The organism is Fusobacteriaceae bacterium (assembly GCA_031272775.1).
Lineage (GTDB): Bacteria > Fusobacteriota > Fusobacteriia > Fusobacteriales > Fusobacteriaceae > JAISST01.
This window is the reverse complement of record JAISTB010000009.1, coordinates 1-112633: the sequence shown is the minus strand read 5'-3', so window position 1 is coordinate 112633 and position 112633 is coordinate 1. Positions and strand designations below refer to the sequence as shown.

At 51.5% G+C, this 112633-nt stretch carries 123 protein-coding genes and 1 pseudogene (1 of these 124 cut by a window edge); 56 read left to right on the top strand and 68 right to left on the bottom strand.

Features of this window, described 5'->3' with window-relative positions:
- The 5 genes in view from LBQ97_03040 to LBQ97_03020 are tightly spaced (at most 40 nt apart) and all read left to right on the top strand, a layout consistent with a single transcriptional unit that may run on beyond the window.
- A protein-coding gene (locus LBQ97_03040; GenBank protein MDR1831695.1) for a hemolysin family protein crosses the window boundary here: on the top strand, positions 1 to 295 show its end. Its footprint begins 1031 nt before the window's first position; 295 of the gene's 1326 nt are visible here — the last part of the coding sequence; its start codon lies off the left edge, out of view; it ends in the stop codon at positions 293 to 295.
- Positions 296 to 327: 32 nt separating this feature from the next.
- Positions 328 to 876 (top strand): tetratricopeptide repeat protein, encoded by a 549-nt coding sequence (locus LBQ97_03035; GenBank protein ID MDR1831694.1) that lies wholly within the window; start codon positions 328 to 330, stop codon positions 874 to 876.
- Positions 877 to 913: 37 nt separating this feature from the next.
- Positions 914 to 3100 carry a bifunctional (p)ppGpp synthetase/guanosine-3',5'-bis(diphosphate) 3'-pyrophosphohydrolase gene (locus LBQ97_03030; protein ID MDR1831693.1) on the top strand — a complete coding sequence of 729 codons (2187 nt, stop codon included), beginning with the start codon at positions 914 to 916 and terminating at the stop codon, positions 3098 to 3100.
- 40 nt (positions 3101 to 3140) lie between these two features.
- Entirely contained in the window at positions 3141 to 4271 is a 1131-nt protein-coding gene (gene tgt / locus LBQ97_03025) for a tRNA guanosine(34) transglycosylase Tgt (protein MDR1831692.1), read from the top strand.
- A 1-nt stretch (position 4272) separates the two neighbouring features.
- Positions 4273 to 5223, top strand: coding sequence for a polysaccharide deacetylase family protein (locus LBQ97_03020; protein MDR1831691.1), 951 nt, complete (start codon positions 4273 to 4275; stop codon positions 5221 to 5223).
- Here LBQ97_03020 and LBQ97_03015 read toward each other — a convergent pair.
- Together LBQ97_03015 and trkA are read right to left on the bottom strand one after the other, a co-directional pair.
- On the bottom strand, positions 5220 to 6707 hold the full coding sequence (locus LBQ97_03015) for a TrkH family potassium uptake protein (protein ID MDR1831690.1): 1488 nt from the start codon (positions 6705 to 6707) through the stop codon (positions 5220 to 5222). The two genes, LBQ97_03020 and LBQ97_03015, sit on opposite strands and share 4 nt — an antisense overlap.
- A gap of 34 nt (positions 6708 to 6741) precedes the next feature.
- Positions 6742 to 8103: a Trk system potassium transporter TrkA gene (gene trkA, locus LBQ97_03010; protein MDR1831689.1), complete on the bottom strand. Its 1362-nt coding sequence runs from the start codon at positions 8101 to 8103 to the stop codon at positions 6742 to 6744.
- Positions 8104 to 8287: 184 nt separating this feature from the next.
- Between trkA and htpG the strand changes: the two genes are divergently transcribed.
- The 4 genes from htpG to LBQ97_02990 all read left to right on the top strand — a co-directional run bounded on the left by htpG (position 8288) and on the right by LBQ97_02990 (position 12598).
- Positions 8288 to 10111: a molecular chaperone HtpG gene (htpG, locus tag LBQ97_03005; GenBank protein MDR1831688.1), complete on the top strand. Its 1824-nt coding sequence runs from the start codon at positions 8288 to 8290 to the stop codon at positions 10109 to 10111.
- Between the two features lie 39 nt (positions 10112 to 10150).
- On the top strand, positions 10151 to 10939 hold the full coding sequence (locus LBQ97_03000; GenBank protein MDR1831687.1) for an electron transfer flavoprotein subunit beta/FixA family protein: 789 nt from the start codon (positions 10151 to 10153) through the stop codon (positions 10937 to 10939).
- A gap of 11 nt (positions 10940 to 10950) precedes the next feature.
- Positions 10951 to 11982 carry an electron transfer flavoprotein subunit alpha/FixB family protein gene (locus tag LBQ97_02995; protein ID MDR1831686.1) on the top strand — a complete coding sequence of 344 codons (1032 nt, stop codon included), beginning with the start codon at positions 10951 to 10953 and terminating at the stop codon, positions 11980 to 11982.
- Positions 11983 to 12139: 157 nt separating this feature from the next.
- Positions 12140 to 12598: a hypothetical protein gene (locus tag LBQ97_02990; GenBank protein MDR1831685.1), complete on the top strand. Its 459-nt coding sequence runs from the start codon at positions 12140 to 12142 to the stop codon at positions 12596 to 12598.
- Between the two features lie 37 nt (positions 12599 to 12635).
- On the opposite strand, the gene LBQ97_02985 is transcribed toward LBQ97_02990, so the two are convergent.
- Positions 12636 to 13775, bottom strand: a complete 1140-nt coding sequence (locus LBQ97_02985; GenBank protein ID MDR1831684.1) for an acyl-CoA dehydrogenase family protein — start codon at positions 13773 to 13775, stop codon at positions 12636 to 12638.
- A gap of 165 nt (positions 13776 to 13940) precedes the next feature.
- Here LBQ97_02985 and LBQ97_02980 point away from each other — a divergent pair, with 165 nt between their 5' ends.
- The gene (locus LBQ97_02980) at positions 13941 to 14882 is read left to right on the top strand and encodes a class I mannose-6-phosphate isomerase (GenBank protein MDR1831683.1); all 942 of its coding nucleotides are present in this window, start codon (positions 13941 to 13943) and stop codon (positions 14880 to 14882) included.
- 131 nt (positions 14883 to 15013) lie between these two features.
- Here the strand turns inward: LBQ97_02980 and LBQ97_02975 are convergent, their stop codons facing one another.
- Positions 15014 to 15556: a helix-turn-helix domain-containing protein gene (locus LBQ97_02975; protein MDR1831682.1), complete on the bottom strand. Its 543-nt coding sequence runs from the start codon at positions 15554 to 15556 to the stop codon at positions 15014 to 15016.
- A gap of 201 nt (positions 15557 to 15757) precedes the next feature.
- On the opposite strand from LBQ97_02975, the gene LBQ97_02970 reads away from it, so the two are divergent.
- The 28 genes and pseudogenes from LBQ97_02970 (at position 15758) to LBQ97_02835 (ending at position 47063) form a co-directional block, all read left to right on the top strand.
- Complete coding sequence (locus LBQ97_02970; GenBank protein MDR1831681.1) at positions 15758 to 16888, top strand: ABC transporter substrate-binding protein; 1131 nt, start codon at positions 15758 to 15760, stop codon at positions 16886 to 16888.
- A gap of 111 nt (positions 16889 to 16999) precedes the next feature.
- The gene (locus LBQ97_02965) at positions 17000 to 17872 is read left to right on the top strand and encodes a branched-chain amino acid ABC transporter permease (protein ID MDR1831680.1); all 873 of its coding nucleotides are present in this window, start codon (positions 17000 to 17002) and stop codon (positions 17870 to 17872) included.
- Between the two features lie 10 nt (positions 17873 to 17882).
- Positions 17883 to 18743, top strand: coding sequence for a branched-chain amino acid ABC transporter permease (locus LBQ97_02960; protein ID MDR1831679.1), 861 nt, complete (start codon positions 17883 to 17885; stop codon positions 18741 to 18743).
- A 2-nt stretch (positions 18744 to 18745) separates the two neighbouring features.
- Positions 18746 to 19510 (top strand): ABC transporter ATP-binding protein, encoded by a 765-nt coding sequence (locus tag LBQ97_02955; protein MDR1831678.1) that lies wholly within the window; start codon positions 18746 to 18748, stop codon positions 19508 to 19510.
- The gene (locus LBQ97_02950; GenBank protein ID MDR1831677.1) at positions 19510 to 20214 is read left to right on the top strand and encodes an ABC transporter ATP-binding protein; all 705 of its coding nucleotides are present in this window, start codon (positions 19510 to 19512) and stop codon (positions 20212 to 20214) included. The genes LBQ97_02955 and LBQ97_02950 overlap by 1 nt, the downstream gene beginning before the upstream one ends.
- A 14-nt stretch (positions 20215 to 20228) precedes the next feature.
- On the top strand, positions 20229 to 21605 hold the full coding sequence (locus tag LBQ97_02945) for a hypothetical protein (protein MDR1831676.1): 1377 nt from the start codon (positions 20229 to 20231) through the stop codon (positions 21603 to 21605).
- A gap of 50 nt (positions 21606 to 21655) precedes the next feature.
- Positions 21656 to 22432 (top strand): 3-ketoacyl-ACP reductase, encoded by a 777-nt coding sequence (locus LBQ97_02940; protein ID MDR1831675.1) that lies wholly within the window; start codon positions 21656 to 21658, stop codon positions 22430 to 22432.
- A 25-nt stretch (positions 22433 to 22457) separates the two neighbouring features.
- A complete protein-coding gene (locus LBQ97_02935; protein MDR1831674.1) occupies positions 22458 to 24443 on the top strand; it encodes an FAD-binding protein in 1986 nt (661 codons plus the stop codon).
- A gap of 17 nt (positions 24444 to 24460) precedes the next feature.
- Positions 24461 to 25474, top strand: a complete 1014-nt coding sequence (locus LBQ97_02930) for an aldo/keto reductase (GenBank protein MDR1831673.1) — start codon at positions 24461 to 24463, stop codon at positions 25472 to 25474.
- A gap of 106 nt (positions 25475 to 25580) precedes the next feature.
- Positions 25581 to 26213, top strand: coding sequence for a bis(5'-nucleosyl)-tetraphosphatase (symmetrical) YqeK (gene yqeK, locus LBQ97_02925; protein ID MDR1831672.1), 633 nt, complete (start codon positions 25581 to 25583; stop codon positions 26211 to 26213).
- Positions 26203 to 28329: a ribonuclease R gene (rnr, locus tag LBQ97_02920; protein ID MDR1831671.1), complete on the top strand. Its 2127-nt coding sequence runs from the start codon at positions 26203 to 26205 to the stop codon at positions 28327 to 28329. The genes yqeK and rnr overlap by 11 nt, the downstream gene beginning before the upstream one ends.
- Before the next feature lie 186 nt (positions 28330 to 28515).
- Complete coding sequence (locus tag LBQ97_02915) at positions 28516 to 29541, top strand: TAXI family TRAP transporter solute-binding subunit (protein MDR1831670.1); 1026 nt, start codon at positions 28516 to 28518, stop codon at positions 29539 to 29541.
- A gap of 12 nt (positions 29542 to 29553) precedes the next feature.
- The gene (locus LBQ97_02910) at positions 29554 to 31404 is read left to right on the top strand and encodes a TRAP transporter fused permease subunit (GenBank protein ID MDR1831669.1); all 1851 of its coding nucleotides are present in this window, start codon (positions 29554 to 29556) and stop codon (positions 31402 to 31404) included.
- A 99-nt stretch (positions 31405 to 31503) separates the two neighbouring features.
- A complete protein-coding gene (locus LBQ97_02905) occupies positions 31504 to 32484 on the top strand; it encodes a TAXI family TRAP transporter solute-binding subunit (GenBank protein ID MDR1831668.1) in 981 nt (326 codons plus the stop codon).
- A 117-nt stretch (positions 32485 to 32601) separates the two neighbouring features.
- Entirely contained in the window at positions 32602 to 33093 is a 492-nt protein-coding gene (locus tag LBQ97_02900; GenBank protein ID MDR1831667.1) for a DUF1850 domain-containing protein, read from the top strand.
- A gap of 16 nt (positions 33094 to 33109) precedes the next feature.
- A complete protein-coding gene (locus tag LBQ97_02895) occupies positions 33110 to 35107 on the top strand; it encodes a TRAP transporter permease (protein MDR1831666.1) in 1998 nt (665 codons plus the stop codon).
- A gap of 6 nt (positions 35108 to 35113) precedes the next feature.
- Positions 35114 to 35869 carry a LamB/YcsF family protein gene (locus tag LBQ97_02890; protein MDR1831665.1) on the top strand — a complete coding sequence of 252 codons (756 nt, stop codon included), beginning with the start codon at positions 35114 to 35116 and terminating at the stop codon, positions 35867 to 35869.
- Between the two features lie 23 nt (positions 35870 to 35892).
- Positions 35893 to 36609 carry a 5-oxoprolinase subunit PxpB gene (pxpB, locus tag LBQ97_02885; GenBank protein ID MDR1831664.1) on the top strand — a complete coding sequence of 239 codons (717 nt, stop codon included), beginning with the start codon at positions 35893 to 35895 and terminating at the stop codon, positions 36607 to 36609.
- A gap of 201 nt (positions 36610 to 36810) precedes the next feature.
- Positions 36811 to 37104 (top strand): OadG family protein, encoded by a 294-nt coding sequence (locus LBQ97_02880; GenBank protein ID MDR1831663.1) that lies wholly within the window; start codon positions 36811 to 36813, stop codon positions 37102 to 37104.
- Between the two features lie 75 nt (positions 37105 to 37179).
- Positions 37180 to 37617, top strand: coding sequence for an acetyl-CoA carboxylase biotin carboxyl carrier protein subunit (locus tag LBQ97_02875; GenBank protein MDR1831662.1), 438 nt, complete (start codon positions 37180 to 37182; stop codon positions 37615 to 37617).
- 18 nt (positions 37618 to 37635) lie between these two features.
- Positions 37636 to 38814 carry a sodium ion-translocating decarboxylase subunit beta gene (locus tag LBQ97_02870; GenBank protein MDR1831661.1) on the top strand — a complete coding sequence of 393 codons (1179 nt, stop codon included), beginning with the start codon at positions 37636 to 37638 and terminating at the stop codon, positions 38812 to 38814.
- A gap of 72 nt (positions 38815 to 38886) precedes the next feature.
- On the top strand, positions 38887 to 39858 hold the full coding sequence (locus tag LBQ97_02865) for a glutaconate CoA-transferase (protein MDR1831660.1): 972 nt from the start codon (positions 38887 to 38889) through the stop codon (positions 39856 to 39858).
- The gene (locus LBQ97_02860) at positions 39851 to 40642 is read left to right on the top strand and encodes a CoA-transferase subunit beta (protein MDR1831659.1); all 792 of its coding nucleotides are present in this window, start codon (positions 39851 to 39853) and stop codon (positions 40640 to 40642) included. Before LBQ97_02865 ends, LBQ97_02860 begins: the two co-directional genes overlap by 8 nt.
- Positions 40643 to 40652: 10 nt before the next feature.
- On the top strand, positions 40653 to 42410 hold the full coding sequence (locus LBQ97_02855; protein ID MDR1831658.1) for a glutaconyl-CoA decarboxylase subunit alpha: 1758 nt from the start codon (positions 40653 to 40655) through the stop codon (positions 42408 to 42410).
- An 84-nt stretch (positions 42411 to 42494) separates the two neighbouring features.
- A pseudogene (locus tag LBQ97_02850) lies at positions 42495 to 43721 on the top strand (sodium/glutamate symporter).
- Positions 43722 to 43798: 77 nt separating this feature from the next.
- A complete protein-coding gene (locus LBQ97_02845) occupies positions 43799 to 44578 on the top strand; it encodes an acyl-CoA dehydratase activase (protein MDR1831657.1) in 780 nt (259 codons plus the stop codon).
- Positions 44579 to 44596: 18 nt separating this feature from the next.
- The gene (locus tag LBQ97_02840; GenBank protein ID MDR1831656.1) at positions 44597 to 45826 is read left to right on the top strand and encodes a 2-hydroxyacyl-CoA dehydratase; all 1230 of its coding nucleotides are present in this window, start codon (positions 44597 to 44599) and stop codon (positions 45824 to 45826) included.
- A 106-nt stretch (positions 45827 to 45932) separates the two neighbouring features.
- Positions 45933 to 47063 carry a 2-hydroxyacyl-CoA dehydratase family protein gene (locus LBQ97_02835; GenBank protein ID MDR1831655.1) on the top strand — a complete coding sequence of 377 codons (1131 nt, stop codon included), beginning with the start codon at positions 45933 to 45935 and terminating at the stop codon, positions 47061 to 47063.
- Here LBQ97_02835 and LBQ97_02830 read toward each other — a convergent pair.
- Entirely contained in the window at positions 47056 to 47808 is a 753-nt protein-coding gene (locus LBQ97_02830; protein ID MDR1831654.1) for an IclR family transcriptional regulator, read from the bottom strand. The two genes, LBQ97_02835 and LBQ97_02830, sit on opposite strands and share 8 nt — an antisense overlap.
- A 194-nt stretch (positions 47809 to 48002) precedes the next feature.
- On the opposite strand from LBQ97_02830, the gene LBQ97_02825 reads away from it, so the two are divergent.
- The 5 genes from LBQ97_02825 (at position 48003) to LBQ97_02805 (ending at position 53228) form a co-directional block, all read left to right on the top strand.
- Positions 48003 to 49505, top strand: coding sequence for a YifB family Mg chelatase-like AAA ATPase (locus LBQ97_02825; protein MDR1831653.1), 1503 nt, complete (start codon positions 48003 to 48005; stop codon positions 49503 to 49505).
- Between the two features lie 83 nt (positions 49506 to 49588).
- Positions 49589 to 51031: a UDP-N-acetylmuramoyl-L-alanyl-D-glutamate--2,6-diaminopimelate ligase gene (locus LBQ97_02820; protein ID MDR1831652.1), complete on the top strand. Its 1443-nt coding sequence runs from the start codon at positions 49589 to 49591 to the stop codon at positions 51029 to 51031.
- Positions 51032 to 51055: 24 nt separating this feature from the next.
- Positions 51056 to 51895, top strand: coding sequence for a 3-deoxy-8-phosphooctulonate synthase (gene kdsA / locus LBQ97_02815; GenBank protein ID MDR1831651.1), 840 nt, complete (start codon positions 51056 to 51058; stop codon positions 51893 to 51895).
- Positions 51896 to 51905: 10 nt separating this feature from the next.
- Positions 51906 to 52883: a KpsF/GutQ family sugar-phosphate isomerase gene (locus LBQ97_02810; protein MDR1831650.1), complete on the top strand. Its 978-nt coding sequence runs from the start codon at positions 51906 to 51908 to the stop codon at positions 52881 to 52883.
- A 150-nt stretch (positions 52884 to 53033) separates the two neighbouring features.
- Positions 53034 to 53228 carry a DUF1858 domain-containing protein gene (locus LBQ97_02805; GenBank protein ID MDR1831649.1) on the top strand — a complete coding sequence of 65 codons (195 nt, stop codon included), beginning with the start codon at positions 53034 to 53036 and terminating at the stop codon, positions 53226 to 53228.
- A gap of 68 nt (positions 53229 to 53296) precedes the next feature.
- Here the strand turns inward: LBQ97_02805 and LBQ97_02800 are convergent, their stop codons facing one another.
- Positions 53297 to 53542, bottom strand: a complete 246-nt coding sequence (locus LBQ97_02800; GenBank protein ID MDR1831648.1) for a hypothetical protein — start codon at positions 53540 to 53542, stop codon at positions 53297 to 53299.
- Between the two features lie 209 nt (positions 53543 to 53751).
- Here LBQ97_02800 and LBQ97_02795 point away from each other — a divergent pair, with 209 nt between their 5' ends.
- The 3 genes from LBQ97_02795 to LBQ97_02785 are packed head-to-tail and all read left to right on the top strand — an operon-like array spanning position 53752 to position 56491.
- The gene (locus LBQ97_02795) at positions 53752 to 54249 is read left to right on the top strand and encodes a DUF1456 family protein (protein ID MDR1831647.1); all 498 of its coding nucleotides are present in this window, start codon (positions 53752 to 53754) and stop codon (positions 54247 to 54249) included.
- A 27-nt stretch (positions 54250 to 54276) separates the two neighbouring features.
- Complete coding sequence (locus LBQ97_02790) at positions 54277 to 54528, top strand: hypothetical protein (protein MDR1831646.1); 252 nt, start codon at positions 54277 to 54279, stop codon at positions 54526 to 54528.
- A 16-nt stretch (positions 54529 to 54544) separates the two neighbouring features.
- The gene (locus tag LBQ97_02785) at positions 54545 to 56491 is read left to right on the top strand and encodes a [FeFe] hydrogenase, group A (GenBank protein MDR1831645.1); all 1947 of its coding nucleotides are present in this window, start codon (positions 54545 to 54547) and stop codon (positions 56489 to 56491) included.
- Positions 56492 to 56506: 15 nt separating this feature from the next.
- Here LBQ97_02785 and LBQ97_02780 read toward each other — a convergent pair whose 3' ends face one another.
- From LBQ97_02780 to htpX, 3 genes are read right to left on the bottom strand one after another with little or no spacing between them, the layout of a single operon-like run.
- A complete protein-coding gene (locus tag LBQ97_02780) occupies positions 56507 to 57763 on the bottom strand; it encodes a YihY family inner membrane protein (GenBank protein ID MDR1831644.1) in 1257 nt (418 codons plus the stop codon).
- Positions 57760 to 58212 carry a hypothetical protein gene (locus LBQ97_02775; GenBank protein MDR1831643.1) on the bottom strand — a complete coding sequence of 151 codons (453 nt, stop codon included), beginning with the start codon at positions 58210 to 58212 and terminating at the stop codon, positions 57760 to 57762. Before LBQ97_02775 ends, LBQ97_02780 begins: the two co-directional genes overlap by 4 nt.
- 25 nt (positions 58213 to 58237) lie before the next feature.
- Positions 58238 to 59068: a zinc metalloprotease HtpX gene (gene htpX / locus LBQ97_02770; protein ID MDR1831642.1), complete on the bottom strand. Its 831-nt coding sequence runs from the start codon at positions 59066 to 59068 to the stop codon at positions 58238 to 58240.
- Positions 59069 to 59291: 223 nt separating this feature from the next.
- On the opposite strand from htpX, the gene LBQ97_02765 reads away from it, so the two are divergent.
- The gene (locus LBQ97_02765; GenBank protein ID MDR1831641.1) at positions 59292 to 61367 is read left to right on the top strand and encodes an iron-containing alcohol dehydrogenase; all 2076 of its coding nucleotides are present in this window, start codon (positions 59292 to 59294) and stop codon (positions 61365 to 61367) included.
- Here the strand turns inward: LBQ97_02765 and LBQ97_02760 are convergent.
- Positions 61362 to 62711 carry an AAA family ATPase gene (locus LBQ97_02760; GenBank protein MDR1831640.1) on the bottom strand — a complete coding sequence of 450 codons (1350 nt, stop codon included), beginning with the start codon at positions 62709 to 62711 and terminating at the stop codon, positions 61362 to 61364. The genes LBQ97_02765 and LBQ97_02760 overlap by 6 nt on opposite strands.
- Positions 62712 to 62881: 170 nt before the next feature.
- Here LBQ97_02760 and LBQ97_02755 point away from each other — a divergent pair, with 170 nt between their 5' ends.
- From LBQ97_02755 to LBQ97_02740, 4 genes are all read left to right on the top strand, one after another.
- The gene (locus tag LBQ97_02755; GenBank protein ID MDR1831639.1) at positions 62882 to 63514 is read left to right on the top strand and encodes a murein L,D-transpeptidase catalytic domain family protein; all 633 of its coding nucleotides are present in this window, start codon (positions 62882 to 62884) and stop codon (positions 63512 to 63514) included.
- Positions 63515 to 63562: 48 nt separating this feature from the next.
- A complete protein-coding gene (locus LBQ97_02750) occupies positions 63563 to 63790 on the top strand; it encodes a DUF4160 domain-containing protein (GenBank protein ID MDR1831638.1) in 228 nt (75 codons plus the stop codon).
- Between the two features lie 13 nt (positions 63791 to 63803).
- A complete protein-coding gene (locus LBQ97_02745) occupies positions 63804 to 64130 on the top strand; it encodes a DUF2442 domain-containing protein (GenBank protein ID MDR1831637.1) in 327 nt (108 codons plus the stop codon).
- Positions 64131 to 64372: 242 nt separating this feature from the next.
- Positions 64373 to 64831, top strand: coding sequence for a hypothetical protein (locus LBQ97_02740; GenBank protein MDR1831636.1), 459 nt, complete (start codon positions 64373 to 64375; stop codon positions 64829 to 64831).
- Positions 64832 to 64867: 36 nt separating this feature from the next.
- On the opposite strand, the gene LBQ97_02735 is transcribed toward LBQ97_02740, so the two are convergent.
- Both LBQ97_02735 and LBQ97_02730 read right to left on the bottom strand, forming a co-directional pair.
- On the bottom strand, positions 64868 to 65269 hold the full coding sequence (locus LBQ97_02735) for a type II toxin-antitoxin system HicB family antitoxin (protein ID MDR1831635.1): 402 nt from the start codon (positions 65267 to 65269) through the stop codon (positions 64868 to 64870).
- A 47-nt stretch (positions 65270 to 65316) separates the two neighbouring features.
- Positions 65317 to 65592 carry an AbrB/MazE/SpoVT family DNA-binding domain-containing protein gene (locus tag LBQ97_02730; protein MDR1831634.1) on the bottom strand — a complete coding sequence of 92 codons (276 nt, stop codon included), beginning with the start codon at positions 65590 to 65592 and terminating at the stop codon, positions 65317 to 65319.
- A gap of 646 nt (positions 65593 to 66238) precedes the next feature.
- On the opposite strand from LBQ97_02730, the gene LBQ97_02725 reads away from it, so the two are divergent.
- Positions 66239 to 67426 (top strand): protein kinase, encoded by a 1188-nt coding sequence (locus LBQ97_02725; GenBank protein ID MDR1831633.1) that lies wholly within the window; start codon positions 66239 to 66241, stop codon positions 67424 to 67426.
- Positions 67427 to 67571: 145 nt separating this feature from the next.
- On the opposite strand, the gene LBQ97_02720 is transcribed toward LBQ97_02725, so the two are convergent.
- From LBQ97_02720 to LBQ97_02445, 56 genes are all read right to left on the bottom strand, one after another.
- Positions 67572 to 67994, bottom strand: coding sequence for a hypothetical protein (locus tag LBQ97_02720; protein MDR1831632.1), 423 nt, complete (start codon positions 67992 to 67994; stop codon positions 67572 to 67574).
- A gap of 297 nt (positions 67995 to 68291) precedes the next feature.
- Positions 68292 to 68702, bottom strand: a complete 411-nt coding sequence (locus LBQ97_02715; GenBank protein MDR1831631.1) for a hypothetical protein — start codon at positions 68700 to 68702, stop codon at positions 68292 to 68294.
- Positions 68703 to 68746: 44 nt separating this feature from the next.
- Positions 68747 to 69241 carry a hypothetical protein gene (locus LBQ97_02710; GenBank protein MDR1831630.1) on the bottom strand — a complete coding sequence of 165 codons (495 nt, stop codon included), beginning with the start codon at positions 69239 to 69241 and terminating at the stop codon, positions 68747 to 68749.
- 144 nt (positions 69242 to 69385) lie between these two features.
- The gene (locus LBQ97_02705) at positions 69386 to 69847 is read right to left on the bottom strand and encodes a hypothetical protein (protein MDR1831629.1); all 462 of its coding nucleotides are present in this window, start codon (positions 69845 to 69847) and stop codon (positions 69386 to 69388) included.
- Positions 69848 to 69866: 19 nt separating this feature from the next.
- Positions 69867 to 70478: a site-specific DNA-methyltransferase gene (locus LBQ97_02700; protein ID MDR1831628.1), complete on the bottom strand. Its 612-nt coding sequence runs from the start codon at positions 70476 to 70478 to the stop codon at positions 69867 to 69869.
- A gap of 151 nt (positions 70479 to 70629) precedes the next feature.
- Entirely contained in the window at positions 70630 to 71220 is a 591-nt protein-coding gene (locus LBQ97_02695) for a CHAP domain-containing protein (protein MDR1831627.1), read from the bottom strand.
- A 44-nt stretch (positions 71221 to 71264) separates the two neighbouring features.
- Complete coding sequence (locus LBQ97_02690) at positions 71265 to 72209, bottom strand: hypothetical protein (GenBank protein ID MDR1831626.1); 945 nt, start codon at positions 72207 to 72209, stop codon at positions 71265 to 71267.
- A gap of 395 nt (positions 72210 to 72604) precedes the next feature.
- Positions 72605 to 72949, bottom strand: a complete 345-nt coding sequence (gene avd / locus LBQ97_02685) for a diversity-generating retroelement protein Avd (protein MDR1831625.1) — start codon at positions 72947 to 72949, stop codon at positions 72605 to 72607.
- A gap of 123 nt (positions 72950 to 73072) precedes the next feature.
- Positions 73073 to 74191 (bottom strand): SUMF1/EgtB/PvdO family nonheme iron enzyme, encoded by a 1119-nt coding sequence (locus tag LBQ97_02680; GenBank protein ID MDR1831624.1) that lies wholly within the window; start codon positions 74189 to 74191, stop codon positions 73073 to 73075.
- Positions 74191 to 74565: a hypothetical protein gene (locus LBQ97_02675; GenBank protein ID MDR1831623.1), complete on the bottom strand. Its 375-nt coding sequence runs from the start codon at positions 74563 to 74565 to the stop codon at positions 74191 to 74193. Before LBQ97_02675 ends, LBQ97_02680 begins: the two co-directional genes overlap by 1 nt.
- A gap of 11 nt (positions 74566 to 74576) precedes the next feature.
- Positions 74577 to 75356, bottom strand: a complete 780-nt coding sequence (locus LBQ97_02670) for a hypothetical protein (GenBank protein MDR1831622.1) — start codon at positions 75354 to 75356, stop codon at positions 74577 to 74579.
- Complete coding sequence (locus LBQ97_02665; GenBank protein ID MDR1831621.1) at positions 75357 to 75962, bottom strand: phage tail protein; 606 nt, start codon at positions 75960 to 75962, stop codon at positions 75357 to 75359.
- Positions 75963 to 76002: 40 nt separating this feature from the next.
- A complete protein-coding gene (locus LBQ97_02660) occupies positions 76003 to 77118 on the bottom strand; it encodes a baseplate J/gp47 family protein (GenBank protein ID MDR1831620.1) in 1116 nt (371 codons plus the stop codon).
- A complete protein-coding gene (locus tag LBQ97_02655) occupies positions 77115 to 77405 on the bottom strand; it encodes a hypothetical protein (GenBank protein MDR1831619.1) in 291 nt (96 codons plus the stop codon). Before LBQ97_02655 ends, LBQ97_02660 begins: the two co-directional genes overlap by 4 nt.
- A complete protein-coding gene (locus LBQ97_02650; GenBank protein ID MDR1831618.1) occupies positions 77399 to 77974 on the bottom strand; it encodes a phage tail protein in 576 nt (191 codons plus the stop codon). The genes LBQ97_02655 and LBQ97_02650 overlap by 7 nt, the downstream gene beginning before the upstream one ends.
- Before the next feature lie 9 nt (positions 77975 to 77983).
- Entirely contained in the window at positions 77984 to 78451 is a 468-nt protein-coding gene (locus LBQ97_02645) for a phage baseplate protein (protein MDR1831617.1), read from the bottom strand.
- A complete protein-coding gene (locus tag LBQ97_02640; GenBank protein MDR1831616.1) occupies positions 78448 to 79470 on the bottom strand; it encodes a late control protein in 1023 nt (340 codons plus the stop codon). Before LBQ97_02640 ends, LBQ97_02645 begins: the two co-directional genes overlap by 4 nt.
- Entirely contained in the window at positions 79458 to 79679 is a 222-nt protein-coding gene (locus tag LBQ97_02635; GenBank protein MDR1831615.1) for a tail protein X, read from the bottom strand. Before LBQ97_02635 ends, LBQ97_02640 begins: the two co-directional genes overlap by 13 nt.
- Positions 79654 to 82509 carry a phage tail tape measure protein gene (locus LBQ97_02630; GenBank protein MDR1831614.1) on the bottom strand — a complete coding sequence of 952 codons (2856 nt, stop codon included), beginning with the start codon at positions 82507 to 82509 and terminating at the stop codon, positions 79654 to 79656. The genes LBQ97_02635 and LBQ97_02630 overlap by 26 nt, the downstream gene beginning before the upstream one ends.
- A 202-nt stretch (positions 82510 to 82711) precedes the next feature.
- Positions 82712 to 83086 (bottom strand): hypothetical protein, encoded by a 375-nt coding sequence (locus tag LBQ97_02625; GenBank protein MDR1831613.1) that lies wholly within the window; start codon positions 83084 to 83086, stop codon positions 82712 to 82714.
- A 57-nt stretch (positions 83087 to 83143) separates the two neighbouring features.
- Positions 83144 to 83656, bottom strand: a complete 513-nt coding sequence (locus LBQ97_02620) for a phage major tail tube protein (protein MDR1831612.1) — start codon at positions 83654 to 83656, stop codon at positions 83144 to 83146.
- 16 nt (positions 83657 to 83672) lie between these two features.
- A complete protein-coding gene (locus LBQ97_02615; GenBank protein MDR1831611.1) occupies positions 83673 to 85133 on the bottom strand; it encodes a phage tail protein in 1461 nt (486 codons plus the stop codon).
- A gap of 15 nt (positions 85134 to 85148) precedes the next feature.
- Positions 85149 to 85436 (bottom strand): hypothetical protein, encoded by a 288-nt coding sequence (locus LBQ97_02610; protein MDR1831610.1) that lies wholly within the window; start codon positions 85434 to 85436, stop codon positions 85149 to 85151.
- A gap of 15 nt (positions 85437 to 85451) precedes the next feature.
- A complete protein-coding gene (locus tag LBQ97_02605) occupies positions 85452 to 86066 on the bottom strand; it encodes a hypothetical protein (GenBank protein ID MDR1831609.1) in 615 nt (204 codons plus the stop codon).
- A complete protein-coding gene (locus LBQ97_02600) occupies positions 86067 to 86618 on the bottom strand; it encodes a hypothetical protein (GenBank protein ID MDR1831608.1) in 552 nt (183 codons plus the stop codon).
- A 10-nt stretch (positions 86619 to 86628) separates the two neighbouring features.
- Positions 86629 to 86991 (bottom strand): hypothetical protein, encoded by a 363-nt coding sequence (locus LBQ97_02595; protein ID MDR1831607.1) that lies wholly within the window; start codon positions 86989 to 86991, stop codon positions 86629 to 86631.
- Entirely contained in the window at positions 86988 to 87344 is a 357-nt protein-coding gene (locus LBQ97_02590; protein ID MDR1831606.1) for a hypothetical protein, read from the bottom strand. The genes LBQ97_02595 and LBQ97_02590 overlap by 4 nt, the downstream gene beginning before the upstream one ends.
- 11 nt (positions 87345 to 87355) lie before the next feature.
- The gene (locus LBQ97_02585) at positions 87356 to 88390 is read right to left on the bottom strand and encodes a major capsid protein (protein ID MDR1831605.1); all 1035 of its coding nucleotides are present in this window, start codon (positions 88388 to 88390) and stop codon (positions 87356 to 87358) included.
- A 12-nt stretch (positions 88391 to 88402) separates the two neighbouring features.
- Positions 88403 to 88717, bottom strand: coding sequence for a hypothetical protein (locus LBQ97_02580; GenBank protein MDR1831604.1), 315 nt, complete (start codon positions 88715 to 88717; stop codon positions 88403 to 88405).
- Positions 88718 to 88748: 31 nt separating this feature from the next.
- A complete protein-coding gene (locus LBQ97_02575) occupies positions 88749 to 89828 on the bottom strand; it encodes a Clp protease ClpP (GenBank protein ID MDR1831603.1) in 1080 nt (359 codons plus the stop codon).
- On the bottom strand, positions 89788 to 91371 hold the full coding sequence (locus LBQ97_02570) for a phage portal protein (protein MDR1831602.1): 1584 nt from the start codon (positions 91369 to 91371) through the stop codon (positions 89788 to 89790). The genes LBQ97_02575 and LBQ97_02570 overlap by 41 nt, the downstream gene beginning before the upstream one ends.
- Before the next feature lie 9 nt (positions 91372 to 91380).
- Positions 91381 to 91782, bottom strand: a complete 402-nt coding sequence (locus LBQ97_02565; protein ID MDR1831601.1) for a DUF6148 family protein — start codon at positions 91780 to 91782, stop codon at positions 91381 to 91383.
- Between the two features lie 11 nt (positions 91783 to 91793).
- Positions 91794 to 93647, bottom strand: coding sequence for a phage terminase large subunit family protein (locus LBQ97_02560; protein MDR1831600.1), 1854 nt, complete (start codon positions 93645 to 93647; stop codon positions 91794 to 91796).
- 96 nt (positions 93648 to 93743) lie between these two features.
- Positions 93744 to 94103, bottom strand: a complete 360-nt coding sequence (locus LBQ97_02555; GenBank protein ID MDR1831599.1) for a DNA adenine methylase — start codon at positions 94101 to 94103, stop codon at positions 93744 to 93746.
- Positions 94088 to 94441 (bottom strand): hypothetical protein, encoded by a 354-nt coding sequence (locus tag LBQ97_02550; protein MDR1831598.1) that lies wholly within the window; start codon positions 94439 to 94441, stop codon positions 94088 to 94090. The genes LBQ97_02555 and LBQ97_02550 overlap by 16 nt, the downstream gene beginning before the upstream one ends.
- On the bottom strand, positions 94428 to 95060 hold the full coding sequence (locus LBQ97_02545) for a DNA cytosine methyltransferase (protein ID MDR1831597.1): 633 nt from the start codon (positions 95058 to 95060) through the stop codon (positions 94428 to 94430). The genes LBQ97_02550 and LBQ97_02545 overlap by 14 nt, the downstream gene beginning before the upstream one ends.
- 116 nt (positions 95061 to 95176) lie before the next feature.
- Positions 95177 to 95398, bottom strand: a complete 222-nt coding sequence (locus LBQ97_02540; GenBank protein MDR1831596.1) for a hypothetical protein — start codon at positions 95396 to 95398, stop codon at positions 95177 to 95179.
- A gap of 8 nt (positions 95399 to 95406) precedes the next feature.
- A complete protein-coding gene (locus LBQ97_02535) occupies positions 95407 to 95997 on the bottom strand; it encodes a hypothetical protein (GenBank protein MDR1831595.1) in 591 nt (196 codons plus the stop codon).
- A 119-nt stretch (positions 95998 to 96116) separates the two neighbouring features.
- Positions 96117 to 96626, bottom strand: a complete 510-nt coding sequence (locus LBQ97_02530; GenBank protein ID MDR1831594.1) for a hypothetical protein — start codon at positions 96624 to 96626, stop codon at positions 96117 to 96119.
- Positions 96627 to 96778: 152 nt separating this feature from the next.
- Positions 96779 to 97807, bottom strand: a complete 1029-nt coding sequence (locus LBQ97_02525; GenBank protein ID MDR1831593.1) for a hypothetical protein — start codon at positions 97805 to 97807, stop codon at positions 96779 to 96781.
- Between the two features lie 187 nt (positions 97808 to 97994).
- Positions 97995 to 98426 carry a hypothetical protein gene (locus LBQ97_02520; protein ID MDR1831592.1) on the bottom strand — a complete coding sequence of 144 codons (432 nt, stop codon included), beginning with the start codon at positions 98424 to 98426 and terminating at the stop codon, positions 97995 to 97997.
- On the bottom strand, positions 98398 to 99237 hold the full coding sequence (locus LBQ97_02515) for a phage Gp37/Gp68 family protein (protein ID MDR1831591.1): 840 nt from the start codon (positions 99235 to 99237) through the stop codon (positions 98398 to 98400). Before LBQ97_02515 ends, LBQ97_02520 begins: the two co-directional genes overlap by 29 nt.
- Before the next feature lie 13 nt (positions 99238 to 99250).
- Positions 99251 to 100033, bottom strand: coding sequence for an MmcB family DNA repair protein (locus LBQ97_02510; GenBank protein MDR1831590.1), 783 nt, complete (start codon positions 100031 to 100033; stop codon positions 99251 to 99253).
- On the bottom strand, positions 100012 to 100446 hold the full coding sequence (locus tag LBQ97_02505) for a hypothetical protein (GenBank protein ID MDR1831589.1): 435 nt from the start codon (positions 100444 to 100446) through the stop codon (positions 100012 to 100014). Before LBQ97_02505 ends, LBQ97_02510 begins: the two co-directional genes overlap by 22 nt.
- Before the next feature lie 198 nt (positions 100447 to 100644).
- Positions 100645 to 101418 carry an ATP-binding protein gene (locus LBQ97_02500; GenBank protein ID MDR1831588.1) on the bottom strand — a complete coding sequence of 258 codons (774 nt, stop codon included), beginning with the start codon at positions 101416 to 101418 and terminating at the stop codon, positions 100645 to 100647.
- Positions 101406 to 102239, bottom strand: a complete 834-nt coding sequence (locus LBQ97_02495; GenBank protein MDR1831587.1) for a helix-turn-helix domain-containing protein — start codon at positions 102237 to 102239, stop codon at positions 101406 to 101408. Before LBQ97_02495 ends, LBQ97_02500 begins: the two co-directional genes overlap by 13 nt.
- Before the next feature lie 122 nt (positions 102240 to 102361).
- On the bottom strand, positions 102362 to 103612 hold the full coding sequence (locus tag LBQ97_02490; protein ID MDR1831586.1) for a hypothetical protein: 1251 nt from the start codon (positions 103610 to 103612) through the stop codon (positions 102362 to 102364).
- 53 nt (positions 103613 to 103665) lie between these two features.
- Positions 103666 to 103941: a helix-turn-helix domain-containing protein gene (locus tag LBQ97_02485; protein MDR1831585.1), complete on the bottom strand. Its 276-nt coding sequence runs from the start codon at positions 103939 to 103941 to the stop codon at positions 103666 to 103668.
- Positions 103942 to 103950: 9 nt separating this feature from the next.
- The gene (locus LBQ97_02480; protein ID MDR1831584.1) at positions 103951 to 104157 is read right to left on the bottom strand and encodes a helix-turn-helix domain-containing protein; all 207 of its coding nucleotides are present in this window, start codon (positions 104155 to 104157) and stop codon (positions 103951 to 103953) included.
- A gap of 13 nt (positions 104158 to 104170) precedes the next feature.
- Positions 104171 to 104572, bottom strand: coding sequence for a phage antirepressor KilAC domain-containing protein (locus LBQ97_02475; GenBank protein ID MDR1831583.1), 402 nt, complete (start codon positions 104570 to 104572; stop codon positions 104171 to 104173).
- A complete protein-coding gene (locus LBQ97_02470; GenBank protein ID MDR1831582.1) occupies positions 104556 to 105116 on the bottom strand; it encodes a hypothetical protein in 561 nt (186 codons plus the stop codon). The genes LBQ97_02475 and LBQ97_02470 overlap by 17 nt, the downstream gene beginning before the upstream one ends.
- A complete protein-coding gene (locus LBQ97_02465; GenBank protein ID MDR1831581.1) occupies positions 105113 to 105367 on the bottom strand; it encodes a hypothetical protein in 255 nt (84 codons plus the stop codon). Before LBQ97_02465 ends, LBQ97_02470 begins: the two co-directional genes overlap by 4 nt.
- A gap of 126 nt (positions 105368 to 105493) precedes the next feature.
- Positions 105494 to 105775, bottom strand: coding sequence for a hypothetical protein (locus LBQ97_02460; GenBank protein MDR1831580.1), 282 nt, complete (start codon positions 105773 to 105775; stop codon positions 105494 to 105496).
- Between the two features lie 199 nt (positions 105776 to 105974).
- Entirely contained in the window at positions 105975 to 106241 is a 267-nt protein-coding gene (locus LBQ97_02455; protein ID MDR1831579.1) for a hypothetical protein, read from the bottom strand.
- 736 nt (positions 106242 to 106977) lie between these two features.
- Positions 106978 to 107205 (bottom strand): hypothetical protein, encoded by a 228-nt coding sequence (locus LBQ97_02450; GenBank protein ID MDR1831578.1) that lies wholly within the window; start codon positions 107203 to 107205, stop codon positions 106978 to 106980.
- A 29-nt stretch (positions 107206 to 107234) separates the two neighbouring features.
- The gene (locus LBQ97_02445) at positions 107235 to 107480 is read right to left on the bottom strand and encodes a DUF739 family protein (protein MDR1831577.1); all 246 of its coding nucleotides are present in this window, start codon (positions 107478 to 107480) and stop codon (positions 107235 to 107237) included.
- A gap of 162 nt (positions 107481 to 107642) precedes the next feature.
- On the opposite strand from LBQ97_02445, the gene LBQ97_02440 reads away from it, so the two are divergent.
- From LBQ97_02440 to LBQ97_02425, 4 genes are all read left to right on the top strand, one after another.
- Complete coding sequence (locus LBQ97_02440; GenBank protein MDR1831576.1) at positions 107643 to 108260, top strand: helix-turn-helix domain-containing protein; 618 nt, start codon at positions 107643 to 107645, stop codon at positions 108258 to 108260.
- Between the two features lie 178 nt (positions 108261 to 108438).
- Positions 108439 to 109020, top strand: coding sequence for a hypothetical protein (locus LBQ97_02435; protein ID MDR1831575.1), 582 nt, complete (start codon positions 108439 to 108441; stop codon positions 109018 to 109020).
- Positions 109021 to 109156: 136 nt separating this feature from the next.
- Positions 109157 to 110203, top strand: a complete 1047-nt coding sequence (locus tag LBQ97_02430; protein MDR1831574.1) for a site-specific integrase — start codon at positions 109157 to 109159, stop codon at positions 110201 to 110203.
- 336 nt (positions 110204 to 110539) lie between these two features.
- Positions 110540 to 112558 (top strand): RecQ family ATP-dependent DNA helicase, encoded by a 2019-nt coding sequence (locus tag LBQ97_02425; GenBank protein ID MDR1831573.1) that lies wholly within the window; start codon positions 110540 to 110542, stop codon positions 112556 to 112558.
- Positions 112559 to 112633: the final 75 nt, after the last annotated feature.

Below are 112633 nucleotides of genomic sequence, written 5' to 3'. Positions count from 1 at the left end.
GAAGATGGGGGAAAATCAATGGCGCGTGGACGCCATGATCGATATTGAGTCCCTCAATGAGGAACTGGATCTGTCACTGCCCGAATCCGACAACTATGAGAGTCTCGGGGGGCTGATCCTGGCGGAATTGGGAAAGGTGGCCAGCGTCGGCGACGAGATCGCTATCGACGGGGCTCGGATCAAGGTCATCAGTCTCGACAAGATGCGTGTGTCCCGGGTGATGCTGGAAAAAATTTCCCCGGAAACGGGAGAAAAGGAAAGCGAAGAAAAGAAACAGGAAGAAACGGAGGCGTGAACGTGAGGGGGAGAAAAGCGATTTTGTGCGGAATGGCGATTTTATTGACCGCCTGCGCCCATACGGGGGGAAACCGCTCCAAAGACCTGGACAGCGGAGAATATACGTTTATCCGCGGCATGAATTTGTACCAGAAGGGCCAAAAACGGGAAGCGCTGGACGTCTATTTGCGCGCGTACGAAAAGACGCCGAGAAACCCCGTTCTCGTCAAGGAGATCGGGCTCTTGTACGGAGAATCCGGCGATTACGACAAAGCGCTGGAATTTTTTCAAAAAGCGGAAAAACTGGACAAACGGGACAGAAATGTCCGGGAAAACCTCGCCTATCTCTATTACCGCAAAGGCGACGGCAAGCGGGCCATGGAGCAGATCCGGCAGATCCCCAACGGCCCCCGGGAAGCCATTGAAAAGCTCCTGAGGGAAGCGGACGACGGCGGAGACGACGGTCTTCGTTACATGCTGTTGACGCGGCTCTATTTGGAGACCGGCGAGCGCGAAAAGGCGGGGGACAGCTACCGGCTTATTCCGGAGAGCGCGAAAAATACGGCCGACTATGCGGAAATCGGCGCGTTGCTGAAATAAAGACAAAAATAAACTTCAGGGAAAGCGGGCGGGGAATATGGATTACTGGAAAGAGATTCTCGACGAAATCAATAAGAATCATCTCAAAGTTGATCTGGACAAGATTCAGCTCGCTTTTGGCTTTGCTGAAGAAAGCCACGACGGCCAGTACAGGAAGTCGGGCGACGACTATATCATGCATCCGGTGGAGGTCACCAAGATCCTCATCGACATGAAGATGGATACGGATACCATTGTGGCCGGCATCCTCCACGACATCGTCGAGGACACGATGATTACGCTGGCCGACATCCGCTACAATTTCGGAGAGACCGTGGCGGACCTTGTGGACGGCGTTACGAAACTCAAGGAGCTTCCCAACGGGACGAAGAAGCAGGACGAAAATATCCGGAAAATGATCCTCGCCATGGCGAAAAACCTTCGGGTCATCATCATCAAACTGGCCGACAGACTGCACAACATGCGGACCCTGCGTTTTATGCCGCCCGAAAAGCAAAAGACCGTGGCTCAGGAGACCATTGAAATCTACGCGCCTTTGGCCCATCGCCTCGGGATCGCGCGAATCAAATGGGAGCTGGAGGATCTGTCGCTCCATTATCTCAAACCCGAAGTCTATGAGGAGATCAAATCCCTTGTGGACAGCAGACGGGGCGAACGGAAGGACTATATCGACTCCTTTATCCGAACCATGGTCAAACTCATTTATGACAACGGCATCAAAGGTACGGTAAAAGGGCGATTCAAGCATTTTTACAGCATATACAAAAAAATGTACGAAAAGGGGAAGGAATTTGACGACATCTACGATCTGATCGGGGTCAGAATCATCGTGGCCACCGAAGCGGAATGTTACAACACGCTGGGCATCATTCACAGCAATTTCAAGCCCGTGACCGGGCGCTTCAAAGATTATATCGCCGTTCCCAAATCCAACAATTACCAGTCCATCCACACGACGATCGTGGGACCCCTGGGGAAATTCATCGAGATCCAGATCCGGACCGAAGAGATGGACAAGGTCGCCGAAGAGGGAATCGCCGCCCATTGGGCCTATAAAGAAAACCGGACCGTCAGCAAAGACGACAAGGTCTACGGCTGGCTGAAGAATATTCTGGAGCTGCAGAACGAGACCGAAAATGCCCATGATTTCGTTAAGACCGTAACCGAAGACATCATGGGGGAGACGGTTTTTGTATTTTCGCCCATGGGGGACATCAAGGAGCTCCCCATCGGGGCCACGCCGCTTGATTTCGCGTTCTCTATCCATACGCAAATCGGGACCAAATGCGTGGGGGCCAAGGTCAACGGCCGGATCGTCACGCTGGATTACAAACTCCAAAACGGCGACCGGGTCGAGATCATCACGTCGAAGAACTCCAAAGGGCCCTCCAAGGACTGGCTTGACATCGTCGTCACCACGAGCGCCAAGAGCAAGATCAAAAAGATCCTGAAGGACCAGATTTACGGCGAAACCGTCAAGGCGGGCCGGGACAACCTCGAAAAAGAAGTAGAGAAACTGGGCATTACGCTCAAAGACGTCGAGGAAAATCCCATCATCAAAAAACACATGGAGCGGAACAATCTCCGCACGCTCGATGATTTTTACTTTTATGTCGGACAAAACCGGACAAAAATAGACGGCATTTTGTACAAATTCCGGGAAAAATTGGCCAAAGACGTTCCCATGGACAGCGCGCAGCTGGAGGTCATGCTCGAAAAAAACAAAGAGCGGGAACGGGCGGCCTCCGCCCGGAAAAATGACTACGGCATCGTGATCGAGGGCGTGACCAATACGCTGATCAAATTCGCCCGCTGCTGTACGCCGCTGCCCGGAGACGATATCGGCGGCTTTGTGACGCGTCTCGACGGCATCACGATCCACAAACGGAGCTGCAAGAATTTTCAGAGCATGATCGCCGCCGACCCCGCCCGGGAGATTCCGGTCCGCTGGGAGGACGGCGTCACAAGCGATAAGCACGGTACGAAATACAAATTTACGTTCAACGTCCTCGTGGCCAACGTCCCCAACGTGCTAATGGACGTCGTCGCCGTCATCTCGGGGCACAAGATCAACATCGTCTCCGTCAACACCAACGAAGTCAAGGAACAGGGCGAGATGCTGATCAATATCCGCTTCACCGTGGAAATCAAGGACAAGCAGGAATACGGCTACATGGCAAAGGACATCGGCAACGTCAAAAATGTCATTTCCGTGGACCGTTAAGGGAGCGGCTTTCTCATCTTATACAAATTTTGGAGCGTTTATGCGAAATCTGCCGATAAGCTATATTTTGGAAAAACGGTCCGGAAAAGCCCGGGCGGGCGTGATCCAAACGCCCCGTGGCGAGATCCGGACCCCTGTTTTTATGCCGGTGGGCACCCAGGCCACGGTCAAGGCCATGACGCCCGAAGAATTGCGGGCCATCGGAACGGAAATTCTCCTCGGAAATACCTACCATCTCTATCTGCGACCGGGCGACGAACTGATTGCCCGACGGGGAGGCCTGCACCGCTTCATGCACTGGGACGGCCCCATTCTCACCGACAGCGGCGGTTTTCAGGTGTTCAGCCTCGGCGCCTTGCGGAAGATCGGGGAAGAGGGCGTCCACTTCAGCTCGCAGATCGACGGATCCCGACATTTTTTGACGCCGGAAAAATCCATTTCCATTCAAAACAACCTCGGCTCCGACATCGCCATGGCCTTGGACGAATGCCCGCCGGGCCTCTCGAGCCGGGAATACCTGATTCCCTCCATTGAGCGGACGACGCGCTGGACAGCCCGTTGCGCGGCGGCTCACGCGAAAAAAGACCGCCAGGGACTCTTTGCCATCGTGCAGGGCGGGATCTATGAGGATCTGCGGGAACAGAGCCTCGGGGAGCTTTCCGCCATGGACGGGGAATTTTCCGGCTACGCCATCGGCGGACTGGCCGTCGGGGAACCGCGGGAAGACATGTACCGGATTCTCGATCATATCGTCTGTCGCTGTCCCGATATGAAGCCGCGCTATCTCATGGGCGTCGGGGAGCCTCTCGATATGCTGGAGGCCGTCGCCTCGGGGATCGACATGATGGATTGCGTGCAGCCCACCCGTTTGGGCCGTCACGGGGCCATATTCACGAAATACGGGCGATTGATTTTGAAAAACAAGGCCTACGCCGAAGACGACGGCGCGCCCGATCCCGCCTGCGACTGCTATGTCTGCCGGAATTACAGCAGAGCCTATCTGAGACATCTGTTCAAGGCCGGGGAGATTCTGGGCATGCGTCTCGCCACCTGGCACAACCTGTATTTTCTGATCCGTCTGATGAAACGGGCCCGGGCCGCCATACTGGAGGACCGTTTCACGGAATTTTACCGGGAATTCGCGGCCGATTACACGAGGGGGGTGGACTGATATGGGACCGATGCTGGGTCTGGGCTTCATGGCGGCGGCGACCGTGTTGGCCTTCCGGGGCAAAGGGGTTCCGGCTTTTCTCTATCACGAGATCGCCGAAGACGAGCCCGTGACGCCGGCGCTCTTTGAGGAGCATCTGCGACTGATCCGGCAAAACGATCTGGAGACGGTTTTCGTTTCCGATCTCCTGGACGGGCGGATCAGGCGAAAGCCTGTCCTGATCACGCTTGATGACGGCTACGCAGGCTATTACCGGAGCGTTTTTCCGCTGCTCGAAAAATACAACATGAGGGCCACGGTCTTTCTGAACACGGCCTTTGCGGGCAGGGATCCCCGCTATCTGGACTGGGCGCAAATTCAGGAAATGGATGCCAGCGGGCGTTTTTCCTTCGAACTCCATTCCCATCGGCACGGCAGCGTCATCGTGTCTGACCGGATCAAGGAACTCGACGGGGACAGGCCGCTCTTTCCCGAGCGCGGCGCCTATTCGGCGGCGGGATTTACGGTGGATCCGGTTTTTTACGAACGCTTCGGGGCTTTTTTCGCGAATGAATCGGCGGGGAAAAGTAAAGAAGAGGCTTTGCGTTCGGCGCAGCGCTGGGTCGATATTCACGGAAAGACGTATTTTCACGCGGTCAGCGAAGCGGAATGGACGGAGCGGATTACGGCGGATCTCAGGGAAAATCAGGCGGAAATCGAAAAACATCTCGGCAAAAAAGCGGACATTTTTTGCTGGCCCTGGGGACACGGCGGCAAATTCGCCCGGGAACTGCTGAAAAAAATGGGCGTCCGGGCCTTTGTCAGCACAAAAAAAGGGACGAACAGCAGAAAGCCGGATCCCGATTGCATCCGGCGGGTGGAATTGCGCAAATTTACCAGGGAAAAATTCGCTCTGAATCTCTTTTTGTGCCGGAATCTGGCCCTCGGGAAGATATACGGCCTGCTGTCTTAATACTCGTCCATGCCTTTGATCTTGACCTTGAAAAACATGTCCTTGTAAAAGCTCGGAGAAAAGAGAATCAACATCGGGAAGATTTCCAGACGCCCGAAAAGCATGCAAAGAATCAGAATCAGCTTGTTGTGGGCGGAAAAGAAGGCGTTGTTCAGCGAAGGTCCCACTTTGCCGAAACCGAGACCCACATTGTTGATGGTATTGGCCACGGCGCCGAAGGCCGACTGAAAATCGGGCGTGTCCTTGGCGATAAAGAGGATGAACAGCATGAAGAGAAAGACCATGAGCGCCAGGTAGCCGGTCACCCGATGAAACAGCTCCTTTTCAAGGGGCTTTCCGTCCACGCGGACCGTCGTCACGCGGTTGGGGTCCACTTCCCGGCGAACCATGGACTTGATGTATTTGACGAGGATCATGATCCTCGAGACCTTGAGCCCCCCCGCGGTGGAGCCGGCGCAGCCGCCGACAAACATCAGCGCGAAGAGGACGGCTTTGGAAAAGACCGGCCAGGTATCGAAATCAACGACGGCGTAGCCCGTGGTCGTCATAATCGACGAGACCGTAAAAAAGGTGTCCCGGATGCATTTGGCGAGGTTTGAGCCGTATCGGGGATAGATGTCGAAGCAGATCAGAATCGTCGCGCAGAGCGCGATTTTTAAATACCAATGCATTTCTTCATTTTTGTAGACCTGCCGAAAATTTTTCAACAGGAGGGCGTAGAACAGGTTGAAATTGAGACCGAACATCAGCATGGCCACGGCGATCACGTACTCGAGGTAGGCGCTGCCGTAAGCGCCGATATTGCCGTTTTTAACGGAAAAACCGCCGGTACCCGCGGTCCCGAAGGCGTGAACGACGGCGTCGAAAAGGGGCATGCCGCCCGCGTAGAGCAACACGATCAGAATCAAGGTCATTGTAATGTAAATGATATACAAAATACGTGAATTGTAAGACATTTTCGCGACGAGCTTGCCGAAGGTGGGACCGGGTACTTCGGCCTTCATCAGGTAGAGGGACTCGTCGTTATTTTTGTACAGGATGGCCATGGCCAGGACGAGAACTCCCATTCCCCCCACGAAATGCGTGAACCCGCGCAGGAAGAGCAGGGATTTGGGCAGGGCTTCGACGTTGGTCAGGATCGTCGCCCCCGTCGTGGTAAAGCCGCTGACCACTTCAAAGAGGGCGTCCACAAAGGACGGAATATGGCGGCTCAGATAGAAGGGAAGGCAGGCGAAAAGCGACATGAGGATCCAGGTCAAGGAAACGATCACGAAACTTTCCTTGGAGTGAAGCTTCATATTTTCCGGCGCTTTTCTGGACAGGAGAAAAGCCGCGCCGAATAAGAGCAGGATCGTTACGCCGTAGGCGCGTTTGAGCGCGAAGGGCTCGCCGTAAATAAAACTTACGCCCAGCGGAAACAGGATGAAGATGACCTCCAACCTCAAAATCCGCGCGATGACATACCGAATAATGCCGAAATTCATAGACTCACCACTTTTTTACGCGACCGGACGATCGCTATTCCAAAATTTTATCGATATCGTCGAGAAATTTCTGCGTCGTAATGACGATAACCCTGTCGTCGGGTCGCATGGCCGTGTTGCCGTCGGGGAAGAGGATCTCCCCGTTCCGGACGATATAGGCGATCAGGAGATTTTCCTTGAGCCGCAGATCCCGCAGCGGGACGCCGACGACGCTACTCGTCTCGTTGAGCTTGAACTCGATGGCTTCGACGCGGTTTTCCGAAAGCCGGTACAGCGTCTCGATGTTGCCGCCCTGGGCGCCGATCATGGAGCGGGCGATCTTGACGATGGTGTCGGCGATGATCTTTTTCGGCGTCACGATGGACTGGAAGCCCGAGAGGCCCAAAATCCCCAAAAGAGACGTTTCGTCGACTTTCGTAATGATTTTCCTGATGCCCAGCTTATTGGCGTACATGGACAAAATGACGTTCTCGTCGTCGTCATCGGCGAGACAGATGCAGGCGTCATGCTTTTCAAAACTCTCCGCGTCCAGAAGGTTTTTGTCGGAGCCGCTGCCGAGGATGACCTCGATGGCGTCGCCGTAGGCGTTGGAGAGCGTTTTGGCCGTATGAAAATCGTTTTCGAGGATCTTGATCCGGAAACGTCGCGCCAGCAGGCGTTCCACAAGATAATGGGTCAGTCCGCCGCCGCCATTGATAAAAATCGTCTTGACGGGCTCGACTTTTTTGTCGCTGAGGGACTTGTAGAACTCGGTGACGTCGTTCCGCGAGCCGGTCACATAGATCAGATCGCCGGCCGCGAGGATGAAATTTCCCGTGGGGATATAGACGCTTTCGCCCCTTTCCACGATACAGACGAGGATATGGGGAAAATAATTGGCCTTGAAATCCGAGAGCTTCAGATGATCGAGATAGGTATCGGCGGGGACCTGGTACTTGACCAGGCTGACCTGGCCGTCGGCGAAGCTCTCCACGCTCAGGGCGTTGGGGAATTCGAGATTTTTTACGATAAAAAGCGCCGCTTCGTGCTCGGGCACAATGATTTTTTCTATGGACAAAATCTCCCGCATAAAGTTCATCTGGGAGGTATATTCTGGATTCCGGACGCGGGCGATCGTATGCCGGGCCCCCATTTTTTTCGCGATGACGCAGGAGATCAGATTGATCTCGTCGGAGTGGGTGACGCCCATATAGATGTCGGTATCGGCCACTTCGGCCTCCGCGAGGATATCCGGATCGGCGCCGTTTCCGACGATCCCGCGGATATCGGCCATGGAAAGTACTTTTTCCAGTACTTTGGGATCCTTTTCGATCAGGGTGATGTCGTTTCCTTCCGTGGACAGCTCTTTGCACAAAAATTCGCCGACTTTCCCCGAACCCGAAATGATGATTTTCATAGGCGACCTCTCTCCAAGCGGTGTTGGTTTTGGTATAAATGGAACTTGGGTCTATTATATCATAAAATTCAGAAAAAATCCATTGACAAGGCAAAGAAATTATGTTATAAGATTATTAGCCACTATTCGCATAGAGTGCTAAAACAGTTAGAAATCAGAAGAATATAGAGAAACAGGAGGAATTATGCGAAAAGAAACCATGGCCTTTCAGGCCGAAGCCAAAGAACTGCTGGACCTGATGGTCCATTCCATTTACACGAACCGGGACATTTTCCTGAGGGAGCTGATCTCAAACGGCAGCGACGCCATTGACAAGCTGAAATTCCAATCACTGACAGACAGCGCCCTGTTGGGAGACGACACGACATTCAAGATTACGCTTGCTGTCGACAAGGACAAGCGGCAGCTGACCATCGCTGACAACGGCGTCGGCATGACTTACGAAGAGGTCCAGGAAAATATCGGCACGATCGCCAAATCAGGATCCAAGGCTTTCAAAGCTTCCCTTGCCGACAAGGCCGGCAATGACGCCGTAGACATCATCGGACAGTTCGGCGTGGGCTTTTATTCGGGCTTTATGGTGGCCGCGGACATCATGTTCACGACAAAATCTCCCCACGCGGAAAAGGGCGTGCGCTGGGAATCCAAGGGAGACGGTTCCTACGAGCTGGAGGAAATCGATCTGGATAAGCGGGGGACGACCATCGTCCTCACGATCAAGACCGGCGAGGAATACGACAAATATCTGGAAGAATGGAAAATCAAGGAAATCGTCAAGAAATACTCCGATTACATCCGCTATCCGATTTATTTCAAAGACGAAGTGATCAATTCTACAAAGCCCATCTGGAAAAAGGACAAAAATGAGCTGAAGGACGAGGACTACAACGAATTTTACAAGTCGGCGTTCCATGACTGGACGGACCCGCTGCTGCGCTTCCCCATAAAAGTGCAGGGCACCGTGGAATATACGGCCCTTTTGTTCGTTCCGAAAAAGGCGCCGATGGATTTTTACACGAAAGACTATAAGCGGGGCTTGCAACTCTATACGAAAAATATCTTTATCATGGACAAATGCGACGAGCTGGTTCCCGAATACTTCAGCTTCCTCAGGGGGCTCGTCGATTGCGACACGCTGTCCCTGAACATTTCCCGGGAAATTTTGCAGCAGGACAAAGAGCTCGCCGACATTTCCAAGAGCCTCGAAAAGAAGATCATCGGTGAATTTGAAAAATTGCTCAAAGAAGACAAGCCAAAATATGTGGAATTCTGGGAAGAATTCGGCCGGAACATCAAATTCGGGATTCAGGACATGTTTGGCCTCAATCGCGACAAGCTGCAAAATCTCCTGATTTTCCGGACCTCTCTTGACGACAGCTACTGCACGCTGCAAGAATATGTGGACCGCATGGGCGAACGGAAGGAAATCCTCTACGCCACCGGCGACGACCTTGCCTCCATCAAATCGCTGCCGAAAATCGAGGCCCTCAAGGAAAAGAACATTGAAATTCTCTATTTGACCGATAAAATCGACGAATTTTCCCTGAAAACGCTCAGGGAATTCGCGGGAAAACAGTTTAAATCCATCAACGATTCCGATTTCAAACTCGACGAAAGCAAGGAAAAGGAAGAGGAGATCAAGAAGCTCTCCGAAGACAACAAGAGTATTCTGGAGAAAGTCAAGGAAGCTTTGGGGGAAAAAGTCGCGGAAGTCAGACTGTCGGCCGATATCGGAAAATCAGCCGCCGCGTCGCTTTTGGCCAAGGGGGAGATTTCGCTGGAAATGGAGCGGGTCCTCTCGTCCATGCCCGGAAATCAAGGCGTCAAGGCCGAAAAAATTCTCGCGATCAATCCGGAGCATCCGCTTTTCTCGAGATTGAAACAGGAAGAGGGCAAGCCCGCCTTCGTCGACCTTGTGGATGTCCTCTATACGGAATCGCTGCTGATGGAAGGATTTCCCCTGGAAAATCCGGCGGAATTTGTGAAAAAACTGAACCAGCTGCTCTGACCCGCGTCAGGCTGAGATGACAAAAACTAAGGAGGACACATGCGCAGTATTGTGTGCATCAAGCAGACGCCGGAGACGAGCAAAATCAAGATTGATCCCAAAAGCGGCGCGCTGATCCGGGAAGGGGTCCCGGCGGTCATGAATCCCGACGACAGGAACGCCCTGGAGGCGGCGCTGCAAATCAAGGATCAGTACGGGGGAACCGTGAGCGCCATTTCCATGGGCCCGTCCCAGGCGAAGGCCGTACTCAGGGAAGCTTACGGGATGGGGGCCGACGAGGCCTGGCTTGTGACGGACGAAGCCTTCGCGGGTTCCGACAGCAGGGCCACGGCGCTGATCCTGGCCGCAGCCGTCCGGCATTTGGGCCCCTTTGATCTGATTTTTTGCGGCAGACAATCCATAGACGGCGAGACGGCCAATGTGGGGCCCGAAATCGCCGAATTTCTCAATATTCCCCAGGTGACCTACGCCAAAAGAATCGAGCGGAACGGGGAAGGATTCCGGATTACGCGAATTACCGACGGGGTGGATTTTGTGATTGACGTCAGCGCGCCCCTTTTGCTGACGGCGATCCAGGAACTGAACACGCCCAGGCAATCTTCGCTGGACAGATTCTTCGCGGCCTTCGGCCAAGGGGTTGTCCGGGAGCTCCACGCGGCGGACATTCCCGTGGACCTGGACCTCGTGGGCTTCGGAGGATCGCCGACTCAGATTGCCGGTACGACCCCGGTCTTCCGGGAAAAGCGCGGGGAGATCATCGAAGGGGAGTCTGTCCGGGACAAGGCCGGAAATCTACTGAAAAAACTCAAAGAAGTCAACATGCTCTGACAGGGGGAGAAATGACGCAAACAGAAGAATACAAAAACGCCGTACTGAAAGATTGCCGGAATGTCTGGGTCATCGGGGAGCAAACCCGGGGAAAATTGAATCCGATCACGCTGGAACTGCTGGGCGAGGGCCGCAAACTGGCCAACGATCTGGGCCAAAAGCTTGTGGCGGTCGTCATGGGCGCGGATATTGCCAAGACCGTGGAAGAATTGAGATTTTACGGCGCTGACGAAATCCTCTGGATCAAGGATCCGCTGCTGGCGGATTTTTCCACCGAAGGATACGCGCTGGCGGCGGCCCGGGCCATCAAAGAAAAAAAACCGGAGATTGTCCTGATCGGGGCGACCTCTCTCGGCAGAGACATCGCGCCGAGGATCGCGGCCAAGATCGGAACCGGGATCACGGCCGACTGCACAAAACTCTCGATCGATTCCGAGGACAAAAAGCTCCTGCAAGTGAAACCCGCCCTCGACGGAAAATTGTTGATTACCATCGTGTGCCCCAAACACAGGCCTCAGATGGCTACGGTCCGGCCCGGCGTTCTCGAAAGGGCCGAAAGGCGTGACGCGGCCGGCGGGATCGTTGAGGAATTTCTCCCGAAACTGGAAAAAAGAGACATCCGCACGACCCTTGTGGCCATGAACCCCATCGGGAAGCGGATTGTGAACCTGACCGGCGCAAAAATCATCGTTTCAGGCGGGCGGGGCCTTAAAAAAGCGGAGAATTTCAAGTTGATCGAAGATCTGGCGGACGCCCTGGGCGGAGAAGTGGGCGCTTCCCGGGCGGCGGTGGACGCCGGTTGGATCGATCCCTCCCATCAGGTGGGGCAGACCGGGATCACGGTCCGTCCCAACGTCTATATCGCCTGTGGCATATCGGGGGCTGTCCAGCATCAGGCGGGTATGCACGAATCCCGATATATCGTTGCCATCAATACGGATCCCTACGCGCCGATCTTTCAGATCTGCGACTACGGACTCATCGGCGACCTGCGGGAAATTGTGCCGGCCATTACGGCCGAAGTCCGGAATCAAAAACAATAATATCGGTTATTGTTGGCAATTTTATGAACCGATTTCATGAAAAAAGTTGACATTGCGAAAATTTGGTGTATAATAGAACTATGTAGGGGATGAGTGCCATCCGTTGTAGACAACTGGGTTTTATCAATATAAAATCCGTAAAAATAGGAGGAATAAAGTGGAAATCAAATTAAGCCCCCAGGAATTGGAACAAGCAAAAGGGAATCCCAATGTAATGGCGCAAATGTTGGTTACAAAGGCGATTCTATCCGAAATGACCAACCGGCAGTTTACACCCGAGGAGATCGCACAGCTGGAAATCATGAAAAAGAATTTGGAAATCGAGTTTTTCCTCAACATTCTGGCTCAGAAAGATATTAAAATCGAGGATCATGAGATCCTGAAAGTGTACCAGGATAACGCCGAGGCGCTCAAGGACAAGAACATGGTGGAAGTCTTCCCGCAGCTGCGGCAGGCCCTGTTCAACCAGAAACTCGGAGAAGCCAAAGTCAAGATTATCAACGGCTTTATTGAACAATACAAACTGAACGACGTGCTGAAGGAATACGCGCCCCCCGCTCCAGCGACGGCGCCGGGTCCGGAAGCGCCCGTGCCTCCTACGCCGGAAGTTCAGTAGGCAAAATAAAAAAGCACCCGCCCAGGCGGGTGTATTTTTATTTGCCGAGGAGATTTGACGCGATTACGATCTTCTGGATTTCGTTGGTCCCTTCGAAGATCTGGAAAATCTTGGCATCCCGGAGGAGCTTTTCGACGGGATACTCTCTGCTGTAGCCGTAACCTCCGAAGATCTGGATCGCTTCCGTTGTGACGTCCATGGCGGCGTCTCCGGCGCAGGCCTTGGCGATGGCCGATTCCGTTCCGCAGGGAAGCTTGTTTTCCATGAGGGTCAGCGCGTGGGCGACCATCTGCCGGGCCGATTCCGTTTTCATAGCCATTTCGGCAATCTTGAAGCGGATGGCTTGATTTTCGATAATGGGTTTTCCGAACTGCACGCGGGTTCTGCCGTAGGCTATGGCTTCCTCCAATGCCCGCTGGGCGATGCCGACGGCTATACAGCCGATCCAGGATCTGGCTTGATCGAGTCCCTTCATGGCGAGGGAAAAGCCCCTGCCTTCTTCTCCCAACAGCGCCGTTACGGGGATACGGCAATCTTCAAAGACGACATCGCAAGTCTCCGAGGTTCGGACGCCCAGTTTGTCTTCGTGGTTGCCCGCCGACAGGCCCGGCGTCCCCTTTTCCACGAGAAACATGGAAATCCCTCTCGTGCCCGCGCTCTTGTCGGTTTTGGCAGTCACCGTATAGTATGAGGCCGTGGAACCGTTTGTGATAAAGGTCTTTCTGCCGTTCAAGACATAGTGGTCCCCGTCCCGGACAGCGGTCGTTTTTGTGGACGCGGCGTCGGATCCGGCCGCCGGCTCCGTCAGACAGAAGGCGCCAAGGCTGCCTTCCAGCATCAATTGCGCCACGCGCCGCTTCTGGGCTTCCGTTCCGGCCATGAGGACGCATTTCAGCGCGAGCCCGCTGGCCGATACGGCTGTGGCGATACCCGCGTCGGCCATGGCCAGTTGTTCCAGCAGGGCAGCGGCCGTGATCCGGTCCAGGCCCGGTCCGCCATAGGCTTCGGGGAGCTCCAGAATGTGGAGCTGCATATCCATGACCTTCTGATAGAGTTCCGCGGGGTATTCTCCCGTCCTGTCCCATTCCTTGCATTGCTCGCGGATTTCTTTCCCGCAAAACCGCCTGACTTCAGCCAGAAGGTCCTTTCCTTCTTCCGATTGAATAAAATACGCCATTTTTGTATCCCTCCTCTTTCTGATGTTTGTTTATGTTCATATTATAAACGATCACGGCCCGTTTGTCAAAAAGAGATGAGGGTGCGAAGAAAAAATATAGCGCTTTGGATTGTTTTTTGATATAATTTGAATAAATAATGGAAAAATCAAAAACCCGGAGGTTTTATGTCAATTTTCAAATTGGCGCCAGCCTGCAAAAATTATATCTGGGGCGGGCAAAAACTCAAAACCCGCTACGGGAAACAGAGCCCCGACGACATTGTCGCAGAGACGTGGGAATTGTCCTGCCATCCGGCGGGAATGAGCGTCGTCGCCTGCGGAGAATACGCGGGATTGACGCTTCCGGAGCTGATCCGGATCAGAGGACGGGCCATTCTCGGGGAAAATTGCCGCCGCTTCCTGGATTTTCCCATCCTTGTGAAATTCATCGACGCGGCCGGCTCCCTTTCGGTGCAGGTCCATCCCGATAACGCCTACGCCCGGACCCATGAGGGCCAAAACGGAAAGACCGAGATGTGGGTTGTGATGGATTGTGAACCCGGGTCGTTCCTGTATTTCGGCTTTTCACGGGACGTCACCCGGGAAGAGCTGGCTCGGCGCATTCGGGAAAACCGGCTGACGGAGATCCTGAACCGCGTGGAGGTCAAAAAGGGGGACGTATTTTTCATCGCGCCGGGAACGATCCACGCCATCGGGGCGGGAATTTTGATCGCCGAAATCCAGCAGTCCTCCGATGTGACCTATCGCGTATACGATTTCGGGCGTCTTGGTAAAGACGGGAAACCCAGGGAGCTCCATATCGAAAAAGCCCTCGATGTGCTGAAACTCGCAGCCGAAGGGCCGCAGGCCGATTTCGGCGGGCATCTGGGAAAATGCGATTATTTTGTAGTCGACGGACTGAGCGTGGCTGGGGCGAAAAGCGATTACGCCGACGGCTCGTCTTTTCACGCGCTCTTGTTTTACGAAGGAGCGGGCGAGATGCGCCAGGGAGCTGAAACGCTGCCATTCCGGATGGGGGACTGCTTTTTTGTGGAAGCCGGAAGCGGGCCTTACGAGGTCCGGGGCGAGGGGCGCTACTTGAAAATTCGGATACCGGCAAGAAAATAACCGCTGATTATGAGCAATTAATAAGCAACAAAAATAAAGCCGGAACTAATTTCCGGCTTTAATCATCTCCACAGAGTTGTGGTTAATTACTGGGCGCTTTAAGGCGCAAAAACGTGAGAAATTTGCCTTTTCTAATGTTCAAAAACGTGATTTTCTCTTGCGGAAAATGCCAAAAATAGGGGGTTTTTCAAATAAAACACCTCATTCAAAATCAGCTCTTTTGGCGTCATATTCAGCCGGTATGTCCTCAGGCTCAACAAAGGTCTCATCTGCGGCTTCGGCAAATTTTGAAACACGGAGAGGAATCCCGCCGACCATCCGGCAGAAGCTCCCGCCGCGAGACGACGATCCCCATTTGCGGTTACACGTTTCATGGGAACATCCGGAATATTCGGCTTTGAAAATTCAATTTTCCGGTCTCCAAGGATTTCCAGAATCACTTTTCTGATAAAACTGAGGCGTGGATCAATTTCTCCTTTTTCAAAGCGAGAAATTGCTTGCTGCTTTGCACCGATGAGTTCGGCGAAATCTTTCTGTGTCAAGGAATTTGCCGCGCGGTATTCAATGAGCGCGCTGATCAGATCCATTTTCATCTGGATTACCTGTACTTCTTTCTTCAATTCCGGATCTTTTTTATATGCTTCATCTCTGATTTCACTCCAATATCTGGACATGAACGCCTCCTTATGTCAAAATAAATTTGTCTTGATTTTATCCAACACTATAAAACAAATTTGTAGTATTGTCAAGCGGAAAGCCCCCGCCCCAACTTTTTTTCATACCCCCCTTGATTTTTGAAGTATTTACCGGTATACTTTATTATCAGCGTCATTTTGATACAAAAATTACATTATTTTTTCATCAGGAGGAAGGAAATGAAACGAATCGTTGCAATTCTTTTTACCACTGTGACCCTGTTCACCGCTTCGCTTTTCGGCGCGGGCAAGGAAATCGTGATCGGCTGTCTGCAGGACATTTCCGGTCCGACTTCTTCCCTCGGCAAAATGGTTGAGGCGGGCGCAAAATGGCATATTGATGAAATCAACGCAAAGGGCGGCGTCAACGGCGCCAAAATCAAAATGATCACCTACGACACAAAGGCCGACGTCAACGAGGCCATCAACGCCCTGACCCGGGCCATCACCTCCGACAAGGTATGCGCGATTATCGGCCCTCCGATTGCCAACATCGTGCTGGCCATCGCCCCTATTTCCGAGCAATACAATGTACCGATCCTGCATCTGGCGGTGGATATCCGCTCCGAAATCAAAGATGACGGAACCACCTACAAGAATACCTTCGGCATGCAGCCCAACAACCTGCAAATGGGCGCCATCATGGGACAATACGCGATCAAAAACGGATTTAAGACCTTCGGCGTAATGTACAACCAGAGCAACGCCTATGCCGTATCGCTGCTGGAGCCCTTTACCAAGGCCGTGACGGCGGCTGGCGGGACCGTAGTCAAAGAAGTGGCCTATACCGCCAACGACAAGGACTACAAGACGCTTCTCTCTCCGCTGGTATCCGCCAAAGTGGACGCCATCTACATGCCCAATTATACCCAGGACCTGATCCTGATCACCCAGCAGGCCAGAGGCCTTGGCTACGAAGGCGCCCTGATCGCCGGATTGGACGCCGGACCTCCGTTCAATACCATGCTCGGCGAAGATTGCGACAAAATTTACTACATCAATAATGTCGACGACACCGAACCGAAACTGAAAGACATGATCAAAGCCGTCAAGGAAAAGGCCGGCATTGACGCGACGAACAAATTCTTCCTGGGCTATGACATCGCCGGAATCCTCAATCAGGTGCTGGCGGAAACAGGGCCCGATCCCGACAAAATCCACGACGCCATGCTGAAAGTCAAGGACTATGACGGACTCACGGGAAAAATTACCATAGATCCCGCCAACCATATGCCTACAGGCCTCGAGATGGTTATGTTCACGTACAAAGGGACAACGCCCGTAATGCTTGAACGCTATTCGGCCAAATAAGCGAATACGAGATCAAAAAAACGCATGGAATAAAGAAAAACCGCTTTTCCTGCAGGGAAGGAACCTTGCAGGAAAAGTTATATTGGACACATTTTCACGGGAGGACGTGTCATGCAACTCCAGATCATCCTGAACGGCCTGGCCCTGGGCTCCGTCTACGCGCTCATCGCCACGGGCTTTTCCCTGATTTTCAACATCCTGAAATTCTCCAATTTCGCCCATGGGGCGACCATGGCCTTTTGCGCCTTCGCCGGGTATTTTGTGGCGGCGGCCAATAAAATGGGACTTGTCCCCACCATTGCGGTGGCTGTGGCGACAGGGGGGCTTGTGGCCCTTTGCGGAGAATTTGTCGCCTTCCGGAGCATCACGGTCCGGAACGCGTCTCCGATCTATTACTTTGTTTCCTCCATCACATTGGGAACGCTCCTGGAAGGCCTTGTGACCATCAAGGCCGGGGCGAATTTTTACAATTACCCTCTGTTTTTTAAAAAACGGATCATGAAATTTCATGGCCTTGTGATCTCAACCTCGGACGTCATCATGTTCTGTTGCAGCGCGGCGGCGCTTTTGATCCTCGTCTGGGTCATTCGCAAGACCCGGCTCGGCAGAGGCCTGCGGGCCGTGAGCTTTGACCGGGACACGGCGGGGCTCATGGGGATCAACGTGATCCGGACGATTCAGTTTGCCTTTTTGCTTTCGGGGATGCTGGCGGGTCTCGCGGGGGTTTTCCTCGGGATCAATTATACGCTCTATCCGACGCTGGGCTCCCTTGTGGTCAAGGGCTTTATCGCTTCGGTGATCGGAGGGCTCGGGAGCATCGCCGGGGCTTTGATCGGAGCGGTGCTTTTGGGCCTCGCGGAAACGCAGCTTGTGAATCTGGTAGGGTCCACCCTGACGCCGGTTTTGACCTTTGTCATCATGCTGGTCTTTCTGCTGCTGCGGCCCAGGGGAATCGCCGGGTCCAATATCCAGGAAAAGGCTTGAAGGAGGCGCCATGAGCAGCGTATTACTGACGAACATCCTGACGCAGATTTTGATCAATGTGATCTGCGTCGCCGGGATCTATGTGCTGACGGGTATGACCGGCATGTTTTCCCTGGGGCAGGCGGCCTTTATGGCCATCGGCGCCTATGTCTCGGGGCTTTTGGTGACAAAGGCGGCCTTTCCCTTTTTGCCGGCCTGCGCCGCGGCGGTGGCGGTCGCCGTTGCCGTGGGCTTTGTCGTGGGATTTCCCACGGTCCGGCTGCGCAGGGACTATATTTCTCTGGTGACTTTGGGCTTCGGCGAGGCCATTACCGGGATCCTCAATTATTTTACGCCGATCACTGGCGGCGCTTCTGGGCTTACGGGAATTCCCAAAAAGACCGATCTCGGATTGGCTCTTGTATCGGCCCTAATTGTGGTTGCGGCCGTGGGTCTTTTCAAGACCTCCAAATACGGCAGGCAGTGTATCGCCGTCAAGTCAGACGATTTGGCGGCCAAGGCCATGGGGGTCAACGCCCCCCGGATCAAAATGACGGCCTTTTTGCTGTCCGTTGCGGTGACGGCCTACAGCGGCTGTCTCTACGCCTTTTATACGACCTATGTGGACCCGACGCTCTTCGGCTGGAAAAAAAGTGCCGAATGGGTCATTATCGTTTTTTTCGGCGGCGTCAACTCCCTGACGGGAAGCGTGCTCTCCACGGTGGTGTTGGGGGGCCTTCCTGAATTTTTGCGTTTCCTCGGCGAATACCGGAACGTAATTTACGCGATTTTGGTACTTTTGATCATCAATTTCCGGCCGGGGGGCCTTTTGGGCGAATGGGAACTGCCTTTCGGGAAAGTCCTGCGGCGTCCGGATACCGGGGGTGAATGACCATGGCCGTACTCAAGGTAAAGCGCGTCAGCAAAAGTTTCGGCGGCGTAAAAGCGGTGCAGGATTTTTCGATTACCGCGGAAAAGGGGGAAATCCACGGGATCATCGGACCCAACGGAGCCGGCAAAACGACGATTTTTAATGTAATTTCGGGTATCTATACGGCCGACGCGGGAACCGTGGAGCTGGACGGCAGGGATATCACGAAACTCCGGCAACATGAAATCACACGACTCGGGATGGGCCGCACCTTTCAGAATATAAGACTTTTCAAGGGGCTCACGGTATTGGAAAACGTCCTTTGCGCCTTTGATCCCCGCAGCCGCTATACGGTCATGGGCGGGCTTTTTCCGACGCCTGCCCGATTGCGGGAAGAAAAGCGGGGCGCGGCCTTGTGCCGCGAATATCTCCGGATGACAGGTCTCGGGGATTATCTCCACGAGCGGCCGGAAAATTTGGCCTACGGCCTGCAACGACGGCTGGAGATCGCCCGGGCCCTGACCTGCGAACCCAAGGTCCTTCTGCTGGATGAACCCGCGGCGGGACTCAACCCCACGGAAGTCCGGGATCTGACGGATCTGATCCGGCGGCTTTCAGAAAACGAGGCCTTCGCGATACTCTTGATCGAGCACCGGCTGGAGCTCGTTATGAACGTCTCCAACTTCATCCATGTGCAGAATTTCGGGCAGACCATTGCCGTGGGGACGCCCCGGGACGTTAGGAACGACCCCCAGGTCATCGAGGCCTACCTCGGGAGGGATGAATAATGGCTATGCTGGAAATAAGCAACCTGAGCGTAAGTTACGGCCATGTGGAGGCCTTAAAAAACGTCAGCGTTTCGGCCGAAGCGGGGGAGATCTACAGCATCATCGGTTCAAACGGGGCCGGGAAGACATCGCTCCTGCGAACCATCTCGGGACTGGTAAAACCCCTTTCGGGGACCATCACATTTTTGGGAAAGCCCCTGACGAATAAACCTCATGAGGTCGTGGAAAGGGGCGTGATCCACGTGCCCGAAGGGCGCAAGACCTTTTCGGGGCTGACCGTGGAGGACAATCTTCTTGTGGGCGGATACCGCTTTCGTTCCAAGACCCTTGACGAAGACCTGCAAAAACAATACGAGCGCTTTCCGATCCTCTATGAAAGGCGCAATCAATACGCGGGAACCCTTTCGGGAGGCGAGCAGCAAATGCTGGCCATCGCCCGCGGACTCATGGGAAAACCGGAACTCATGCTTTTGGATGAACCCAGCCTGGGGCTTGCGCCCCTCATTGTAAACCAGATCTATGAGTTGATTTTGAAGATCCGCGAAAGCGGCATTACCATATTTTTGGTGGAACAAAACGCGAAAAAAGCCCTTTCCGTCGCCGACAAGGCCTGTGTCCTTGAAAACGGCGTCATCACCATGAGCGGAAAGGCAGGAGAACTCTTGACCAGCGACGAAGTCAAACGGGCGTATCTCGGCGCCTGAAGGAGCGGATATCCATGGCGCGCCATGAAAAATTCAATTTTCATTCTCTCGAAGAAGTAAAAGAAAAAATCAAAACCCTAAGGATTCCTGTGGCTCTGAGCGAAGCGCTGGATATTCTGGCAAAACCTGTGGCCATCGGCCCCGTGACGGCCCCCAATTCTTTGGCGGTACTTCCCATGGAAGGCTGCGATTCGGAACCCGACGGCTCGCCCGGCGAACTTGTGGCCCGCAGATACGGCAGATTTGCCGCGGGAGGCGCGGGGCTTTTGTGGTGGGAGGCCTGCGCCGTGACCCAAGACGGCAGGGCCAACGAGCTTTCCATGATGCTGACAAAGCAAAACGTCGGCGCGTTTCAAAAGCTCATGAAACAGACCGCGGAAATCGCCCGGAACAAACTGGGGGCTTCCCGTAAGCCCGTCAACATTCTCCAACTGACCCATTCGGGCAGATACGCGCGGCCTGTCGGTCACAAGGCGGCGCCGCTGATCCCGCAACACGATCCGATTCTCGATCCCCGGGTGGGTCTTGACGAAAAAAGCCCGGTGGTCAGCGACGGCTGGTTGGATGATCTGATTCCCCGCTATGTGGAATCGGCCCTGCTTGCCCGGGAAGCGGGCTTTGACGGGGTGGATATCAAGGCCTGCCATCGCTATCTCGTGAGCGAACTGTTGGCTTCCTTTACCCGGCCCGGAAAATACGGGGGCAATTTTGAAAACCGCAGCCGCTTTCTTCTGGATATCGTCAGAGAAGTACGAAAGGCTACCGGTCCGGATTTTGTGATCGCCTGCCGTTTCAACGTCTTTGACGCTCATCCCTGGCCCTACGGCTTCGGGGAGGATCAAAGCGATCTGTGGAAATTTGACCCCGCGGAACCCGTAGAACTCGTCAAGCGTCTCTGCGCCGAAGGGGTCGGGCTTTTGAGCAATTCCGCGGGAAATCCCTATTATATCTATCCGCAGGTGACGCGTCCCTTTGACACGTCGTCGACGGGGATCCCCACGCCCAACGAGCATCCCCTCGAAAGTACCGCCCGTCTTTTCGCCTTTACGGAAACGGTCCAGAAGGCCGCCGGAAGTGTTCCCGTTGTGGGAAACGGCTATTCCTGGCTCCGCTGGGCCGCGCCCTACGCCGGGGCGGCAAACCTCCGGGACGGAAGATGCAGCCTCGTGGGATTCGGCAGATCCAGTTTCGCCTACCCCGACGCGCCCCGGGACATTTTGGAAAAAGGCGCCATGGACCCGCAAAAATGTTGTATCGCCTGCTCCAAGTGCACGCAGATCATGCGGGATCACGGGCGTACGGGCTGCGCCATCCGGGACGCGGAAATCTACGCCAAATTTTATCAACAATACCGGGCGGAGGCGATCGCGCGGGAAACAATTATTTCGTAGGGGCGGCGTCCTGCCGCCCGCAACAAAAAACAATATTCGGAGGAATTTGTATGTCAAACCTAAAAAAAACAGCCATTGTGACCGGCGCGACCCGGGGGATCGGTTTTGCCATCGCCAAAACCCTGGGGGCGGAGGGCTACAACCTTGTTCTTTCGGGGACCAGGGACGCCGACGAAAACGAAGAGGCCTTGAAAGCCATCGCGGAAACGGGGGCGGAATATCTTTATGTCCGATCGGACGTCGGAAAAAGCGAAGACCGGAAAATCCTTGTCCGGGAGGCGCTCGAGCGCTTCGGGGAAATCCATGCGCTCGTCAATAACGCGGGGGTCGCGCCTCTTGAACGGGCGGATCTGCTGGACATGAGCGAGGAGAGCTTTGACCGGGTCGTGGGGATCAATACCAAGGGCAATCTCTTCCTGACCCAGGCCGTGGCAAAAGTTATGCTCAGTCAAGAATATAGAGGAAAAAAGCGGGGGACCATCATCAATATCTCCTCCTGCTCCGCGGAGGTGGTTTCGGTCAATCGCGGGGAATACTGCGTATCCAAGGCGGGGATTTCCATGCTGACGAAACTTTTTGCGGCAAGGCTTGCGGGAGACGGCATTCTCGTCCATGAGGTGCGGCCGGGCGTCATCGCCACCGACATGACGGCAAAGGTCAAGGAAAAATATGACGGTCTCATCGCCGGGGGCCTCTTCCCCGTCAAGCGCTGGGGTATGCCCGAAGACGTGGCCAATGTCGTCAAGGTCCTGGCGTCGGATGATATTCTCTACACGACCGGAAATTACATCGACGTGGACGGCGGCTTTCATTTGAAGCAATTGTAAAAGCGTGATCTTGTGAGGGTTTATCATGGAAAAAACCGCGTTTCAATTCAGAGGAAAGGAAATCCCCGTAATTCATACGGGAACCGTTGTCGTGGGAACCGGCGCAGCCGGATTCTGCGCGGCGGACAGGCTTTGGGGCTATGGAGATCAAGACGTCTGCGTGGTCACGGAGCATGTGAAGGCGGGGACTTCCCGCAATACAGGCTCCGACAAGCAGACCTACTACAAACTCACGCTCTCGGGGGATACGCCCGACAGCGTGGGGGAAATGGCGGAGACCCTTTTTGAGGGCGGGGCCGTGGACGGGGATCACGCCCTTTGCGAAGCGGCGTTGAGCGTTCCGTGTTTTATGAATCTCGTCAACTTGGGGGTGGAATTTCCCAAAAACCAATACGGCGAATACGCGGGCTACAAGACGGACCACGATCCAAGGACCCGCGCCACCAGCGTCGGTCCCTATACGTCCCGGCGGATGACCGAATGCCTGGAGGCGGCTGTCCGGCAAAAGGGCGTCCCGATTTTCGATCACTTGCAAGTGGTGAAAATCATCGTCGAAGACGCCCGGATCCGGGGGCTCGTCTGTCTCGACACGGAACAGGCGGCAAAGGGGGGGGACCGATCTCCCTTTGTGCTCGTCAACTGTAAAAATATCGTATACGCCACGGGAGGCCCCGCCGGCATCTATGAAAATACCGTTTATCCCGAGGGACACTACGGCGCGTCGGGTCTGGCCTTTGAGGCGGGGGCTCGGGGAAAAAATCTCACGGAATGGCAGTGGGGACTTGCCAGTATCCGGCCCAAATGGAATGTCTCGGGGACCTACATGCAGGTTCTGCCGCGCTTTGTGTCGACGGACGCGAATGGACAGGATCCGCGGGAATTTCTCTTTTCGTATATTCAGGACCGCTACAAACTGCTGTCGCTGGTATTCCTTAAAGGCTATCAATGGCCCTTTGACGTGCGAAAAGCAGCCGGCGGGTCTTCCCTTGTGGATATCCTCGTCTGGCTGGAAATTCAAAAAGGGCGACGGGTTTTTCTCGATTACCGGGAAAATCCCGGGGAAGGGACGCTCGATTTCGGAAAATTGTCGGAGGAAGCGAGGGACTATCTGCAAAAGGCAGGCGCTTGTTTCGGGACGCCCGTTGAGCGGCTTTCTCATATGAACGCCCCGGCGGTCTCCTTTTACCGGGAGAGAGGCGTCGACCTCACCAGGGACATGCTGGAAATCTCCCTTTGCGCCCAGCACAACAACGGCGGCCTTGACGTGGACCGCTGGTGGCGGACAAATGTTGAAGGCTTTTTCGCCGTGGGCGAAGCGGCGGGGACCCACGGGATCTACCGGCCCGGCGGCAGCGCCCTCAACGCGGGGCAGGTGGGGGCGACCAGGGCGGCGGAATTTATCGCCCGGAAGGAAAAAGGCCCGCCCCTTTCGGCGGCGGCATTTGAAAAAGCGTCGGCGGCGGCCCTCGGCCAAGTTGTGGATCTGGCGGAATCCGCCCTCGAATCCGGCGCCGATACCGTGAAAGCGCTGTTGCGGGAAGCAAGGCAAAACATGAGCGCCGTGGGCGGCGCCATCCGAAACGGGGACAGGATCCGGGAAACCCTTGCCCGGGTCCGGGAACGGCTTTCCCGCTTCAAAGAAGAGGCAAAAGTTTCAAAACCCGTGGATTTGCGCCATGTGTTCCGCTTGCGGGAGACGCTCTTGTGCCAGTTGGCGTATCTCTCCGCCATGGCCGATTACGTGGAAAACGGCGGAAAAAGCCGCGGCAGCGCCCTCTATACGGATCCCGCGGGGCAAAAACCTTATGATTTTCTTCCGGACGCTTTTGCGTATACGACAGAGGAAGGCCAAAAGACCGGCGTGACCCAGATTGTTTCGCTTGAACCCGTGAGCGCGGGGGAACTTCCGGAAGTCCGGGTCGCGTGGCGGCCCGTACGGCCGATTCCTGTACGGGATGAATTCTTTGAAAATGTGTGGCGGGAATTCCGCGAGAGCGGAAGTATCTTATAGAACGGAGGAGGAAAGAAATGAAGTACACGGCCTTGGGAAAAACGGGAATGAACGTATCGCGGACGTCCTTCGGGGCGCTTCCGATTCAACGTTGTACATTTGAGGAAGCCGCCGGGATTTTGCGGCGGGCTTACGACGGCGGCGTCAACTTTTTTGATACGGCGAGGGCTTATTCGGACAGCGAGGAAAAAATCGCGTACGCGCTCTCCGACGTACGGGACCGGATCTTCATCGCCTCAAAGACCATGGGCAGGGACCCGGCCAAAATGCGCGCCGATTTGGAGACAACGCTGCGGAACCTGAAGACCGACCATGTGGATTTGCTGCAATTTCACAATCATACGCCGGGCGACGAGCAGATCGCGGAAATGCGCAAGTTTATCGCCGAAGGAAAAGTGCTCCATATGGGCATTACGCAGCACAAGCTCGAAGAAGCCTTCAAAGCGGTCCGCAGCGGACTCTTCGAGACCCTGCAATTCCCTTTTTCCTGTCTTTCGGGGGAAAAGGACGTCGCTCTTGTGAAGGAAACCGCCGACGCGGGCATGGGCTTTATCTGCATGAAGGCCATGTCCGGCGGACTGATCCGCAACGTCGAGGCCAATTTCGCCTTTATCCGGTCGCTGGAAACGCCCGTCCCCATCTGGGGCGTTCAGAGAATTGAAGAAATCGAACAATTCTTGGAACTGGAGGAAAAGGACCCCGCTTTTACGGAAGAATACGCGGCCCGGGTCGCGGAAGAAAAACAAGCCTTGGGCGGAAAATTCTGTCGGGGTTGCGGCTATTGCCTGCCCTGTCCGGCGGATATCGAGATCTTCATGGCCGCCAGAATGCGGGAATTTATGCTGCGGTCGCCCTATCAGGGCATGGTGACGAAAGAGGCCCGGGAGAAAATGTTCCGGATCGAAAACTGCATCGCGTGCAAGGCCTGCGAAACCCGCTGTCCCTACGGCCTGAAGCCCTATGAGCTACTGAAGGAGCAGCTCATCTGGTACAAGGGCTTTTTGCGGGAAAAAGGAATCATGGAGTCGTAACCCACCCCGGAGCGGAGAAATTCCGTTCCCTTTTTATTGTTTGTCTTTATTGCCGCGATGTGATACAATATACATAAAGACCGGAAAAAACAGGATCGGAGACACCATGCGGGAAGCGTCGCGACAAAAGACAACTTTATTGAAGGAAAGCGTGGAGGCCGAATTGAGCCCCCGCCGTTTTCGCCACACCATGGGCGTCGTGGAAACCGCCCTCGCCCTGGCAAAACCTTTCGGCCTTGATCCCGGGCGGATCGAAACGGCCGCCCTTTTGCATGACATCTGCAAGGAGTGGTCTGCGGAAGACCTGAGAAAGATGGTCTGTCAGTATTTTCCCGGCGAAATGGGCGAAAAGGACCTTGAAAGTCCCGAGATCATGCACGGCTTCGCGGGGGCGGCCCTGGCGGAACACGGGTACGGGATCGCCGATCCCGAAATCCTCGAGGCCATAAAGTATCACACGGTAGGGAAAGAAGGCCTTTCCCGCTTTGCCCGGGTCATTTACATCGCCGACGCCGTGGAGCCCGGTCGCGCCTATCCCGAGGCGGCCGAGATCCGTCGGCGGGTCTTTGCCGATATGGACGGCGGGATCCTCTACGCTCTGCGTCACATGACGGCCTATCTGAGGCAATCGGGAAAATATATCCATCCGAATACGGAAAAAATGCTGGCCTGGCTGCAAGCGGGCAGGCCCGATCAAAACGGGAGCGATCCCGGAAACGGGGGAAAACATGACCAATGAAAAAGGGCTCCGGGAACTGCAAGACGTTCTCGCGAGCGAGGGAAGAGGACTCAAGTACACGGAAATCACGGAGCTGCTTCACTGGCAGCAACGGCCGAAGAAAGAGATCAAGGCCGAACTGCGGGAATGGGTCAGGATCGGCGAAATTACGTTGAACCGCAAGAACAAGTACAACCTGCCCGACATGAAGGGCCTCGTCAAGGGCGTCGTCTCCATGACGACGGACCGCTACGGCTTTGTGGACACCGAGGACGAGGGCGGCGTCTTTGTGGCCGGTCCCGATTTGGGAAGCGCCGTGGATGGCGATACGGTCTGGGTCAGGATCGTTTCCGACGCCCGGGACGGGATGAAGCAGGAAGGCAAGGTCGTCAGGATTATCGAGCGCAGCAAGAATACCGTGACCGGCGTCTTTGAAAAAAACGGCGATTTCGGTTTTGTGGTCCCCACAGGCTCCTTCGGCCGGGACATTTATATTCCCGCCCACATGATGCGCGACGCCAAAGACAACGAGCTCGTGACCGTGGAAATTATCGACTGGGGAGACGAGTCCAGAAAGCCGTCGGGGCAGATCCTGCGTATCCTCGGCGACGCTCAGGATACCGGAAACATGATCCGGGCCCTGATCATCAACGAGGGACTGCCGGAGACCTTTCCCCGGGAGGTCGTCGAAGAAGCGAAAGCGATCCCTCTGGGGATCCGCGGGGAAGAACGCAAAGGAAGGGTCGATCTCACGACGCTTCCGATTATTACCATAGACGGCGAGGACGCCAAAGATTTGGACGACGCCGTTTACGTGGAGAAACTCATAAACGGCAATTACCGGCTCTTTGTCTCCATAGCCGACGTCTCCTGGTACGTGCGGGAAGGCTCGGCTCTGGACGTTGAGGCCTATGCCCGGGGCAACTCGGTCTACCTAGTGGACAGGGTGCTGCCCATGCTGCCGCCCGAACTCAGCAACGGCATCTGCTCGCTGAACGAGGGCGAGGAAAAGCTCACGTTTACCTGCCGCATGGAGATTACCCCCGCGGGAGAAGTGGAAAACTACGATCTTTTCCGTTCCGTCATCAGGAGCGCCCGCCGCATGACTTATACCGACGTCAACCGGATCATCGCCGGGGAGGCGGAAGCGCTGACGCAGTACGCGGATATCGCGCCCATGGTCTCGACCATGCTGGCGCTCTCGCACATTCTGCGAAAGAAAAAGCGCGCCAACGGCAATATTGACTTCGATCTGCCCGAGATCAAGGTCAAACTCAATGAAAAAGGCCTCGTGGAGAGCGTCGGAACCCGGGAAAGGGGCGAAGCCGAAAAACTCATCGAAGATTTTATGGTGGCCGCCAACGAAACCGTGGCCGAAGAACTCTATTACGCGGAACTCCCCGCCCTCTACCGAACCCACGAAAAGCCCGATCCCGAAAAGATCACGGCCCTCAATACGGTCTTGAACCGTTTCGGCTTCCGGGTCAGTCGCCATGACGACCTCCATCCCAAGGAACTGCAGGAAATCATTGACAAATCCCGAGAGACGGGCGTCAGCCAGTTGATCCACAAGCTGATCCTCATGTCCCTGAAGCAGGCCCGCTATACCGTGGAAAATATCGGCCATTTCGGTCTCGCCTCCCGCTGCTACACGCATTTTACCTCGCCCATACGCCGCTACGCCGACCTCATGGCGCACCGGATTCTCGCGTCCCGCCTGACCCGCTATCCCTCCGCCGAGGAGAACGCCAAACTGGCCGGAGAGCTGCCGGGCATTTGCCTTCATATTTCGCGGACGGAGCGGATCGCCATGAAGGCCGAAGAACAGAGCGTCCGGATCAAGGTCGTCGAATACATGCGGGAACGGGTCGGGGAGGAATTTACCGGAACCATCGTCGGCTTTTCCCGGAAGAAGATTTTCCTCGCTACCGAAGAGAATATCGAGTGTTATTGGGATCTTGTGGCCGCCGATCATTTTTATGAGCTGGACGAGGAGCGCTACGCCATGGAAGATCAAAGCGAAGGACTTTGGTACAATATCGGGGACAAATTTCCGATTACCGTCGTCCGGGCCAGCCTGGCCGAGCTCGAAATCGAGGTCATTCCCACCGCGCTTTTGCCGGAAAACGCGGAATGATCATGAGCATAATTCGAACAAAACGGCGGCAATACGAACGCCACGTCAAAAAACAGTATTTTGTTATTGACAAAGGAAACAAAATTGTAGTATAATTTTTTATATTTTTCACGGAAACAGCGGTATGCGTTCCACATTATGGAAAGACAAACACAAAATTTTGGACAACGAAAGGAGGATATTTTTATGAGAAAAGTGAAAAGAATTACTGCTGTGCTGTTTGCCCTTGTGTTATTCCTGACCGCTTTTACGACGAGCCACGCCAAGTATACGTTCAATCCCGGCGACAAGGTCGACAAAACCGTCCAGTTCGCGACGCTTGCCGTGGGCAGTTCCTGGTACGTGTACGGCGCGACGGTGGCCAATGTGGTGACCTCGCATGATACGGGTCTCAAAATTGACGTTATGCCCAATTCCGGCGGCGTCGGCAATATGCTCTTGCTGAAAGCCGGAAAGGCCGATATCGGTCTAGGTTTCAACTGTACAAACGCCTGGGCCTACAAAGGGATCCTGGCTTTTCAGGAAAGCGGCGCCATTCCCAAACTGCGCGGACTCGTAGGGACCATCGACCAGATGTATGTCGGCATCGCGATCCGGAACGGAGCGGGCTTTACCCGCATCCGGGACATCGCCGAAAAGAAAATGCCGATCAATGTTTACACGTCGGAAACCGGTTCCGCCAGCGAATATACGACCCGGCTCGTGCTGGAATCCATCGGCTGTTCCTATGAAGACATCATCAAATGGGGCGGTTCCGTGACTCATACGGATTTTGCCAGCATCGTGGCCGCTTATCAGGACGGCAAGTGCGACTTCTTCATGCAGCACGTATCCGTTGGTCATCCCGCTTTTACGGAACTCTGCACGACCGCCGACGTCACCGTGGGCGAGCTTGACGAGCAGTCCCTTGAATACCTGAAAGGGAACGGCTACAGCGTCGCCACCATGCCCGCCAACAGCTTCAACAAACAGACGAAAGACGTCATTTGCGCCGGCATCACGACCAATATTGTGACGACGACGGATCTGCCCGACGAAATCGCCTATCGCATCGTAAAACAGATCTACGAGAATCCCGAGGAACTGAAAACCGGTCACGCGGGACTCGGCAACTTCAACCGCGAAGCCTGCGCTACGCCTGAACTCTACGGCGGTTTCCCCCTGCATCCGGGCGCGGAAAAATATTATCGTGAGATCGGCTTGATCAAATAAGGGGGAAAAAGGGTGGGAGCACGAAAGATTTTTCGGAATATTGTCGCGTTGATTTGGGTGGCCTTCCAGATCTACGCCTGCTTCAAGGCGGGGATCTCGACGATCGGTCTGCGGGGAATCCACATCGGTTTTGCGATCGCCATGGTTTTTTTGTCAAAACCCTTCCTCGCCGGCGACCCGCTGATCGGAAAGGCCGTGGATTTCTTCTGCGCGATTCTCGCCATTATCTGCGGCGCTTTTCTCTATTTTGATTCGGCCCGGATCATGGCGCGGATGCTCTATATCACCGATATGACGCCGATAGAACTGATCCTCGGCGGGATCGTCATGATTTTATTGATCGAGTCCTGCCGCCGGATGCTCGGTCTTTCCATGACCATCGTCTGCCTCGTCTTTATCGTCTACGGCTTTGCGGGGAAAATGCTGCCCGGCGTGCTCACCCATCGCGGCATGAACGCTTCGAGCATGATCGAGTTGCAGTATGTCTCCACAAACGGCATCCTCGGCACAGCCACAGGGGTCTCCGCCGATACGGTATTTTACTTTATGATCTTCGGGGCCTTCCTTTCGGCGACGCCGGCGGGGAAGCTCTTCATTTCCCTGGCCAAGTTCATCACGAGCAAAATGGTCGGCGGGGAAGCGAAATCCATGGTCGTGGCCTGCGGGCTCTTCGGGACCATCAGCGGAAGCGCCGCGGCAAATGTGGCCTCCGTGGGGACGCTGACCTACGAATCCGTTGTGGATTCGGGCTTTGAGCCCAAATTCACGGCGGCCATCCTCGCCATCGCGGGATCGGCCGGGCAGATCATTCCGCCGGTCATGGGGGCCGCCGCCTTCTTGATGGCCGACTATGTGGGCATGTCGTATTTTACGATCGTTCTTTACGCCATCATACCGGCGACGCTCTACATCCTGTCTCTCGTCTTCATCGTGCATTATTACGCGAAAAAATATAACATCAAATCGAAGCCCGTCGACACCGGCGCGCTGAAAAAGATGATCATCCGGTATTTTTACCTGCTGATCCCGTTGATTCTGCTCGTGTATCTGATCGCGATCGGAAAGACCGTGCGGCTCGCCTCGTCTTACTCGCTGATCGTTCTCGTCGTGCTCGCCTCGGCCCGGAAAGACTCCCGGCTCGGCGTGGTCAAGTTCATCAACACGCTGATCGACGGGGCCAATTCCGCCGTGGTCGTAGCCATCCCCTGCGCGGTGGCCGGGATCATCGTCGGGATTCTCAGTTATACGAGTCTCGGGCTCATGATCAGCCAGGAAATCTCCAAAATGGCCGGAAACCGCCTTTGGTTGGCCCTCGTGCTCGCCATGGTTCTCGTGATCATTATGGGCATGGGCATGCCCACAAGCGCGGCCTACATCATGTCGGCGACGCTTTTGGCGCCGGCTTTGAAAAAGATCGGCGTGCCCTTGATCGTGGCCCACTTCTACATTTTTTATTTCGCCAATCTCTCGATGATCACGCCTCCCGTGGCCCTCGCCTCCTATACGGCCGCGGGCGTGGCGAAAACGCCGTTCTGGGATACGGGAATCGAGGCCTTCAAATACAGTTTTATCACATTTTTGATTCCCTATGTCTTTGTGTACAATCCGGCCCTGCTGGGCCTCGGATCCGCCAAAGACATCATTCTTGCCGTCATTCCGGCCATTATCGGGCTCTGGTCCGTGGCCGTCGGCATGATCGGCTTCCTCCGGGCAAAAATCGGCGTGTTCATACGGATTTTGCTCGTCCTGATCGGCCTTTTGATGATTATCCCCGAGAAGATCTCGACGATCGCCGGGATTGCCTGTTTTGCGGTATTTCTCGTGTGGCAGCTGGCATTTACCAAAAATACACAGACTTATTGACAAAAATAGAAATATGGGGTACAATGAAGTCAGACTACCAATGAAATGCGTTCCACAGTGTGAAATTTATATTGTTTTTGACCAAATCAGGAGGAAAAAATGAAAAGATTTTTGAAAGCGTCACTGTTCATGGTAAGCTTGATGGCAATTGTGTTGACCCTGGCGGGTAAACCCGCGGTAGCCGCCGTAGACCGCGGCAGCGAGTTTATCACCGTGGCCACGGGACCTTCCAGCGGGATTTATTTCCCCATCGGCGCGGCCTTCGCGGAAGCCCTCAAGGCCGGCGGCTACAAGACCAGTTCCCAGTCTACGGGCGCTTCGGCCCAGAACATTACGATGATCCAGAAGGGAGAGGCGGAAATCGCCATCGCCATGCAGGATTCCGTAATGCAGGCTTATGAGGGCTACGGCGCGTACAAGACTGCGGACAAGAATTTGCGCGCCATGATGCGCTTGTGGCCCAATTATGTGCAACTCGTCACCCTCGAAGGTACGGGCATCAAAAGCCCCGCCGACCTCAAAGGCAAGCGCGTCGGCGTTGGCGCTCCCAATTCCGGCGTGGAACTCAACGCCCGGATGATTTATGAAGCTTATGGATTGACTTATGAAGACAGCAAAGTGGACTATCTGTCCTACGGCGAAGCCATTGACCAGATGAAAAACGGCCAGTGCGACGCGGCCTTCGTGACCTCGGGACTGCCCAACGGCACCGTTATGGAACTGGCCACCCAGTACAAGATGGTCATTGTGCCCATCGACGGCGCGGGCCGCGACGGACTCGTATCCAAGTATCCCTTCTTCGCCAAGACCGTGATTCCCGCGGGCACCTACAACAATAAAGAAGACGTGCAGTCCGTATTCGTGTACAACATCATGCTCGTCAGCAAAGAGTTGTCCGACGAAGTGGTCTATGACATGATGAAGGTGATCTTCGAGAACATCGCCACGATCAAGGCCTCCCACAACGCCGCCGACAAGAACATCGACGTTACCTTCGGCGTGGAGGACGTAACGATTCCCCTGCACGACGGCGCGGCGAAATATTGGAAGGAAGCGGGCTACAAAACGCCGCTCAATTAATCTGTTGATTGAACGCGCAAGCGTTTGATACCACACACACCATAAAACCGAATCCCGGGTCTCCTCCCCGTTCCCGGGGGGGAGATCGCAACGGGAGAATTTTGACGGGAAGATTTTATGCTGTTTTGCGGATTGCGTAACATCAAAAGAAGCGTTTTTTTCGGGTTTTTCATTTTTATCGCGCTTGTCGCGGTCACAGCGGCTTTTGTGAGCGGCAGGCGAAACCACACGCTCGTGGTCTCCCACCAGTTGACGGGAGAGGTTTACTACACAGGCAAAATCAGGGAAGAGGATGTTTTGTCTTTCGGCTGGATACATTCGTTTGAGCATGTGGACTGGGATGAGTATTACAGGGTGGAAAAAAAGAGATTCACTCTTTTCACGATAGCCGTGGGCGGATTCGGCGCGGGGATTCCCGCCGAAATGGATTGCACGTACCGCTACGCCGACGGACTGATTTACATGGAGAACATCAAGGGAAGCGTATTCCCGGAATTCAACTGGATCAATTCACAGACCCAGTTGAAATACATTTCGGTCAATGATCGCGTGATCCTGACGGGCCGGGACCTGCCGGAGCACGGGCGGATCAAGTTGACTTTGAGATAGCGCAAAGGAGTATACTATGGAGAACACCATCGACAAAATCGTTCAGGAACAACAAGTAGACGGACAGGCGATTTTGGAAGAATTTGAAAAAGAAAGCCGAACGCGGAATTTTGTCAGTCCTCTCGTCAAGAAGGCCTTTGAGTGGACCTGCATCCTCGTGACGCTGTACCATCTGGTTTATGCCTCCGGCTTTTACATGCCGGAAACTTTGCGGAACAGATCCATCCACGTGGGCGCGATCCTGCTGCTGGGCTTTGCCATGTACCCTGCCTTCCGGAAATCGAGCCGGAAACACATCGCGTGGTATGACTGGATCCTCATGGCGCTGTCCGTCGCTATCCCGATCTATATGTGGGTCAATTATTTCAGCATAGTAGACCGGGCCGCCGCGCCGACGACCATGGACGTCGTCATGGGGACGATTCTCGTCCTTTTGGTTCTTGAGGCTTCAAGGCGGATTACGGGACTGGCCCTTCCGATTATCGGGCTGCTGTTCACGATTTACGCCCTGATGGGAGTCAAGGGGGGCTTGATCAAGATCAATTTCCCGGGCCTCTTTATGCACCGGGGCACGGCCTGGCCCAGCCTGATCGGGCATCTTTTCATTAACACCGAAGGCATCTACGGCACGTCCGTAAACGTGTCGTCGACTTATATTTTCCTGTTCATCGTTTTCGGCGAAGTCATGAACAAATGCGGCATGGGGGCCTTTTTCAATGACCTTGCGATCAGTGTGGCCGGAGGCACCAAGGGCGGCCCCGCAAAGGTTTCCGTTCTGGCCGCGGGGCTTCTCGGCATGATCAACGGTTCGGCCATTGCCAACGTCGTGACGACAGGATCCTTTACGATTCCGCTGATGAAAAAATCCGGCTACAGTAAGGAATTTTCGGGCGCCGTTTCGGCAACGGCTTCCGTAGGCGGCCAGCTGATGCCGCCCGTAATGGGCGCCGCCGCCTTTATTATGGCGGAGACCCTGGGCATCCAGTACAGCCAGATTATCGTGTACGCGGCGGTACCCGCGGTCATTTACTATCTGGGGATTTTGTTTCAGATCGACATGCGGGCCTCCAAGGACAAACTTGTGGGTCTCCCCAAGGACCAGTTGCCGGCCTTCAAGGACACCATGAAGAAATACTGGCACCTGACCTTTCCGATCGCGATCTTGATGTACATGCTGTTTTTCAGCGGAAAGACGCTGATTATGGGCGCGCTCTACACGATTATCGCCACGGTTATCATCGCCCAGACGCGGAAAGTATCCCGCATGAGTCTTGACGACATCCGCTCGGTCCTGATTTCCTCGGCCAAGCAGACCGTATCGGTAGCGATGGCCTGCGCCTGCGTGGGCATCATCATCGGAGCCTGTACAAAGACCGGATTTACGACGAATATGGCGAGCGCCATCATCCGTCTCGGAAAATCCAGCCTGCCGTTGACGCTGGTCTTCACCATGGTGACCTGCATGATTCTCGGCATGGGCCTGCCGTCTATCCCCTCGTATATCATCACCTATACGATCGCGGTGCCGGCTCTGATCCAGCTCGGTATAACCGACGTGGCGGCGCATCTTTTCTGCTTCTACTTCGCCATGTTCGCCAACATCACGCCGCCGGTGGCCCTCGCGGCCTTTGCCGCCGCGGGAATTTCCGGAGGCGACACGGTCAAAACCGGCGTCGCTTCGGTCAAACTGGCGCTGGCGGGTTTCCTTTTACCCTATATCTTTATCTACAACAGCCAGCTGCTTCTCGTGAATACCACGGTGTCTGAGGGCTTGCTGACGGCGGTGACGTCCTGTATCGGAGTATTTCTCCTGTCGGCGGCCGTCGAGGGTTATATGTACACCCATATCAATGTGGCGGTTCGGGCTCTGTCTTTGGTCGGCGCGCTGATGCTTATCGTGCCGGGATTGAAGACGGATATTATCGGTTTTGCGATTTTGATCGTCGTCGTGCTCTTCCAGAAGGCCATGGCGAAGAAAAATCCTTCTGACACGGGAACCGCTGTCGGAGCGTAATCAACCATGAGTATCGATTTGAACAGCGACCTCGGAGAGAGCTTCGGGGCGTGGAAAATGGGTATGGACGAAGAGGTCCTGCCGTATATTACGTCGGCCAACGTGGCCTGCGGCTGGCACGGGGGCGACGCCCTCATTATGGAAAAAACCGTGACCATGGCGGTAAAAAGCGGCGTCGCCGTCGGCGCGCACCCCTCTTTACCGGATTTATTGGGTTTCGGGCGGCGGAACATGGACGTGTCGGAGGCCGAGATCAAGGCCTACCTCAAGTACCAGATCGGCGCGCTGGCCGCCTTTGCGCGGTCTTCCGGCGTTCGCCTGCAGCACGTGAAACCCCACGGCGCCATGTACAACATGGCCGTAAGCAATGAAAAACTGGCCATCGCTGTGGCCGAGGCCATCCGGGAGACAGATCCCGAGCTGATCCTCGTGGGGCTTTCGGGCAGTATGCTCGTTCTCGCCGGAAAGGCGGCGGGAATCCGGGTCAAGAGCGAAGTCTTCGCCGACCGGGCCTACAACGAGGACGGGACGCTGGTCGCAAGAAAACTGCCCGGGGCCCTGATTACCGACAAGGACGCCGCCGTGGCCCGGGTCATCCGCATGGTGAAGGAGCAGACCGTCCGCAGTATCACGGGAAAGGACATCCCGATCACGGCGGAAACGGTTTGTGTGCACGGGGACAATCCCGAGGCCGTAGCCTTCGCCAGAGGCCTGCGGGAGGCCCTCGAGGCGGAGCGTATTGTGATCAGCGCCTTTTTGTAAAGAGAACACGCGGAGGAGGAAAGATGCGGTTTTTACACGCGGGGGATTCCGCCCTCATTGTAGAGCTGGGCAACGAAATCTCCCCTCTGATCAATTCCAAAGTCAGAAAAATCACGGAGTATCTCGATTCCCTGAAAAACGATTTTATCCTGGACCTGCTGCCGACGTACCGGTCGGTCATTATCTATTACGACCCCCGAAAGATCAGCTATGAGGAGATGGTGGAACTCGTCAGCGACAATTGCGATACGAGCTACCAGAGCATGGAGAACGTTCCCAAGCAGGTCGTGGAGATTCCCGTGCTCTACGGCGGGGAATACGGTCCCGACATCGAGACCATCGCGAAACACAACAAGCTCACGACCGACGAAGTTGTGCAAATCCACGCGTCCCGGGATTATCTCGTCTACATGCTCGGGTTTACGCCGGGTTTTCCCTATCTCGGCGGCATGTCGAAGAAAATCGCGACGCCGCGTCTGAAAGAGCCGAGAAAGCGCATCCCTGCCGGATCCGTAGGGATCGCCGGCGAGCAGACAGGCATTTACCCCCTGAGCAGCCCTGGCGGCTGGCAGCTTTTGGGGCGCACGCCGCTGAAGATCTTCAATCTTCAGAGCGACCCGCATTTTTTGCTGGAAGCTGGGGATACGATACGCTTTGTCCCCATTGCCAAGGGAGAATACGAGCGGATCGCCCAACTCGTTGACACGGGCAAATACAAAGAAACACGCTACAGAGCATAAGGACAGGACAGAAGGCGCGAAAGAGAATGAAAAGACAGACATTCTCTTTTTCCATAATTACGGCATAGACGCGCGGGAAGAAAACCCGCGCGGAAAAATATAAAATAGTCATTGACTTATTGAAAGAAAAGTTGTATGATGGGGTATCTTTAAATGAAATGCGTTCCACATTATGGAATTTAACCTAAAGGAGGTGCATAGATGGGTTCTTTGATCAAGATCAGTCCCTGGGAAGCGCTTTTGATTTCCGGCCTCGGACTGTCTGTGGTCTTTCTGGCGCTGGCCATGCTGGCGCTTGTGATCATTATCTTCTCGATATTCGCCAAAAAGACCGGTCTCGATGAAACGGCGGCGCCCGCGGGCGCAACGACGGGCGCGTCAGCCGGAGGAGAGGAAGATCTGGGCGTCGTGGCGGCCATTATCGCGGCTGTGACCGAAGACGGCTACCGGCGGAAGGAAAATCTTGTGGTGACCTCGATCCGGGAGATCCGGTAGCGGGTCCGAAGCGGATCGCGGATGTACGCGGATTATTGAAAAATGTGATTGCTTAGCTTCAGGAGGATGTGAAACATGAAATATACGGTAACGGTAAACGGCAAAAAATATGAAGTCGAAGTGGAAAGAGAAGAAGGCGGAAAGAAATTGTTGACGCGCTCATCGGCGGCGGCCCCCGCGCCTGTGGCGCCTGCCCCCGTTGCGGCCGCTCCGGCCCCGGCTCCGGTCAAGGAAGCGGCTCCCGCGCCTGCTCCGGCGAAGGAAGCGGCCCCGGAACCTGCGGCTGTGGAGGTATCCGGCGGCAATACCGTTGTGAGCCCGCTGCCGGGCAGCGTTTTCGACGTCAAAGTGAGCGCCGGGGAAGCGGTGAAATTCGGACAGGTATTGATCGTCATTGAGGCCATGAAAATGGAAACGGAGATTGTCGCCCCCGCCGACGGCGTCGTGGCTTCGGTTCTCGTGAAAAAAGGAGATGCTGTGGAGACCGACGCGCCGCTGGTTGTCCTCAAATAACGAAAGGGGAGGCGTATCATGAATTTTTTGGCAGTGTTGTACCGTTTGGCGGAGGAATCGGGTTTCTACGCCATTATCGGGAATTACGGAAAAAACTTTGTAGATGGCGGATGGCGATATTGCGTGATGCTGGCGATATCCCTGGTGCTGATCTATCTCGCGGTATATAAAGGCTTCGAGCCGCTGCTGCTGCTCCCCATCGCCTTCGGGGTGCTGTTGGCCAATCTGCCGGTGGCGGGACTCATGAAAGAAGCCGAACCCTGGTATACGTCGGGGATTTTGCGGATCATTTACGGCGGCGTCAAGAGCAGCGTGTTTCCCTGTCTGATGTTTCTCTGCATCGGCGCAATGACGGATTTCGGCCCTCTGATTTCGAACCCCATCAGTCTGATTTTGGGGGCGGCGGCCCAGTTCGGGATTTACGTGGCCTTTATGCTTGCCAACGCCACAGGGCTCTTTACGGCGGGGGAAGCGGCGGCAATAGGCATTATCGGCGGAGCTGACGGCCCCACGGCCATCTATGTGGCCAACGGTCTGGCCAAGGATCTTGTGGCGCCCATCGCCATAGCGGCTTATTCCTATATGGCGCTGATCCCGTTGATTCAGCCGCCCATCATGAAGCTTTTGACGACGGAAAAGGAGCGGAAGACGAAAATGACCCAGCTCCGGAAGGTGTCGAAATTTGAAAAAATTGCTTTCCCCATTGTGGTGACCCTATTTTGCTCGCTGCTCCTGCCATCGGTGGCACCCCTTTTGGGCATGCTGATGTTCGGCAATCTGCTGCGGGAATCGGGCGTGACCGGAAGACTCTCCGACACGGCCCAGAACGCCCTTTGCAACATCGTTACGATCTTTATCGGGACGACCGTGGGGGCCACGGCCAACGCGGAATTGTTCCTCCAGACGAAGACCCTCGCGATCATCTGCATGGGCCTCATCGCCTTTGCCTTTTCCACCGTGGGCGGCATCTGTCTCGGAAAGATCCTTTATTACGCGACGGGCGGGAAAATCAACCCGCTGATCGGATCGGCGGGCGTATCGGCGGTGCCTATGGCGGCCCGGGTATCCCAGACCGTGGGTTCCAAAGCCAATCCTTCCAACTTCCTGCTGATGCACGCCATGGGTCCCAATGTGGCCGGCGTCATCGGTTCGGCGGTAGCGGCGGGCTTCTTTATGGCCGTATTCGGAGCGAAGTAAGAAAACCGGCCGGGCCGGTTATTGACGCGGGGAGAGGCGTACGGGGGAATATTACACAAGGAGGTATTTGACATGAGTAAAGTCTGTACGATGGCCGAAGCCATCACGAAATACGTGAAAAACGGCGATCACATCGTATTCGGCGGGTTTACGACCAACCGGAAGCCTTACGCGGCCATTTACGAAATCCTGCGGCAAGGCCTGAAGGATTTTGTCGGAGAAGGCGGCCCTGCGGGCGGCGACTGGGATCTTTTGATCGGAGAGGGCAGGGTTTTGGCCTATACGAACTGCTACACGGCCAATTCCGGCGTGACCAACGTATCCCGGCGTTTCCGGGAAGCCTATGAGAAGGGGACCCTCAACATGGAGGACTATTCCCAGGACGCGATAATGCTGATGCTGCACGCGGCCTCCTTGGGTCTGCCCTTCCTGCCGGTGCGCCTGATGCTGGGGACCGATATCGCCAACAAATGGGGCATCAGCAAGGAAGTCCGGAAGACGATTCCGAAGCTGCCCGAAGACAAATTCGTCTATGTGGAAAATCCCTTCAAGAAGGGGGAAACCGTCATGGCCCTGCCGGTACCCGAGATCGACGTCGCCATTATCCACGCGCAAAAGGCGTCCTTTGACGGCACCTGCGCCATCGAGGGCGATGAGTTCCACGACGTGGACATCGCCGTGGCGTCCAGGAAGTGCATCGTGACCTGCGAGGAACTCGTCAGCGACGAGGAGATCAGAAAACATCCCGAGGCCAATTCCGTGCCCGGATTCTGTGTCGACGCCGTCGTGCACGCGCCTTACGGCGCGCATCCGAGCCAGTGCTACAACTATTACGACTATGACAATCCGTTTTTGCGGATGTATGACGGAGCGAGCAAGACTGAGGAAAGTTTTGCGGCCTTCGTAAAAGAATGGGTCTATGACGTACCCGACCATGACGCCTACCTCGACAAGCTGGGAGCCTCGCGGCTCTTGAAGTTGCGGTCGGTGCCCGGACTCGGCTACGCCAAGGACATGACCAAGGAGGCGAAGAAGAATGGCTGATTATACCAATTGGACGAACAAGGAAATGCAGGCGGTCACCATCGCGAAGCAGATCAAAGACGGACAGGTGGTCATCGTGGGCACGGGACTGCCTCTGATCGGGGCTTCCGTGGCCAAGCGGATCTTCGCGCCCAAGTGCAACATCATCGTCGAGAGCGGTCTCATGGACTGCGATCCCATCGAAGTGCCGAGAAGCGTCGGCGATATCCGTTTTATGGCCCATTGCGCGGTGCAGTGGCCAAATATCCGATTTATCGGCTTTGAGGCCTGCGAATGGCAGCACGACAGCGACAGACTGATCGCCTTTATCGGCGGGGCCCAGATTGACCCCTACGGCAACGTGAACTCGACGTCCATCGGTGATTATCACCACCCGAAGACAAGATTTACGGGGTCGGGAGGCGCCAACGGCATAGCGACCTATTCCAACACGGTCATCATGATGCAGCACGAAAAGCGGAGATTCATCGACAAGGTGGACTACGTGACGAGCGCCGGCTGGATGGACGGACCGGGCGGCCGGGAAAAAGCGGGCCTTCCGGGAAACCGCGGACCGGTCATGGTCGTCACGGACCGGGGCGTCATGAAGTTCGACGAAAAGACGAAACGGATGTATCTGGCCGGCTATTACCCGACCTCCTCGCCCGAAGACGTCAAGGAAAACACCGGCTTTGACATCGATGTCTCGAGGGCCGCGCCTCTCGACGCGCCGACGCCTGAGATTATCCGCATTATCCGGGAGGAAATCGACCCGGGCCAGGCCTTTATCAAAGTACCAGTTTAGGAGGAACAGCATGAGTTATTATTCCATGGGCGCTTACTTCAAAAACATGCCCAAAATCGGAAAGCCGCTCAGTATCGTCAACGAGGAGAACAAAAACCAGCTGCTGGCGGTGGAAAACGAAATCGAGGAACTGATCGAGACGGCCCAGGCCCAGGGACGAAGCGACGAATCCCTCAACGAGGCGGGGCAAATGACCGCCATTCAGCGACTCGCCGAGCTTATCGACGAAGGGACCTGGTTTCCCTTGAACAGTCTCTTTAATCCCGAAGGAAACGACAACGGATCGACGGGCATCATCAAAGGTCTCGCCAAGATCTGCGGCAAATGGGCCGTTGTCATCGCTTCGGACAATAAAAAATTAGCGGGCGCCTGGGTGCCGGGCCAGGCCGAAAACCTGATTCGGGGCTCCGATACGGCCAAGATTTTGGGGATTCCCCTCGTCTATGTGCTGAATTGCAGCGGCGTCAAATTTGACGAACAGGAAAAAGTCTATCCCAACCGGCGCGGCGGCGGAACGCCCTTCTTCAGGAACGCCGAGCTTCAAAAATTGGGGATTCCCGTGATTGTCGGCATCTACGGTACGAACCCCGCCGGAGGCGGCTACCATTCCATCAGCCCGACGATACTTGTGGCCCACAAGGACGCCAATATGGCTGTCGGCGGCGCGGGCATCCTCGGCGGCATGAATCCCAAGGGCTATGTGGACAAGGAGAGCGCCCAGGCGCTGATCGACGCCACGGTCAACGCGAAAAAGACCAATCCGCCGGGATCGGTTCCGATCCATTACAACGAGACCGGATTCTTCCGGGAAGTTTACGAGGATGAGGAAGGGGTTTTGGAGGGCATCAAAAAATACATGTCCATGCTGCCCGCCTACAATCTCGAGTTCTTCAGAGTCGACGACCCCGTGCTGCCCGCTTATCCCGAAGAGGATCTGTATTCCCTCGTTCCCTTCAACCAGAAGCGGCAATACGACATCTATGAGGTCATGGCGCGGCTCTTCGACAACAGCGAGTTTTTTGAATACAAAAAGGGCTACGGGCCGGAAATGGCGACGGGTCTCGCGAAGATTAACGGACTTTTGGTGGGGGTCGTAGCCAATGTGCAGGGCATGTTGATGAAATATCCCGAATACAAGGAAAATTCCATCGGGATCGGCGGCAAGCTCTACCGCCAGGGTCTCGTCAAGATGAACGAATTCGTGACGCTCTGCGCCCGGGACAAGATTCCCATGATCTGGCTGCAGGACACCACGGGCATAGACGTCGGCGATGACGCCGAAAAAGCCGAATTGTTGGGTCTCGGACAGTCGCTGATCTATTCGATCGAAGTATCGGATATCCCCCATCTGGAGATCACGCTGCGGAAGGGGACGGCGGCGGCGCATTATGTGCTGGGCGGCCCCCAGGCCAATAACAACAACGCCTTCTCGCTGGGAACGGCGGCGACGGAAGTCTATGTGATGAACGGCGAAACGGCGGCCGCGGCCATGTACGCCCGGCGGCTCGTTAAGGACCAGAAAGAGGGCAAGGATATCCAGAGCACCATCGATAAAATGAATCAGGTCATCCGGGAGTACACGGAGAAATCCAGACCGAAATACTGCGCTTTTACGGGCATGGTGGACGAGATCGTCGACATGATGTCGCTGCGGCCCTATATGGAAGCCTTTACCGAAGCGGCGTACCAGAACAAAAAAGCCATCTGCGCTTTTCATCAGATGCTGACGCCCAGAGTGATACGGGAATTCAATACGTATACGAAATAAGACAACATGAGGCATACCGATATGGAACACCAATCAAGGGTTTACACGGTAGCATAGCAACATCTAGGTTATAGGAGGTTTTACATGAACGAAATTCTAAAGATCAAACTCGGTATGTTTGAAACGTTAGGCATCTCTGTGGTCGCCATCTACTTCGGCGAATTTCTGCGGGCAAAATTTCCTGTTCTCAAAAAATACTGCCTGCCAGCTTCCGTCGTGGGCGGGACGATCTTTTCGATCCTGTCGCTGATCCTGTACAAGGCGGGCGTAGCCGAGCTCAATTACGATTACGCCACGGTCAACAGCCTGTTCTAATGTATCTTCTTCGCGGCCAGCGGCGCTTCGGCCAGTCTGGCTCTTTTGAAAAAAGGCGGAAAACTTGTGATCATCTTCGCGATCCTGGCGGCGGTATTGGCGGCGCTCCAAAATGTGCTGGCCCTCGGTATCGGCAAGGTCATGGGCATCAATCCCCTGATCGCCCTGATGACGGGTTCCATCCCCATGACCGGCGGGCACGGCAACGCGGCGTCTTTCGCGCCTCTGGCGGTCAAGGCGGGGGCCCCCGCGGCCATGGAAGTGGCCATCGCGGCGGCGACCTTCGGACTCATTTCCGGCTGTATCGTCGGCGGACCCTTCGGAAATTTCCTCGTGCGGAAGAACCACTTTGAGGATCCCGAACTGGACGGCAAGGACGACGTGGCTTCTCTGGCCAAGGCGGCGGGCGTCGCGGTCAAGAAACCCCATGTGCTGAACGCCGTATTTATGATGTGTATCGCGCTGGGCATCGGTCAGGCCGTATTCATCATCCTGAAAAAACTCAATGTCAGCTTCCCGATCCATGTATGCGCCATGCTGGGCGGCATCCTGATCCGACTGTATCTCGACAAGAAGGGAACGACGGACGATTCCCAGTATGAGGCCATTGACATCGTCGGAGATTTCTCCCTGGCGCTTTTCGTGTCCATGTCCATCGTGTCCATGAAGCTCTGGCAGTTGGAAGGACTGGGACTGGCCCTGATCGTGCTGCTCTTTGCGCAGGTGGCTTTGATGCTCCTCTTCGCCTACTTCATCACCTTCAATCTCTGCGGAAGAAATTACGATTCGGCCATTATTTCCGTCGGTCACACAGGCTTCGGCCTCGGCGCGGTGCCCGTATCCATGACGACCATGCAGGCGGTCTGCACAAAATACCGTTATTCCAAGCTGGCCTTCTTTGTGGTGCCGGTCATCGGCGGATTCTTGAGCAATATCACCAACGCGATTATCATTACCAACTTTATCAACGTCGCGGCAAAAATGGCCAACGGCTGAGCCGGCTGACGCAGGATTACGCTCCGGCGGCCGCTTGATTGCGCCGCCGGAGGGATCCGCTTTTCGGGAGGAACACCATGGATATCTATACCTTGGGCATTGACGTGGGCTCCACGGCTTCAAAATGCGTGATCTTGAAAAACGGGACCGAAATCGCGGCCAAATCCCTGATCGATGTGGGCGCGGGGACTTCGGGACCGGCCCGGGCCATTGCCGCCGTCCTGGAGGCGGGAAATCTCGCCATGGAAGACATCGCACTGACGCTGGCCACCGGCTACGGCCGCTATTCCATCGAGGGCGTCGCCAATCAGTTGAGCGAGCTCAGCTGCCACGCCAAAGGGGCCTTTTTTCTCTTCCCCGGCGTCAAGACCGTCATCGACATCGGCGGACAGGACGCCAAGGTCATGAAAATCGCGCCCAACGGGCTCTTGAACAACTTCGTGATGAACGACAAATGCGCCGCCGGCACGGGGCGTTTTCTTGACGTGATGGCCCGCGTGCTGGAAGTGCGGATCGACGAACTTGAGGGCCTTTCGGCGGAATCGACCAAGGTCGTCAACATCAGCTCCACCTGCACGGTCTTCGCCGAGTCGGAAGTGATTTCCCAATTGGCCCAGGCGACGGACAAACGGGATATTATTCGCGGCATTCACCGCTCCGTGGCCGGAAGAGTCGGCGGACTCGCCAAACGGATCGGCATCGAGGACGAAGTCGTCATGACCGGCGGCGTCGCCCAGAACCACGGGGTCGTCACGGCCATGGAACAGGAAATTGGACACAAAGTATACACATCGCCTCTGGCCCAATACAACGGGGCTTTGGGGGCGGCCCTGTTCGCCTTTCAACGGGCGAAATAGGTTACACAGGAGGTAAACATGTCAGAAATTCAAAAGACGGAAAAGAAGCCCGGCGCCAAGGATGCGCTCAGGGCCGTGGTCGATATGGTGTATCAGAACGCCTGGGACGCCAAAAAGAGAGGAGAGCCCGTGGGCTGGTCCTCGTCCAAGTTCCCCGCGGAGATTGCCGAGACGCTGGGCCTCGCGGTCTGCTACCCGGAAAACCAGGCGGCGGCCATTTCAGCCAAACACGGCGGACAGCGGATGTGCGAGCACGCCGAAGCCATGGGCTATCACAACGATATCTGCGGCTACGCCCGGATCAGCCTCGCCTACGCAGCGGGCTATGAAGCAGACGAACGGGCCATGCCCCAGCCGGATTTTCTCCTTTGCTGCAACAACATCTGCAACTGTATGACCAAATGGTATGAAAACATCGCGCGGATGCACAACATCCCGCTTATTATGATAGACATCCCCTACAACAATACCGTCGAAGTGGCCGACGAAAACGTGGCCTACGTGCGGGGGCAGTTCGAGGACGCCATCAAGAAATTGGAGGCCATTTCGGGCAGGAAGTGGGACGAGAAGCGCTTTGAGGAAGTCTGCGCCAACGCCAACCGGACGGCCAAGGCCTGGCTCAAGGTTTGTTCCTACTGCCAGTATACGCCTTCTCCCTTCAGCGGCTTCGACCTCTTCAACCACATGGCCGACGTCGTGACGGCCCGCTGCAAAAAAGAATCGGCGGAGGCCTTCGAGGCTTTGGCCGCGGAGCTCGAAGAAAACGTCAAGACCGGCAAATCGACGTGGAAATACGCCGAAAACCACCGGATCATGTTTGAGGGCATTCCCTGCTGGCCCGAACTGCAGAAGCTGTTCGCGCCCCTGAAAGAAAAAGGCATCAACACCACGGCCGTCGTGTACGCCCCCGCCTTCGGCTTCGTCTACAACAACATGGACGAATTGATGAAAGCCTACTACAAGGCGCCCAATTCCGTTTGCCTCGAGACCGGCGTAGACTGGCGGGAAGGGATCTGCCGCGAAAACAACGTCGACGGCATCCTTGTCCACTACAACCGTTCCTGCAAGCCCTGGAGCGGCTACATGCCCGAGATGGAACGGCGTTTCCGCAAAGACCTCGGCGTGGCCGTAGCAGGCTTTGACGGCGATCAGGCGGATCCTCGCAATTTTTCGGAAGAACAATACAAAACCCGGGTCGAAGGATTATACGAAATCATGGAGGAAAACGCCCGTTTGCGTAAAAATTAATGATCATCCCGTAGGGGCGGATGTCCACATCCGCCAATGATCGAAAAATCACCGCGTAGGGGCGGCATTTTGCCGCCCGCAATGCCGATCCACATTTGGAGGAAAAATGGAAAGAATAAGCGCATTATTGCAAACATTCCGGGACGTGGCCGCGAATCCCGGCAAACAGCTGTATCAATATAAGGACGAAGGCAAAAAAGCCGTCGGCGTTTTCCCCTACTACGCCCCCGAGGAACTGGTCTACGCGGCCGGTATGGTTCCTTTCGGCGTCTGGGGACGCCAGGGGACGATCAATAAAGCCAAGGAATACTTCGCGAGCTTTTACTGCACGATTGCCCAAATGAACCTCGAAATGGGCCTGACAGGCGCTCTGGACGGTCTTTCGGGCGTGATTGTCACGACCATGTGCGATACGCTCCGGCCCTTGAGTCAGAATTTTCGCGTGGCCGTGCCGCAGATTCCCTTTATGTTCCTGGCCCATCCGCAAAACCGGCGGCCTGAATACGGGATCACGTTCACGATGGCCCAGTACGGCAAGATAAAAAAACAACTGGAGGAGATCGCGGGAAGCCCCGTCACCGACGAAAAATTGCAAAACGCCATCAAAATATACAACAAAAGCCGGGCGGCCCGGCGGAAATTTGTAAAATTAGCGGGACTTCATCCCGACGTGATTTCCGCCGTGGACAGGGGCGCCGTCCTCAAAAGCGGATACTATCAGCTCAAGTGTCAATATACAAAGCTGCTGGACGAGCTGAACGAAGAACTTGAAAAATTGCCTGTTCCCAAGTGGGGCGGCGTCAAGGTCCTGACCTCGGGGATCATCGTGGACAATCCGGCCCTGCTGAAGATCTTCGACGAAAATAAAATCGCCATTGTGGCTGACGACGTGGCTCACGAGTCGCGATCCTTCGACGTGGACGCGCCCGAAAACGAGACGGACCCCATGCGGGCTCTGGCGCTGCATTTCGCGGCCCAGGACAACGATCCCCTGTTGTACGATCCCGAAATTGTGAAGAGGCCGGCCCATGTAGTGAAAAAGGCCAAAGACACCGGGGCGCAGGGGGCGGTGGTCTTCGCCATGACGTTCTGCGATCCCGAAGAGCTCGAATATCCTTCGCTGAAGAAGGCCTTTGAGGAGGCGGGGATTCCCCACATCATTCTGGGCTATGACCAGCAAATGGAAGACTTCGGCCAGGCCCGGACGCAGCTGCAGGCCTTTGCCGAGACTATTTGAAGAAGCCCATCATTTCGGAAAGTTCCTGGGCTGATGTTTTCACGGTTTGCTTCAATTCATTGAGTTTTTTCTCGCCCGCGATTTTCGAGGCGGGGGTAATGATTCCGATGGACGCGATGATTTTCCCCTCGCTGTTGAAAACCGGCGCGCCGATGCCGACGGAGTTGCTGATGTAGTCCCCATGGGACACAGCGACTCCTTCTTTTCGTATTTTCTCAAGGTTTTCCAAAAGGACCGCGGGCTCCACCTTGGGGAAGGCGTTGGGCGTCTTGATCACGGTCTCGATGTATTCCTCAATGAAGGCCTCGGGCTGGTAGGCCAGAAGCGTTTTCCGGATCGCGCCGCAGTGGAGGTCCAGTTCGAAACCGAAATCCTCCAGTACTTTAAGGGGGCTGGGGCCGTCGATATGCTCGAGCACGAAGCCTTTGTAGCCCGTGGAGATCACGAGATAGGAATCGTCGGTCGTGACGGTCACAAGGCGTTCCAATATAGGCGTCGCGGCATTTTGCAGATGCAAATTCTTCCGGGCCGTAATCCCCAGCGGGATCAGCGCCGGTCCCAACTTGTAATCGTGTGATTTTTCGTCCTTGACGACAAATTTCGTGCCGCAGAGCGTCTGCAAGAGGCGGTGAATGGTGCTGGGCGGCAGATTGAGCGCCGAAGACAGATAGGCGATGGAATAGCTGGATTTGCTGCCGTTCAAGACTTCCAGCAGCTCCATGGCCCGGACGAGGCTTTGAATCATTGGTCCCTCCTTTTTGCGCAAGATAATGGAACAGATTCCATGATATGAACATTGTAACATTCTTCGGGAAAAAAAGAAAGGATAAAATGAAGAAATTGTTGGATTTTTGCGAAAAAAGTTATATAATAGAAGCCAGACGGAGAGGAATCTGCTCCGGCGGATAAATCAAGAAGAAAGCAGCAAAGGAGGGTATGATGAATGTCAGAGTTCTCAGCGCGAGCTATATCGGCATTGATCCTTATCTTGTGGAGGTGGAAGTCGATGTGAGCTCCAGTCTGCCGAGCTTTGCCATCGTAGGGCTCGGCGACGCCGCCATTGACGAGAGCAAGTACCGGATCAAGACGGCGCTCAACAACTGCGGTTACGACATGTCCCCGAGGCGGGTTGTCGTAAACCTCTCCCCGGCGGGCATCCGGAAAGAGGGCGTGCAGTTTGATCTGCCCATTGCCGTGGGGCTTATGCTGACCATGGGCTTTTTGCGGGATGACGGCGACATTTTGGACAATTACCTGATTATGGGGGAATTGTCGCTGGACGGCAGGATCAAGGCCGTCAAAGGCACCGTCAATACCATGATTCTGGCCAAAGAAAAGAACTTTAAAGGGGTGCTGCTTCCCATGGAAAATTACCGGGAAGCGGGCATCATAAAGGGTGTGGAGATCATCCCCATCCGGACATTGCATGATGTCGAACGTTTTTTCAAGAACAGGGAAGTACCGGAAGCGCCGGTCCATGAGGAGTATGTCGCGCCGCCCTTTGAGGTGGATTTTTCCGATGTCAAGGGACAGGTGCAGGGCAAACGCGGCCTTGAGATCGCGGCGGCGGGCGGACACAATGTGCTGATGGTCGGCAGCCCGGGCTCGGGCAAGTCCATGCTGGCTAAGCGGATCATCACGATTATGCCGCCTATGACGGAAAAAGAGATCATTGAGTGTACGAAGATCCACAGCGTGGCGGGGGCTCTCAACAGCAAACGTCCCGTTGTGAACGTCCGGCCCTTCCGGGCGCCCCACCACACAAGCAGTCCCGTTTCCATTATCGGCGGCGGGACCAGGATCATGCCCGGGGAGATCAGTCTCGCCTCGGGCGGCGGCGTGCTCTTCCTCGACGAGTTTCCGGAATTTCCCCGGATGCTCCTCGAAAGCCTCAGACAGCCGCTGGAAGACGGCATCGTGGCCATTACCCGGGCCATGTACCGGGTGGAATTCCCGAGCCGTTTCTTGCTGATCGCGGCGGCCAACCCCTGCAAATGCGGGTTTCTCTACGAAGGGGACCGTTGCCGCTGCTCGCCCCACGAGGTCAGCCAATACCGGAAAAAGCTCTCGGGACCTATCCTCGACCGGATCGATCTCCATCTGGAGATGCGAAGGCTCCCCGAAGAAGAGCTGATCCAGGCGCCCATGGGGGAAAGCTCCGCCGAGATCCGCAAAAGAGTTGAAAAGGCCCGGAAAATCCAGGAAAACAGAAACGGCGAGGGACTCTTGAACGCCTATCTCGGTCAGAAAGAAGTCAAAAAATACTGCGGGATCCCGCCCGAGGATCGGGACTGGTTCAAGGGCGCGATCAAGATGCTGGAAATCTCGGCCCGGGGCTACGACAAAATCCTCAAGGTCGCCAGGACCATCGCCGACCTTGCCGACTCGGAATCCATCCGGAAAGAACATTTATTGGAGGCCATATCGTTTCGAAGGCGGTAACCCGCCAAGCGGCCGATGGCATTGGGCTCGCGCTAAATGCAGACCCGCAAAAAATCACGACCCAAAAATAGCAAGGAGACCTCATGGAAGCTTATTTACAGGGCATACGCCACAAAAATCTGAACGCCGCCCCTTTCCCCGCCGCCTACCGCCATATGCACCATGACTCGCGGAAGATCGGCCCCGGGGACGTATTCGTGGCCCTGACGGGCGAAGTCTCCGACGGCCACGACTTTATCGCCGACGCCATAGACCGGGGGGCCGTCTGCGTCCTCGTCTCCCGGGAGGTTCCGGCCGAAGTTCCCGCGCCGGTGATTTACGTCGAAAACCTGCGGGAAAACCTGGGGGAAATCGCGTCGCGATTTTACGGCTGGCCCCAGCGGGAGCTGACGATTATCGGCTTTACGGGAACCAAGGGAAAGACGTCCTCGACGTATTTTCTTGAGAAAATTTTGGGTCCCGAGAATGTGGCCCGGATCGGGACCATTGAGTACAAGGTCGGAAATGATATCGAAGAGGCCAACAATACGACGCCCGAATCGGTGGACATTGTGCGGATCTGTCGCAAGGCCGCGGACCGGCATATTCCCTGGCTCGTCATGGAAGTGAGCTCCCACGCGCTGGCTCTGGGCCGGGTGTCCATGCTCTCCTTCGATGTCGCCGTATTTACGAACCTCAAGCAGGACCATCTTGATTTTCACAAAGATATGGAGGACTATTTTTTAGCGAAAAAAAAACTCTTTGGCATGTTGAAGAAAAAGAAAAACGCCGTGATCAACATCGACGATCCCTACGGGAGCCGTCTCTATGAGGAATATCCCGGGATTTCCTACGGGATCTCGGGGGGCGACGTCACGGGCCGGATACTGAAAATCCGAAGGGACGGACAGGACGTGGAAATCTCTGTTTTCGGCGACGTGGCGCGCTTCGCGACGAAACTTCCGGGTCGCTACAACCTCTACAACATGCTGGGCGTGGTGGGGGCGGCCAAGCTCCTTGACGTGGACGACAAAAAGATCTTTGAGACCCTCGGACAACTGAACGGCGCGCCGGGGCGTTTTGAGCTCGTCAGTGCCAAATGCGGCTTCACGGTGGTCGTCGACTATTCCCACACCGAAGACGCCCTCTTCAACATCTTGAAAAGCCTCAACGAGATCCGGCTCAAGAAAATCATTACGGTCTTCGGTTGCGGCGGCGACCGGGACAGGACAAAGCGGCCGAAAATGGGGAGAGTGGCCGAAGAATGGAGCGATACGGTCATCGTGACCTCCGACAATCCCCGGACCGAGGACCCCAAGGCCATCATCGCCGAAATCACCTCGGGCTTGCGCAAAGAAAACCACCTCGTGATTGAGGATCGCGAACAGGCCATTATGAAAGCCATCGCCCTGGCTGAAAAGGACGACATTGTCCTGATCGCCGGCAAAGGTCACGAAACCTATCAGATTTTCGGTCACGAAAAATATCATTTCGACGACCGTGAAATCGCCAATCGTGAAATTATCCTGAAGAAAAAAGCCCAATAATCCACCCATTTCGAGGAGTATACTATGCGAACCCCCGTAAAACCGATTAAAATACCCGGTGAACTGATCATCGGAGATGAATCGCGCCCCTTCACCTTTATTGCCGGTCCCTGCGTCATCGAGTCCGAAGCCCTCGTCATGGACGCGGCCGCTGAAGTCAGCGGGATCTGCAAAAAACTGGGCGTCCCTTATATTTTCAAGGCCTCCTTTGACAAGGCCAACCGCACCTCAATTCATTCCTTCCGGGGGCCGGGCCTCGAAAAGGGACTGGAGATCCTCGCCAAGGTCAAAAAAACCTTCGGAATACCGATCGTGACCGACGTCCACGAACCGGCGCAATGCGCGCCTGTGGGGGAGATATGCGACATGCTCCAGATTCCCGCTTTTTTGTGTCGCCAGACCGATCTTCTCGTCGCCGCCGCCCGGACGGGAAAGCCCGTCAACGTGAAAAAAGGCCAGTTTTTGGCGCCATGGGACATGAAAAACGTCGCCGGGAAATTACAGGAAGCGGGCTGCCGGGATATCCTGCTCTGCGAGCGGGGGTCCAGCTTCGGCTACAACAATCTCGTCGTCGATATGCGGAGTCTCCTGGAAATGAGAAAACTCGGACATCCTGTTGTCTTTGACGCCACCCACGCCGTGCAGAAGCCCGGAGGACTCGGATCGGCAACCGGCGGCGACCGGGAATATGTGCGGCCCCTGATCATGGCGGCGCTGGCCGTGGGCGTCGACGCCGTCTTCGCCGAGGTTCATCCCGACCCGGAGCGCGCGCTCTCCGACGGCCCCAACATGCTTTATATACGGGATTTGGAGGAAATTTTGACCGAAGCCCTGCAAATTGATCAAATCAGCAAAAACAGATAAGGAGAACAGCATGGAACTTGACATCAAAAAATTCGCCCGGGAGGTCTTCAGCTTCGAGATCGAGGAGCTGGAAACGGTCCGGGACAAAATTTCCGAGGACCTGGTGACGGCCATCCAGATGATCATGGCTTCCAAAGGCAAGGTCGTCGTGACCGGCATCGGAAAATCGGGCCTCATCGGAAAAAAAATCGCGGCGACCCTCGTCTCCACCGGGACGCTCTCGGTCTTTATGAATTCCGCCGAAGGGGTTCACGGGGACCTTGGAATGATCTCAAAGGAAGACGTGGTTTTGGCGGTCTCCAACAGCGGCAATACCGACGAGATTGTGTCCCTTTTGCCCTCGATCAAGAAAATCGGCGCAAAGATCATCGCCATGACGGGAAACGCCGCCTCGAGCCTCGGCAAAGGGGCCGACTGCGTGCTCAATACGGGCGTCCGGAAAGAGGGGGACCCGCTGAATCTTGCGCCCATGTCCTCAACGACTAGCGCCCTTGTCATGGGGGACGCCATCGCGGCCATCCTCATGAAGCTTAAGGGATTCCGGCCCGACAATTTCGCACTCTATCATCCGGGAGGATCCCTGGGCAAGCGCCTGTTGATGAAAGTCGGCGACGTCATGCACAAGGGGGAGGCCATCCCCTATTGCCAGACGACGAGCAGCATGGATCAGGTGATCCTGACGATGACGAAAAAACGCCTTGGCGCGGTCTGCGTCATGGACGGCGATCGAATGGCCGGCATTATCACCGAAGGGGATATCCGGCGGGCCTTGAGGCAGAAGGAAAAATTCTTCACCTATGTGGCCAAAGACGTCATGACGAAAAATTTCACCCGAACCGGCAGCGACAGCATGGCCATCGACGCCCTGGATCTCATGGAGAATCGGGAAAACCAGATTTCCGTGCTTCCGGTCATTGACGAAGGCAAAGTCGTCGGCATGGTCCGGGTCCACGATCTCGTTCGGGTCGTCGGGGAAACCCGCAAATAAGATTTTCTTGACTTTTTTAGTAAAATAATTTATAATAAGGACAAAGACGCAACCCCGTCGGCTACGCCGTCTGCCTCTTCGGAGAAGAGGCCTTTGGGGACCTTGGCCTGCAGAGATGCACAAAAAAACATAAAACAGGAGATGATATCCATGATTACACGGGATTCGAACATTTTGAAAGCGGTGCAGGAATACCCGATTATCGCGCAGGTGTTCCGCAAATACGGCCTCGGCTGTATCGGTTGCATGATTTCTTCGGGGGAGACGCTGGGCGAAGGCTTGCAGGCCCACGGCATGGACGTGGACAAGGTGATCACCGAGATCAACCAGCTGATCGCTCAATAGGCCCGGAGACGCAAGAAAACAAAAAAAACCCGCTTCGAAAGCGGGTTTTTCAGTCGCTGGGATTCCCTTCAGAAGCGCATCCGCTGTTGCTCGGCCTGGCGTTCCTTGCGGGTATTGACGTCCTCGATGAGCTCTTTGAGCTTCTCGTTGTTTTCCTCCAACGTGCGGTTCAACTCGTCGAGCCGTTCGGCGATATCCCTCACGCCAAGGGTCTTTTTCAGAATGAAGATAAAAATCACAAACAAAACGACGACCAGGGCCAGAACGAGCAATATCGCTGTCATGTCCAGAGAAACCTGCTGTATTTCTTCCATTTGATCACTTCCTTGGTTTTCCGACGCGGAGGAATCCCGTCGTTTCTTAAAATTATTATACCACAAAACCATGGGAAAAACTATAGCCGCCGGAAAAAAACTTTCCGATTTCGTTTTCTGCAATTGACAGATTCAAATAAAAATAGTAGAATTAGTATTAGAATAAAAACTTTTAACGATCATTCGTATAAAAAGAAAAGAGGTGAACGATGCAAAACAACAAAGTACTGAAAGATGTACGGTATGCGCTGAAATTGCGGAACAAGAAGCTGGAAAAAATCTTCGGGCTCGGGGATGTCAAGATCACCGAAGAAGAAATCGAAAAACTCCTGAGCAAGGACAAGACCAAAGATTTCCTCAACTGCAACAACAAATACCTGCACGGATTTCTGAACGGCCTGATCCGCTATTACCGCGGCGAAGGCACCGAAGAAATGCGCAGGAAAAGGACCCGCTTCGTCCGGATCACCAAGATCAACGCGAACAACCTCGTATTGAAAAAACTCAAAGTGGCGCTGTCGCTCAGGAATGAGGACGTGGCCGGTATTTTCCGCATGGGGGAAATCTCCGTGACCAATTCGGAATTGAACGGCATGTTCCGGAATGAGCGCAGCAAGATTTACCGCAAATGCGGCGACAAGTATCTGCGGAAATTTTTAAAGGGTCTCATCGTCTACAAACGGGGGATGCCCGAGGAAAAAGACTGATCCGGTCGGGAAGGGAGCGGATTTTCCATGTACGCGTTTCTGTTTCTGAATCTGATGCTCAATCTGCTGCTCAACGTCGTGCTCGTCTCCGTGCTGGTCATGATGGTCGATGTGCTGATGTTTTTTTTCATCGGCCGGAAAAAAGGGGACGGGATCAATTTTTCCCATTACAAGCAAGCCATGCGGATGAGCGTATATCGCTGGGTTCTCGTGCAGAAGGTCATGCTCTGCCTCGTGGTGGAAGCCTTTATCATCGGCGTGATGCGCACGTTGCGCTGACGCGAAAGGAGAAAACATGCAGTGGGGCGGCGAAACGCCGAAAAAGGAAATCCACGTCATTCAGTCGATGGATTCCGAATTCAGGGAAGCCCTGTCCGACGTCAATGAGTTGACGGACGACAAAAGCCGGAAGGTACGCGTCATGGGGCGGGTGACCAATCCGGCGATTATCGATATTCCTCCGGGAGCGACTCTCGCGGAGGTGATTTCGCTTGCGGGCGGCGTCAAAAATAAAAGACCCTTCAAGGCGGCGCAATTCGGCCTTCCCTTCGGGGGCTTTTTTACGAACCGGGATCTGGACCGGCCTATCGACTTCGGGAGTTTTGAGCCGGGAGTCGAGCGGGACATCATCATCCTTTCCGATGAAAATTGCATCATTCAATTCGCGAAATACTATGTGGAATTTCTCCTCGGTAAAATGCAGGGGGGCGAATACACGGAATACAGAGCCGTCAAGCCGGAGCTGGACCGGCTCTGGCGCAATCTCGACCGCATGTCCAAGGGCAAGTCGACCATGCGGGACATTTATCTCTTGCGCTATATCGCCGAATCGGTCAAAAAGACCCTCAATCAGCGGCACAACCTGATTCTTGACGCCATCGAGGAGTTTTACGGGGAATTTGAGGAGCATATCGAGGACCATCGCTGCGCGGCGGGGAAATGTATCCAGCTCCTGAAGTTTACGATTACGGCCAAATGTATCGGCTGTACGGCCTGCGCCCGGGCCTGTCCCGTCCATTGTATCCACGGAAAGCCCAAAGAGCGCCATGTACTGGACGCCAAACTCTGTACCCACTGCGGGCAGTGCGTCAGCACCTGTCCCGTGGGGGCCATTTTTGAGGGGGATCACACGATCAGCCTCTTGAACGACCTCTCGACGCCGAACAAAATCGTCGTGGCCCAGATCGCCCCCGCGGTCCGGGTGGCCATCGGCGAGTCCTTCGGCTGCGCGGCCGGGGAAAATGTCGAGAAAAAGCTTGTGACAGCCCTCCGGATGCTGGGCTTCGACTATGTGTTTGACACGGCCTGGGCCGCCGACGTCACGATTATGGAGGAGGCCACGGAATTCAAAGAGCGGCTGGAGCGCTTTTCCCGCCAGGAGGAAGTCCGCTTGCCGATCCTTACGTCCTGTTGCCCCGCCTGGGTGAAATTTATCGAGCAATTTTATCCGGATATGGTCGACGTGCCGTCTACGGTCAAGTCGCCCATGCAAATTTTTTCGACGCTGATCAAGGACATCTGGGCAAAAGAAAAAGGCTATAAGCGCGACTATATCGCCTCTGTCGCGATCATGCCCTGTCTCGCCAAAAAATACGAAGCCTCCCGGCCGGAATTTTCCCGGGGGGATAACTACGACACGGACTATGTGATCTCAACCCGGGAGCTGATCCGGCTTTTGAAGGACATGAAAATCGATCTGCGCTATTTGCCCGAGGGAGAATTTGACAATCCCTTCGGCCAGTATTCCGGGGCGGGGATCATCTTCGGGAGAACGGGCGGCGTCATTGAGGCCGTGACCCGTACGGCCGTTGAGCTCATCACGGGAAAACGTCTCGACGACATCGAGTTTACCCAGCTGCGAGGCTGGGAAGGCTTCCGGATCGCCGAAGTCAAAGTGGGGGACCTGGACCTCCGGATCGGCATGTCCCACGGGCTTGAAGAGACCGCAAAGATGTTGGACAAAATCCGGGCCGGGGAGGAATTTTTCCACGCCATTGAGATCATGGCCTGCAAAGGCGGCTGTATCGGAGGCGGCGGGCAGCCAAAGGCCGTGAAAAAGCAGGAAATTCTCGAAAAAAGGGCCGAGGGCCTGAACGCCATCGACCGCGCCAAGGAGATCCGGCGGGCCCACGACAATCCCTTTGTGCAGGCCGTCTACGAAAAATATCTTGAATACCCCTGCAGCCACAAGGCCCATGAATTGATCCATACCAGGTATTTTCCGAAACCCATGGGGGATTGAGGGGGAGAGGCGTTCCTATACGATCAGTTCCTCCAAACGCTTCGTCGGATCCTTCTGCTCGATCAGATCGAGATAGGGCTCCAGATCGGGGATATCGATCCAGAAGAGCTCCTTCCCGTGATGCTCCAGAACCGAGAAAAGATCCCCGTAGGTGAAATTATCAGCGTTTCGCGTCACCACATAGGCGTTTTCCGCGCCGGGTTTTCCGACGACCTCGGCGACCACGTTGGCCTCGGCGAGGTCCTTCAGCATATTGCGGACATATTTTTCGGGCAGATTCAGCGTCCGCGCCAGTTCTTCGGATCCGGCGGGGGCGAGATTTTGCTTGTATCGCCGGATCATTTCCGTCACGGTCATCAGCGCCACGACTTCCCTGGACTTGAAACTGAGCCCGTTGTCGTCCGCCGTCGGATGCAGGTGACGGTTTTGCAGGAAATAGGAGATATGTCCCCCGAGGATAATGAAAAACCAGAGGATGCGCAACCAGAAGATGAAGATAAAGATCGTCGCGAAACTCCCGTAGATCGTATTGTACGAAGTAATGAAATTTTGCAGGTACAGAAAGGAATACTGAAAAATCGTACAGACGATGGACGCGAAGAGGGCCGAGCAAAAAGCGGGCACGAAGCGGACTTTCGTGTTGGGCATCATCATATAGAGGGCGGTAAAAAAGACCAGAATCGCCAGATAGGGAATCAGTTTCATCAGATAGCGCGTCAGCGCCGCGTTGAAGCTGAAACGCCGAGCGATAATGGCGCTGGTCCCGTTGACGGCGAGGATGAAGACCGGCGTAAAGACGAGAAAAGAAAAATAGTCGGTAATCTTCCGGATGAGCGCCCGGGAGGCTTTGACCTGCCAGATGTCGTTGAAAGCCTTTTCGATTACGGAAAACATGGAAATCAAGGTCCAACCGAGAAAGATGAACCCGATCCCGGCGAGGACCCCGTTTCTCGCGTTGTCCAAAAGTCTGTCGGCGAAGCCCGTGATGACGTCGATGGCTTCCTGGTTCAGGGGCGAATGAAGCTTGATCTGGTTCAGGAGATACTCCCCGATTCCCAGCCAGCTTCCGATACTGAACAAAATGGCCGAAATCGGAGCAAGAGCCAGCACCGTATAATAGCAGAGAGAAGTCACCCAGAGCGAGGAATTGGCTCTTTTATAATTTTCCAGAGCCAGCTGGAGCCTCGAAGTCAGATAGGCAAAGTTCTTTTCCCGCGCGGCGACGCGGATTTTGTCCCGAAGGTCCGCCAAACGACGGGATGGCCCGCTCATTGCAGCCTGTCTCCGCTCTCGGAAGCCATTTCCTTGCTTTCGTCGACCTTCGTGTAGTCCGTGGGCCCCATGTCGAGCCGCTCGTTGGCGTCAAAGCGCACGCTGCCGTCCGCGGAGGAGTGATTTCCCTCGAAGGCCTGCTTGCGCACGGGCGTCACGGGCCCGTATGCGCCCTGAGACACGAGATAGTCGCCGACCCGGACCGCCACCGTGGCGCCCCGGGATTTCATGTAAAAGGGGGAGTCGGAAGTCCCGATGGCGTCCAGCACGGCCCTCGTGACTTTGAGACCCCGGAATTCCATTCTTGATGCGTTGTTGACGAAGACGGGGGCCTGTGACAGCAATTGCCCCACCTTGGCGTTGACATAGGATTCCGTCAGGATTTCCCGTCCCTGTGCCATGGCCGCGATCATGGTAAATACGAACATGGCGCCGATCATTTTTTTCATGCGCTCTCCTTTTTCTTTTCGGAATTTACCGGGCCATGGCCCGCAATCTCCTGATTCTTTCCTGAATCGGCGGGTGTGTGCTGAACAGAGAGGCGATTCCGCCGCCGCTCAGGGGATTCATAATAAACATGTTTTCCGTGGCCGGATTGACGTTTGCCATGGGGATCCGTTTGATGCTTGAGTCGAGATCTTCAAGGGCGTCGGCCAGGTAATTGGGGTTGCCGCAGACTTCCGCGCCGAATTCGTCGGCCTTGTATTCCCGGGAGCGGGAAATGGCCAGTTGTACAAGCATTGCCCCAATGGGGGCGAGGATCATCACGAGCAGCAGGATCAGGCCGTTGTTCCGTCTTCTCCTGTCGCCGCCGCCCATGGCGCCGTAGGGGGCCATCCGCGAGAGGAAGGTAATGGCCGAGGCCATGGTAGCCGCAACGGTTTGCAGCAGAATATCCCGGTGTTTCACGTGGCCCAGTTCATGGCCGATGACGCCCGAGAGTTCCTGATCGTTCATGGTCTGCATGATCCCCGTCGTCAGCACAACTGCCGCGTGTTCGGGGTTTCTCCCGGTGGCGAAGGCGTTGGGTTGGGCCTGATTGATCATATAGACTTTTGGCGTCGGCAGATCCGCCCGACGGGCCAGTTCTTCAACCATGCGGTAGTATTTGTCCGATTCGGGCAGGGGCTGGGCGTGGTAACGGGCCAGGACCATCTTGTCGCTGAACCAGTAGGAGACAAAATTCATCGCAAAAGAAATCAGGAGGGCCACAAACATGCCGCTCCGTCCGCCGATCAGACTTCCCACGAACATCAGCAAAAGCGACATGACCACCATCAGGACAAATGTTTTGATACCGTTCATAAGGCACGCACCTCTTTTATGCTAAGATGGATTTCAAACAAAATAATTTGCACGGGTTCTTTCTACCATAAGAATAGCACAAAATTCAGACGATGTAAAGGCAAAAGATGGTTTTCCGGCCGGAATTTTTCCCGAAAGCCATTGCCAAAAACGCCGATTTCCGGTATAATGAGGGTAGGAAAAATCAAGAACCTGGAAAAGCGTCAGGGAAAAGGGGGCCGCAATGGAAAAAAGCGCAATCCGGAATATGAAAAAAATACGGGTGACGACAAAATACGGGGAATATCCGGTGTTCATCGGAAAATCCATCCTGCCCGTATTCCGGGACAAGGTGGATTACTACGACAAGGTCCTTCTTTTGACCGACGGTAATGTCCGGGGTCACTACCTGGACGAGATCGGACAGCTGCAGGAGCATGTCCCCAATGTTTTCCTCTACCGGCTCGAAGACGGTAAAACGGACCGGACCCTTGCCACGGTGCGGCAGATTTACGATTTTCTGATCGAACACAACTTCACGCAAAAATCGGGCGTCATCAATTTCGGCGGCGAGAGCATCTGCGACATCGGCGGTTTCGTCTCGGCCACATTCCGGGGCGGCATTGACAGCATAGAGATCCCGACTTCCCTTGCGGCCATGATCAACAGCGGCACAAACGGGACCTTTTCCGTGGATCATGAGCGTTCCAAAAGTTCCATCTGCATTACGAAATATCCGACTTTGGTCATCAACGACACGGATTTTCTGGACACCCTTCCGCCGGAGGATCTGACGGCGGGCTTTGCGGAGGCCGTCAAATGCGCGTTGATTTCTTATAAAACCGACAACAAGGCTTTGTATTATTTTCTTGAAAAATATCGCGAAGAACTTCTGGCCCGCCATCCCAAACGGCTGGTGGAAATGCTTGACGAATGCTGTCGGACCGAAAAGGCCGCCATCGACGCGAGACGCTTCCGGGGTAGCCGGGAATTTTTCCTGAAACTGGGCTACGAATACGCGGGCTTTCTGGCGTCCCGGCCCGATTGCGGGACCCTGTCCTGGGGGGATCTGCTCGCCAAGGGCATCCTTTTTCAGTTTGAGCTTGCCAGAAGGCTTCACGGGATCGGAGAAAAATTCATCAAGGAAGTCGCGGGCCTTTTCCGGGATTTCGGCCTCGATCCGCTGCCCGTGGCTCTGGGGGAGACGGACCTCTTGAAATTTGCCGACAAGAACCCCGATTTTGTTCTGATGCGGGAAGATTACGACCTGATCCGGGAGCCGGTCCCCTATGAGATTTTGCAGGCCGCAAACGACGCCTTCGACCGGGAGGATTATTTCGCCGAAGTCTTGGGCGCGGCGGGAAAAAAGACGGGCGTGGACGTATCCGCCGACGCTCCCGAAAGGATTCTGCGCAAGGCCGTCATCGACATCGGGACAAATTCCGTGCGGCTTCTCGTGGGGGAGGTCCGGGAAAAGGGCGGAAAACTCACCCTTACGGAAGAACTCACCCGGCGCGTGGAGATCGTCCGCCTCGGGGAGGACGTAAATAAGACGGGAATATTGAAAAAAGCGGCTATGGAGCGAACGCTGGCCGCTTTGCGGACATACAGGGACATTGCCGTGAGCCTCGGCGCAACGGACATCAAGGCGTTCGCGACCTCGGCGGTCCGGGACGCCCGCAACCGCAACGAATTTTTGGAGGCCGTCCGGGCCATTCCCCTTTCCATCGAGGTTATCAGCGGCCTCGAGGAAGGAAAGCTGAATTATTTGGGAAACGCCGCGGTCTTTGACGGGCGGATCCTTGTGGTCGATATCGGCGGCGGATCGACGGAATTTTCCCTCGGAGAAGGCGGGGAAGCCGAAATTGTCAAAAGCATCGACATCGGATCGGTCCGGGGGACGGAGCTTTTCTTCAAAGACGGCTACAGCGAGGAAAATTTGCGTCGCTTCCACCAGTGGGTCAGCGAAAATCTCGACGCCCTCGACGGGATCGTCAGCTTTGCCCGGGACAACTACGCGGTGGTGGCCGTGGCGGGTACCGCCACGACGCAAATCTCGGTCCGGGACAAAATGGCGGTCTATGACCCCGCCCGGGTCCATTTGGCGAGAATTACCGTCGAAGAATTGCAGCAAAATCTCGATCTTTTTCTCGCGAGAAACCGGGGCGAGGTCCGGGAGATCACGGGCCTTCTGAAAAAACGGGAAGACGTCATTGCCGCCGGGACCATGATCCTGATTACGATCCTGAAGCGGCTTTTGCGGGACGAAGTCATCGTGTCCGAATCGGACAACCTCGTCGGCGCCATCACGGAATTATGAGGCGAAGATATCGATGATCTTCCGGCGCAGGCGCTGGGGGATTACGTATTTTTCGGCCATGACGGCCTGCAGCGCGAAAAAGGGCTTGTTTTTGTAGTTCTTCCGGTCTCTTTTCTCGTTGTAGATTTCCTCTTCGATATCGTTTTCAAACTCCACGTGCCGGCCGAATTTGGGGTTGATGGCCCGCCGGATGTCCCGGTTGTGGCTGTTGGAGTTTTCGATTTCCTCCTTGGACCGCCAGAAATGGTTGTCCTTGTCATAGACGGCCACATAGGGGATGGAAAAGGCGTTGAGGAGCTTGATAAACTGCGGGATAATCCCCTTGCTGCCGCATTCGATGATCGAGTATTCATACTGGTACACGTCGATTTTTTTCGCGAGGGCGCCGAGGACGATCTTGTCGGTCTGTCCCTCGACGAGGATGACCCGCCGCGCGAAGAAGAGCTCGCCCCTGTCGGGGTTGATCCAGTAGTTCATGTTGAAATTCTGGATTTCATCGCCGGAAAAGAGATTCCCTTTGTACTGGAAGACTTCCGTGCCGTGACCCGCGTCCCGCACGATGCAGAGGGACTTGTAGTCCTTGAGGGCGACGAAGTTGCTGGAATGGGTCGTCAGAAAGATCTGAAAGCCCGTTTCCGTTAGATTTTGAAAGATCTCGTAGAGCTCTTTGCTGGCCTGGGGATGGAGATAGAGCTCGGGCTCTTCAAAGAAGAGAATGATGCCGTCTCCGAAGGGGCGGCCCAGCTTCCGGAATTCGCCGACGACGTTCTTGAGCGCCTCGAGGATGAGCTTCCGGTGAAAGCCCTTGCTGACGTATTTTTCCGCGAGAAAGGTGCGGGTCTCCTCAAGGTTTTCGAGGATGGTCCTGACGCCGTAGCGGCGCTTGTCCAGCATACGGATCAGCTTCAGGAAGAAGCGCTCGTTCTGCTCCCTGGAACTGATGTCGGGCACGAAGAGCGTGTCCGTAAAACCCATGATCTGAAGATAGGTCTCATGGTCCGCCTCCTCCCAGGTCCGCTTGTCCGAGAAATAATAATAGCGGGCCGGTTCGCCGGGTTCTTTGATGATTTTGAGGGAAATTTCATCCTCGAAGAGAAAAGCGCTCAGCTGTTCCTTTTCCTCGGCCCAGGGCTCGGAGAAAATTCCGAGAATCTCCAGCGGCGCGTCCTTGTCGCGGATATCGTTTTCCTGCAATTCGCGGTAGTTGAGGAAATAGAGGATCGCGGAAATCACGCCGGATTTTCCCTGGTTGGGGGGACCGATAAAAACCGTGAGCGGTTCGGGGTTGATATCGGCTTTTTCGATGCTCTGCCAGTTTTTGACGACGACATTTTTGAGATACATGGCCTCTCCTTGTGCGTTGGGTTTGAGGGTTGATTTATGGAAATGCGTTATTGACATTTGGGTTAAAATTGGCTATGATGTGAGTGAGGGATTCTTTTCTATTATTATATAAGGAACGGGATGAAATGTTAAGAAAAATTTTTTTGTTTTTATTGGCAGGCGTCTTTTTCATGGGAAATTTGCGGGCCTCAGCCTACAGGGATCCCGATAATCCCACGGAGAGCGCGGCCCAGGGGATCTACGAAAAGCTCCAGGTGTCGGACAAAATTCCCTACGGGGTATTCCGCCGGGCATATTACGGCTATTTGAAGACGCCGGGCCACAGACCGGGGATCCTCACGATCATCGACTATACGAAGCCGTCCAATGAACCGCGCTTCTATGTCCTGAATCTCGCCGAGAAACGGCTTGTCTACGAATCGCATGTATCCCACGGCAAGAACAGCGGGCTTATTGTGCCCGTCATCTTCTCCAACAACAGAAATTCCTTCCAGTCTTCGCTGGGCTTTTACCTGACGCTGGACGCCTACCGCGGCGATTACGGCTATTCCCTTCGCCTGAAGGGCCTTGAGGAGGGCTTCAACTCCAATGTCTACGCGCGGAAGATCGTGATCCACGGCGCCGAGTATTCCGACCCGTCCTTTATCGAGGACCACGGCTTTCTCGGCCGTACCAACGGGTGTCCCGCCCTGCCGTTTTCCGTCGCTTCGCAAATTATCGATTACATCAAGGGGGGGACCGTGATCTATGTTGTCGGGAACGACAACAAGTATCTGGACAGGAGCGCCTACGTGAGGTTTTGAGGAGGATCAAGGCCTGAATTATCGCGGTTTTATGGAATTATCATCAAAATGATTTACGCGGATAATATACAACACAATAAACCCCATTTTCATGTGTACTACGGAGAACATGAGGCCTCTGTGGGCATAGACGGCGATTTGCTCGCGGGGAGTCTGCCGGTCAAGCAGTTGCGACTTGTGCAGGCATGGACCGCGATCCACGAAGAGGAATTGTATAGGGCTTGGAATCTGGCGGTGCAAAATCGTCCCATTGAAAAGATTGAACCTTTAAGATAAGGAGGGTGTAAGGATGTATATCGTAAAAGGAATCGCCTACGCCGGCGAGCCCACGCCGGAATTGAAAGTGTCCGGGGTCCGACCGCTTCCTGAATACAAGCTATGGGTGCGTTTCAATACGGGAGAAACGAGGATTTTTGACGTCGCCCCTCTGCTTGACAAGCCAGCTTTTGCCCCCTTAAGAGATCTCGAGGTCTTCGCGGGAGTTTATATTGATTACGGTGTGACCGTATGGAAAGACGGGAAAATAGACATTGCCCCAGAGAAATTGTATTATGACGGCGTGAGCGAGGAGTTCGGGGAATCAAGGCAGAATCCTGAAAGCAGGCAGGCTACTTAAGGCGAAAATAGTTTTTCTTGTAAAAAAAGTTTTCCGGTTTGATCCGGAAGACTTTTTTAATTTTGCTGAAATTTTATGAAAAAAGAAAACTTTACTCTAAAATGGCAGTTTTCCGTAATAGCACAAAAATATAAAATATAGATATAGTATAAAATATTGTTGCAAAGACCATGAAATTATGCTATAATCAAATTCTGACAGTCATCATATAGTACAGAATTAATCTACTTGGAGGAAAACGAATGAAGAAAATCAGAATGTTTTTGTCGCTTTTGCTTGTGTTGACCATATCCGGCGCCGCCGCGCAAGCCGGAATAATCTCCAATTTTTCCGGTCTATCCCGATCTTACCGGCCCGCCCTTGACGCCAAAACCCGCTCGGACCTGATCCGGCTCCGGAAGGGCGAGGAACCGAAGATCGTCTCCTCCGATAACCTGATCCGCGACGGCAAGGCGCTGGCGGGCGAAGGCTATGTCCTGATCGGGACCAGCGCCGTCGAGGCGGGAGGACGGCCTGAGATTACGAAAAAAATTCGGCGGCAATGCAAGCGGGTCGGGGCCTCGGTCGCCCTCTACTCGTCCGCTTTTTCCGGCACAAAGACCAATTCCCAATACTACTTGCTGAGTTCTTCGGTCTTGGAGGAAAAAAAGACCGTGAACCGCTACAATTATGAGATTTGGTATTACATGAAGACAAAATAAAACCGGAGAAATGCCTCCGGTTTCAGAGAAGCGCCCTTACGATTCGCTCAAGCCCAGTTCTTTTTTCAAAGCCGCCTGCAGGACCTGGGAGAAATTGATCTTTTTCTCGAGGGCCAGGGTGTTCAGCCAGCCGGGGATCGTAAGGGTCTTTTTGACGGAAAGGGCCTCGACCTCTTTCTTGTACTTTACGATATCCGCTTCGACGAGATTCGCGTAATCGCCTTTTTTTACTTTGATGCTTTCCAGTTTGGAGGGCTCAGGGACTGAAATATTATCCGCCTGCAACGCGATCAAATATTCGTTCAAAGCCTCAAATGCCATGCTGTGCGCTTCTTCCAAAGTCTCTCCTTGTGTGAAACATCCGTCAAGATCAGGAAAATCCACCCAAAATCCGCTTTCTTCCGCAGCGTGGAATATCGCCGGATAATATTTTTTCATAAAAACCTCTCTTTCTGTTAATAAACGGCTAAAAAATGACTTATGCGTCAACCGCGATTCTCATTTTGTTCGTCCCACATTTCTTTACGCACTTCTTTGACCATAGCGACAACATCGTCCTCCGTCTTCAACCCTAATCTCTCTGCTTCTCCTTCGAAGGCTTTCCTGAGATCTTTGATAGCCAGTAAAACTGGATTGACGATAGTGTATCCGCCATCACTCTCGATAAAGGCAACTTTGCCGCCTTCTTTGAGATTCAGCTTGCGTCTGATTTCTATAGGCAGTGTAATTTGCCCTTTTGATGTAATTTTGGCCAGTTCCATTTGTTATCCTCCTTTCGCAATGAGTTCATTGTATTCCTTACTTTATGGTATCATAAATTTTCTGATTTTTCAAGAATAATTTGAGAAAGGGTGATGTAAATATATATGATTATGTTGTTCAGCTTGTCTTTTGGAAAATTGAAAGAGCCAAAAATGGCTATTATCGGCTAAAGTCCTTGAAATTATTTTCCCTCTCTTTCCACTCCCGGGTTTTCCTCTTCCTCTGCAATGAGTTTACTCATCAGTTTATCTGTGCGCTTTAGTTTCACGTATTTTGCAACAAGGTCCCACATTGTTCATCCATCACCTCGCTTTGATCTTTTGCTCTTCTGTACTACAGTTTTTCCCCAGTACATATTTCTGTCAAGTCAAATGATAAAATCAGTTGAGAGAGGCAATGGCGAATGAGCGGGCAGAATCGCAATATTCGGGAAAATCTTGCTCAGAAAGCCATTTGGCCGCATATTTAACAGAATAATAGCAAACTTAAAATAAATTATAGCAAAAAAATAACCAAGAAATGGCAAAACTGCTTTCAAGCATTGACAAATCGATAGAATTCGGGTATAATTATAAGCATAACAAAGAATCGTTTTGTGTTATTTTTGTTTCATAAATTTCTGACAAGATTTACCGAGGGAAAGAAGTGGATGATAAAACCATTATAAACACAGAACCGCGAGGATCAAATGAAACTCAGCATAATATAACAAATATTGTGGACCCTTCAGCCGAAAAAGAGAAATTACATAAAGGATTTCCCCATTTGTTAAAGGGGTCATTTTTACTTGAAAAATACGAAGTTGTAGGGACTTTTGCAGACCTGTCTTCTAAGAACGTCAGCTTATACAAATGTGAAAATCGCGGCAATGTTTATATTGCTAAAATTTATCATTGGAAAGAGTCAATCAGCTTTGACATGATAAATAGAATCATGGGGTTACGTTCTCCTTATATTGCTGAGGTTGTTGCAATTGGGGAGTATGAAGGATACCCATGTGAAATCATTCGATATTACTCGGGCGTGGATTTACACGAAAAAAGATTGACCCTGAACCAAATGGTACAAATAATATATCAACTCAACGAAGGACTCCGAACTCTTCATAGCAATAATATAATTCATGGTGATATTAAACCTGGCAATATTGTTATATCTGGATTTGACAACTCTGATTCGGAGCTCATTGAAGCAAAAATCATAGATTTTGGAATCTGCCAGTTTGTTCCCAATGCGCAGACGAAGTTGTATGCTTTAGGACACACACCAGGATACGATGCTCCGGAACTGCATAACGATTATGCGTTTGCAGCCGATTACTATTCGCTTGGAGTCTCTATTTTATCATTCATGATTGGCGGAAATCCTTTTGAAGAAATGAAGCACGCGGAACGCGTAACGTTACTTAAGGAATTATTTTCAAGATACCAGCTCGCTCCAGAATTTAAAGAATTACTTGATGGCCTGATTGCTAATAATCCAAGAGACCGTTGGACGTATAATAAGATTGCATCGTGGTGTGGTAACAATGGAATAATAAAAATAAGCGAGTTGGCATCAAAGAGGGATGAAAAATTCCGTTATGGTTATAAGGGGACCAATCGGCAGTTCGCTTTAGAGAATATGCCAGTAGTTGATCCGGAATGTCTTCATTATTCGCTATTCTGCGTTGTCGAGAATCTATTGACACGTGGAGAGCCAACACCGCTTTCCATGTTTCTGAAAAACCTCTTTAACAAAGAAATAATAAATGACGGTGATATAGATTATATATTTTCATTTAGATTTAGAGACCGCCATTTTTCAAAAACAAACATATTTTCTGAGTTATAAGCACAGGCCGCGATTTGATACCTGTTTTTTCATTTAATGTATATTATTTATATTTACTAACATTTAACAAAAAACAATAAAAAAATTGCCATAGGCACACCGATGGCACACATAATAAAAAGGCCCGGAGGCCTTTTTATTATGTTTATTCATTATCCAGAATTTCGTTTTGTTTTGTTGTTAAGGGAACTGCCGCCTTTTCTCGCGATTTCAATTCTTTGATCGCTTCCATCGCGATAGGACCGGCCGAAGTAAATCCATGCTGCCAGGCCTGCCTTAGGGTGATATGCTTTGAACCGACACGCGTGTTTCCCTCTTCGATGGCTTTTTTCAGAATCATTGTCAGCTTGCTGTTGGTCATGAAGCCATCTTCTTCGACTTTGATGCTCATAAAAGTATTTTTGATCAGGTCTGACAAGTTTTTCCCTTCAATAACGCGGAGATATTCAATTTTTTTTTCGATTTCTTTCCGTTCGTTTGCGGTGACCATGATAGTGATTTGCATTCTTTCTTTTTTTTCTTCGAGTTTCTTTCTGCCTGATCCGATTCTTTTGCCGCCGTGGGTCATTTTTTCCTCCTTGACTTTTTTCTTGTTTTGTGCTATATTTTTTTTAGGAGCCCCCGGCTTTGCCGGGGGCCTCCTTAAAACTTACTTAGGAGATCCGCTATTGCGTTTAAGACTTTGGCAAGGGCCTTGAGAACGCGTATAGCTTTATTCATCGCTGCATCTCCTTTCCGGTCTCCCGGGTTTGGACCTTTGCGGGATGTCTTACCTCCTTACAAGACATTATATCATTTATTTTGAAAAAAGTCAAGCATTTTTTCAAAATAAATGTTTTTTTGCAAATAAAAAAAAGAGGCGGGATCACACCCGCCCTGTGATTTGTTTCTCATACTGCGGCCGCAAAACCTTTTCAAAGTAGATATCTTCCTTTTCCCCCTCCCCTGTCCGCCTGAGCCCTTTGTGCCGTTTATAGGCGTCGAATCGATCGGATATGTCGCGCCGATCATCGTACATGATAAGCGTCGCGATGTCCATGCTGTTTTCCCTCATTTGTGCGATCAGTTCCTTTTGTCCGGCGATTAGCTCCTGTACGATATCAATTCCCAGCCATTTGACGGCGATCCGCTTCAGTATGCCGAATTTGTGCATAGCCCACAACACGCCGGAAAACCAGACGATCATTCCTGTGCCCTGTGATATTGCATATTTTATCGCCGTGATATGGTTGTAGGCGAGCGATTTTATCAATTTTTCTAAAATTTCCTTTTCCATCCTTTAACTCCCGCAGATTTCACTTGTCATCTTTATCCTTTTGTCTATTCTTTTTTTGCGATAACTTGCGCCTTTTGCGCGATGTCATATTTTTCTTTCAGTTCGCGGCGATATAGCGGTCGCAAAACGTTGTCAATGTATTCGCGCACTTCTCCCACGATTCCATGCGTTTCCAGATAGGCCGCCGCTTCTATTCGGATAGACGTCGGGAGCGTGGTTTCATACACTTTTGTGATCTGTATGTCTATCTTATTTTCTGTCGTCGTCTGACTGTACTTGTCGAGCTTTTTTTCCAGGGTGAACTTGGTTTCGTCAATTTTTATTTCCAGTTTGTCGATCCGCCTTATCAGATCTTCATACCCTGCTGCGTCCTGGATGTATTGTTTAGGCAGGCCTATTTTGACAGCCCACGTCGCAAAAACAAGGGATGCGGACATAAATCCGACCGCGATGAGTATCTGCTTATATGTGACCGGAAAGTGTGCCTGAAACGCTTTTTCTTCCTGTCGCCTTTCTTCCTTTTCAGAATTTGCTGCCATTTTACCTCCCATGTCATTTTCCTGTGAAAAATTTTTTGATGTATTCGATCCCGATGGTGATCTTTGGATTCTTTTCGACGGGGAGCGAAGCATATCCCTTCAGCTCCCAGTCGTCGGCCCGATAGCCCGCGCCGAGTTTAATGTCTATTTTTTTTTATTTTCCACGGATAATTCGGAAAATGCGGCAAATACAGCGTCTGCGTCCTCTTTGCCTTCGTTCAGGAGCTTGGTGACTTTTTCTGCGATTGCAGCGGCGTCTGCACCAGCAACAGCCATGGTTTGGGCGTTAAGGCACGTGCCCCATTTATCCCATGCCAGCTTTGCGATCCTGAGCAGGATGTCGTCCGGCACTATCCAGTCAATCCAGTCTGGAATATATTTTTTGATATAGACCACGACGTCGGTCAGCTTTTTCTGCCCGGATTCCTTGTTTTCTTCAAGCCACTTGATCCCTTCTTCCGCCAGCTTCTGCAAAAGTTCAAAAGCTGCCTTTTTAAGCGCCGGTGTCGTTATGGAAATTTTTCCGGTTAGCTTCCAGTTTGAAAAAATCCCGCCCAGAACGGATAGGAGCGCGCCGCCGATGATAGGTAGTAAAATTTTCCACATAATTTTCCTCCTTTTGTGTTTAATAAAATAATTTCTGCGGCACCGTCACAAGGCGATGCTCGGCCATTTTAAAAAAATCAGAATCAATTTCAATACCGATAAATTCCCTTTTTGTGTTGATGCATGCGACGCCGGTGGATCCGCTCCCCATGCAGCAGTCGAGGACGGTATCACCTTCGTCTGTGTAGGTCTTGATGAGAAATTCCAGGAGCGCCACGGGTTTTTGTGAAGGATGCGTTTTCCCGTCGTATTTATACGGTTCATCTTTTGCGTACTGTAAAATGGTGCGCGGGAACCGCAGTCCATCGTCTAATTTTGTTTTTCCACCCATTTTATTGTAAATTTTGGTCGTATCATGGCCGGAATAACGAATAATTTTTCCCGGTGTTCTGCTGAGATCTAATTCTTTTTGAGGGATATACTTTGGTGCACTCTTTGCAAAAATCAAGATGTTTTCATGATTTACGAGCGGTCGCCGGCCTGCGTTAAGAAATCCGGTGATGGATGGTTTTGCCCATATCCACTCGTATTTAAACCAGTCTATTTTGGTATGGATGAGGTCGCTTGCGAAGGGCTGCTGGCTAAACAGAATAATAACCCCCCCCCCCCTGATTTTTCGGTGTTTGCACATCTTTCAAATTCTGCAAATAATTCGCTAAGGGGGATTTTTGAATCCCATTTTGCGTGCGTGGTGCCGTAGGGTGGATCACACAAAATAAGATCCACGGAATGATCTCGGACGTGGTCCCGCATGGCGGCAATGCAGTCACCTTGAATCAGGTTCATTTTACAACCGCCAGTGAGTAGTCGGGCCGCCCAGCGCACTTGATGTATGTGCTCGTCACCTTGTAAGACTTCATGGCGACGCGTCCGCCTTCTCGCTCAAATTTTACTCCACCGGACGTGTTGCCCTCGATTGTATAGATGATCCCGTCGACGACAGAAATGACGAACCCGGTATGGCAGATGCGCTTTGACTTTTCTCCGGCAGGGATGGCTTCGAAGAAAATTTGATCACCGCGCGTGATTTCTGACTTATTCTCTATCAGCCTGCCCATTTTTTTGAATTTCGTGGCACTGTCGACAGTATAAAAAGAAAAGCCTCCGATCATTTTGGAGGCCAGTTCTTTGCCGAAGGTTTTGAGCATGAGGGCGTCGCAGAAAGTATCACACCACGCATATCCGTTGGGACAATTTACGCCGTTGTCTGTGAGATATTTGGCGAACCAGGTAAAATTTTTATTGCCGATGTTATCTGTGAACCCATTCAAGTCTTTGTTGCTGGCCTTCTCGATATATCCGATAAACTTTGTCGCGTTTGCGATAAGCGCATCCTTTGCCTCGCCAGTTGTTTTATACATATTGGCCTCCATAAAAAATACACCCTTTCGGGTGTATTTTCGATAATATAATATTTTCAGTTTTTGATTTTATCGTATTTCAAAATCGTTTGTAGCTTGAAAATGTTCATGAGGTTTTGCGTTTTGTAGGCGTCCGCATGTTGTAAGTTGCCGTTTATTGATGCGTAAATATTGACAAATTTTTCTTTCGTGATTCGTCTTGCGAGTAGCTTTTTCGCGGATCGTTTCATGTTTGCTTTTTCCCGCTTCCACGTTCTTTTCCTGACCTTGGTGTAATTGTGCCAATGGACGTATCCGACAAATTCGACGCCCATCCGGACCGGAAAGAGTCGGGTGACCTTCAAATTCAGATCAAGATGCAGTCGGTCGCGTAAGTAAATTTCTATATATGATCGCGCCTCTTGCAGTTTTGCTTTGTTTGCATCGAGCAGCAAAAAATCGTCCATGTATCGGATATAGTGGGCCGGTCGAATCTCGTTGACGATGTACTTGTCGATTTCGTTTAAAAAAATGTTGGCAAAAAGTTGGCTCGTCAAGTTTCCGATAGGGAGTCCAATGGTTTCATTTGGCAGATCCAATATTCGGCGGAAAAGCCATAACAGCTTTTTGTCTTTGATTTTCTTTTTTAATATTTCGTAAAGAATTTGCAAGTCAACGGAATTGAAAAATTTTCGCACATCGCATTTTAGACAATATAAATCGATGTTCCTCCTGTGCGCTTGGTATAGCCAGCTTTTGAGCTGAGAACTGGCAGCATGTCCACCTTTGTCATGGCGGCAGGCATAGGAATGGACATAGAATTTTTTATCAAATAGAGGCTCTATCACAGAATAGACAGCATGTTGCAGTACGCGATCCGGAAATGGCAATGCCCTGATTTTTCTTTCTTTTGGTTCTGTGACCATGAATTCGTGGTAATCGCCATGCGTATATTGGCCGGTCTGGAGCGCATCTTGCAAGGCGAAAAGATTTTCGTCAAGGGCAAAAGTATATTTCAGCACATCATCCCGGAACCGCTTGCATTTTCGCGCTTGTAGGTATGATTGATACAAGTTTGCATATTCTGTGATTTTTTCGTATAGATTTCCGGTCCTTTTCATCGCGCGCCTTATAGAAACGAGTCCCTTTCTCTTACGATACTAAGGACTCGCCCCTCTTTTAGTATTTGCCGGGTTGGCCGGGAAATGATCCTGATTATATCTTCCCATCTTTGCCCGCCGATCCGTAGACAGGCGAGTCATTTGATTATGGGTTGACAAGTCACGGCCGCACCACGGAAGCCCACATTATTGTTGACATTCCACGGCATATTATTCAGATTGGCGCAGCGCGAGCCACACGAGGCCCCGTTATTCCAATTGCCGCAGTAGACCATTCCCCTCCTGCAAAGTATATGTTATTGCTTTGCATTCTCATTTCGCAGCCACGCGCCGAGCATAGCGCCAATTTCGACCCTCTGCTTGCTAATAATTTCATAGACACGTGGAGAGATATATTTTAGTTCAAAAGATAGTTGGATCAGGTGTTTCAGGTGCTGTAGTTCGATATCGGCTTCATTCAGCGCCCCTTTTTTCTTTTCGGATTTTGCGGCTTTGACCAACTTTTTCCGGATTTCGAAAATCGTGTTTTTGATTTCTGCGGTCATTGTAAATTTCTCAGATTTTGGAAATTTCCGCAGATCATCGTATATTCTAAGTTCAAAATCGTCCAACTTCTGAATAACCTTGAGATTTTCTTCCATCCGTAGCCTTCCATTTTTTGACTTTCTATCAGATTACCATTTTTTTGACAAAAAGTCAATTTTTTTGATTTTTTGACGGCCTCCGCTTACGCTACGGCCGAAACCAGAGACCAGAGAAACAATCTAAAGACTCACGGCCGCACCACGGAAGCCCACATGAGCGTTGACACTCCACGGCATATTAGCCAGAGCGGCGCAGCGCGAGCCACACGAGGCCCCGTCATTCCAAGCGCCGCCATTTAAAGCCATTCTCAGGTCATTATCTATTACAGCATGAATTGCGCCTTTTACCACTTCGGTCGCGTTTCTAAACTGCCACGGCCCGACCGTCGGCGACACAGTGGATCCCCAGTTCTGAGTCGTCCATGAAAAATCGTTGCCGGAAATTTCCCAGACGTTCCCGGAGCAGTCCATTAAACCATAGATGGAAACTGCTTTATCAATAAGCCCACAAGGATTTCTTGCAGTGTTGGTTGTGGCCGACCAGGCATAGTTATTATTCCCATCCTGGCCGTTTGGCGACCCATCCGCCGCATGCCAGAATTCAGACATCGACAGCGGCCTTTTGCCGGTGATTCTTGATAATTTTTCCATGTAGTCATAGTAAGAAAGCCCCTCCGTCCCAGTAATCGGCACCACACCGTATTCGGACAGGAAATTCGTCGAAGTGATATAAATATCAACCCACAGGCCGAGGGCCTTGACATAGGCCATGCCCTCAGGTTCGCACACAGGGCGATGAAGCAGCGTCCACACGGAAAAGGGCTTTATTCCGAAGTAGATATTATCTTCCCATCCGGTGCCTCTTTCAATTTCCGACGTATTGATCGGGGTCAGCGTGTCCGAAACCCGGCGACACGATCCATAGTGGAATCCTCCAATTTTTCGGGAGTTGTCGGGACTTTTCCCGATTGGGTAAGTCGCATTCAGGGATATCACAATATCGGCCACGTTTCCGGCTGCCGGTTCGCAGGCATAGACATAATAATCTTTACCGTTTTGGAAGGCACCGGAGTCAAGATTTGAGGCATTGACGACAACATCGTCCTCGGTCCGGAATATGGACTGTCCGACCCCGATCATTGTCCCTTGCAGAAGTACAAGAGCGGCGTCGCCGTTTGCTTGCAAATAATCTTTTTGAGGAGCCGTCAAGCTGGAAATGTAGGAAAGTTTTTCGACCGTCAGTTTTGCGAGGGGGTTGATTTTGGACGCGTCGTCAATAAATGTACGGGCTAAAGACATTAGGCGCTCACCTCCGCGATCATAGCGTCGATTTCAGCTTTAGAGACGCCGATCTTTTCAAGATTCGGAAATCCGTATGATACCGGATAATAAATTTCAGTAAACCCGGCGGCCGGTATCCTGAAATATTCCACAGATTGCCCGTTTTCATCTTGTTCTGTGACAAGCTCTTTTCCGACGGCCGTGATATTGTCGTTTTTGGTTACTTTGATGTGTGTGCCGTCATTTTCAAGCACAGGGAGATATATAATTTTTTCAGCCCCCAGCGTTTCCAGTTCTTTTTTCCATTCGTTTCGGTTGATATGGCCATTTATAGCCATGTTGTGCATATTGGTGAGGTCTGTTTTTGTTTTGATTTTACTGATTCCTTTCACTTTTCCTCCGTCTATCCGAGATAGAAATCATCAAGATAATCAGCCCCGATGGCTGACGTCAAGTTAAGCAGGCCCAGAAAGGCCATGATGTTTTGTATGTCCTGCTCATGCCTTTCCCACGTGACCGGCTTCAGCTGGTAGTCCGGGGTCGTATTGCCCGCCGCCCATTCGCGATTGTCGCCGATATTCTTGTAATATGTTTCGTTTGCGCCTTTGTACACACCGCCGGAAATGAGCATTTGCCGCCCGTCGCCCAGTTCTCCGATATATTGCAGCCCTGTCTTTGTATATCGCCTGTCTCCGGTTTCCAGCGTGACAACCTCGGAATGTCCGATGACGATATCAGCCTGATCGTTGTTTTCGAACTCCATGACGAAGTCGTAAGCGACGATATACGTCGGAGACAGCGTATTCGATGGAATAGTGTCATAGTCGCCCGCTTCTACCATTCCATACGCAAACAGAATTTCCGGACCGCTCCCTAATCTGGCCTTGATGGCAAGCTCGTTTGCGTGGAATGATGTGGTTAGGTTGGCATTTGTAAGTTGTAGCTTGATGATGAGCTTATATACCGGCTGTTCGTTTGAGTCATAGCTGATATCGACGATTTTGTCGATACACGCGAGATCCATTCTCTTGTCTACGAGTTCCGTGATTTCTCTTGGATTCCCGCTGTAGCGCCCAGCACCCAGTTCCCCTTGCGTAAAAAATAAGATGTCTGAGCCGATCCCCACTGAAGCGATAAGGAGCCGACCGGCATTTGTGATGGTGTAACCTTGAAATACTGCCATTTAATCACCTCCTGCGCTCTGTGTTTGGTTGACGCTCAATCCTTTATTTATCGGTACGCCCAGCGGTTCCAGCCAGATTCCTGCGCGACTTTCTGTGATAGATTGCGCCTCCGTCTTTTTACAACCGGTCTTGAGGCCGATCTTTTTTGATATCACCGTCCGGAACGTCATGGAATCAAGGATCTGGCTTTTTTTCTTGACATGCTCGATCCGGTTGATGATCCGTGATATATATTCCGGCGCGGTACCGTTTACCATAAATTTGAAATGCCCCGGATCGCCGCTGTATTCCCACCATTCCAATATCTGCGCGTCGGAGAAAAAAATATCCAGGAGATCCTGTACGGCTCCTGGAGTTCCGAATGTTGCATGTAATATAAATGACTCTTTGCAGCTTTTCCGCTTTTCTGCCAGCGTCATGGTGCCGTCGTACCAGTCAATGTGCAGCTCTTTGGCCGCGAGGTCGCATTCCTTATCTGTAAATTCGTCGACGCGGTCCAGAAAAACAAGGAATCTAATGTTTTCAATCAGGTGCGTTTTGATCGCTTCTTCAATGACTGCCAGTATGGCGCTGTCGCGTATGAGGTCGGGCGCGAGCTGCTTCAAGATCCCGTCTGAAAAAATGGTTTTCATGATCGACATGGCATCACTCTTCCGGGTGTAGCGAAATCGCTGTGCAGATCAAGATTGTGGTTTCGGCCGGAATAATGTCAAGTGTTGGATCGTTGAACGTAATCTTTCGAATGTTTTTATTGCTTTTACAAATATATTCGATGTCTTGCAGCAGCAGTTCCGTGCCCATCTTGAATCCGTTTGTATAGTCCGTAAGCGCCGACAGTAGTTGAGCTTCGACATCTACAGCGTTTTCGGCAGCGGTCTCGTAGAGCTGGAAATTGATGTCCAGTGTAAAGTTTATACTCAGCGGGTCAAGGATCTGAATTACGTCACCCATAGCGCGGATCTTTTTTTGTGGTTCGTTGTATAAATAGTCCAGGATCGCATCTTTTTGCTCTTGTGATAGTAATGTCTGGCCATTGATGACATAGATATTCAAGTGGTTTGCCGACGGGGTCAGAATGCGCACGTCCGTCACGAGCGTCGACGCTTGCAGGAGCCAATAAATATACGCTCCTTCTGCACCGGCAGATGTGAAAGATTCCGGAAGTAGTTCCAGGCGCGTTCGATATTCGTCATCGGTTTCGGATTCCCTGCCTCCGGTTACTTGCGTGATATTTTCCACTGACCCATAATATTCATATCTGTCCACGATTTCGGTGATAACGCCTGTGGGAAGGTCCCCGATGTCGCCTATGTCATTGCAGATAACCGGTACGTCGACATAATCCTCGCCAACGGGAATCGTGTGATTCGCAGGCGCGTGGAAAAGGTGTTCTTGATATAGGAATCTCGTCCCGGCCGGGATCATGACCGGAACCGGCGCTGGAATGGAAATGTGACAGCGCATGGTTGTCATGGCCGCACTGCCTGGCAGACGCGCACCCCTTGTACCGTAGTTCATGCCTTTGAGGTCCAGTCGGATGTTGCGCGCGTATGGCAGATAGTTCTGCCGGGCGATATCGTTCATAGTCGCCTTGATGATGGCCAGATAATCGGCCACCGTCGCATAAATATAGCTGATCTCCGATACTACCGGCACATCTTTCCCGGTCTTTTCCCTGTGCGCCGCGATCATCTGGTCATAGATTTCCAGCGGTTCGGATTCGATAAGTTTGAGTTTCGGGTCCGGCGTAAATACGCTCATGTGATCACCTCAATTTTTGCCTTTATGGACAAGCCGGTTTCGATATATTGGCTTAATATGTTGATTATTTCGATTTCTGGAATATATTTTTTTACCTGTTGCGTAAGTTCGGCTTGGATGACATTCTCGATTACATTGATCGGCTTGTCAATTATTCTCGCGTCAATACCGATGTCGCGGAAAAGTGGGACTGTGCCTCGTTTTGTATTGAGGAGCGTCCAGAATTGATATATCGGATTGCTCGTGTCAACATCCGGCCGGATTTGGCTGTCAAGTTCTTTTACCACAGACGACCACCCGCCAGACTTGCGATGGCCCCGACGTTCTTTTCGGCGATGGCCGTCCCGACGGCCGCCACCGTTCCCAGAATTCCGGAAATTTCAGCGCCAACCCTATTGATGGCGGGCACATATTCTTCGAGATTGAGGTCCGCTTCGGCGATAGCCGGATGCCCGTTCGTGGCTGTGTAAACATATTTGATCCCGACGCTTGTCAGGCTGTAGGTGCCGAAGCTGCGGCCGCCGATAATGAGTGAATAATGTTCTCCGTTCTCCGCGATCCGCTGGACCGTGTTCATGAATCCAGGGATGGATGTCCGCGTCCCGATGAGTTTGATGGGCACTGTAGCCGTACGCAGCTCCCGTGTTTGGAATTCTGTGATGTCTACCGTGCCGAGCCGTTGGTGTTTTGTGGATCGTCCTTTATACGTGATGGAAAAATCACGCGGAGTCAGTTGCTTGCGTTCGGACACTTGGAAAGTCAATGGCCCATAACTCCCGATTGATCCGGCATAGTTGAAAATATTAAACGTATTCAGGAAATTGACGGCGGTGCTGATCGCTCCCAAAATTCCCATGTTCCCTCCTTACTGCATCGGATCCGTCTTTGCCCCGCCCGGGGTAATTCCGCCGTGATCGTGGTGCGTGACGTCCGTTCCGTTGTTGGTATATACGCCGTTCTGCGTCATGTTTCCGCTTATGACAAAGTTCGAAGCGGTCAGCGTGATGGTCCCGCCTTCGTCGATGTCCAGCTTGCTGCCGCCGAAATCAAAGACGAAATGATCTTTGACGGCCGCAGGCGTGTTTTCCGTGGTGAAATACCCGCCGACGATCATTCCCCGATCGGCCTGATCATTGCCATCACCGGCAAAAATAACAAAAACCGGGGTTCCCGGTTTCATTGGTCCTGTGATGCGATTCCCGAAGACGACCGGCGATAGGACCGGCAGAAAGTCCGTGATCATGTCCTCGTCTTCTTCGAGCTTTACCCGCGCCGTGTATGTCGCGGCGTCAAAGTCTTGTATGGTGCCGGGGCCGCCCCGTAGTTGTTTCATTTTGCCTCCGCCTTGATCTTATAGCATTTGTATTTCGTCTGCCATCCGGGCAGCGTGTTGGTGACCGTGGTCACGAGGTATTTTCCGCCGTATTCCCCACTATTGACCAGCATGACCGTACATCCGGCGTATATCGTCCGGCGGCCGACTTCTGTGATCTCGATTTCTATTTCCCACTTGTTGGCCTGTTCCAGCTCGTTTTTCGCGTATGCCCGCATGTCGTCTACCTTGCTTTTCGCCTCGACCCGCAGGACTTTTTCCGGTTCATCCTCGACCGTCCCTCCAGTAATTTCCGCCCACGTCAGCTTGACGGTTTCCTTTTTGTTCGTTTTGGTGCTCTTGTAGGTGACTTCTATGGCGTCATAGATGTCGTCGCTTTTGTCGGTGATCTGGTAGTCGATGACGTTGTTCATGTCGACCATGGCAGTCGGCAGTTTGGCGGCAAAATCTTCTTCGGAAAAAAGGACGAGCTTGTTATAGGTCAATTTTACCTTGACGCCCTGTTCGTCCGCGATTTTGGAGAAGAAAGCGAAATCGGTTTCCTTTTCCTGCATGAGGTTTTTCAGCTGGATTTCCTTCTCGGGTAAATATTGGTACTCCAGATCGTACTTGGTGGCAAATTCCTGCCCGAGATCCTCCAGGCTTATCTTTTCCCATGTCTTGCTCCGCTCGACGTTTTTCGCCTTCAGGGGGGCTGATATGGCTTTTATGGTGGCGGTCTCCTTGTTGTAGCTTTTTTCATCAAGAAAAAAGATTCCGGCTTTCGCGATCTGTGTCGCTTCGAATTCGTTTTCCCAGTAGTGGGAGAGGATCAAAAGGCTGAGTTGCTGTTTCTTCTTGAAACCCCATCCGGCGGATAGAAATTTGTTTTCAGTGTTGACCAGCGTGATTTGCAGATCGTCCAGTTCCCCCTCGAGGTGATCCGTGACCGTAACCTGTTGTAGATAGGGCGCAAGCGGCGCGGTAATATCCGCGCCATCCAGTAGTATCTGTGCGTTTGCGCGTCTCATGATGCCCATGGCGCGACTCCTTCCTTTTCTTCAGGCGGGATGGCCGGAACGATCAGCAGGATGCCGTCTGTAAAAAAGACGACGTTGGAGAATTCGATGTTTGCGTCTATGAGGTCAACCATCCGGCGTTCCTGACCATAGACTTTGAAGGCGATCAGGTCCCAGGTGTCGCCCTGTTCTGTTTCGTATGTGTTATAGCTTTCTTCTTTCCCTGTCATGTTTGGCATCATCCCTCTTTTTCAGTTCTATCCGGACGCGCTTGGCGATCTCTTCCCCGATCTGCGAGGCGATTCCCGCGTCGGCGTTGCCGCCGATGGTGATGTTGCCGATGGAAAAAGAAAAAGATTCGCTGTTGTCGCCGTTTTTATAGGTGTTGCTTGTGTTATAGTTTGAGGCTGTGGTCGACACGCGGTCAAGGATTCCGCCTCTTTTGTTGATCGCGCCGATTTGGGAGCCGAACAGGCTTGTAAATGATCTGTTTTCTGCGGCCGTGAGGACTCTTTCGCCCGCGTGCAGGTAGGAAAGATAGTTATCAAACGGGACGTTTGCAAGGCCTTTGGCGTGGGTTCCATAGATCGTACCGGCAAAGGTTAGGTTCGGATCCACGACGGGGTCTTTGCCCGCTTTGCCGACAAAAAAATTTTTGGCGGATTCTATTGCTTTTGCGGGAATCTTTGCGATTTCGTTGAGAATGTCGCCCACCCATGTTTTGAATGTATTCCATAGGCTGTCAAAGAATGTCCCGAAGGCGGCCAGAAGGCTGCCGACGATGCCGTCGCCTTCTTTCCAGTGGGTCCAGAATTCTTTGGCGGCGTCTATCAGAGCAAAGATCGGAGCGCCGATCAAGCGGATGCCGTTTTCAACGTGTTGCAGAAACGGATATTCGTCTTTCCACTTTTGCCAGAATTCTTGGACATTTGATACGGCTTCTATTATTGAGGCAGCAAATAGTTTTATCTTGTCACAAATAGTAACTATGCGTTCCTTGACAGAATTTGCGATTGCTTTGATTTTTTCCCAAAATGCAATAAACCAGGCTTTTATCGGCTCCCAGTTTTTCCAGATAAAATATGCGGCCGTGGCGATTACGGTGATAAGGATTACCCAGGGATTGAACACGTTTGATGCTGCCCCGATTGCTTTGAAAACGCCTCCCGCTTTGATAATTGCCTCTTTTATGTTCGATATTGTCGAAACAACTTTTGCTCCCGCCATGACGACAGATAATCCGACGGCGACAGTATCCGGGCCTATTTTTTGGATAATTTTTATAATCGGGTCTATAGTCCGAATGGCGAATGCAAAGGCATTGGCAAGTTTTAAAACTCCATCGCCAATTAGTTTAAAAAATCCTAATCCGGGGGTTTCTTTGGGAAACCAGCTTCTGATTGTTTCGGCTGCAGGGGCAAATATTTTTTTCAGATCTTTAATAAAATTGATGATTTTGATTCTGATTTTATACCAAAACCCGACGACTTTATCATTCACCGCATCTTCCCAATTTCCATTTAATACAAGAACCAATTTTCCGATATAATTGCTTAGCGCTTTGACCTTATCCACAACCGCATCAGAAAAAATCATTTTCCCGACGATTATTTGGAAGTTATTCCACGCTGATTTAAGGGCTGTTATTGCTCCGGCAGCTCCTTCGCGCATGATGTTTGCTGTTTTTTGTGTCGCCCCTTGTGCATGGTCAGCCATTGTCGCTTCATATGCCTTTATTGCTTGACTTCCTTTGAATCCCCCATATTCCGAAACCATCATCGCGCCAACTGTTTTGGATCCCTGCGCTCCAAAAATATTGTAAAGGAAATTGGCTTGATCAACTTTGCCCATCTTTGCCGTTTTCTTTTCAACTTGCTCCAAAAGTTTGACAAAACCTATGAAATTGCCCTTTTGGTCTTTGATGTTGATTCCAAATTTTTTGGCTTTTTGTGAGGCGTCGACAAGTCCGGCAGCTAAGTTGCGACCTGCTTGTCCGCCTTCGAGGTTTGTCTCTCCGAGCATGCCGATGACGGCGACCGTTTCGTCAAGACTGATTCCCATGAGGTTCGCCTTGGTGCCCACGTATTTGATGGCCTCTCCGAGTCCTTCAATGTCTACTTTTCGCGTGGCCGATACATAGACAAGTTTGTCCATGGCTTTTTCGGCATCTTTAACCGGCACTTGGAATGCGGCCATCGTTCCGAGCAGTATCTTGGTGGATTGCTGCATATCGGCTCCGCTTGCCGTGGCGAGATCCAATAATTTTGGAAGTAGTTCGATTTGGTCGTCTACGGATTTGCCTGCCCTTGACAATTCTTCAAGAGCTTGAGCCGCCTGAGTCGATGTGAATTGTGTACTGGCCCCAGCTTTCAATGCCGCCTCTTCAAGTCTGATATAATCTTTTTCAGTGGCTAAAGAAACAGCTTGAACTTTTTTCATTTGTTGCTGAAAAGTCAAATATTCTGTGGTCCCCTGTTTCGCTGTATAAACCCCGGCAGCTCCGGCCAGCGCGCCAGCCATTAGGGCTTTTCTGCCTAAATAAGCTGCTCCCGATAAAATAGCATTTTGTCCGCCCTTCAGTGCATTCTTTGTCCGCTCTTTGATAGCGTTTTGCGCTTCCATTCTTTTTGCGGCTTTTGCCGTTTCATGTAGTTCCTTTTGCAGCTTGTTCTGTTCATCGGCAAGACCATGCGTATTATTTTGATATTCTTTTATTGACTTACTGACTTTTGTGATTTGTGTGTCGTATTTTTTATTTTCTTTCACAAGCGCCCTCAATTTTGCCTCTTCTTCCGTTGATAATGCGCCGACGCTTTTCTTGACGTCGATCAATCTCTGAATTTCATTTTTGTTTTTAAAATAGGCGTCATTAAGAGATTTAAGGCGATTTACAGCCGAAACTTCTTTTTTTGCTGCTCTATCAAATTCTGAATTTTTCTTCGCCAGTTCCCTCTCCAACGCCCCGACCTTGGCGGCAATATCCTGTATCCCTTTCGGCAGCAGCTTATCGACCCGACCCATGATAGACATCACAACGTCCATCTGCTTTTGTCCTGGCATATCTCCTCCTATTTGGAATATCGCTTGTTCAGTTCTTCGACCCGCTGTTCATAGATTTCGGTCAGTTCTTCCAGTCGCCCGATGGTGCTGTTCATCAAAGTTTCGTATGATATGTTCATGTTCACGCCCCATGGATCATTGAGGTTCATCGCCAGAATATCCACCAGCTTTTTGATGTTTTCCGGGAAATCCGACCCCCATTTTATGATAAAAAATCAGAAATCACGTCCGAGATTTTTTTCATGTCCTTGGGGTGCAGCTTCAGGATGTCCTCGTATTTTGTGCCGGTGGCGTACTCGGCCACCATGGCCATATATACTTCGTCTACTTCCGGAATCAATCGCGCATTTTTGCCGCGATCCCGGTTGTAGCGATCCTTGATCAGCGTGATCTTTTTAGTATTGATTTTGGAAAAGTCAAATTTCAGGACATCCCCGTTTTTTAGAACAATTTCCGTCTTGTCTTCCTTTGCTTCTCCGTCAATCTCGTCGCTGATACTTGCGCCGCTTGCCGCAGACTTGTTCCTCTGGATTTCTTCTTTCGCTTCTTCGAAATCCGGGTTGAAAATGTCTTCCATGTTTTTCTCCTTTCAAGTATTCGCGACGCGCCCGATATTGAGCGCGTCGCGTGATGTTTATTGCAGGTTTTTGGCCAGTTCTGCATACAGGTCTTCGCCGTTGCAAATGCAGATGCCGTTCAGCGTGTCGATCTCGTGGATCACCTGGCCGTCGATTTCCAATTTATAGTATGTTGTAGCGATTTCGTCGTCGCGATTGTTTTTGGACGCTGCGCCGAGTTCGCCTCCGGCTTTCTTTTTGAATTTACCTTTGACGGTGGCCACGAGTTTCTTGTAGGCGTTGATGTGGGTGCTGGATTCCGTCCCCGCGATGGCAGCACTGATAATGAGCGCCGTATTCAGCGCTCCGGCAAGATACATGCCGGGGTTCATTTCGATCCATGACAGCGTCGTTGTCATAGCCGAATTGATAATGGGTAAAACTTCTTCATAGGCCGCGATTCCCAGCCCCTTGATTTCTTCGGCCGCCCGTTCGACGTCCGGCAAGCTGACATTTGCGAGCCCAACAAGCTGATTTGTGCCGTCTTTTTTTACGATGGTGTCCGCGATCATTCCCGGTTTAAAACTCATTTATAATGTCACCCCCTTATTCCCAGAAAGATTCCAGATATCCGGCGTCAAGTTCGAAGCCGTTTTCAAGCGCTTCTCCGGGAGGCACCGCTCCGATGTAGGAGTGCCACCTGAATTTTCCGTCGATCATCCGCTGTGCGGAATTTTCTTCCAGCAGGAATTCGATTCGGCCGCCCAACAGCTTGCCCTGCGCGTATTTGTCGTCCAGATAATTCTGATAATTTGCCTGGATGCTTTTCGCTTTGGCCGGGGTCATCGGCTTGTCCACGTCGTTGGACGTGTTGAGGATCCAGTCGTTGGCGCACTGTTTCATAACGGACTTGTAGCACAAGAGCGTGTCTTTCGGGTCCGTGTTTCCGCCCGGCTGATATACTGACGTCCGGTTTCCCCAGAGTACGGTGCCGTTTGGTCGCTTGATGATCGTCGCGATGCCGTTGGCGTTCAGGAGATTCGCTTCCTCTTCCGACAGCGCCAGATCGACATATTTCTGCTGCGCGGCGTCATAGTAGGCGATTCCCGTGGCCTTGATATTGTTGTTTGATGGCGACTGGTGCGGCCATCCGCCGTTTTGGATGTTGACCGAAGCGGCAAGAAAGGCCGCAAAGACCGACTGATTCCAGTATTCCCCGTTGTATTTCGCCGCTCCAAACAAAAGATATTGATCGGGATCGATCCAGTTATGGTCTTTTTTAAATTGAATGACCTCCCCGTATTTCACCGTGTGGGGAATGTCGTAAAAAGTATTGTATGACTGCCACTTGTTATTGATCAGCGACAGTTTTGTATCAAGAATTGCACGCAAGTTGTCGGAATAAAACCCGGGAACGATCCCATAAGACGGGATCATGGACCATTCGTCGAAAAGATTGTCCACGCACTGCAAGCCGGTTTTGTGGTTCGTGATCGGGTCCACGGTTCCGATGATGTCGTCTTCGGTGACAAGCGACGGGTCGAGATAGCTGTACTCAACGTCTACCGCAGGCGGGAACGTAGCTGCAGTGAATTTCACGATCAGCTGCCCGTCTGCGTCGAATTCCAGTGTATAATCCGTCGCGGCCACCAGCGAGGAATCCGTTGATTTCTTGACGACCACGGTGGATGTCAGGATGCCGACCTGCGACACGGTGACTTTCTTGTTTACGACGGCCAGATCCTGAGTCTGTCCCGTCGTGCTGTGATCTTCAGGATTGAGGACGTTGACGCAAACAATAGGCTTTACCCCAAAAAGTTGCAGGCCCACAAAGAGCGCCTCGGTTAAGGTAAATCCGGGGATCCGTTTCGATGCCCCGAAGTTGGTCACAACGTCCGAAAGGCTTTGGATGACGACCAGTTTATTGACCGCCGACAGGTCTGCCGCCATATTCACGGGAGCCGTACCTACGATGAATACGGGATTCTGCACCGTAACGATTCCTTTTATAGAGCTTTCATACTCTTGCGTATAGCTGCCATGCGGATTGATATCTGTGAAAGGCATTTCATCATCTCCTTTTTATACGATTTTCCGGGGAGTGAAAAGCTCCCCCTTTTCTTTTGTGTATTCGTCAAGCGTTCGGAAATGTGCGGCCGCTTCAGGCTCTTTCCCGATGATCAGATCATAATGCTCTTTTTTGATGACCGAAAAAGGCTGGATCGGAATATCCGCAAATTGTCCTTGCTTTTTTTCGATATAGATGTATCGCGTTTCTTTTTTCTTCGTTTCCGCTTTCGCAACGTCTTTGGCTGCGGCCGTGGTCTCCACGACCGGATCCGGCGTCACTGAGCTGGTTTTGTTTGCCATTTTCCCTCCTTGTGTTTACAGATTGAAATCCCTGGCCATGATTGTTCCCATCGGCTGCTGCGGCAGGGTGACCGGGATCATGATGTCATAGCCCCAGTATGGGCCGATGGTCGCGTGGCTGTTCCACAGGCCGCTCATGTTTTCGGCGTCTACCCAGTACAGATCATGCACGAAATTCGTGTCATAATAATCCAGGATAAGGTTGACCGCTTCCATAAGCAGGTAATACCCGACGGGGTTTGCTTTGTCGATAACGATCATAACTTGGAACATCACGGTCTTTTCCGGCTTGTTTTTGATCGTTTGCGGTCTGATCAAGATATACGGGACCTTTTTCTCGTAAAAATCATCGGTGACGTCAAATCCCGCCTCTTTCGCGGCGATCTTTTCCTGACCGGACATTTGCCAGTGCCATCCGTGCAAATAGTTGAAAACGACGGGAATTTCAGTTTCCACCCCGTTTTCTGTGACGATGTCGACTAATCCGGCCATCAACTCTGCAATGTCATCCATGATGGCGTTTTCCGCTTCCTGTATGGCCTTTGCCCGGAGCGATACCGGCAGCGGGACTCTTTGGAGTTCCCCCTCTTCGTCGATGAACATAAATTCGTTGTCGTTTACCCTTGCCATTTACACCTCCGCGAGTCTGCGTTCAAGCTCCGCAAAAAAGATCTTTTCGATCTCGTCCAGCTGCGCCTGTGACAGCGGCCGGGTCATGCCGTAAACGGATATGGTCCGGAACGCCGTGATGTCACGTGGATGATTTGCGCTCCTATTGCGTTTGTACAGCCCCGGCGTTCGGCCGCCGGAATTTTTATAGAAGGCCCAGAACATGGTCGCCATCGTATGCCGCCCGCTGGCTTTGTTGATGACAGCGGAAAGCCGGGACGTGCTCCGTCCCGGCTTTTTCATACTCATATCAAATTTTTCGACCGCGCTTTTTTTTGTGGCGGCAAGCAGTGATCCTTCGGACCCGCTGACCTTTTCCGTAATGCCTTGATTGATGACGCCGGATTCAGCTGTATACAGGTCCCCGATCGTTTCCCGTTCCATTTGTCCGGCGACCCGTATCGCGTGCCGGATGCTTCTTTTCAGGACATCGTCGGCCAACTTTCTGGACAGACTTGCCAACTTTTTTAGTTTGGCGACCTGATCGTCCTGGAGTTTGACTGATATATACATGGTCGCCCCCCTATTCCGTGAATCCGGCAATGTCGATCACGAGAAAGGCGTCAAATATCTTGTGCAGGCTGATAATTTCGAATTTTTCGCCGTCGACGTCGATCTCTTCTCCGACTTTTATCGGTACGCCCTTGGGATAATCATTGGCCTTGATCCAGACGCGTTTGCCGTTTTTCGTGATTCCCGTATCCTTTTTGTCTTTCTTGTAGATGTCATGGCCGGAAAAATTACGGTCTGACGTGATGTTATTGACGATCGCCGTCATCCGGATCCTGTTGATCACGTGCCGGACTGCGAATTCACGAAACCAGTTCATCTTTGCGTCTTTTACGGCCATATTCCTTGCGGCCGATGAGGGGCGACCGGGCATCATTTCTTATGTCCCTTTCCGCTTGTCGTGGTCACGCCGGGAATGACCGGCGTGGCATTCTGATTTTCATCTTTTTTTACTTCGCCCGCCGGAGGCGCTTCTTCGTCCGACTTATCCCCGCCCGCGTCTCCCATATCTGATCCATTTTCCCTCGCGCTGCCGGATCTGGCGTCTTCTTTGCCCGTGTCGTCGGTTTCTTCGTCTTCGTCGTCTTCTTTTACGTCTTTGACTTTTTCGGCGAGGTTGCGCTTGATCAGGTCCTTTGCGATTTTGTCGCTGACTTCAAAGGGCGCGCCTTTTTCATGCAGGACGTTGTCATCGGTTCTGATTGCATATTTTCTCGAAATAATTTTCATTTATTTCCTCCTTAGTCGGTCACTTTTACGCAAGCCCATCCCTTGCCGTCGTCCGGAATGATAAGGGGCGCGCTATGCAGCTGGAGTTCATTGTCTTCGGTACTATCCGTCGTCCATTTCCGCACGACTTCCTTGACGGGGAACAGGACAGATTCGTCCGCTTTGCGGTCGGGTTTGAGCGCCAGCGCCCCGTAATGGCAGGTAAATGATCCTTTTTTCAAATAGACGACTGTCCCGGCGGGGAGCAGATTGTCATCCTGCTGCGCGTCCGGCAGTTGTGTCCATTCGGCATAGCTGTATACTTGGAGATTCAGGCTCGGGATATACATGATCAGATCTCCGCCATCAGTCCCGCGCGCGGTCTGATCAAGGACGATGGACGCGTTGTGATAAGATGCCAGCGTTTCTTTTATGCTGTCATTCTGTCTCAGCAGAGCGGCCACGTCCGGGGAAACGATCACCGTGTCGATAACTATCCCGGTTTCTTTCTGGATGTCGAGCTTTTTTTGTTCCATCTGGCCGATGATGTCGGCGGCGGCCGATGACCACAAATTTCCCCCGGTCAGGATTTCCTGCGCCCACGTGCTGTCGTAGGTGATTCCCGTTTCGCCGTCGGCCATGGGATAGATCCCGGTGGTCAGCAGTTGAGACAGCGCCCAGAGCTTTGTCCGGAAGGCCACCTCTTTAAGAAATATCAGTTCATCCGCCAATTCTTTCTTGGCCGCCGTTGTCTGGTCGTCGTAAGGCGTTGTTCCGAATTTCTGCTCAAACATGGCCTCGGCCATGTTCACAACTTTGATCTTGATCGCAGGCGGCGCGTATTCATCCACCCGGAAAGAATCTTTCAGGATATTCCGGACGGGATCCTGGCGTCCCACAAAGGCAGTGCGGATCCGTTTGGCCCCCTTGTTGTGGATTTCGAATTTGACTGTTGTGTGCGTCTGTTCGCGACCGATGGCGGTCGTATACAGGAAAGCCGCGGGGGATTTTACTTGTTCGATCGCCGTGGTAAGCGATTTTGTGCTGAAAACTGTTCTTGTAGGCATCTTTTTCCTCCTTTATTCGAAATAGATCTGAAATCCACGCGCGACATCGACGACATCCGCCGCCTCAACAGATCCGAAATTTACTTCCGACGTCGTAAACTGTCCGCTCAAATAAACGAGCAGTTTGGTGTTTTGCGCGTCCACGACCTTGTCCTCGGCGGCCACGGCATAAAAATTACTCGCTGTCGCAAGCGCCCCCACGATCCCGCCGGTTTTTTGAAGCGCGTCACCTCGGGAATATGTCCCGTTAGCCACGGGAATTCTGACTTTATACTGCGGGATAATAAGCCCCGCGATGAGATTGTCCGGTGTATGTACTACGCTCATTTGATTCCTCCTTTATTTTTATGCGATGTTTTTACATGTTGGCAAAATTGACCACATCTTTCAGGATGTCATCGGCCTGTTGCTTCTTGTTGGTGTCTTCCTTGCTGTTGTCCACGTCTTCTTTGTTGTACGCGTTTTTCTTTTCTTCGAATTTTTCGGCGATTCCCATCGCTTGATCTTTGGGCTTGTCAAACGCGGCAGGCGCGGACGTCACTTTATCCAAAATCTCCATGGCAATAGATTCAGCGTTTTGGATTTTGTCATATTTTGCCGACGCGATGATGGCCAGCGCCTCGGCGTTCTGTGTTTTTCCGGCCAGTTTATCCAACGCGGCCATCCGGTTCCGCTCCCCGGTTGCGCCTTCGTTGACGATTTCGGCGTATACATCAGGGAATTGATTTTTAAGTTCTTCTTTGTTCATAGCCTTCTTTTCCTCCTTGTGTTTGGTTTTTGGGGCTTCATGCGATTCTATGGTTGATGATTCGGCGATATTTTTGAATTGTTTCGGCGCTTTGAAATAATTGAAAAACCCTGGAAAGACCTCGGCCTTGATTTCCGGCGGAGTCGGCGCGGATTTTTCGATGTTTGTAATGAATCCTTTTTCAAGCGCCACGGGGGGCGTCATCCATGTTTCGTTTGTCATGAGGATCGCCACATCTTCTTTTGTGATCGTGTCTTTGACCTTGGTCATATACGCTGTGACGATGTTGTCCTTGATAAGCGCGAGGACGTTGGCGGTTTTCTGCATGTCTTCTTCGGTGCCCGACGCCATTGCTGTCGGGTCGTGGATCATGAAGTCAGAGACCTCGTCCATGATGATTTCGTCTCCGGCCATGGCGATAACCGTCGCGATAGACGCGCAAATTCCCTCGATTTTTACAGTCTTGTGCCCTTTGAGCCGTCGCAGTTGATTATAAATCGCTATTCCGTCAAAGACATTTCCGCCCGGACTGTTCAATCTGACAAGGATATTCTTCGCCTTTTCGTTTTTCTCAATTTCTTTAAGAAACGATTCGGCCGTGATGTTTTCTCCCCACCAGCTTTCGCCAATGCTGCCGTAAATGATTATTTCAAGCGTCTCCCCCTTCATCTGTGTTCGTAATGTTCCCATTCTGTTTTTTCACCTCCCGCATTTTTCTGATTTGCTTTTCTTCTTTTTCCAGCTGCCGGAAGTTTTCCTCGATGTCTGAGCCGTTGAGCGCCCTGGCTTCCCGCGCGCGTGTTGATAGCCCGCTATTGATTCTGAGGAGCGCCGCTTCCACTTCCTTTTTTGGGTCCAGCTGCGACATGGCCGTCCCGTAGAATTCCGCCTCGCTGTACGCGCTGCGGTTGATCGGGTTCGTGTAGTCGCATTTTATATCAATAAACCCTTTTGCAGCGGCTTCGTCGAGGTGCATTTGATAGACCGGCACACACAGATTGTCGATCAGGTTGGCGCGACAGGCGAGGATGTATTTCCAGAATTCGAGGACCGCGCCCCGGCTGGCGCTGTAGCTTGCGTCAAATTTTGCCATCAGGATTTCATGCGGGATCCCCAGCGCGGATCCGATCATCTTGCAGAGCGCCGTGAAAAACGCTTCGAAATTCTGACTCGGTCGTTTCGGATCGGCCAGGTTGATGTTCTGACCTGGTTCCAGCCGCACGATTGATCCGGACCCGATTTTCATGTTGACTTCCGGGTCACCGTGATGAGGTCCTTTCTTTGGCATTTTTGGAACGCCCCCGAGGTTGAGCGGGGATTCGGCGTCTTTGTCAGTCGTGATGAACACCGTGAACATGGACGCGATGACCGTCGCCATGAGTTCGGCGTTGGTATATTTCGTGAGCTGCGTCAGGATTTCCAGAACCGGTGCAAGAAGCGGCACACCCATTCTCTGATTGGGCCGTTCTTTGGTCATGAGGACGATTAGCTGCCGATCTCCGTCTGTTGTATAGGTCGAAATTCGCTCCGTTTCGTATGACAGATCCGTTTTCCGGAAATAGTATGCGACCGGTTCGCCGTCTTCGTTGTACTCGACGCCGTTTTTTATCCGACCGTCCGGCGTGTCTCCTTTCGGTGACAATAGTCGCCCCGCGTCCAGAAATTTCAGTTTCATCTCGAAAAATTCTTTTTTCCGTTTTTTATACTTGATTTTGATGAAACAGGTCCCGTCGATGAGCATGGTTTGAAAGGCCAGCGCTTGGATTTGATAGAAATTACTTTGCCGTGTCACGTCGCATTCGGGAGATCCTGCCCACAGGTTCCAGCTTGTCTGGATTTCGTTCTGAAGCTGTTCCAGCTCTTTTTCGGATAGTTTCAGGATCCTGTTATTAGGACACGGTTTCGGCCTGAGTCCCGTATGGACGACGCTGTTTGTGAGCTTCGTGATCGCGCCGCGGGCGATACTGTTCCCGTAAAAGTTCCGGCGCGACCGTGCGATCAATGTCGGAATATTTTCGGTAATGTCTTCATCATGGGAGTAGATGTTATCGTCTACACCGGCAAATGCGTTTTTCCTTTGGCTGGCCCCTTCGTGCGTGTAGTTTTCGAATCTCTGGATCACTTCTTGCATAATTTCCGCCCGGCGCTTCTCCGTTTCGGCATTGATCCGTTTCGTTTCAGCCCGGATACGCGTCGCCGCCCATCCTGAAAATATCTGATTTACAATCCCCATTTGTCCTCCTTAATCGTCAAAATTGACGCCGCGATATACCATAACGCCTTTACGTTCGCCGGTTTCAAGCCGCGTTTTTTCCGTTTCCCAGTAATTGAGGAGCGCCTTGATATCCGGTAATGACGCCCTTGTCAGCTTCATTCCTTCCATTTCGTATTCTTTCCCCGCGAGGACCGTTTCCATGGCCTCATGGCACAGATAGATCATCCGTCGGCAACGATCCAATGTGACCGGCTGACGGATGGCCGCGTCCAGTTGCGTGCGATAAGTGTCAAGCAGTCCCTGTAGCGCTGGAACGTCTGCGGCTTCTTTCTTTTCGCCTCGAATATAGGCGCTTCCGAATGCTGCGATTTCTTCCAGCGCGATTTCCAGTTCCCCGATCCGCTCTTCGTATTCCCGGATGTCTATCATGATTCCCTCCGTTATTCAGCGATTCCGTTGTCGATGATCGCCGACCGCTGCGGCGCGTCATATCCGATATATCCATATTGAGACAGCTCTTTTTGTTGTGCCCTGGTCAGTTCCGCGATTTTCTTGACGTTTATGCCGTTGATATACAGCGGTACAGTCCCATAGTTTCGGCAGTCCAGTGGTTCGTTTCGTTTATAATGCTGTTCCCATTTTACTTTCCCGCCATCGTCGACCTTGTGCTCGGACATGAGTCCTTTGCAGTAGGCTTCGTCATATCCGCGGCCGTTGTTTTTCGGAAAATGCAGGTATCCCTCGGACCCTTCCGGGATGTCTATCATGCTGTATAGCGTATCTTTTAATGTTCCGACGCCGATGGTGTACAGTTTGCAGCTCTTGTCTTTGAGGTCCGTCGCCCCGGCCATAACCGGCGCATGAATGTCGTTGGATCCCTTTGTCGCATATACCCGCTCATTTTTCCGCGCCGCTGCGTAGTCATATACCCGTTGCGAGCTGTAGCCGGTGTCGATGGCCGTCCCGTAAATGAAAAGGCCTTCCCCGTTCCGGAATTTGTATTCTTTCCGGCGGAAAAGGTCCAGTTGTTCCCATATGGTTTTTTCTTCGAGGTTCCCGTACAGCTTCCGGTGTTCGATACCCCAGATTCCTGTCGGTCCCCAGCCGATGACTTCATATTCCATCCAGTCCTTTTGGACATCGACGCCCATGGTGAGCAGGCACACCTCGTCGGGGAGTTCCGCCTCGTATTTTTCTCGGCGCTTGTATACGTCGTTGTAATCGTTTTTCATGATGACATCTTCCCAGAGCTCGGCGATGACGGTGTTGATGAATACTTTGAGATTTTCTTTCTTGTCCAGTTCTTCGGAGTTTTGGATTTTCAGCCATTCTTTGACAATGGAGTCCCATGTCCGGATAGAGCTGGCCAACTGATTGATATAATATCCCAGATGTTCCGCCCGTTCCGGGATCTTGTGCAGCCATCGCCCGGCAGCCTGATTATTTTTTTTCCATGCCGATTCCGGAGCCAACGCCCCGCAGGCTTTGCACTCATATCTGATATCGCCGACCGTGTCGGCCGTCTTGCCTTCCCATTTGACTTGCGGCCATTCCAGTGCTTGATATTCCCCGCAGTGGGGGCACGGGAGCACCCAGATAGCCTGTGAGGACAGCAAATATTGTTTTTCAATGTTGGATTTTCCTTTTTCCGTAGGAGTGCCGGTCGCTATGACCTTTGATTCGCCTTCATAGGTCATGAGTCGTTTCAACAGCAGCGCGAAAGGATCTCCCTCTATGCCTGCAGACCGTTCGATTCGGTCGATTTCGTCCACATAAGCATATTTGCACGATGACATGGCCAGATTTGAGGCGATCTTTGTGCCGATCAGGGACAAAAATCCACCCTTGAATCCCTTGTGCAGGATCGTATCATCCGATGACAAGATCCTTTTCCGGACCTCGTTGACGTCGATGGTCGGCTGGAGCTTTTCTTTTGAAAATTTGACAGCCATCTTTTCCGTCGGCATGGCAAAGATCATCGGGCATGGATCCACGCAGATGTTTCGAAAGATTGAAGCGATGAGAAATGTCGTTTTGGCCATTTGCGCGCCGAACATAAGAGACATTTGGCGAACGGCGCGTTCTTCCAAACGCGCATAGATCTCGGCCATGTACGGCGTCCGATAGACGTCCATTTTTCCTGATTCGCTGGATATAGACGGCAGGTACATGTTCGCCTGCGCCCATTCCAGGACGCCGGTTTTTTCTTCCGTTTCCAGCAATTCCAAACACCCGCGCACGAGATTTATGGTGCGCTGCGGGATCATTCGACTGCCGCCGACTTCGATTTCCATCATTCTCCTATAAATAAAAAATCCGGCTTTTGCCGGTTCGGATTTGTGTAAATTTTATTTTTTAACTCGTTTTGGCTTAGTTTCAGCCTTTTAGCGTTATCTTTCAAGACACAAGGTCATCTGTTTCGCTTCTTGTTTCTTCAGACAAGCCGGATTCGCATACAGGGCCTCACGGCTGTCATGAGCAATGTGACTATATCCTGATCCGTTGGCGACGCTCGTGTATTCCACCCATCCGGCGGCAATATTTTCCCGAATGGCGCGATGCGCGTTTACGACCAGCGCCGAAAAGTCGTTGATGAGTTCCGACCGATGCCCAACCACCGGCGGCCGATTGAGGACCACCGAAGCCGATCCGCAAAAAGGCTCTATATAATTTTGTACATCCCCCAGCAGCGCCCAGATGAGCGGAGCCGCTTTTTCTTTGTTCCCAAAATAAATCATGGGGCTACGCATATATTCTCCTTTTCATATTCTTCAATTCGTCGCCTCAGGCGGCGGATCGTTGACGTTCTCCAGTGTTGGCTCTGTTTAGCCACGTCTTTGATAATGTTTTTCAGGAAGGTTTCGACTTCCTCGGTATCATAAATATCATCAATCTTTTTTTCGCCTTGTTCTGTATTTATAAATACAGCTAATCGCATGGGGTGACTATCTATCAAATTCAAGTTGTCCTGAAATCTTTTCTCTTCTTCTTTTAAAAAATTCAGAGTTTCTCTATATTTTTCAATGTTCTCTCTATTCGCCTTGTCTATCTGGCTTTTCACGTCCTTCGTTTTTTCATCCGCTTTCAAATAGTTTTTTCTGTTCGCGCCGCCCGTTCTCCAGGCAGCAGTCAAGAATATATTTCCCGATTTCAGGATCGCAGATGTTTCGCATAGTTTGTCGAGCCTTTATTGGTTCCATCCGGCCCAGTAGCGGCAGCGCCGATTCCATCTGGAATCGTTTCGCCATTTTGTTTTTCGACCCCTTTTCCATCGAAAATCTATGTTGAAAAGGGAAATCCGGTATTTTGAAGTTACTCCAAAACATATGCCTCCCCAGAATGACCGACGGCGGGATCAACGGTTTATAGTATGGCTTGACGTTTTCTATTACCCAGTTTGTTTTCAGGTGGTGCCTGCAAAAGAAGATGAATCCATACAGGCGCATATCCGGGAGCCTTTTCGAGGCACAGACATAATTCAGCATTGAATGTGACTGACACGGGGGCGATATCCAGATCAAATCGAAATTATGGTAATAGGTCAGAAAATACGTCTCCGCATCAAAAACTTGCAGATTATCCCGAGGATAAAGTTCCCGATAAACATCGGCGAGCTGACTGTCGATTTCGACCGCCGTGATTTCATGTTCATCTCCCCATAGTTTTCTATTCCCGCCGATTCCGGCGTATAGATTCAGTATTCGCATGATTTTCTCTTTAGAAATGTTCGTCTTTCCAGATATCCAAAGGGTTTGTAATCATATGTATGATTCCCTTGTTAAGGGGCTTGCAGGCGTTTAACCTGCCCCGTCTTTGACGGTCCTCAATGGTAGCCCATATCATTTTTGTGCTTGGCGCGTTTAGCCGCGCCGATCAGAATGTTTTCTTTTTGTCTTTCCCATGCTCCGCCGACATCCCGGTCCGGGTGGTACATATTGCACGCGGCATCGTCCTTCCCGATGATGTGTTTATACCTCACACATTGCAGCTTTCCTTCGTTAATTCCGCAAAAACTACACATATGGCAATTCTTTTTTTTGATCATGCTGGCTCCTACAGGTCTTTGATGACTTTTCCCGCGTTCGTTGGCGGCTGATATTTTGCCATTTCATTGAGCGCCGCCGCGAACAGCTCGTCCAGGATATCACCCCATTTTTCTTTTTCCGCTGATTCCAGGGCGATGATGATCTTGCGCTTGGCCGCCATCAAATTCATCTTGAAATTCATGACGACGTTGGACATGATGAGTTCGATATCCTCGGCGGCGTGATATTTGTCTTTCAGGATTTCCTTTTTGATTTCAAGTATTTCTCGTTCTGCCTTCTTTTTACGGTTCCATTCGTCGTCGCTTTGGATGTATTGCTTGATGTTCACGTACAGATCATACTTGTCCTTTTCATTCCTTATCAGGATGTTTTGCGCCGTAAGTTCTCGCACGATCTTGTCTGATACCCCGAGAAGTTCCGCCAGCGTTTTGGCGTTGACCATGGTGCCGGTGTTCCCACGGATGCTTTGCAGATGGCGCTTGACCACTTTCATGAAGTCATATCCTTTTGCGCCTTTGAATTCTTGATACGCTTCCCGAATGTATTGGCCGGACACTTCCAGAAATTCGGCCAGTTCTTTTTCTTTTGCGACGATCATTGTTTCCCGCCTTTATTTCCCCGGTCTTTTTCGCAACCCCGACGGATTTTTCCCAGGAGAATTTTACGTTCGCCGGGCCTCTTTCGCACCCGCGAATGAATATATTTCCCGGCAGTACCTTATGTCTCTCTGTCGAGGTCGGAGAGGTCGATGTCTGTTTCTGTCATTCCGCGCTCCACCTCGGACACCAGCTGCATATACTTTAGGTAGTCGCTTCGCCGCTTCAGCTCTTCCTCTTCGGTCATAGTCATGTTGTACAGCTTTTGCGCGTTCTCGATGGCGACCTTGATGGCGTCGGCTCTGGCCTTGATCCCCATCTCGGTTTTCATGCCTGCGATCACGGGTAAACCTTTAAGTTCTGTGATCAGGTTTTCATGAATCTTTTGCAGATCGGCCAGATGTTTTCTTTGCTCTTTCGCCGTCGTCGTGATTGCTTCGACGGCTTGTTTCGCACGTACCAGCTGCGCGTTCCGCCCCTTGACCGCTCCGACCTTGGACAGGTAGTGCGCGGCCGTGCTATAGTTACAGCCCAATGACCGACAGATATCTATGAGGTTTTCGCCGAACTCGTAACGGATCACGACCGTATTTGAAAGGTTTCTGAAGGATTTATGCTTTTTGTGAGTCATGGGGTCCTCTTGTGGTTTGCCAAAAGTTTGCTAAAAAGTTCACCAGCTTTTCCTATATTGTTAGTTAGGAAAACAGGGGTTTATTTTTTGAAATCGAGTGCCCTTACAATGTAGACAATATCGCGCTTTGAAACTGGTTTTTATTGCTCCCACTAAGTGGTGGCGATGGGTAAAAGAAAATTCATGACGCGGTTCAGCTTTTCGACGTTGTTCAAATGCCCATATTTCCGTATGATTCTTTCTTTTTCCCTTTGCATGTGGGGGGCGTCGTGTTTTTGTACCAGATCAATCAGAAAGCTATAATCAAATATGTTGTATTGATTCAGGTATTTGTACACGTTTCGTCGTTGCGGGCGACCGTTCAGCTTGTAAAATCTGTTGTTTTTCTTGAAATTCAGGTATTCCCGCTCCAGTATCGGCTTGATGTTCTCTTCCAAAAATTGAAAGGCTTTTTGCAGGAAGTCTTTTTTTGCCCGGTCCACAAATAACTTTTCAGGTATTTCCGGGTGCCGTAGAAGATCTTCGAGGGAATTCGTAAGTCCGTACAGATTGACATTATACCTATAGGTGTCATAGCTGAACTGGTATTCCATTCGGGTGACTTCTTTGGGATAGTCGCTTTCTTTGCTTTTGTCGTAGATCAGGAAAGAGCTTTTTTTATTGATCTTGGTGAAATAGGTTTCGTCGGACCGATATTCAGACTCTTTTTCTTTTTTGATAAACCGGCCGATAAATTTCGGCTCCCGGAATTGGAAGATAAAAAGCTGAAAAACCCTTTTGTAACTTTCGAAGTCCACCGGCAAATTCACATTGAATTCGATCTCTTTTATCTTGGCGTCGCTGAAGTCGACATAAACTTCTTTTTTGGCAAGGATTTCCGTCAATATGTCCACGGCTTCTTGGAGATCTGCCGTGGTGGCGTTGCGAACGTTATTCCCTGACAAGATTCTGTTCGGGTTGAACTCGATATGATTGGAGATTATTTCTTCGTAGGTGTCGCCGCAGGATTTCAGTCTATAGGTTGAGACTATGGAAAACAGCTCGTCATTGATGACCGTTTTTTCGATGTAGTCATCTTCATTTTCGGTGCTTTGGATCTTCCATTTTTTTTCGGTTTTCATGTCAAATCCGAATAGCTTGACCTTGTCGATTCCGAACCGAAAAATCTTATCGATCTCCATGGTGTTCACCCTTGTGCAAAAAATAAACAGAACCGGACGACTTGCGCCCGATTCTGCTTATTATAAGTATAGCATATTCGGCGCTGCAAGTCAACTGCAAATTTACTGCAATTTTGCTGCAAAATTACTGCAATTTTACTGCAAAAATTCAGTTGTAAATGTCCTTTATTTCCCGATTTTCAAAAAATCAGTAAAAAATCAAGTCAGAAATTGCGTTCAAAATTTTTTTCTTTTGGTAATAGAATTTTCGCTCTGATATCTTGAAAAAAGTCAGGATTTCAGAAATTTCCTTGCCGCACATGTAAAACATGATGACAATGCCCTGGTATTTGAAGTGCCGAGTGCTTTCAAGGGCCAGCCGGACGGTGTCCGTTACGGATGTGTATCTTTCGAGAATCATCTTATTTTTTTCGATGATCTCTTCACGCTTTTCGAGGTCGCTTTTGACTTCTATGAGCCCGCCGGTCAACATGGAGACGATGGGGCTTTGTTTGATCAGAATAATTTCATCGTAGATCCGTTTTTCGAAAAAGCGCTTTTGTTTTAGCAGCGTTTTATACGCTTGGAGCAGGTCTTCCGTCAGTTTGATCTTATCTATCTCCTTTGGGACTCTGAACATGGATCTCCTTTTTCAGAAACTTTCGTAATTCTTCCGGCCATTCTTGAATGACTTCTCCGTCAAGCAAACAACCGTTTCTTTCTTTGTTTCGCTTTATTCCATCCGGACCCCACGCGCCCCATTGCTTGAAAAAGAACGGAACAGCACACCAGGCGCATTTGTTCTTCAGATTTCTGACCCATTGCGGATCCATAGGTCTTGCCTTTGGACCGCTTTCTCCGCCACAGATGATCCAATCCATTGCGCAAAAATCTACTATTCCAGAAATGCCGTCTTTTGTGAAGTAAATTCCGGATTGTGTGAGATCATCAAGCAAAGGCTCACAGGACAAAAAAACTTTTCCGGATAATCTGTTTTTTATGCCTGCGAGAATGATGGACCTGAAGGCATAGACGCGGCTTTCCACGGTAACTCCGACCCAGATATTTTTCGGGCATTTGTCCTTTTGGGAGTAATGACTTTCGATATATTGGCCCATTCTTTCAGCTCTTTTCGTCAATAACTGAAATATATGCTGCGGGTTGCTTTTCATGACGTCGAAAACTCTTTCGACGTATTGATCAGGAAATTTCTCATGAAAGATGTCGCTCATAGAACAAACGAAAATGATTGATGGTTTTTTTGATTTTTCCGGAATGCTTAATTCATCTGGATGGAAGGCGGGCTCAAATCCGTTGCTGTATTTTGACAATCCCATGCCCTGCAATCTTTTGACCATGGTTGCCGCATAGCAGTTTAAACATCCGGAGGAACACTTCGTGCAGCCGGTGAAGGGGTTCCATGTTTCCTGCGTCCATTGAATTTTAGTCAAAATTTACCTCCTTTTATTCTCTCTTTTCTATTTCTGAGTACAGGCTTTTTACACATAGTTTCAGACGGCTAATCCATGGCAGCATTCCGTCCCCGCGTGATAAAATATCATCAACTATTTGTGCGGGATTCCCTTGGTATTCTAAACCATGTTTTCGAAGGACTTCATATATCGAATTGTACGTGGTCTCCGCACGTTTTAATCTTTCGACTATGTTTTCATATCCAGCTTTTTTATACTCGCTGATTTCGGAAATCAATTTGCTTTTGACAAGATAACTCAATTCCTTCGTTGTTTTTTTGTTGTCAAGCCACTCTTTGAAATGCTGCACTTTAAAATTTGGCGGCGGAAAGGTCGGGTTGATCGATGACATGATGATATACAATAAAATTCTGTTTTGCTTTGTTGGATCCGCTCTTTGGTATTTAGCAGTTTTCATGGTCCGGAGTTTTTTTGTTTTATGATTATACCAGATTAGCCCAATGCGTTCATGAATTTCATGCTTTTCAATAAGGTTTTGCGGACACACAATATAAAGCTCGTCTGAAAATTCAAGATATTCAAAATATTTATTGTCCGCTTGAAAATCTGATCTTGATGTTTTTATTTCATAGCCTTTTACACATGGGGATACCCAGCTTTTCGCTATTGAGATTCCATCAAAAATTCTATATTTCCCATTGATCCCGTTTGTTCGTACTTGTGCCGCAAATATATCTGTTTTGTAGTGCATATTTGCAAGCGCTCTCGTGATTTCATATTCCGTCACTTTTTCTACTTTATCGTTGTTATCCATTTTTTCTCCTCTTCGGTTTCAACATAAACCCACGACTGCGGCGCTTTTTTGATGTGACTGAAAATTCCTTGCCCTAATTCCATTGGAAATTTGAATTTTTGCGCATTTCTGATATGCAGCGCATAGATTGATGTGTGCCCTTTTAGATAGTCATCCTCTGCCGGAGACATGGGGTAAGTTATAATTTCAGAGTGTTTGCCTTTCGGGAAAACGAAAAGGGCGCAGGTTTTTACAATTATTTTGCCCGTCACTTTGCTCACGGGAGCTGTTTCGTAGATGTAAACCGTCTTTTCCGTCTCCCAGTTTTCCAGCCACCCTTTGGGAATCCGGGGGCGATATTCCACCAATTTTTCGCGGCGATAGATCGCCTCGGCAAATTCCGGCCGAATGGACATCAAAATTTTATTTCTCATTTGTTGTCACCTTTTTCTTTTTTGGACATCCACAAGTAATATCGCCACATGTTCCGGAGTTGCTCTTTTTCGTTTCCACAATTGATCACGCCAAAATAACAGCGCATTTTGTAAAATGTCCAGACAGGGGTTTCCGAAAACTCCCCCCTGAACAGCTGAACTCTTCCGTCCCACTCGGGGATTTTGCCGCCTGCCATGTCATGACCCGCAGGCTTTACGATGACTCGGCCATCCGAAGATCCGGACCCTACAGGTTTCCTTTAGGCGATCAAATATCTTGTCGCTTCCGTCGATACGCGTTTTCTCCGCAAGCATTTTGAGAGTCAGGTTTGTGGTGATGATCGTGGGCATCTTTGCCCGATAGCGACCGTCTATGATCTCGAACAGCTTACCTTTGGCCCAGTCGGTGAATACTTCGGAACCGAGATCGTCCAGAATCAGGAGTTCGCAGCGCAGCATGTGATCAAGCAATTCCTGTTCGCTTCCGGGTGATCCATTGATCAGCTGCCGGACCCTGAGCAGATATTCGCCCATAGTCAGGATCAGTACCGTGTGCAGATCTTTCCGGAGCCTTTCGGCGATGATGTTGGCGCAGTAGGTCTTGCCGGATCCGGAAAATCCCATGAAGATGAAGCCGGTGCCGGATACGAGGTAGTCGTCGAAGTTTTCCGCGTATTCCGCGATTTCCCGATGGAGTTCTTGTTCTTTTTCCGATGTCTGATACACGGAGGCTCCGTCGAAACGCAGATTTTCAATGGACATCCTTTCGTATTTCATGACGGCCGCCAGTCGGTCAGCTCTTCTTTTTTGGGCGATCTCCGCAGCCCGTTCCGCTTCGGCGCGTTCGGCGGCGCAAGTGCAGTCCGGGATAAACCGCACGCGATTTTTTATCTCGTCGGACAGGAACGATACGTCATAGTCGTTTATTTTATACGCTTTGCCGCAGTACGGGCATTTTTTCAGGTCTTCCATTGTCCACCCTTTTGCTTTTCATAGCTTTCCCACGTGTTCGCTTCCGGACTGTAGTCCGGATCACCTGCGGCCGAGGTCCTTTTTTCTTTCGGCGGCGGGTCCCGGAAATTTCCGTTCAAGGCTTTTTTGAGATTGGCGACCTTGAAAATGCTGTCGACGGACATGGTCCTCCGGACAAAATCGCTTTTCGCCATGATCTCCAGCGCCTGAAACAGTTTGACCGTTCCGATCCGATTCACGCATTCCATGATCTGCCATGGATTTGGGGGGTATTCGTAAGCCGGGAGATCCAACTTCTTGTATTTGGCAAGTATTGTTTCGGTCATGACCGTCTGCGTTGGTTTCTGAACTGGTTCAGTCGGAATCGGGTTGTCTGTTTTTTCTTCGGATATGATTGATTCCACATCGTGAAATGTTTCGGGTTCGCTGTGTGTATTATTATAATATTCTAATCTTGTATTATTATCCGTGAAATTTTTTTCACGGGGGGTCATGAAATTATTTTCACTGCCCCCCATGAAATTTTTTTCACGGGGGTCGTCAAGCGACAAGATCCGTTTCTCGATTTCCATCGAGTTTTCCTTATAGATGTTCTGTGAAAACAAATACCCATGGTCCACAAGTTTTTTGATAGCCGAAATAATTGTCCGGACGCTGACGTCGTAAAGATCGGCAAAATAACGATTCGACGCGTGGCAAAAGCCGTTTTTGTTTGTCAGCGCTGAGATTTCGGCGTAAAGGATCCGCTCCATAAACGTCAGCGTCTTGTCATAGCGAACTTTGGCGGGAATGATGGCATAGTATCCGGGATGTTCAGTCATGATTGCCTCCGATCGGCTTCAGAAAATCCCGGAGAATCATAAGCCAATTTTTTTTTGCCATATCTATGGGGCCGATTTTTGTTGAGATAGTCGATATTTTTATTGACAAGTGATCACGTCCTTTAAAAATCAATTTGTAATGTATATGGGGTATTTTCCCAGCTTATTCCTATATAGTCGAGAACTTTACCCCACCCGACGTCATACATCCAGTATTTCCATGCTATCGGATTGCGCTCCCGTAGCCGGTCAAAACGATGAGGACGCTTTTCGAAAGTTATCCCGAAACCGCACATATCGCAGCCTGTTCTTTGTGCCTTTGTCGTGTATAGATTGCCGGAAACGTCTCGTCTGATTTCCCCATAGATCTCCGGGACAGGCACATTCAAGTCAAGCGCCAATTGCAGGATGTCTTGCCTCGAAAATATCGCAAATGGAGCCGATCTGGTGACGGTTTTCCCATAGTAATTACATCCAGTACGCATAAGCACCTTTTCTCGACGGCCGTGTTCTGAAGCCATAAGACCGAGGTATGGCGATGATCCGTTTTTCTTTGCATAGTCGTCGCAAGGCTTTTCTTTCAGATAATAGCAGCATTTTTGCGATACCTTGAAAGGCGCGCAGCAATAATCACAGCCCTCTTTTTGATTTTCATTGCCGGCGAATTTGCGGAGCCATTTATCCGACAGCTTCATTCGTGTATTTTTTCGGAATCCTCCATATTCGCCTGTTTCGCCGGTAATGATTGCATGTCGGACTGTAGCGTTCTTTTCAGTGGGGTTTTGCAGTAGTTCTATTTTTCCGGCGATTTCTTTGGAGATTACAGGAAATCCGAATTTTCGGATGACGTCCGTCTTGGTCATAAGCGGCGCTAACATAATGACTCCGAGTTGCTTGTGGATCCGGATAATCGAGGCGTCCTCTAAAGCTGATACGGAAATCGCAGGGACATTGATGCCGATTGATCGAAGAAAAATCAAGAGCGTTATGCTGTCAAGGCCGCCCACGGAGACATGACAGCGACCGTCGAGCCGATCATAAAATTCTCGCGCCCTGACTTCTGCATGCTTGACTTTGGCTTCATAAGGAAGTCCGCGCTTGATTTTCATGGTGTTGAACATCTCTTTTGCGTTTATGGAGTCCAGATAATCGTCAATCGTTTTCATATCAGCGTCCTTCATCAAAAGGTATCTGATCATAATGTTTGCATTCTGCGGTGACGGAGCTTTCATCGTATCCGTTTCGGCAAACGATATCGATCCAATGGCTTGTGCAGCAGAATCCGGTGCTTTCAGACGGAAACAGCGTTCTTTTTTGGCAGCCGCCGCATAGAAAATACGACGCCTTTTCAAAGGCGAAATTTGTGACGTCATCGGTCAAGTCGACTTTTCCGTCATCAACATATTCCATTTTTTACCTCCTTCACTCACTTCTTGATATAGATCCGCCGTTCAAGGACCTCGTCGGAGTCGATGTCGCGGATAATCTTGATCTCAATAAATCCCTTGTCCCGCAGGCGGGCGAGCTGGCGCTGGATCGTCTTGCGGTGAAAATGCAGGATGTCCCCCAATAACTTGTTTGATCCCATGCAATACTTTTTCTTTTCGGCGATGGTGTAAATCAGCGCATACAAGACTTTTTCGTTTCCGTTAAGTTTTTTTTCGCCGAGAACATGATCCGGCAGTTGATAAATTTTCGCCATGATCCCCCCTTATACGCCGATAATTGCCGAAACGTCGACGCCCAATGCGTTTGCCAGCCTGTGAGCCGTCGTGTGTTTGGCCGGGGCGTCATTCTTGTGTAACAGGTGCCAGATGGTGGCAAGGCAGACGCCGGACGCCTCAGAAAGTTCTTTTTGGGTGCAGCCCTTGCGGGCGATCTCCAGATTGAGTTTTTTTGTGCTGATCGATACCCCCATTTTTACCTCCTTTTCAATCATAATATTCCCGCCGACGGTAATGATCGCGCGTGCGCGTTTCTACATCCGGTCGGACAGGCAGTCTGTGATAACCACGTTTTTCCAATTCTTCAAAAAGGAATTTTCTCCCTTTCAAGGTCCATTTCAAATAACTCGTATCACGCCGGAATGATCCGGTGTCTGTGTCTACGGTGTATGTTGTACAGACGACCTTGGTATATCCCATGCCGTGATAGGGCACGGCCAGATAATATCTTTCGCGCTTGTATTGGATGCCCCATTCAACAAGAAGTTTATTCAGCGCGATGCCGGAGAGCCCGTAAAGCTCGGCGACCTTTTTGACCGGCAGCTCGCGATTCGTGCTGCATACGATGTTGTACAGCGTGGCCGAAACGTTTTCAGGTTTTGCTTTCATGGGCTGCCTCCAGCGGCTGAATCCACCGCTTGTATTTTTCTGTGAAATGCCGGGGTTGTCCCTTTCCGGCGCTGGTATTATAAAATTTTTTCCAGATGGCCGCGTGGCCGGGATAAGCTTTCGGAAATTGTTGCGCCCGGTGCTTGTAAAAAATAAAGGTCAAGATAATAGTCGCGGCATGATCCCATTCGAGATCTTGCGTCGTCACGCGCGCCAGCTCCAGGCCGTAGTTACGGACAAGCTCCCTGTCCTTATCATCGGCCTTGTGCTTGATGAAGCCCAGCCCCGTCGGAGTGATCTGCGTGATCCCGAGCCGATTGTCTTTGTACTGGCCGAAGTCGGTCTCGACGGCCGCCGTCCCCATGACGAGCTCCCGGAAATCATAAGCGTCCCCGTTGGCGGCGCGGAATTCCTCGCCGCAGGCGTGAATGATCTTGTAGAGCTCATGCGGCGTTATCCGATAGCCGGTCTTTTTGGCTTTTTCCGAGAATGACACGCATGCCGCCAGTATCATAAACGGGAGCACGATCCATCGGGCCGTCATGAATAGGTCTCCGCCATGTTTTTGGTGTATGACAAACAACTCATATTAACGGCGTCGACGTTTTTGACGTATGAGTCATTTTTAAAAAAAGCGTCGACGTTTGCGTCCCCGGACGAAAGGATTTCCAGTAAATCCCGCGCGGGAAACCGTAAAATGTTTTTTAAAATGGTGTATGCTTGCGTGAAATTATTTATTTCGCAGCAACTCACTAAGGCCGCAAAAAGCCAGGATAATTTTTCTTTGTTGGTCATTTTTCCCTCCTTCAGTCGTCGCCTTCGATCTGCCGGTCCATTGGATCCGTTCGCGCTTTTATTACAGCGGCGGCCAGTTCTTCCAACAGAGGCCGGTACTCAGGCGATCTAAGCAGCGCGCCCCATTCATCGAATGTCAGCGTATCTTTCGGGTTTTCCATGCTCCACCCAGACGACTTTCGGCAGCGCCTTTTCCTTTCCCATTTCCGTTTTTTTCACTTCGTCTATAAACGCGGTCCATATATCCCACGTGTGGACGAAACTCCAGTTTTTGCCGTACAGCTTGAACATAACCTCCCGCGCCGCCATGTAGTCCGGCGCAAGAATCGGCTGCCAGTATCCTGCGTGATCGTGGCAGGAGCCGAAGGTTCCGGCAAACATTGAATATTTTTGTGTTTGTTTTTCCATTGTGCCCCCTTGGCTGAAAATTGCTTTTTCGGGGAGCGTCAGGTTAGCGCTCCCCGTTTCCGGTATGTCGTGGCAACGGAGATATATGGGCCCTCGTCGCTCGTATCGGTTTTTTTTGGGTAAAAAAACACCGCAAAAATTCCTTATAAAAAATTTTTGCGGCGCCGGTCGTAATTGTAACGGTTGGCATGCAGAATATTCAGATGATAGGTTCCGGGGAAATCCCGAAATACATTTCGCGGCAGTGGTAGTGCTTGGCTTTCGAGATGGCCGCGAAAACCGCGTCTGCCATCTGCGGAGATACGGGATTCGTCCATTCTCCCATGTCGTATCGGTTGATCAGGTCAAGATCCGCGATGTGATTTCCGTGCAAATCTTTACACCATCCGCTGATACGAAAAATCTCGATTTCGATCTCCTCGTTTTGGCGCTTTACCTGGACGAGGTGATCCCCTTTTTCGACCACAAATAATGCGTGGTCGCCGTTGGATAACTCGCCGCCGGTCCTGACAAAAATTGCTTTTTTCTTTTCGAAGCCCGGGCCACAGATGACACGGGCGAATCCTCCTTTTGTTGTGGCCCCTCCGCATTCCCAAAGTGCAGGATATCCGGATTTTGTTGTGTTACAGATTGCGGTGCTTTTTTCAATCGTTTGTACCATTTGACATCGCCCCCTCAGACTTGTCGGCTGGTAACGGCCGTTAAGATGTTTTCATTTCTTTCTCCTCAAATGCTTTGAATATGGTATTCATTCAGCCTTCCGTTGACTTTTTGCGTCAATAATGATTTTTTGTTGATTGAGGTGATCATTGTGGATGTTTTGAAATTTGCAAAAGAATTGATGGCATACTGTGAGCAGAACGGAGATGTGTATCGTTATAAACTTGTTGATTCTAATCGAGCGGAAATTATGAAATTGTGTGGAATTGATATCATGATAAAGGAGCAACTGGATCGCGTTGTTTTCTTCTACTCTTGCGCTTGTTTCGTTATTGAAGTCTTTTGGCTTTTTTGAGTTCTTATATCGTCTTTGTAAAAGGTGACAAATATTGCGATTAAGCTCATAATTAGAAAGAATAATAGACAAGATGCGCGCTCTTTTTTGAAGTTTTTCAGCTTTATCAAGCATTTCTTCTGTGGTCATGTCTATATTGATAAACATGGCATGCACGACAAGACGCGTTATCTTAGGGAGTTAGGCATTACTGACCAACTTTTACAAACGGGTGCAGTGCGAAGTATGCGAATGATATTTCTCCCGTCGCCAGCATGTAAACGATTAGCGAGGTACCAACTAAGAATAACAACCACCCAGTTCCGATCAAAATTTTCAATACGAGATCTGGACCTCCGCATTTTTCGACCGCAGGATCGGGTTGGGTCAGGAAAATCAGAAAGACGAGGTTGAAGGTAAATTGTAATAACATCATGGCTCTCTCCCCCTTTTTGCGGCCGGAAGTCAAGCGGTCGCGTTCCGATTTTCGGAACTTTGTTTTGAAAAAAAATATTCTTTTATGTCCTTGTCAGAAATTTCGAGGATTTCGCACATCCTCTCGATCTCGGACTGCGTGAAATAGGCCTTGTTGTTGAGTCTATTCCACAGGGTGCTGTGCGCCATCGGGAACATGGCACACAAATTTTTGCGGTTGCCCGCTTTCTCGGTAATGCGCCCTTTGAGCTTGCTATAGTCATATATATATTTCATTGTTTTCTCCTTGGTTCCTAATTTACGAACTTATTATAAATGATTTTTTTCATTTTGTCAACATTTATTTTCTTATTTTCGGAACTTTTATTTAAAAAGTTGACTTTTTGGGAACCTTGGTATATAATAAAGTTACAGAATTTGAATACTTACGGAGGAAATATGAAAGTGAAATGCTGCGAGCGCCTGCAAGAGGCGCTGAATATTGAGAATCTGAAGCCCGTGGATTTGGTAAGAATGACGGGGTTGAGTAAGTCGACCATAAGTCAGTACCTTTCGGGGGCCTATGAGCCAAAACAAGGAAATCTGAGCTTGATTGCTGACGCCCTTGGCAATTATAGCGAGGCATGGCTCATGGGTTATAATGTCCCACGGTTAAATGATGAAAAGAAAAAAATCATCAAGCTGATCCCCTTGAAAGGCCAGATCGCCTGCGGTCAAGCAGTGGAAGCCATCGTATGGGCCGGGAAAAGCGTGCCGGTCACGAAAGACATCCACTGCGATTACGCCTTGCAGGCCGTCGGCAGCTCCATGATCGGCGCGCGCATCAATGACGGCGACTTTGTTTTTATCAGGGAAAACGCCGAAGTCAGGGACGGCGACATCGTGGCCGTCATGCTGGAGAACGATGTGACCCTGAAGCGGATCCGGTTCAGGGAGACGGAGATCGTTTTGAAAGCGGAAAATCCTGACTATGATGATATACATATCAAAAAGGAACGTTTTGAGACAGTGAAAATCGTCGGCAAGTGTGTCGCTTGCCAGATAAAAATAACGTAGTGAAGACATTGCGAACGCGGGAGACGCTTGACTTATATGGACCTGACGGAAAGAAGATGCAGGCCGGAACCGGAACCATTACCGGTATGTCCCCGGACTTCCGGTATTGGCAGATAGAAAAAAATAACATTATGCGTAAATAAATCGCTTGCGATACGAGAACATCTGGGAGGTGTTCATGGTAGAGACCAATGGAAAAAGAAAAAACATCATAAAATGGCTGGCCATTTCCATGCTTCTCTTTAACATCGCCCTGGTCATCTTCGTCAACACGATTCCCCGCCCGCCTGCAAAATCCCCCGCCGCCGAATCGCAAGAAGATTATGAACGCCTCCGGCGGCTTCGGCGTGAAGACATGGACGCCGCCCATGCGACGGAAATCAACGCCGCCTTCGAGATCTGGAAAAATTACGCCCGGAAAGAAATCCGGATGTCTGTCCAGACAAATATCCCCGAGGGCGCGGTCCTCGCCTTTACCCTGTCGAGCTCCATGTCTTCAAAAATTCCGCCGATCGAAAAGCGGATCCCCGTCAAAGGCGGCGACGCCCGGGCGGTTTTCGCGGTCCCCGACGACTGGCCGCCCGGCGGACTGATTGCCGACGTCGCCCTGCGACCGGCGGATCAGCCGACCGCCATCCTTGCCCTTTACGGCCAGCGCCTGGAAAATGCGACGGCGGCCGACGGGCATATCTACCGGAAAGCCGATCAAGTCTATTGGAGCATGTACATCAACATGATCACATGGCCCGAAGGCCAATAAAAAATACCTCCCCGGACTGCCATCCGGAAAGGTATGAGAGCGTGATATAAAATCAAGCCCATTCGCCCTATTATATCACGCCTTTTCAAAAAATACAAAATTTATTTTACATGAAGAAACAGGAGTGATTTTTATTATGCGAAGAAATCCGAAAGGTTCCGGATCCATCTACACGATGCGAGACGGAAGACGCAACAAAAAATACCGAGCGGTCGTCACCCTGGACGCGGATCCCGTGACAGGAAAGCGCCGCCGGATGACCGTGGGCATTTACAGGACCGCGTCCGAAGCGGCCGACGCCCTGGCCGCATGGAAGAAAGACCCCTATGACACCGACGTCAAGAATCTGACATTCGGCGGAACCATCGACCTGTGGCGCGAGGAGCATTTCAAAGCCATCGCGGAAAATTCCGCATACACGGAAAAATACGTGATCCGGAAATTTGCGCCTCTTTACCACCGCCCGATCCGTGATATCAAGCTGATAGACGTCCAGAAAATGTTTGACGACATGGACCTCGCGCCCAACACAAAAGCCTATTACAAAGGCATTTTCTGTTCCATCTACAATTACGCGGAAAAATACGGCTTTGTCGACCGGAATTTCTGTCATCTGATCGAGACGGGGAAAAAAGTAGGCGTCAGGGAACACAGGATATTTTCGCCGCAGGAGATCTCCATCCTGTGGCGCAGCCGCCTCGTCCCCCTTGTGGATACGGTCCTGATCCTGATTTATACCGGAATGCGGATCAATGAGCTGCTGAAGCTGAAAAAATGCGACGTCAACTTGAAAGAACGATATATCATAGGCGGATCGAAAACGGACGCCGGGCGCGACCGCCTGATTCCCATCCACAGGGATCTTGTCCCTTTGTTCAAAGGGCTCATGCGGACCGAAGGCGAAACCCTCGTCACGACCCGGACAGGCAAGCAGCGGGGCATACACTCGTACCGCGTGAAATTCCATAAGCTCATGGCGTCCCTTGGGATAGAGCACCACTACGTGCACGACACCCGGCACACGTTCGCGTCTTTGATCAACGACAGCGGCGCGAACGGGACGTCGATCCGCAAGATCATCGGCCACGTCAGCTTCGAGCAGATGACTGAAAAGGTCTACACGCACAAGACCATCGTCGAACTCCAGGCGGCCGTCGACATGATCGAAATCAAAGAAGCCTGATTTCAGGATTTCAAGCAAAAAAGGCACACAGTATGCCTTTTTTTGTTGCGCCGATACCCTGATGGCCATCCGCATTTTAGCCGATTTTCGAGATACCGGTATGGATTTATGCGTGTTTGAAAGCTGTATTTTTTATGATTTTTGAAAATGTTCGGCCAGAATTTTGGCCGGACCTTTTGATATCTGGCCGAAGCGGATCCGGCCAATAAAAAAAGACCGGCCCGAAGGCCGTCGGAAAATAGGCACACGAATGGCACACTTTTTGAAAATGGATGGCTTTGTTTCGTTGGTTGCGTGTTGTGGTGGCTATTTTATGAAATAGCGATTATTTATTTTTTGAAATCTGGTATTTTAAAACTTGCAGAAAAGGTTTGGAACGTCGATTTGATAATAGCTGAAAGCGTAAGAAAAAGCCAACAAGAATTATTTCAAATTGCTTTTAATGACATTTGGCTATTCATGAAAAATTTGCTGACATTACTAGGGATTCACATAGAAAAGCCACGAGTAAACTTCCATTCAAAAAAGGCTACCGCAACCATTGCTACTGTATCAGAAAAAGAAACTTATTTTATACCAGAGAGCGCAATGCTCATAAGACCTCTGAATGAAGTGACAAACCAACAATATAGGATCGCTACAGCTCCACCAATTATATATAATACTTTGCGGCCCGATCCGGATGATTGTATAAGGGAAGCTCTTGAATTCTTTCTTATTGAACTTTTCGGCTACGATCACTTCAATTCCGGGCAATTGGATATAGTTAAAGCAGCATTGGCAAGGCAGGATGTCATAGGAATTCTGCCAACTGGATCAGGTAAATCACTATGCTATCAGTTGTCGGGATTGCTACAACCTTGTATAAGCTTTATTGTTGCGCCTCTGATTTCTTTGATTCAAGATCAAAAATTCAATTTAGATAGTTTTAGTATTGTAAGAACTGCCGCAATAGCGAGTCATAATACATCAGAAGCTAATAAAGCTTTTCTCGATGATTTTGGCGATGGTAGATATCAGTTTGTATGGATTTCCCCTGAGAGGTTCATGATTAAAAGTTTTCGGGCAAAACTTAATAAAATAGCCAAAAGGAACTATTATGGCTATGCTGTTATTGACGAGGCGCATTGCATTTCCGAATGGGGTCATGATTTTCGAATTTCGTATTTGACACTGGCCAATACGATTCGAAATTATTGTCCTGGTGCAAAGCTGATAGGATTGACGGCAACCGCTTCAGAAAATGTATTGACTGATATCTGCGCTGAATTGAATCTATCTCTTGACTCGGTCAGAGCAGGAAGTGAAATGGATCGACCTGAATTACATTATCATTTTATTCGATGCGAAAACAATGATGAGAGGCGACAAAGATTATTGATGGAACTATCTTCTCTGAATGAGCGTTATGAAAGAAATCTACATGAAAATATTTTTGAAACCACCGGGGAAGATACCATAGCAGGGATCATATTTGCCAATACTAGAGGTAATTATAGGCAGCAAAATGGCTGCGATGACATTAATGCCTTTCTTCGCAGGAATGGATATGCCCACGGAAGGACTTTTTTTGCCCCTCGTGAAGGAGAAAAAGACAACAGAGCAGAAATACAAAAAGCATTTCTCAACAATGAATTTCCGTTTATAATAGCTACAAAAGCTTTTGGAATGGGTGTGAATAAAAAGAATATTCGTTATACTATACATTTTGGCCTTCCTTGGTCCATTGAATCATTCTATCAAGAGGCTGGGCGAGCAGGTCGAGACAAAGAAAAAGACAATCACTCGGACAATTATATTTTATATATTCCTGAAAGAGATGAAAGTGCCGAAAAGATGATTTCTGTCTTAGAAAATCCAAATTCTCATATAGAGAACATCATGTCGGAACAATTGACCGGAGATCTTAATTCCATCGTTTGGTTGTGGCTGCAAAATAATAGGCCGGTAGACCAGCAACTAAAAACTATAATGGAGATATATCATTTTCTCTTAAGTGGAAAAACAAGATTCTCTTTGAGAGATTTTCACTATTCTCAGTTTGAATGCGACAGTGCGCTTCATAAATTAATGTTGGTTGGATACATCATAGATTGGACATACGATTATGGAACCAACACGTATGATGTTACGAGTACTAATGAATGGACACGATATGTAGCTGAGCGAAAGATTAAAGAATATTTAAGCAAATTTAAGGCTGTCAACACTTTTGAGAAATCAGAATTGTATCATGAATACCTTAATTCAGACTCGGGTGCATTACTAAGTAAACTTATGAGAGCACTTTTGATATGGATTGATGAGAATATTATTGCTTCCCCGATTAAACCTTGCGCAGTTTATGCAGCGTAACTGGTAGTCTTTGAACCGAAAAACCCTTTGATCTTTTCGGGAAGTAGCTGCACGGATTTCAAGTGTGAACGCACG

What these genes read in the sequence shown, in the direction of transcription:
- LBQ97_03035 (MDR1831694.1), top strand. Translation starts at nt 328, where the DNA reads ATGGCGATTTTATTGACCGCCTGCGCCCATACGGGGGGAAACCGCTCC.
- LBQ97_03030 (MDR1831693.1), top strand. Translation starts at nt 914, where the DNA reads ATGGATTACTGGAAAGAGATTCTCGACGAAATCAATAAGAATCATCTC.
- tgt (MDR1831692.1), top strand. Translation starts at nt 3,141, where the DNA reads ATGCGAAATCTGCCGATAAGCTATATTTTGGAAAAACGGTCCGGAAAA.
- LBQ97_03020 (MDR1831691.1), top strand. Translation starts at nt 4,273, where the DNA reads ATGGGACCGATGCTGGGTCTGGGCTTCATGGCGGCGGCGACCGTGTTG.
- LBQ97_03015 (MDR1831690.1), bottom strand. Translation starts at nt 6,707, where the DNA reads ATGAATTTCGGCATTATTCGGTATGTCATCGCGCGGATTTTGAGGTTG.
- trkA (MDR1831689.1), bottom strand. Translation starts at nt 8,103, where the DNA reads ATGAAAATCATCATTTCGGGTTCGGGGAAAGTCGGCGAATTTTTGTGC.
- htpG (MDR1831688.1), top strand. Translation starts at nt 8,288, where the DNA reads ATGCGAAAAGAAACCATGGCCTTTCAGGCCGAAGCCAAAGAACTGCTG.
- LBQ97_03000 (MDR1831687.1), top strand. Translation starts at nt 10,151, where the DNA reads ATGCGCAGTATTGTGTGCATCAAGCAGACGCCGGAGACGAGCAAAATC.
- LBQ97_02995 (MDR1831686.1), top strand. Translation starts at nt 10,951, where the DNA reads ATGACGCAAACAGAAGAATACAAAAACGCCGTACTGAAAGATTGCCGG.
- LBQ97_02985 (MDR1831684.1), bottom strand. Translation starts at nt 13,775, where the DNA reads ATGGCGTATTTTATTCAATCGGAAGAAGGAAAGGACCTTCTGGCTGAA.
- LBQ97_02980 (MDR1831683.1), top strand. Translation starts at nt 13,941, where the DNA reads ATGTCAATTTTCAAATTGGCGCCAGCCTGCAAAAATTATATCTGGGGC.
- LBQ97_02975 (MDR1831682.1), bottom strand. Translation starts at nt 15,556, where the DNA reads ATGTCCAGATATTGGAGTGAAATCAGAGATGAAGCATATAAAAAAGAT.
- LBQ97_02970 (MDR1831681.1), top strand. Translation starts at nt 15,758, where the DNA reads ATGAAACGAATCGTTGCAATTCTTTTTACCACTGTGACCCTGTTCACC.
- LBQ97_02965 (MDR1831680.1), top strand. Translation starts at nt 17,000, where the DNA reads ATGCAACTCCAGATCATCCTGAACGGCCTGGCCCTGGGCTCCGTCTAC.
- LBQ97_02960 (MDR1831679.1), top strand. Translation starts at nt 17,883, where the DNA reads ATGAGCAGCGTATTACTGACGAACATCCTGACGCAGATTTTGATCAAT.
- LBQ97_02955 (MDR1831678.1), top strand. Translation starts at nt 18,746, where the DNA reads ATGGCCGTACTCAAGGTAAAGCGCGTCAGCAAAAGTTTCGGCGGCGTA.
- LBQ97_02950 (MDR1831677.1), top strand. Translation starts at nt 19,510, where the DNA reads ATGGCTATGCTGGAAATAAGCAACCTGAGCGTAAGTTACGGCCATGTG.
- LBQ97_02945 (MDR1831676.1), top strand. Translation starts at nt 20,229, where the DNA reads ATGGCGCGCCATGAAAAATTCAATTTTCATTCTCTCGAAGAAGTAAAA.
- LBQ97_02940 (MDR1831675.1), top strand. Translation starts at nt 21,656, where the DNA reads ATGTCAAACCTAAAAAAAACAGCCATTGTGACCGGCGCGACCCGGGGG.
- LBQ97_02935 (MDR1831674.1), top strand. Translation starts at nt 22,458, where the DNA reads ATGGAAAAAACCGCGTTTCAATTCAGAGGAAAGGAAATCCCCGTAATT.
- LBQ97_02930 (MDR1831673.1), top strand. Translation starts at nt 24,461, where the DNA reads ATGAAGTACACGGCCTTGGGAAAAACGGGAATGAACGTATCGCGGACG.
- yqeK (MDR1831672.1), top strand. Translation starts at nt 25,581, where the DNA reads ATGCGGGAAGCGTCGCGACAAAAGACAACTTTATTGAAGGAAAGCGTG.
- rnr (MDR1831671.1), top strand. Translation starts at nt 26,203, where the DNA reads ATGACCAATGAAAAAGGGCTCCGGGAACTGCAAGACGTTCTCGCGAGC.
- LBQ97_02915 (MDR1831670.1), top strand. Translation starts at nt 28,516, where the DNA reads ATGAGAAAAGTGAAAAGAATTACTGCTGTGCTGTTTGCCCTTGTGTTA.
- LBQ97_02905 (MDR1831668.1), top strand. Translation starts at nt 31,504, where the DNA reads ATGAAAAGATTTTTGAAAGCGTCACTGTTCATGGTAAGCTTGATGGCA.
- LBQ97_02900 (MDR1831667.1), top strand. Translation starts at nt 32,602, where the DNA reads ATGCTGTTTTGCGGATTGCGTAACATCAAAAGAAGCGTTTTTTTCGGG.
- LBQ97_02895 (MDR1831666.1), top strand. Translation starts at nt 33,110, where the DNA reads ATGGAGAACACCATCGACAAAATCGTTCAGGAACAACAAGTAGACGGA.
- LBQ97_02890 (MDR1831665.1), top strand. Translation starts at nt 35,114, where the DNA reads ATGAGTATCGATTTGAACAGCGACCTCGGAGAGAGCTTCGGGGCGTGG.
- pxpB (MDR1831664.1), top strand. Translation starts at nt 35,893, where the DNA reads ATGCGGTTTTTACACGCGGGGGATTCCGCCCTCATTGTAGAGCTGGGC.
- LBQ97_02880 (MDR1831663.1), top strand. Translation starts at nt 36,811, where the DNA reads ATGGGTTCTTTGATCAAGATCAGTCCCTGGGAAGCGCTTTTGATTTCC.
- LBQ97_02875 (MDR1831662.1), top strand. Translation starts at nt 37,180, where the DNA reads ATGAAATATACGGTAACGGTAAACGGCAAAAAATATGAAGTCGAAGTG.
- LBQ97_02870 (MDR1831661.1), top strand. Translation starts at nt 37,636, where the DNA reads ATGAATTTTTTGGCAGTGTTGTACCGTTTGGCGGAGGAATCGGGTTTC.
- LBQ97_02865 (MDR1831660.1), top strand. Translation starts at nt 38,887, where the DNA reads ATGAGTAAAGTCTGTACGATGGCCGAAGCCATCACGAAATACGTGAAA.
- LBQ97_02860 (MDR1831659.1), top strand. Translation starts at nt 39,851, where the DNA reads ATGGCTGATTATACCAATTGGACGAACAAGGAAATGCAGGCGGTCACC.
- LBQ97_02855 (MDR1831658.1), top strand. Translation starts at nt 40,653, where the DNA reads ATGAGTTATTATTCCATGGGCGCTTACTTCAAAAACATGCCCAAAATC.
- LBQ97_02845 (MDR1831657.1), top strand. Translation starts at nt 43,799, where the DNA reads ATGGATATCTATACCTTGGGCATTGACGTGGGCTCCACGGCTTCAAAA.
- LBQ97_02840 (MDR1831656.1), top strand. Translation starts at nt 44,597, where the DNA reads ATGTCAGAAATTCAAAAGACGGAAAAGAAGCCCGGCGCCAAGGATGCG.
- LBQ97_02835 (MDR1831655.1), top strand. Translation starts at nt 45,933, where the DNA reads ATGGAAAGAATAAGCGCATTATTGCAAACATTCCGGGACGTGGCCGCG.
- LBQ97_02830 (MDR1831654.1), bottom strand. Translation starts at nt 47,808, where the DNA reads ATGATTCAAAGCCTCGTCCGGGCCATGGAGCTGCTGGAAGTCTTGAAC.
- LBQ97_02825 (MDR1831653.1), top strand. Translation starts at nt 48,003, where the DNA reads ATGAATGTCAGAGTTCTCAGCGCGAGCTATATCGGCATTGATCCTTAT.
- LBQ97_02820 (MDR1831652.1), top strand. Translation starts at nt 49,589, where the DNA reads ATGGAAGCTTATTTACAGGGCATACGCCACAAAAATCTGAACGCCGCC.
- kdsA (MDR1831651.1), top strand. Translation starts at nt 51,056, where the DNA reads ATGCGAACCCCCGTAAAACCGATTAAAATACCCGGTGAACTGATCATC.
- LBQ97_02810 (MDR1831650.1), top strand. Translation starts at nt 51,906, where the DNA reads ATGGAACTTGACATCAAAAAATTCGCCCGGGAGGTCTTCAGCTTCGAG.
- LBQ97_02805 (MDR1831649.1), top strand. Translation starts at nt 53,034, where the DNA reads ATGATTACACGGGATTCGAACATTTTGAAAGCGGTGCAGGAATACCCG.
- LBQ97_02800 (MDR1831648.1), bottom strand. Translation starts at nt 53,542, where the DNA reads ATGGAAGAAATACAGCAGGTTTCTCTGGACATGACAGCGATATTGCTC.
- LBQ97_02795 (MDR1831647.1), top strand. Translation starts at nt 53,752, where the DNA reads ATGCAAAACAACAAAGTACTGAAAGATGTACGGTATGCGCTGAAATTG.
- LBQ97_02790 (MDR1831646.1), top strand. Translation starts at nt 54,277, where the DNA reads ATGTACGCGTTTCTGTTTCTGAATCTGATGCTCAATCTGCTGCTCAAC.
- LBQ97_02785 (MDR1831645.1), top strand. Translation starts at nt 54,545, where the DNA reads ATGCAGTGGGGCGGCGAAACGCCGAAAAAGGAAATCCACGTCATTCAG.
- LBQ97_02780 (MDR1831644.1), bottom strand. Translation starts at nt 57,763, where the DNA reads ATGAGCGGGCCATCCCGTCGTTTGGCGGACCTTCGGGACAAAATCCGC.
- LBQ97_02775 (MDR1831643.1), bottom strand. Translation starts at nt 58,212, where the DNA reads ATGAAAAAAATGATCGGCGCCATGTTCGTATTTACCATGATCGCGGCC.
- htpX (MDR1831642.1), bottom strand. Translation starts at nt 59,068, where the DNA reads ATGAACGGTATCAAAACATTTGTCCTGATGGTGGTCATGTCGCTTTTG.
- LBQ97_02765 (MDR1831641.1), top strand. Translation starts at nt 59,292, where the DNA reads ATGGAAAAAAGCGCAATCCGGAATATGAAAAAAATACGGGTGACGACA.
- LBQ97_02760 (MDR1831640.1), bottom strand. Translation starts at nt 62,711, where the DNA reads ATGTATCTCAAAAATGTCGTCGTCAAAAACTGGCAGAGCATCGAAAAA.
- LBQ97_02755 (MDR1831639.1), top strand. Translation starts at nt 62,882, where the DNA reads ATGGGAAATTTGCGGGCCTCAGCCTACAGGGATCCCGATAATCCCACG.
- LBQ97_02750 (MDR1831638.1), top strand. Translation starts at nt 63,563, where the DNA reads ATGATTTACGCGGATAATATACAACACAATAAACCCCATTTTCATGTG.
- LBQ97_02745 (MDR1831637.1), top strand. Translation starts at nt 63,804, where the DNA reads ATGTATATCGTAAAAGGAATCGCCTACGCCGGCGAGCCCACGCCGGAA.
- LBQ97_02740 (MDR1831636.1), top strand. Translation starts at nt 64,373, where the DNA reads ATGAAGAAAATCAGAATGTTTTTGTCGCTTTTGCTTGTGTTGACCATA.
- LBQ97_02735 (MDR1831635.1), bottom strand. Translation starts at nt 65,269, where the DNA reads ATGAAAAAATATTATCCGGCGATATTCCACGCTGCGGAAGAAAGCGGA.
- LBQ97_02730 (MDR1831634.1), bottom strand. Translation starts at nt 65,592, where the DNA reads ATGGAACTGGCCAAAATTACATCAAAAGGGCAAATTACACTGCCTATA.
- LBQ97_02720 (MDR1831632.1), bottom strand. Translation starts at nt 67,994, where the DNA reads ATGACCCACGGCGGCAAAAGAATCGGATCAGGCAGAAAGAAACTCGAA.
- LBQ97_02715 (MDR1831631.1), bottom strand. Translation starts at nt 68,702, where the DNA reads ATGGAAAAGGAAATTTTAGAAAAATTGATAAAATCGCTCGCCTACAAC.
- LBQ97_02710 (MDR1831630.1), bottom strand. Translation starts at nt 69,241, where the DNA reads ATGGCAGCAAATTCTGAAAAGGAAGAAAGGCGACAGGAAGAAAAAGCG.
- LBQ97_02705 (MDR1831629.1), bottom strand. Translation starts at nt 69,847, where the DNA reads ATGTGGAAAATTTTACTACCTATCATCGGCGGCGCGCTCCTATCCGTT.
- LBQ97_02700 (MDR1831628.1), bottom strand. Translation starts at nt 70,478, where the DNA reads ATGTGCAAACACCGAAAAATCAGGGGGGGGGGGGTTATTATTCTGTTT.
- LBQ97_02695 (MDR1831627.1), bottom strand. Translation starts at nt 71,220, where the DNA reads ATGGAGGCCAATATGTATAAAACAACTGGCGAGGCAAAGGATGCGCTT.
- avd (MDR1831625.1), bottom strand. Translation starts at nt 72,949, where the DNA reads ATGGAAGAAAATCTCAAGGTTATTCAGAAGTTGGACGATTTTGAACTT.
- LBQ97_02680 (MDR1831624.1), bottom strand. Translation starts at nt 74,191, where the DNA reads ATGTCTTTAGCCCGTACATTTATTGACGACGCGTCCAAAATCAACCCC.
- LBQ97_02670 (MDR1831622.1), bottom strand. Translation starts at nt 75,356, where the DNA reads ATGGCAGTATTTCAAGGTTACACCATCACAAATGCCGGTCGGCTCCTT.
- LBQ97_02660 (MDR1831620.1), bottom strand. Translation starts at nt 77,118, where the DNA reads ATGAGCGTATTTACGCCGGACCCGAAACTCAAACTTATCGAATCCGAA.
- LBQ97_02650 (MDR1831618.1), bottom strand. Translation starts at nt 77,974, where the DNA reads ATGGGAATTTTGGGAGCGATCAGCACCGCCGTCAATTTCCTGAATACG.
- LBQ97_02645 (MDR1831617.1), bottom strand. Translation starts at nt 78,451, where the DNA reads ATGAAACAACTACGGGGCGGCCCCGGCACCATACAAGACTTTGACGCC.
- LBQ97_02640 (MDR1831616.1), bottom strand. Translation starts at nt 79,470, where the DNA reads ATGGGCATCATGAGACGCGCAAACGCACAGATACTACTGGATGGCGCG.
- LBQ97_02635 (MDR1831615.1), bottom strand. Translation starts at nt 79,679, where the DNA reads ATGACAGGGAAAGAAGAAAGCTATAACACATACGAAACAGAACAGGGC.
- LBQ97_02630 (MDR1831614.1), bottom strand. Translation starts at nt 82,509, where the DNA reads ATGCCAGGACAAAAGCAGATGGACGTTGTGATGTCTATCATGGGTCGG.
- LBQ97_02625 (MDR1831613.1), bottom strand. Translation starts at nt 83,086, where the DNA reads ATGGAAGACATTTTCAACCCGGATTTCGAAGAAGCGAAAGAAGAAATC.
- LBQ97_02620 (MDR1831612.1), bottom strand. Translation starts at nt 83,656, where the DNA reads ATGAGTTTTAAACCGGGAATGATCGCGGACACCATCGTAAAAAAAGAC.
- LBQ97_02615 (MDR1831611.1), bottom strand. Translation starts at nt 85,133, where the DNA reads ATGCCTTTCACAGATATCAATCCGCATGGCAGCTATACGCAAGAGTAT.
- LBQ97_02610 (MDR1831610.1), bottom strand. Translation starts at nt 85,436, where the DNA reads ATGGCAAACAAAACCAGCTCAGTGACGCCGGATCCGGTCGTGGAGACC.
- LBQ97_02605 (MDR1831609.1), bottom strand. Translation starts at nt 86,066, where the DNA reads ATGGCAAGGGTAAACGACAACGAATTTATGTTCATCGACGAAGAGGGG.
- LBQ97_02600 (MDR1831608.1), bottom strand. Translation starts at nt 86,618, where the DNA reads ATGTATATATCAGTCAAACTCCAGGACGATCAGGTCGCCAAACTAAAA.
- LBQ97_02595 (MDR1831607.1), bottom strand. Translation starts at nt 86,991, where the DNA reads ATGATGCCCGGTCGCCCCTCATCGGCCGCAAGGAATATGGCCGTAAAA.
- LBQ97_02590 (MDR1831606.1), bottom strand. Translation starts at nt 87,344, where the DNA reads ATGAAAATTATTTCGAGAAAATATGCAATCAGAACCGATGACAACGTC.
- LBQ97_02585 (MDR1831605.1), bottom strand. Translation starts at nt 88,390, where the DNA reads ATGCCTACAAGAACAGTTTTCAGCACAAAATCGCTTACCACGGCGATC.
- LBQ97_02580 (MDR1831604.1), bottom strand. Translation starts at nt 88,717, where the DNA reads ATGAGCGTAGTACATACACCGGACAATCTCATCGCGGGGCTTATTATC.
- LBQ97_02575 (MDR1831603.1), bottom strand. Translation starts at nt 89,828, where the DNA reads ATGGGAACATTACGAACACAGATGAAGGGGGAGACGCTTGAAATAATC.
- LBQ97_02570 (MDR1831602.1), bottom strand. Translation starts at nt 91,371, where the DNA reads ATGGGGATTGTAAATCAGATATTTTCAGGATGGGCGGCGACGCGTATC.
- LBQ97_02565 (MDR1831601.1), bottom strand. Translation starts at nt 91,782, where the DNA reads ATGATAGACATCCGGGAATACGAAGAGCGGATCGGGGAACTGGAAATC.
- LBQ97_02560 (MDR1831600.1), bottom strand. Translation starts at nt 93,647, where the DNA reads ATGGAAATCGAAGTCGGCGGCAGTCGAATGATCCCGCAGCGCACCATA.
- LBQ97_02555 (MDR1831599.1), bottom strand. Translation starts at nt 94,103, where the DNA reads ATGCGTAGCCCCATGATTTATTTTGGGAACAAAGAAAAAGCGGCTCCG.
- LBQ97_02545 (MDR1831597.1), bottom strand. Translation starts at nt 95,060, where the DNA reads ATGCGAATACTGAATCTATACGCCGGAATCGGCGGGAATAGAAAACTA.
- LBQ97_02540 (MDR1831596.1), bottom strand. Translation starts at nt 95,398, where the DNA reads ATGATCAAAAAAAAGAATTGCCATATGTGTAGTTTTTGCGGAATTAAC.
- LBQ97_02535 (MDR1831595.1), bottom strand. Translation starts at nt 95,997, where the DNA reads ATGATCGTCGCAAAAGAAAAAGAACTGGCCGAATTTCTGGAAGTGTCC.
- LBQ97_02530 (MDR1831594.1), bottom strand. Translation starts at nt 96,626, where the DNA reads ATGACTCACAAAAAGCATAAATCCTTCAGAAACCTTTCAAATACGGTC.
- LBQ97_02525 (MDR1831593.1), bottom strand. Translation starts at nt 97,807, where the DNA reads ATGGAGATCGATAAGATTTTTCGGTTCGGAATCGACAAGGTCAAGCTA.
- LBQ97_02520 (MDR1831592.1), bottom strand. Translation starts at nt 98,426, where the DNA reads ATGTTCAGAGTCCCAAAGGAGATAGATAAGATCAAACTGACGGAAGAC.
- LBQ97_02510 (MDR1831590.1), bottom strand. Translation starts at nt 100,033, where the DNA reads ATGGATAACAACGATAAAGTAGAAAAAGTGACGGAATATGAAATCACG.
- LBQ97_02505 (MDR1831589.1), bottom strand. Translation starts at nt 100,446, where the DNA reads ATGAGAAATAAAATTTTGATGTCCATTCGGCCGGAATTTGCCGAGGCG.
- LBQ97_02500 (MDR1831588.1), bottom strand. Translation starts at nt 101,418, where the DNA reads ATGGAAGACCTGAAAAAATGCCCGTACTGCGGCAAAGCGTATAAAATA.
- LBQ97_02495 (MDR1831587.1), bottom strand. Translation starts at nt 102,239, where the DNA reads ATGACTGAACATCCCGGATACTATGCCATCATTCCCGCCAAAGTTCGC.
- LBQ97_02490 (MDR1831586.1), bottom strand. Translation starts at nt 103,612, where the DNA reads ATGACGTCACAAATTTCGCCTTTGAAAAGGCGTCGTATTTTCTATGCG.
- LBQ97_02485 (MDR1831585.1), bottom strand. Translation starts at nt 103,941, where the DNA reads ATGGCGAAAATTTATCAACTGCCGGATCATGTTCTCGGCGAAAAAAAA.
- LBQ97_02480 (MDR1831584.1), bottom strand. Translation starts at nt 104,157, where the DNA reads ATGGGGGTATCGATCAGCACAAAAAAACTCAATCTGGAGATCGCCCGC.
- LBQ97_02475 (MDR1831583.1), bottom strand. Translation starts at nt 104,572, where the DNA reads ATGAAAGCAAAACCTGAAAACGTTTCGGCCACGCTGTACAACATCGTA.
- LBQ97_02470 (MDR1831582.1), bottom strand. Translation starts at nt 105,116, where the DNA reads ATGACGGCCCGATGGATCGTGCTCCCGTTTATGATACTGGCGGCATGC.
- LBQ97_02465 (MDR1831581.1), bottom strand. Translation starts at nt 105,367, where the DNA reads ATGACCAACAAAGAAAAATTATCCTGGCTTTTTGCGGCCTTAGTGAGT.
- LBQ97_02460 (MDR1831580.1), bottom strand. Translation starts at nt 105,775, where the DNA reads ATGGAAAAACAAACACAAAAATATTCAATGTTTGCCGGAACCTTCGGC.
- LBQ97_02450 (MDR1831578.1), bottom strand. Translation starts at nt 107,205, where the DNA reads ATGATGTTATTACAATTTACCTTCAACCTCGTCTTTCTGATTTTCCTG.
- LBQ97_02445 (MDR1831577.1), bottom strand. Translation starts at nt 107,480, where the DNA reads ATGAAATATATATATGACTATAGCAAGCTCAAAGGGCGCATTACCGAG.
- LBQ97_02440 (MDR1831576.1), top strand. Translation starts at nt 107,643, where the DNA reads ATGAAAGTGAAATGCTGCGAGCGCCTGCAAGAGGCGCTGAATATTGAG.
- LBQ97_02435 (MDR1831575.1), top strand. Translation starts at nt 108,439, where the DNA reads ATGGTAGAGACCAATGGAAAAAGAAAAAACATCATAAAATGGCTGGCC.
- LBQ97_02430 (MDR1831574.1), top strand. Translation starts at nt 109,157, where the DNA reads ATGCGAAGAAATCCGAAAGGTTCCGGATCCATCTACACGATGCGAGAC.